Genomic DNA, 113,408 nt, shown 5'->3' with positions numbered 1-113,408 from the left:
ATGCCTGCGTCGCCCAGCCGGATCGCGGCGACGACGCCCAGCACAGCCACGAGCCCGGTCGTGACGAGGAGGAGCGCACCGAAGGGCACCTTGGTCGCGTGCCGGTTGATCGAGGCCATCGCAGCCGCTCCCACCTCCGGAGCGACCGACCGCAGGCCCGCCATGACGAAGGTCGAGAACGCGAAGAGCACTCCCCCGACCAGCGCGCAGCCGACGGCCGCGCCGACCACGGCCCACCCGAGGGCGCCGAGCGCGTCCATCAGTGCACCCCGGGCAGCGGGGCCGAGGCGTCGGTCTGCGCCCACGCCGCGGCCTCGCGCCGCGCGAAGTCGGTGAAGTCCCGCGGCTCGCGTCCCAGGACCTCGTGGACCCCGTGGGCCAGAGAGGCGTTGCGCCCGTCCAGGATCTCGGTGAAGAGGTAGCCCATGAGGTCGACGATGTCGGCCGGGAGGCCCGCAGCGGTCAGACCACCCGCGAACTCGTCACCGGTGATGGTCTGCAGCCGGACGTCACGCCCGCTCACCGCCCCGATCTCTGCGAGCGCGGCACCGAAGGTCAGCAGGCGTGGCCCGGTGAGCTCGTAGGTTCGCCCCTCGTGCCCTTCCTGGGTGAGCGCGGCGACGGCGACCTCGGCGACGTCCTCCAGGTCGACGAACGGCTCGACGGCGTCGGAGACGGGCAGCAGGGCGACGCCGTGGAGCACGGGGTCCAGCAGGAAGCCCTCGGTGAAGTTCTGGTCGAACCAGGCGCAGCGCAGGACGGTGCCGGACGGGAAGGCGTCGGCGACGAGCTGTTCGGCACGCTCCGCCTCGGGTTCGCCGCGCCCCGAGAGGAGCAGGAGTCGGCGCACGCCCTGGCTGCGCGCGACGCGGGCGAACTCCGCGACGGTCTCGGGGATGCCGGGGGCGGCGAGGTCGGGGGCGACGGCCACGTAGACGGCGTCGGCTCCGGCGACTGCCGGCGCCCAGGTCGTGGGGTCGTCCCAGTCGTGGCGGATCTCTGTGCTGCGCGAGAGGGGACGGACGGGGATCCCCGCGGCGGCCAGGCGGGCTGCGACGCGGCGGCCCGTCTTTCCCGTCGCCCCGACGACGGCGACGAGGGGCTGGACGCCGTCGGCGGTCGGTCCGGCGAGGGAGGTTGTGGGGTGCTCGTGCGCGGTCATGGCGGTCTCCTGTGATCGATGGTCCGTGCTGTGGTTCGAGTCAACCGGCTCCGCGCGAGACGTTCCATGGTTGAAAGGATCGACGCCATGTCCGTTCGTCTTCCCTCGCGCGGCCAGGGCGCGTACGGTCGACGCATGGACGCTGTCGCCGGACTTCTCGACGGCCCCCGCGTGCGCGGCGCCTTCCTGCTGCGGTCGCTCCTGGCTCCGCCGTGGTCGATGCGGATCGAGGACGAGGCCCCGCTCACGCTCGTCCCCGTGGTGCGCGGCCATGCGTGGATCGGGGTGGACGCCGGCCCCGGACCCAACGAGCCTCGGCTCGAGGCCCATCTCGGCGCGGGCGACGTCGCGCTCGTGCGCGGACCACGCCACTACACGGTCGCCGACTCCCCCGGGACGCCCCCGCAGATCGTGAGCGACGCCGTCGGCATCTGCCGGCCGGTCGACGGCGGGGCCTCCCCCCTGACCGGGCTCGGCGTCCGGACGTGGGGCAACCACCCCGCCGGGCCGACCATCCTGCTGACCGGCACCTACCCTCTCGAGGGCGAGGTGGGGGGCCGGCTCCTGAGCGTGCTGCCCGCGCTGGTCGTGCTGCGCAGCGGGGAACTCGACGCCGACCTCGTCGCGCTGCTCGCCCGAGAGATGGCACACGACCGGCCCGGTCAAGAAGCCGTGCTCGACCGGCTGCTCGACGTCTTGCTCATCGGCGCACTGCGCGCCTGGCTCGACCGCGGCGAGGCGCCCGGTTGGTACCGCGCGGACGCCGACCCCGTGGTCGGGCACGCGCTGCGGCTCATGCACCACGACCCGGCCCGGCCGTGGACCGTCGAGGCGCTCGCACGGACCGTCGGGCTGTCGCGGGCCGCGTTCTCGCGCCGCTTCACCGAGCTCGTGGGCGAGCCGCCCATGGGCTACCTGACCGGGTGGCGCCTGACCCTCGCGGCCGACCTGCTGCTGGAACCTGGCGCGACCGTCGGCTCGGTGGCCCGGCAGGTGGGCTACGGGACGCCGTTCGCACTGAGCGCCGCGTTCACGCGGGTGCGCGGCCTGAGCCCGACGGCGCACCGGGAACGAGCGGGTGCGGCCTGACCTGGACGCCGGACGACTCCTCGGCGCCGAGCATGCGGTTGGCGTCGTGATACGGGTCCAGGCCGACGACAACCGCATGCTCGTGGGACGACAGCCGCATGGTCGGCACGGCAACGCGCCCGCCGACGCATGCGGTGGCCGCGACGCGCAGGCGCGCGCACCATGGCTGACATGCCCATCCCGCACGTGATCGCCCGGAGCAACCGGCGGTTCCTCAACCCGTTCGTGCTGCGCGTCTCGTCGCGCGTGCCACCGTTCGCGACCGTCCACCACCACGGACGGCGCAGCGGGCGCCCCTTCGCGACGCCCGTCATGGCGTTCCGCGAACCGCCCTCGACCGACGCCCCGCGCGAGGTCCGCGTGATCGTCGCCCTGACGTACGGGGCCGACGTCGACTGGCTCAAGAACGTCGAGGCCGTCGGGCTGTTCGGGCTCACGCGAGGTGGGCGCGGCTACGTCGTCGACGACCTACGACGGTTGCACGGGGACGACGGGCTGCGGCTCGTGCCCGCCGTGATCCGGGTCGCGCTGCGGGGGCTGCGGGTCGACGAGTTCCTCGACGGGCGGGTGGGGCCGCCGCGCTGAGGGCTCTCCCGGGTCGCCCCGGGCACCCCAGCCCTCCCCGGCACCCGCTCCGCACGGCTGCCATGATGGGGACATGGCACACGACCTGTGGTTCACCGGCGACCCGGATGCCGACCAGCTGCTGTCCACCGACCCGTTCGCGCTGCTCATCGGCATGCTCCTGGACCAGCAGGTCACCATGGAGTCGGCGTTCGCCGGGCCGCTCAAGATCTCCCAGCGCATGGGCGGGTTCGACGTGCACCGCATCGCGACGGCCGAGCCCGAGGGGTTCGCTGCGATGGCGGCCACTCCCCCGGCGATCCACCGCTACCCGGGTTCCATGGCGGGCCGTGTGCAGGCCGTGGCGCAGGTCGTCGACGAGCAGTACGACGGCGACGTCACGCGGATCTGGACCGACCCGGCTCCCGACGGCGGCGCCCCCGACGGCCCCCTCGTCCTCAAGCGGCTCAAAGCGCTGCCGGGATTCGGCGAGCAGAAGGCGAAGATCTTCCTCGCGCTCCTCGGCAAGCAGTACGGCGTCCAGCCCGCGGGGTGGCGCGAGGCGGCAGGCGTGTACGGCGAGGACGGCGCGCGACGCTCGATCGCCGACGTCGTCGACCAGCACTCGCTCGACCAGGTACGCGAGACGAAGAAGGCGGCCAAGGCTGCGGCGAAGGCGGAGCGGGCCGCCAAGGGCTGAGCCTTCCGGTCGCTGAGACCTCCGCCCCTGCCCGACGGCGTCGCTCCCCCGGTCCGGCAGGTGCCTGCCGTGCTCGACGGACGTAGCGTGGAGACGTCGGGCGTGCGTCCGTGCGCCCGCTCTCCCTCCGGAGGAGTTCTCATGGCTCACGGCGACATCACGCACATCGACATCCCTGTCGGCGACACCGACGCGGCCCGCACGTTCTACAGCGGACTGTTCGGCTGGGACATCGCCGAGGTCCCCGGATTCGAGGGGTACCCCATGTGGCGGGCCCCCAACCAGATCAGCGGTGGCGGGCTCGCGCCGCGCGAGGAGGGGTTCACCACCCCGCGCAGCTACGTCGAGGTCGACTCGATCGACGACACGCTCGCCCAGGTCGGCGCTCTCGGCGGCAAGGTGCTCATGGCCAGGACGCAGATCAGCCCGACGAGCTGGTGGGCCGTCTTCGAGGACCTCGACGGCAACCAGCTCGGCCTCTACGAAGGCGTCACGACCACGGACTGACGCCTGTGCGACGGCCTGCGCCCGGTCGCCCGACGCGCCCGTCAGGCGGGACCGAAGACCACTCGACCGTCGGGGTCCTCGGCGCGTCGCGGTCGCAGACGTGCGGGCGCCGGCCACGGCAGCTCGTACCGCACGACGTGCGCGTCGATCGCCCCGAAGTCGTCGGTCTGGACGACCACGCGCTCCGGGGTGACCTCGACGAGGCGGACACGCAGTGGTTCGCGCGCCTCGTCCTCGAGCATCCACACGTCCGCGAGCCAGGACAGTCCCGTGCTGTCGAGCGCCTCCTCGGCGTCGAGCCAGTCGACCGGGTCGGTGAGGTCGTGACCCAGGAGCGAGACGGCGACCCAGGCGTCACCCTCGGGCCGGATCCAGCCGACGTGCTCACGGTCGTCGGGTCGGCGGTGCGGGATCCAGTCGGCGGGGAGCATGCCGGAACGATAGCGACGGCCGCCTCTCGGCGCCCAGCGAATTGCCGTCGGTGGAACCCGGCACGGGCCCACCCTTCCCGCGCTCGAACACGACCTTCCGGTCGTCAACCGCCCCAGAACGACCTCAACCCCGTTCTCGGCACCCGACGTCAGCCCTGCGCAGGGGTGCCCGTCCCCTCGCGGAACCCCTCGGCGAACCTGTCGCGGTACCCGTGGGCGTACCCCGCCTCGCGGGCGACCCGCTCGATCGCCTCGCGGCCGGCCCGCTCAGCCGCCACGCCCCGCGCGTACGCCTCTGCGGATCCTTCCCGAAACATGTCGGTCTCCGAGGCCCGCACGAGCACGCGTGCCCCTGGCCCGTCCTCGTCGGTCACGAACCGACCGAGCCCGCGCACCAGGGCGACCGGTCGCCCGGCGGCCTTGCCGCGCACGAGCTCGGACGCCGCGGCGATCTGGTCCGCGACGGCCGTCACGGTCACGGACAGCTCGCGTCCGTGGGAGTCGACGCCGCCGCGCAGGTCGTCGAGCGCGACCACCCCGGCGACGCCGATCGCGAGGTCAGTGAGGCCTTCGCGCCACGCGCGTCCGGCCGTGTCGGACACGACGACCCCGACACGCACTCCGAAACGTTCCGTGAGCGCCGCCCGCAGCGCGCGGGCCGAGGCGTCGGGGTCGACGGGCAGCAGCAGCACCGTGCCCTCGGGCGTGTTGGACGCGTCGACGCCGGCGGCGGCCATGACGAGCCCGAGCCGGTTCTCGACGATGCGCAGCACGCCCCCGGGGTGGGGGCGTGTCGCGACGACGCGCACGGTCTCGTCGGTGATGGCCTGCTCGCGGTCGGCGGCCGCGACGACGCGCCCCTCGGCCTTGGAGACGACCTTGCTCGTCACGACCACGACGTCCCCGTCGCGCAGCCCGCCCTCGCGGTCGAGGCTGTCCCCCACGATGCGCGCGAGGTCGTCCCCGGGCGAGATCTCCCCGATGCCCGACGGCGCCACGACCGTGAAGCGGGGCTCGTCACCCTCGGCACCCCGCGCCCCGGGCGACGCGGCCGGAACGGGGTGAGCGGCGCCGTCGGGCGGGGGGACGGGAGAGGACGTCACCGGACGAGCTTCGGCAGGACGTCGCGCGAGAACGTGTCGATCCACTCGCGCTGGTTGCGGCCCACGTTGTGCAGGTAGATGCGGTCGAAGCCGAGGTCGACGAACTTCTGGATGTAGGCGCGGTGCACGTCGGGGTCGGACGAGATGACCAGGCGGCCCTCGAAGTCCTCGGGGCGCACGAGCTTGGCCATCTGCTCGAAGTCGAAGGGCGAGCGGATGTCGGCCTTGGGGAACTTCATGCCGCCGTTGGGCCACTCCGTCATGGCGTTCGTGAGGGCCTCCTCGTCGGTCTCGGCCCACGACATGTGGAGCTGGAGGACCTTGGGCATGGTCTGCGGGTCGCGGCCGGACTCGCGGACGCCGTCGTCGAACTTGCCGAACAGCATCGAGATCTTCTCGAGCGGCGCGCCTACGGTGATGAGTCCGTCGGCGTGCTTGCCCGCACGCTTCGCGGTGACCGGGCCTGCCGTGGCGACGAGGATCTCGGGGGCGACCTCGGGCATGGTCCACAGGCGCGTGGACTCGTGCTTGTAGAACTGCCCCGAGTGCTTGGTGTCCTTGCCCGCGAGCGACGCGGCGAAGAGCTTCTTGATGATGTCGATGGCCTCGAACATGCGGTTGATGCGCTCGGGGGCCTCGGGCCAGTACTGGGCCGTGACGTGCTCGTTGAGGGCTTCGCCCGAGCCCAGGCCCAGCCAGTGGCGTCCCGGGTACATCGCGGCGAGCGTCGCCGAGGCCTGCGCGACCATCGCGGGGTGCCAGCGGAACGTGGGTGCCGTGACGCCCGGTCCCAGGTCGCCGCGCGTGCGCTCGCCGAGGGCCGACAGGACGTTCCACACGAACGCCGAGTGCCCCTGCGCGGGGACCCAGGGCTGGAAGTGGTCCGCGGCCATGACGCCCGAGAAGCCCTTGCTCTCGGCGTACTCGGAGAGGGCGATGACCTCGGTCGGGTGGAACTGCTCGAGCATGGCGGCGTAGCCGATCGTCAAGTCCATGGATCGACCTTAGTACGGGCGCCCCGCGCCCGAGCGCCGGTATCTGATACTTGCCGCAGGACGGCCGCCCGGTGGTGCATGCCGGGCGGCCGGCCTGCCTCAGCAGGTGTCGGCTACGTGTACAGCGGGGTCAGCGCCGCGTACTCCTCGACCGAGCCGTCGCGCAGGCAGACCTCGATGATCTGTCGCCCCAACGGGTCCAGGTCGTCGGTGAGGAACTGCTCGAGCTCGCTCTTGAAGAAGTCCGTGATGATCTTCGCGCCCGTGTCGTAGGCCTCGACGCCCACCTGCGACTGCATCTCGGGCTTGAGGAAGGTCGGCCGGACGAGCTGCCCGTCGATCTTCATCTCCTGGAGCGTGTAGCCGAACAGGGGGCAGCGCGAGGGGGTCAGCTCCTCTGCCCGCAGCTTGCCGCCGCCGCGCCGCGCGAGGTACTCGCGGGTGAGCCACTCGGCCGCGAAGTCGACCTTGTATGCGCCGATGTGCTGGTTGGGCGTGAGCACGTAGCGTGTGCGGTCGTTGTCGACGAGCTGGCGCAGCAGGAGGTTCGCCGCCGCGACCTTGGTGCCGGTCGAGAAGGGCCAGTACGACCCGACTCCCTCGGCCACCATGCCGCCGTGGGCGAGCTTGTCGGTCGCGGTCTTGGACTCGCCGATCGAGGGGTTCTTGTCCCCGCGCGGGGCGATGAGCCGCCAGATCCACGCGAGCGACGGCGGCACGATGTGCATCATGCCCATGATCCCGTAGGTGGGGTTGTCGCGGGTGCAGGCCGGCATCCGGGCGCCGAAGGTGCGCACGTCGACCTCCTCGGCGCCCGTGACGTCGGTCAGGAGGTGACGGGGCACGACCACGCGCGGGTTGGGGCAGCGCTTGCCCGTCGAGTCGAGCGTGTGCTCCCACGGCAGCACGGTCGCGTCGGGGACGCCGTCGATGTTGAAGAAGACGAGGGGCTGGTCGGGGTGGATGCAGGCGCGCTCGAGGTGCGTGTCCTGGCCGTAGCCCGTGAGGTTGTCGACGCGCACGAACCACCCGTCCTCGGCGTCGGCGACCACGAGGCGCCCGTCGCCGGTCTGCAGGTCGACGTGGCACAGCGTCATGTCGTCGGTCACGGGGTCCAGGGCGCTGGTCTCGCCGAGGTTGATGACGTAGGGCTCGTCGGTCACGACGTTGGTGCCGAGCAGGATGCGCCCGTCCTCCTGACGTCGGATCTCCTGGCACATCTCGGACTTGCCGCCGCCCGAGGCTCCCTCGTGCATGATCACGGTCTCGTTCTCGTAGGGCGTCGTGACGCGGACCGAGGACGCGTGCGCGGTGACCCAGCCCTCCTGCTCGCCGACGTCGAGCAGGACGGAGAAGACGCCCTTCTTGGCGCTCGGGCCCGGGTAGAGGTTGTACGCGAAGACCTCGTGCAGCGTCTCGGAGCGGTCGTGGACCACGACCTGGCGGCCGTCGAAGTGCGTGTGGCGGAAGGGCGGCGCGACGTAGAGGATCGAGCGCGGCTCGAAGGGGCCGATCTCGTCGAACGTGACCCAGCCCTGCAGGTCCACGAGGGTGAGCGCGAAGAACGCGGAGTTGACGGGGCAGATCGCGAGCGAGGGGTAGCCGTGCGTGAGGCCGCCTGCCTTGAAGGGCACGACGACGAGGTCCTGCCCCGCGAGCCAGTCGAGCGTCTCGGCCTTGACCGCGTCGAACTCGGCGCCGAACACGTCCCGGTAGCGCGGCTTGTCGGTCGGCAGGTCGTCGGCGATGCGCATGCAGTCGGGGTCGCGCCGACGCATGTAGTCCTCGGGGTAGTTCACGGCGATGCCGTTCTTGCACCGCACCACCTCGGCCTCGGGCACCGGCGTGCCGCGCACGTCGTACTCGACGGTGAACCGCGGACCGCCCTCGGGGCCGAGCGCGAGCCGGTAGAGCTCCTCGCGGGAGCCGGGGACGATGACGTTCGCGCACGCATCCAGGGCGGCCTGGACAGCGGGGGGAAGGACCGTGCCGGCGGGGATGCTTCCGGTTCCGTGCACGGCCACGCTGTCGATCAATGTCATTGCAACTCCTGGGTCGGACCTCGAACGAAAGGCGTCGAGACGATGGGGCGCGTCCACGTACGCCCCTGCCTTTGCTTGAAGGTTACGAGCCGATGACCATGTCAACCAGGGACCTTTGACCTTTGTTTCATTCGGGAAAACTCGGGCGCCCGGGTCCCGTCCGGGGACCGGCCGTTTCACAGGAGCCCCCGAGATTCTGGGAGAATGTCGTCCATGAGCTCACCCGCCGAGGGCACCACGCCCGCACCCGCCACCCAGACCACCGCCGCACCCGCCCCCGCCGAGGGCACCCAGGTAGTCCGCGCCGTGGTCGGCGAGGTACCGGACAAGGTGAGCCTCGACGGCCTCGAGACCAAGTTCGACGCCGCCTGGACCGAGCAGGGCACCTACTCGTTCGACCGGACGAAGACGCGCGAGCAGGTCTACTCGATCGACACCCCGCCGCCCACCGTCTCCGGCTCGCTGCACGTGGGTCACGTGTTCTCCTACACGCACACCGACGTCGTCGCGCGCTTCTGGCGCATGCGCGGGCGCGAGGTCTTCTACCCCATGGGCTGGGACGACAACGGCCTGCCGACCGAGCGCCGCGTGCAGAACTACTACGGCGTGCGCTGCGACCCGTCGCTGCCCTACGTCGAGGGCTACGAGCCGCCGCTCCAAGGAGCCGAGGGCAAGAGTGTCAAGGCCGCCGACCAGCAGCCCGTCTCGCGCCGCAACTTCGTCGAGCTGTGCGAGCGCCTGACGGCAGAGGACGAGGTCCAGTTCGAGGAGCTGTGGCGCCGCCTGGGCCTGTCGGTCGACTGGTCGCACCACTACCAGACGATCGGCGTCCCGGCCCGCATCGTCGCGCAGAAGGCGTTCCTGCGAAACCTCTCGCGCGGCGAGGCGTACCAGTCCGAGGCCCCGGGCCTGTGGGACGTGACCTTCCAGACGGCCGTCGCCCAGGCCGAGCTCGAGGCGCGCGACTACCCCGGCCACTTCCACAAGGTCGCCTTCCACGCGCCCGGCGGCGAGAAGGTCTACATCGAGACCACGCGCCCCGAGCTGCTCGCGGCCTGCGTGGCCCTCATCGCGCACCCCGACGACGAGCGCTACCAGGGCCTGTTCGGCACCACGGTCACCTCTCCCCTGTTCGACGTCGAGGTGCCCGTCCTGGCGCACCCCGCCGCGCAGATGGACAAGGGCGCGGGGATCGCGATGTGCTGCACGTTCGGCGACCTGACCGACGTCCAGTGGTGGCGCGAGCTGCAGCTCCCGACCCGCTCGATCATCAACCGCGACGGGCGCATCACGCGCGAGACGCCGGCGTGGCTCACGTCCGAGCGCGCGGTCGCGCTGTTCGAGGAGATCGCGGGCAAGACGACGTTCTCGGCGCGCACGGCCGTCGTCGACGCGCTGCGCGAGGCCGGCGACCTGGACGGCGAGCCCGTCGCGACCCAGCGCAAGGCGAACTTCTTCGAGAAGGGCGACAAGCCCCTCGAGATCGTCACCTCGCGCCAGTGGTACATCCGCAACGGCGGCCGCGACGTGCCGCTGCGTGAGGAGCTGCTCGCGCGCGGCAAGGAGCTCGACTTCCACCCCGAGTTCATGCAGGTGCGCTACGAGAACTGGGTCGGCGGCCTCAACGGTGACTGGCTCGTCTCGCGTCAGCGCTTCTTCGGTGTCGCCATCCCGCTGTGGTACCCCGTCCTGGAGTCGGGCGAGACCGACTACGAGCACCCGATCGTCCCCGACGAGTCGCTCCTGCCGATCGACCCGTCCTCCGACGTCCCGGCGGGCTACACGGCCGACCAGCGCGGCGTCCCGGGCGGCTTCGTGGGCGAGCCCGACGTCATGGACACCTGGGCGACCTCGTCCCTGACGCCGCAGATCGCGGGCGGCTGGGAGTCCGACCCGGACCTGTTCGAGCGCGTCTTCCCCATGGACCTGCGCCCCCAGGGCCAGGACATCATCCGCACGTGGCTCTTCTCCACGGTGGTCCGCTCGCACCTCGAGCACGGTTCGCTGCCCTGGACCAACGCCGCGATCTCGGGCTGGATCCTGGACCCCGACCGCAAGAAGATGTCCAAGTCGAAGGGCAACGTCGTGACGCCCATGGGCCTGCTCGAGGAGCACGGCTCGGACGCGGTCCGCTACTGGGCTGCCTCTGCCCGCCTCGGTACCGACGCGGCGTTCGAGGTCGGTCAGATGAAGATCGGTCGCCGCCTCGCGATCAAGGTCCTCAACGCGTCCAAGTTCGCGCTGTCGTTCGGCGGCGACGAGATCACGCTCGACCCGGCCCTCGTGACCGAGCCGATCGACCGCTCGATGATCGCAAGCCTCGTCGAGGTGGTGGCCCGCGCGACCGACGCTCTCGAGGAGTACGACCACACGCGCGCCCTGGAGCTCTCGGAGACGTTCTTCTGGACGTTCTGCGACGACTACCTCGAGCTCGTCAAGGACCGCGCCTACGGCGCAGGAGCCGGGCCCGACGACGTCACGCCCGAGACGCAGTCGGCGCGCGTCGCGCTCGCCCTGGCTCTCGACACCCTGCTGCGCCTGTTCGCGCCGTACCTGCCGTTCGCGACCGAAGAGGTGTGGTCGTGGTGGCGCAAGGGCTCCGTGCACCGCGCACCGTGGCCCACGACGGCCGAGCTCCTTCCCGCGACCAGGGGCGGCGTCCCCGTCGTCCTCGTGGGCGCCGGGCACGCCCTGGCCGCGCTGCGCAAGGTCAAGTCGGAGGCCAAGGTCTCGATGCGCACCCCGATCCTCGCCGTGACGCTGGCCGTCCCGGCCGAGTTCGTCGCGTCGGTCCGGGCGGCCGAGGCGGACATCCGCGGCGCCGGACGCGTGACCGGATCGTTCGACGTCGTCGAGGCAGCCGAGGGCCAGGGCGACCCGGCCGTCCAGGGCGGCATCGTCGTCGTGCACTCCGAGCTCGGTGAGCCCGAGGTCCGCAACCGCGGCTGACGCTCCCCCGCAGCACGACGCAGGGCCCCGACCGCACGTGCGGTCGGGGCCCTGCGTCGTGCTGACGATCCAGCGCGGCGTCCGAGGCGATCAGACCATCTCGCCCCGCAACCGCGCGTCGTCGCCCGACATGGTCGCCGCGACCTCGTTGGGCGTGCTGTCGTCGTTCCAGCGCAGGGTCGCCCCGACACCCTCGATGAGCTCGACGCTGCCGTCGGGCGAGAACGTGAGGCCCGCGTCCTGGCCGATCGCGGCGCGGACCAGCGCAACGGTCGCGGGCAGCTCCTCGATCCCCTCGCTGACGCCCAGGTCGGTGATGGCCGAGCGCGAGGACCCGATGTGCAGCGGGCTGGGCCCGATCCACAGGGTCCGACCGTCGAGCTCGGCGTCCTGGCCGTACTCGTCGGCGAGGATCAGCTCCTTGACCTGGCCGCGGGAGAGCACCGCGACGACGTCCTCGAGGGAGGTCACGGCAGCCGCCTCACGGCCCTGCTCCTGCCGGAACTCGGCGAGCACCGCCTCCCGGCGTCGCTCGCGGAAGCTCTCGAGCGCGTCCTCGACGTTGGACTCGAACGCCGCCTCGTTGATGCCCGGGCCGCGACCGCCGCCCGCGACCTCGACCACGAGCTCCTCGGTGGCCTTGGTGAGCGCGGCCCGCACGAGGGGCACCGCCCGCACGTCACCCGTGAGGAGGACGAGCTCGGGCCGGTGCTCGAGGACCTGCCGGTCGAGCTCGGCCGCGACGGCCTCGGCGTTGCGCTCCCAGGAGTCCTCGGCGCGCGCCTCGATCCGCTTGTGCGACAGGCCGCCCGTACGGACCTTGTTGATGACGTCGTGCCCGCCCTCGACGGACTCCGCGTCCCCGTAGGGCAGGTGTCCGCCCGCGACGGACCACGTGAGGTCCGCCCCCTGCCGGTCGACGACGACGCGCACGTAGTCGACCGACTCGTCGGCCGCGCGCGCCGCCTGGAGCAGGGCGGGGACGGGGCCCCAGAGCCCCTTCGTGACAGCGGGCGGGTCCTTCAGGACCCGGTCGACGAGGACACCCTCCTCGTCGGCGATGAGGACGCGGCCGTGCGGGCCGGGCACCCTCGTGGGGAGCGTGACGGACTCCTCGAGCTCGTCGATGATGCTCGCCGGGGCTCCCGCTGCGGCGAGCGCCCGGCGCACTCCCTTCCACCGGTTCTCGACCTCGCGTGCGGTGGCCTCGTCGCCTCGTGTCGCGTCGAGATAGACCGTCGCGAACGGGCCGGGGTGGCCGAGCAGGGGCTTGAGCCAGTCGATCTTCATGCAGGCACCTCTAGACATCCATCGTCGGAGGGACGGTCGGAGGCCGACCGCCCCGATGTCCTCACCAGCCTGCTGCACGCGGCCGACGAACGCCACCGGGGACGCCGTGCAAGGACCTTCAGGAGTAGGTGTCCAGGACCGGGACCTCGTCCTGGTGCTCGCGGGCGATCCGCTGGTGGTGCCGGATGACCTCGCTCACGATGAACTCGCGGAACTGCTCGGCGAACGCCGGGTCCAGACCGGAGGACTCCGCGATGCTGGTGAGGCGGGCGATCTGCTGCTGGTCCCGGGCCGGGTCCGCGGGCGGCAGCCCACCCTGGGCCTTGAGCTCGCCGACCCTGCGCGTGAACTTGAAGCGCTCGGCGAGCAGGTGCATGAGAGCGGCGTCGATGTTGTCGATGCTCTCGCGGAGCCGGAGGATCTCGTCGGGGACGGGCTGCGGAGCCGTGGCGGGGGCGGGGTGCTCGCTCATCCGTCGATCCTAGGCTCGCGCCGGGGCCGGGCGAACCGGCCGACGGAACGTGGGACGCCCGGTACGCAGTAAAATCGGTCCTTGTCCCACCACTCAGCGGAGAGTAGACATGACCGAATTCGCGTCGCCGAGCCTCGTCGAGGTACCGACCACCAGCAGCATCAGCACGCTTCTCACCGACCGCGTCGAGCGCTCCGGGGACGACGCGGTGATCGAGCGACGCCTCACGCCGGGCGGCCCCTGGCAGCCCGTGAGCGCCCGTGCCTTCGACGACGACGTGGTCGAGGTGGCCCGCGGGCTCGTCGCGCGTGGGGTGCAGGCCGGCGACCGCGTCGCGATCATGTCCCGCACCCGGTACGAGTGGACGCTGCTCGACTTCGCGGTCTGGGCAGCGGGCGGCGTGCCCATCCCCGTCTACGAGACGTCCTCGGCCGACCAGGTCGAGTGGATCCTGTCGGACTCGGGCGTGAGCGTGGCCCTCGTCGAGACGGCCGCGCACGCCGCGATCGTCGAGAGCGTCCGCGAGCGGCTCCCGCTCCTGCGGGAGGTCCTCGTGATCGACGACGGCGCGGTCGACGACCTGCGTGCCGACGGCTCCGACGTGGCCCGCGACGAGATCGACGCGCGGCGCGCGGCGACCGGACGCGACGACCTCGCCACCATCATCTACACGTCGGGGGCCACCGGGCGCCCCAAGGGCGTCGAGCTCACGCACCTGAACTTCGTGCACCTGACCCGCAACGGCGTCGCCGGCCTCGCCGAGATCGTCGCGACGCCCGACGCCCGCACGCTGCTCTTCCTCCCGCTCGCGCACGTCTTCGCACGGTTCGTCCAGGTCGTGTGCATCGCCTCCCCCACCGCGGTCCTCGCGCACAGCTCCGACATCAAGAAGCTCGTCCCGGACCTCGGCTCGTTCAAGCCGACGTTCCTGCTCGCCGTCCCCCGCGTGTTCGAGAAGGTCTACAACGCCGCCGAGCAGAAGGCGGGCGCGGGCGCCAAGCGTCGCATCTTCCACTGGTCGGCCAAGGTCGCCATCACGTACTCGCGCGCGCTCGACTCGACCGGCGGACCCTCGGTCGTCCTCAAGGCGCAGCACGCGCTCGCGGACCGGCTCGTGTTCGGTGCGATGCGCTCGGCCCTCGGTGGCGACCTGACCCACTCGATCTCGGGCGGGGCTCCGCTGGGCGAACGCCTCGGCCACTTCTTCCGCGGCGTCGGGCTGACGATCCTCGAGGGCTACGGCCTCACCGAGACCACGGCTCCCTCGGCCGTGAACCTGCCCAGCCGCCTCAAGATCGGCACGGTCGGCCCCGCGTTCCCCGGTACGGCGCTCAAGGTCGACGCCGAGGGCGAGCTCTTCGTCAAGGGGGACCACGTCTTCCGCGGCTACCACAACCAGCCCGAGCTGACCGCAGAGGTCCTCCAGGACGGCTGGTTCCGCACGGGCGACCTCGCCTCGCTCGACGAGGACGGCTACCTGCGGATCACGGGGCGCAAGAAGGAGATCATCGTGACGGCGGGCGGGAAGAACGTCGCTCCCGCTCAGCTCGAGGACCGCCTGCGCGCCCACCCGCTCGTGAGCCAGGTCGTCGTGGTCGGCGACCAGCGCCCCTTCATCGGCGCCCTCGTCACGATCGACCCCGAGATGCTCCCCGGGTGGCTCACGACCCACGGGCTGCCGCCCATGGACGTCGCGACCGCCGCCACCGACCCGACCGTCCTCGCGGCCATCGACCGTGCCGTGACCCGCGCCAACGAGGCGGTCTCCCGCGCGGAGTCGATCCGCAAGATCCAGGTGCTCACGACCGACTTCACCGAGCAGAACGGCTATCTGACGCCGTCGCTCAAGGTCAAGCGCAACCTGGTGCTGCGCGACTTCACGTCGACGATCGACGACCTCTACGGCGCACCCGCGAACGCGGACGCCTGACGGGCGCGGTCAGCACGGCCCGGGTCCCGCCGACGGCGCCGTCCCGCGAAACGACGAAGGGCCCCGGAACCGAGGTTCCGGGGCCCTTCGTGCTCCCTGCGACCTACGCGCTCTTCTCGCGCGGCGCACGCTTGATCGCGGTGCGCGGGACGAGCGTCGGGTTGACGTTGTCGAGCACGGCCTCCCGGGTGATGACCACGCGCTCGACGTCGTCCCGGCTCGGGACGTCGAACATGGCCTGCTGGAGGACCTCCTCCATGATGGCGCGGAGCCCTCGGGCACCCGTGCCCCGCAGCAGCGCCTGGTCGGCGATCGCGCTGATCGCGTCGTCCTCGAACTCGAGCTCGACACCGTCGATCTGGAACATCCGCTGGTACTGCTTGACCAGCGCGTTCCGCGGCTCGGTCAGGATGCGCACGAGCGCCTCCTGGTCGAGCTTGGCGACCGACGTGATGATGGGCAGCCGCCCGATGAACTCGGGGATGAGACCGTACTTCTGCAGGTCCTCGGGGCGAACCTCGGCGAAGAGGTCGGCCTCCTCGTGCGAGTCCATGGGAGCCCCGAAGCCGACCCCGCGCTTGCGCGAGCGGGTGGCCACGATCTCGTCGAGCCCGGCGAACGCCCCTGCCACGATGAACAGGACGTTGGTCGTGTCGATCTGGATGAACTCCTGGTGCGGGTGCTTGCGCCCGCCCTGCGGAGGCACCGAAGCCGTGGTGCCCTCGATGATCTTGAGCAGGGCCTGCTGCACGCCCTCGCCCGACACGTCACGGGTGATCGACGGGTTCTCCGACTTGCGGGCGACCTTGTCGACCTCGTCGATGTAGATGATGCCCGTCTCGGCCTTCTTGACATCGTAGTCAGCGGCCTGGATGAGCTTGAGGAGGATGTTCTCGACGTCCTCGCCGACGTACCCCGCCTCCGTGAGCGCCGTGGCGTCCGCGATCGCGAACGGCACGTTGAGCATCTTCGCGAGCGTCTGCGCCAGGTACGTCTTGCCGGTGCCCGTGGGGCCGATCAGCAGGATGTTCGACTTGGCGATCTCCACCTGCGAGTCGTCCGAGGGGCGTGCGTGCTCCCCCGCCTGGATCCGCTTGTAGTGGTTGTAGACCGCCACTGCCAGCGCCCGCTTCGCGGCGTCCTGCCCGATGATGTACTGCTCGAGGAAGTCGAAGATCTCCCGCGGCTTGGGGAGCTCCACGAGCCCGAGCTCGGCCGCTTCCGACAGCTCTTCCTCGATGATCTCGTTGCAGAGCTCGATGCACTCGTCGCAGATGTACACGCCGGGGCCCGCGATGAGCTTCTTGACCTGCTTCTGGGACTTACCGCAGAAGGAACACTTCAGCAGGTCTGCACCATCTCCGATCCGAGCCACTACGAGCCTCCTAGCCTCGGTCTTGCTGCTGCGCCGGGACTGAGGCCCCCGCGATCTGGGACGACACGCGCCGACCTACCACCATTGCACACCACCGGGGGCCCGTTGTCAGCCGGGCACCCCGGTGGGTCGGGGGGAAATGTCGAGATCAGGGCTTGTTCTGGATGACCGGCTTGCGGCTCTCCAGGACCTGGTCGACCAGTCCGTACTCGAGGGCCTGCTTGGCCGTGAGGATCTTGTCGCGCTCGATGTCCTCACGGACCTGCTCGACGTCGCGCCCCGAGTGCATGGCCAGGGTGTCCTCGAGCCACTCGCGCATGCGGATGAGCTCGTTCGCGTGGATCTCGATGTCCGAGGCCTGGGCGTAGCCGCCGCCCTCCATCGCGGGCTGGTGGATCAGCACGCGGGCGTTGGGCAGCGCGAGGCGCTTGCCTGGCTGTCCGGCCGCGAGCAGCACGGCAGCGGCGGAGGCCGCCTGGCCGAGGCACACGGTCTGGATCTGCGGCTTGATGTACTGCATCGTGTCGTACAGCGCCGTCATGGCCGTGAACGAGCCGCCGGGCGAGTTGATGTAGAGGATGATGTCGCGGTCCGGGTCCTGGCTCTCCAGGACGAGGAGCTGCGCCATGACGTCGTCCGCGGACGCGTCGTCGACCTGGACGCCCAGGAAGATGATGCGGTCCTCGAACAGCTTGGTGTACGGGTCCTGGCGCTTGAAGCCGTAGGCCGTGCGCTCCTCGAACTGCGGGAGCACGTAGCGCGAGGACGGCGCACCGTGCGGGAGGGCGATGCCGCCGCCGGCGCCCGCGCCCGCGAGGCGCTGAGCGGTCGAGATGTACTGGGATTCCTGGCTTGCGTAGCTCAAGGTGTCTCCTCGGATGGGATCGTGGGTGGGGGGCCGGGGCGTCGGTGAGCTCAGCTGCTCGCCGTGCCGCCGCCACCCGTCACCGACGAAGCGTTCGTCACGACGTGGTCGATGAAGCCGTACTCGAGGGCTTCGGGCGCCGTGAACCAGCTGTCACGGTCGTTGTCCTTGAGGATCTTCTCGAGCGGCTGACCGGTCTGCTCGGCCGTGAGCTCGGAGAGCACCTTCTTCATGTGCATGATGAGCTGCGCGTTGATGCGCACGTCGGTCGCCGTGCCGCCGATGCCGCCCGAGGGCTGGTGCATCATGACGCGGGCGTGGGGCGTCGCGTAGCGCTTGCCCTTGGTGCCCGAGGAGAGCAGGAACTGCCCCATCGAGGCCGCCATGCCCATCGCGATGGTCGCGACGTCCGGCTGGATGTACTGCATGGTGTCGTAGATCGCCATGCCGGCCGTGATCGACCCGCCCGGCGAGTTGATGTAGAGCCAGATGTCCTTGTCGGGGTCCTCCGCGGCGAGCAGCATCATCTGGGCGCAGATGGCGTTCGCGTTCTCGTCGCGCACCTCCGAGCCCAACCAGATGATGCGCTCCTTGAGCAGCCGGTTGTAGATGGAGTCGTTCAGGCCGAGTCCCGGCCCCTCGGCTCGTGCCACCGGAAACTGATCGCTCACGTCCATCTCCTTCGTCGATCCCTCTGTCGCTCGCGACGCTCGAACGTCGCGGCTGGTCGGTTCCTCCGTCGTGGACGGACTCACCGTTGCTGTGACCCTAACGCGGGTGGGGAGCGGAAACCGTCCCGATTTCCGGGGTTTTCGCTGTGGGCGCAGGAAGGCGGCCCAGGTGCCCGACGACGTCCCCCGGCCACGTGCGACGGCCCCCACCTCCGCGGGGAGGTGGGGGCCGTCGTCGGGCTCGCTATGCCGTGACCGTGTCACGGCGCGGGAGGTCAGGCCTTGTCGGCGGCTGCCTCGTCCTCGGAGACGACCTCGATGCCCTCTTCGTCCGTGATGTCGGTGACGTCCTCACCGGCAGCGGCGGCCGCGGCGTCGGCGGCCGCGTCCTCCTCGTCCGAGCCGATGAACTCGCTCAGGTCCACGACGTTGCCCTCGGAGTCCTTGACCTCGACCTGGCGCAGGGCCACGGCGAGCGACTTCGAGCGGGCGACCTCGCCGACCATGGCGGGGATCTGACCGCCCTGGTCGAGCGACTGGATGAACTGGTTCGGGTCCATCCCGTACTGGCGCGAGGCGTTGACGAGGTAGTCCAGGAGCTCGTTCTGGGCGACCTTGATCTTCAGCTGCTCCGCGAGCGTGTCGAGGAGGATCTGGTTCTTGAGCGCGTTGGTCGCGTCGACCTCGACCTCGGCACGGTGCGCGTCGTCCTCGAGACGCCCCTCGGACTCGAGGTGACGGTGCACCTCGGCCTCGACGGCACCCTGGGGCACGGGGATCTCGGTGTTCTCGACGAGGTACTTGACGAGAGCGTCGCGCGCCTCGACGGCCTGGTTCGAGGTCTTGATGCTCGCGACCTGCTCGCGCAGGTCCGCCTTGAGCTCCTCGATCGTGTCGAACTCGGACGCGAGCTCGGCGAACTCGTCGTCGGCCTCGGGCAGGTCGCGCTGCTTGACCGAGGTGGCCGTGACGGTGACCTCGGACTCCTTGCCCTCGTGGTCGCCACCCGCGAGCGGCGCCTTGAAGGTCGTGGTCTCGCCGGCCGACAGGCCGGTCAGCGCCTCGTCGAGGCCCTCGAGCATGTTGCCCGAGCCGATCTGGTAGCTGATGCCGGAGACCGAGTCGATCTCCTCGTCGCCGATGACGGCCTTGAGGTCGATGACGACGAAGTCGCCCTCGGCGGCCGGACGGTCGACGCCGACCAGCGTGCCGAAGCGCTCGCGCAGCGCGTCGAGGCGCTCGGCGATGTCGTCGGCGGAGACCTCGGCGGCCTCGACCGTGAGCTTCACGGAGTCGAGCGCGGGGATCTCGATCTCCGGGCGGACCTCGACCGTGGCCGTGAAGTGCAGCGCACCCTCGGCGTCGAGCGGGACCTCGGTCACCTCGACGTCGGGCTGGCCGAGCGGGCGGATGCCCGTCTCGTTGACGGCCTGGCGGTAGAACCCGGAGAGGCCGTCGTTGATGGCGTGCTCGAGCACGGCAGCACGACCGACGCGCTGGTCGATGATGCGCGCGGGGATCTTGCCCTTGCGGAAGCCGGGGACGTTCACCTGCTCCGCGATGTGCTTGTAGGCGTGGTCGATGCTCGGCTTGAGCTCGTCGTACTCCACCTCGACGGTCAACTTGACCTTGGTGGGGTCCAGGGTCTCGACGGCGCTCTTCACTTCGATGATCTCCAACTGATCGGGGAGCCGACGTGCGGCAACGGGGTGCGTGCATGTCCCGCCGGTTGCAGCGGGACCTGTTCGAACGTTCATCGATCGGTGGCAGACGCTGGCGCCTGGCCGATCGCGTCGCCTCGAGCGGTGCGGCGGGAGCCTCGGAGGGCCTCCGCCGGAAAGGGCGCACGGACAACCCGTCCATGGTACGCCACACCTCGTGGGCGCAGGCGCGCCCGCTGCGCGACGCTCGCCCGGGCCGGCCTCGGAGCTCGGGCGAGCGTCGGGGCCGGGCCGGGCAGCACCCGGTCCGGCCCCGGGGCCGATCGGCCCGTCAGCCTCCGAGCGCGCTCGTCTCGACGAGCCGGCGTTCGAGCTCTGGACGCAGCGCCTCGACGGCCGTGGCCGTCAGGTGGCTGCCGTCCCGGTACAGCAGAAGGCCGCCGAGGACGGCCGGGCACCGATCTGCCTGCGCGCACACGACCCCGGAGACGTCGACGACCTCGACCCCCGGCACGTCGCCGAGCGCCACGTCGACGAGCAGGGGGTCGGCCGGCAGCGCCTGCGCCCGCGGGAACGAGCACTCCGCCCAGTCGTCGAGCGCCCCCGACACGCAGCTCGGGATGTCGACCCCGGGCGTCGGGGTGTCCCGCAGGTAGACCACGGGGACCCCCGCCGCGGCGAACCGCCCGAGGGTGCTCCCCCACGCCTGCTCCCTGCGGTCGGCGGCTGCCGCGCTCTCGAAGTACGCAGCGCTGGAGCCGACGATCACGACGTCGGCGCGCGCGGCGACCCGGTCGATCTGCACGTCACGCCACGACTCGCAGTGCTGCGACTCCTCGAGCATCGCCTGTGGCAGGTCGGCCGGCGTGCACCCACCCTTGGTCACGATCGACAGGTGCCATCCCTGCGCGATCGCGATGTCGCGCAGCGCCCCGCTCCACTGGAACGCCTTCGAGTCGCCGAACAGCACCACCTCCCGCCCACCGACCGGTCCGACGATGCACTCGGCGGGCCAGTCCGTCGACTCCAGGCCGAGCGACCCGAGGCACGGGGTCTCCCACGGCGGGGCGTCGAGCGCGGCCGTCGTCAGCCCGGGGGTCACCGGTCCCCCCGTCCGAGCGAGCGCGGCCGGGTCGAAGATCGTGTCGAGCCGCACGTGCGCCGACGCGTCCCCCTCGCCCTCCAGGCCCGCATACACGGCCGAGCCCGCACCGAGGCTCGCGGTGAGGGCGAGCACGACCCCCGTGAAGCCCACCGAGTAGCTCGCCGACGGCCGCAGGGCCACGACCTGCGAGCGCCGCAGCGGGGACTCGACCCCTTGCAGGACGAGCCAGGCCACACCGCCGGCGCCGAGGGTCAGCACCACGCGCTGCGGCCACGTGAGCGGGCCCCAGGCCGCGTCGGCCAGGACGAGCACGGGCCAGTGGACGAGGTACCAGGCGAAGGACAACCGCCCGACCGCCCTGACCGGTCGCAGCGCCAGCAGCTGGCCGACGCTCCCCCGTGCCGTCCGGACGGTCGCGGGCGCCGCGAGGAGCGCGACGGTCCCGAGCGTCGGCCAGAGCGCCGCGGTCCCCGGGAAGGGCGTGGACTCGTCGTAGGCCACGGCCGACCACACGACGACGCCGAGCCCGGCCCACCCGGCCAGGGTCCACACGACGCGCCGCGCGGCGAGGCGACCACGACCGACGACGACGCCGGACCCGAAGGGTGTGACGTCGTCGGGCCGGCGGAGCACGGCGGCCGCCAGGAGACCACCCAGCCCGAACTGCCACGCCCGGGTGAGCGGGGACATGTACGCGAGCGCCGGGTCGCTCGACGTGAGCACGGACGAGACGACGAAGGACGCGACCGTACCGGCCCCCAGGAGCGCGACCGCCCCGGGCAGCGGGCTGCGCCGCATACGCGCCGCGACCGCTCCGACGAGCGCGAGCAGCAGCGGCACCACGAGGTAGAACTGCTCCTCGACCGCGAGCGACCAGTAGTGCAGCACGGGGCTCGGCGCCGCCGCGGCCGCCATGTAGTCGGTCTCCTGCGCGATGAAGCGCAGGTTCGCGACCTGGAGCGCGCTCGCGACGACGTCGACCATGGTGTCCCGCGCTCGCAGCGGCGGTAGAACGAGCCAGGCCGCGAGCGCCGTCCCCGCCAGGACCACCGACGCGGCAGGCAGGATGCGGCGCGCTCGACCCGCGAAGAACGCGGGCAGCGCGATCCGCCCGCTCTCCGCCAGCTGCCGCAGCAGGATCCCCGTGATGAGGAACCCCGAGATCACGAAGAACACGTCGACCCCGACGTACCCGCCGAGCACGCCCGGGACCTCGGCGTGGAAGAGCAGGACCAGGACGACGGCGAGCGCGCGCAGCCCTTCGACGTCCCCCCGGAAGCCAGGCCGTCCTCGCCCGGTCGGGGCGCTCACAGCGCCTCGATCATGGGGTCGAAGACCCCGGCTGCGACGAGCCCCGCGAATCCGAGAGCCGCCGTGAGGGCGACGACCGCGGGCCACCGCAAGGAGCCGTACGGTCGGGGCGCCCTGGCCGCGCCGACGGGCACGTCCTCGGGGTCGCCCCCGCGGGCCGCGAGGTCCTGCGTCCCGCGTCCGGCGTCCGCGCTCATGCCCGGACCTCCGTCACGAGGGCTGCCGCGCGCACGGCGGCCCTCGTGGCCGGACGCTGCACGAGGACCTGGACCCCCGCCACGACGAGCGGCACCGAGACGTAGGCGTAGAAGGCGGCGAGCACGATCATGGCCCAGTAGCTGTCGAGGCCGTGGGCGGCGACTCCTCGGGCGATCCCCACGGTCCACGCGAGGGTCCCGACGACGAGCGTCGCCACCATGACGCGCGAGATGGTCCGCGCGAGGGCGCTCGACGACCCCTTGCCGCCCGTCGGGACCCAGCCCGCGTGGTGGCCGATCGTCGCGTGCGCCAGCACGACGAGGTGGCTGAAGCTCTGGGCCAGCTGGACCCGCAGGACCTCGGGGCGCCACCGGGTGCGGTGGACGACCGGGTACAGGACGAGCAGCACCCACAGGCTCGGGAGGAAGACCAGGAGGCTGGTCGGGCTGACCTGCTCGGGGTACCAGAAGCACATGACGACCGAGGGCACGTAGAGGTTGAGCGCGAACAGCGCCGTCTCGGAGTAGTAGACGAACCCTGCCCACACCGCGAGACGTTGGCGCCGGTCGAGACCGGCCCTGGCCTTGGCCCCGTCCGCGACGAGCGCGACCGAGCCGTTGGCCCAGCGGTACTGCTGCGTCAGGAACGGACCGAGCTCGTCGGGGCACAGCCCGCGTGCCAGGCGCACCGGGACGAAGCGGGTCACGAAGCCCGTGCGCAGCAGTCCGATCCCGGTGTACATGTCCTCGCTGTGGTCGATCTCGGGGAACCCGCCGATCGTGTCGAGCGCCGACCGGCGGTACAGGGCGTTGGTACCGCAGCAGACCGTGGCCCCGTAGCGGTCGCGGGACGGCTGGACCCAGCGGTAGAAGATCTCCTGGGTCGCGCCGGCCGTGCGCTGGAGCCATCCCATGCGCTCGTCGGTGTCGAAGTCCTGCGGGCTCTGGACGATGCCGACGGTCGGGTCGTCCAGGTACGGGACGAGGTGGCGCAGGAAGTCCGGCCGGGGGCAGAAGTCCGCGTCGAAGATGGCGATCACGTCCCCCTCGGTGACCGCGTAGGCCGACCGCAGGTTGCCGGCCTTCTTGAGGTGCCCCCGGTCGGGGCGCACCCGGTAGCGGAAACCGTGCCGGTCGGCCAGGTCCGCGACGAGCGGGTCGGCGCCGTCGTCGAGCACCCAGACCGACACCGCGCCGGGCCACTCGAGCCGTGCGACGTGACCGAAGGTGTTGTCGAGCACCTCGACGTCCTCGCCGCACACGGGCAGGTAGACGTCGATGCTCGGAGGGGCCTCGGACGTCCAGGCGGCGATCTTCCGCTCGTGCGAGGCGCGCGTGACGCGCCCCTTCGCGGTACCGGTCAGGAGCCACAGCGTGATGCTCACGAGGGTCAGCCCCACCGTGAGGTAGAGCCACCACAGCCACGGTGAGCGTGCGGCGAAGACGCACACCGCGACGAGGATCGGGAGCGTCGCCGCGACGCCGACGGGCTGGACCCAGCGCTGGACGCGTGCAAGGTCCTGGTAGACGTCCTCGTCGGCGGGAGGCGACGGCAGCGGGTGGTGTGTCCCCGTCGGCGGACGCGTCGGGGGTGCGGGGAGGCGCTCGGGCTCCGGTCCGGGAGCCGCGTCCGGGTGGAACAGTCGGCCCGACCGGTCGTGGGGAGACGGTGGCCGACCGGCCCGGGGCGGGGTGGGTCTCGTGCCGTGCAGCAGTGTCACAGGTGTTCTCCGCTTCGATACCAAGTGACGCCCGAGGGCGTGGGATGGCTCGCCGCGGCGACGCTGACTCGGCGGCAACCGGCCTGACGGCCGATATGGGAGGAACGCTAACGATTTAGAGGTGGCCGATCGTGACAAAACGACCAAAAGGGCCCGACCGTCTCATGCCATAAGACGGTTGGGGATGGTTTGTCAGATTGCTGCACGGGACAGCCCCTGTTTCACACGCGATCAGAGCCACCTGGTCGGGTTTGAGAGACTCGGCCCGCGTCGTCGCAGGTTCGCGTCGCCCCGTCGAGGGACAGCCGGGACGTGAGGTGCGTGGACGGGCGAGACGGCGACGGCTACGGGTTCGAGACAGCCGTCGACGCCGCGATCCAGGTGTCCTGAGCAGCCCAGGCCTACGGGACGCCGCCGTCGCACCGACGACGAAGGCCCGGAACCATCGCGGTTCCGGGCCTTCGTCACATGTCGGGGTGACAGGATTTGAACCTGCGACCTTCCGCTCCCAAAGCGGACGCGCTACCAACCTGCGCCACACCCCGAACGCGCCGTCGTCCGACGACGGCGACGACCGACCACGCCAGCGGGACGTCCCGCCGCACAGCATCGGCAACGGCCAAGTGTACGGGGTCCGGAGGGCCGCCTGGCGCCACCCCGGCCGACGGGCCACCGCGCCGACCAGCGCGGGCGCACCCACGAGCACCGAGTCCCGCGACCGGCTCGACCTTTGCTAAGGTAGCGCCGCGGACCTCGCCACAACGGCGGGTGCTCTCTGCGCGGATGTAGCTCAATGGTAGAGCCTCAGTCTTCCAAACTGATCACGCGGGTTCGATTCCCGTCATCCGCTCCAGCACGACACGACGGCGGCCCCGGGGTTCTCGGGGCCGCCGTCGTCGTCCCACCCTCGGTCGCGAAGCTGCGCCCTACCTCGCGAGCCTGCGCCGCTCGAGCGGCAGACGGCGCCCGGGCGCTCCGGGAAGGAATGTCGGCCTCGCGGCGTTGGGTCGACATGCCCCCTTCCAGGGATCACCGGCCGACACCTCCCCGTCGGAGCCCGTCGCGCCCCTCCTCGCACAGGTCGACGCCCTGGCGTGGGACCGGAACCGGGCCAGGGCGACCGGGATGAGACGGCGTTGCAGCGCAGTCCGGGGGCCGATAGCCTCGGGCCAGACACCAGGACTTCGCAGGGCACCGCGCCGGTACGGCCGAGGGCAGCAGCTGCGAGCGACGGCACAGGACGAGGAGGGCGACCATGACCACGCGTCACGCCGACTCCTCCCGCGCGGTGAGCACCCCCGCGCGCGCCCTGTCCTGTTGTCCGTGTCACCCCTGTCGCTAGAGCGCCCTCCCCCGCAGCGGCGCTCCACCCGACGACAGGCCCTCCGTGGCGCGTCCCCTGCCTGGCGCAGCACCGTGCCACCCCCGCACAGCTCCAGCTGATCCCCCCTCGGTCCCGGCTCCCCGCCGCAGGCCACCAACGATGAAGAGGAAGTCATGGCACGCATCTACGACGACGTCACGAAGCTCGTCGGCAACACGCCCCTCGTCCGCCTGAACAAGCTCACCGAGGGCCTCGGCGCCACGGTCGTGGGCAAGCTCGAGTTCTACAACCCGGCCAACTCGGTCAAGGACCGCATCGGTGTCGCGATCATCGACGCCGCCGAGGCCTCGGGCGAGCTCAAGCCGGGCGGCACGGTCGTCGAGGCGACGTCCGGCAACACCGGCATCGCCCTGGCCATGGTCGGCGCGGCCCGCGGCTACGACATCGTCCTCACGATGCCCGAGACCATGTCGAAGGAGCGCCGCGCCCTGCTGCGCGCGTTCGGCGCCGAGCTCATCCTCACGCCGGGCTCCGAGGGCATGAAGGGGGCCGTCAACAAGGCCGACGAGATCGTGGCCGAGCGCGAGGGGGCCATCCTGGCCCGTCAGTTCGCCAACGAGGCCAACCCGGCGATCCACCGCGCCACGACGGCCGAGGAGATCTGGGCCGACACCGACGGCGAGGTCGACATCGTCGTCGCCGGCATCGGCACGGGCGGCACCATCACGGGCGTCGGCCAGGTCCTCAAGGAGCGCAAGCCGGGCGTGCAGATCGTCGCGGTCGAGCCCGAGGAGTCCGCGATCCTCAACGGCCGCGCCCCCGGCCCGCACAAGATCCAGGGAATCGGCGCGAACTTCGTGCCCGAGATCCTCGACACGAGCGTGTACGACGAGGTCATCGACATCAACGCCGAGACCGCCGTCGAGTACGCGCGTCGCGCCGCCAAGGAGGAGGGCCTGCTCGTGGGCATCTCGTCCGGCGCGGCGATCGCCGCGGCGCTGCGCCTCGCGGAGCGTCCCGAGAACGCGGGCAAGCTCATCGTCGTCATCATCCCGTCCTTCGGCGAGCGCTACCTGACCTCCGTGCTGTACGCCGACCTGCTGGACTGATGAGACCTCCCAGTCCCCTGCGACGCTTCCTGAGAGTTCTCAGGGAGGACCTCGAGGCCGCACGCCACCGCGATCCCGCGGCGCGGAGCGGCCTCGAGGTCGCGCTCGTCTACCCCGGTCTGCACGCGGTGTGGACCTACCGGCTCACGCACCGCATGTGGCGCGAGCCGGCCCTTCGCCTGCCCGCGCGGGTGATCGCGCAGATCGCCCGGGCGGCCACGGGCGTGGAGATCCACCCGGGCGCGAAGATCGGGCGGCGCCTGTTCATCGACCACGGCATGGGCGTGGTCATCGGGGAGACGGCCGTCGTGGGCGACGACGTGCTGCTCTTCCACGGGTCCACCCTGGGCGGCCGGTCCATGAAGCGCGGCAAGCGGCACCCGACGTTGGGCGACCGGGTCGTCGTGGGCGCCGGGGCCAAGATCCTCGGACCGGTCTGGGTCGGTGACGACGTCCAGGTCGGGGCCAACGCCGTGGTGGTCAAGGACGTGCCGGCCGGATCGGTCGCCGTGGGGGTACCGGCGCGCAACCGCGTCCCGCAGCCGGCCGTGCCGCCGGCGGTCGACCCGGTCGAGGACCCGTCGTTGCTCATCGAGTACGTGATCTGAGCCGCTGAGGGCCGTTCGAGGAGAGGGGCGACGCCGTGCGCGTCGCCCCTCTCCTCGATCCTCATTGTTCTAGTTGCACAGTAACAACTAGTAGTATGGGCGACATGATCTTCCGCATCGACCCCACCGCGGGCGAGCCGCTCTTCGCGCAGCTCGCGGCCCAGGTGCGCCTCGCGGTCGCCGCGGGCACGGTGCACCCCGGCGAGCGGCTCCCGGCGGCCCGCGACCTCGCGGCCTCGCTCGAGCTCAACGTCCACACCGTGCTGCGTGCCTACCAGGACCTGCGCGACGAGGGCCTCGTCGACCTGCGCCGTGGCCGCGGCGCGGTCGTCACGGCCCAGGCCGCGCACGACTACACGGACCTGCGAGCGGCGATCGACGCGGTCGTGCAGGAGAGCCGCGCGCTCTCCCTGCCCCCCGAGACCACCCTCGCCCTGCTCAAGGAGGCACTGCGATGACCACCACACCGACCGCCACCCGCCCGCGGCCCCCCGCCCCGCACCGCCTGTCCACCACTCTCCTGGGCCTGGTGCTGCCCCTCGCGGTCCTGGCCTCGAGCGCCACGGTCGCGTTCTCGTGGCGCGAGCAGCTGCCGGACCCGGTCGCGACGCACTGGGACGCCGCAGGGAACGTCGACGGGTTCGGGTCCCTCGCCGCGAGCGTCACGGTCCCGCTCGCGATCGGCGCGGTCCTCGCGGTGGGCTTCTGGCTCGTCGGCTGGTTCCTCGGCCAGTCCGCGTCGAACCGTCGGATGGCCGGAGGAGTCAGTGCGGGCACGGCGACGTTCCTGGGCGCGACGATGCTCGGGACGCTCGCCGTGCAGCGCGGGCTCGACGACGCCGCGCAGGCCTCCGACGTGGGCGCGGCCATCGCGGTGGCCCTCGGTGCGGGCCTCGTGGTGGGCGTCCTGGTCGGGCTCGTCGCGCCGCGTGACGCCCGTCAGCCCGCCGAGGGCCGGGTCTCGCCGACCGACCCGCGCGCGCCGCTGGGCGCCGACGAGCGCGCCGCCTGGATCCGCACGGCACGTGGCGGTCCGGGCATGGCCGTCGCCGGGGCCGCCGTGGTCGGGACGCTCGCGCTCGTGGTCGTCACCGGCCTGTGGTGGATGATCCTGCTCCCCGTGGTCCTGGGGCTGGTCATGGCCTCGATGATGTCGTGGACCGTGACGGTCGACGCGTCGGGGCTCGAGGTGCGCTCGGCTCTCGGGGTGCCGCGCACGTTCGTGCCGCTCGACGAGGTCGAGGGCGCGCGCGAGGTCACGGTCGACCCGTTCCGGGAGTTCGGCGGCTGGGGCTGGCGCGCGGGTCGCGGGGGCCGCGTGGGCATCGTGGTCCGCAAGGGACCGGGGCTGGAGGTCCGGCGCACGGGCGGGCGCGTGCTCGTCGTGACGGTCGACGACGCCGCTGCCGGGGCGGCGCTCCTCACCTCGCTCGCGGACCGGGCGCGGTAGGTCGACGGGCGGGTCCGGCGGCACGGTAGATTGAGCGGCGGTTCCTAGGACTCCCGGTCCTGGGAACCGTCGCTCGACGCACGTCGAGCCGGCGGACCCGTCCGCACCTCAGCGCCGAGGAACAACGAGGAGAACGCATGCGCATCGGCATCCACACCGGCTACTGGTCGGCCGGCCCCCCGCCCGGGATCCAGGAGGCGGTCGTCGCCGCGGACCGTCTCGGGATCGACTCGGTCTGGACCGCGGAGGCCTACGGGTCCGACGCCTTCACGCCGCTCGCCTGGTGGGGCTCGCACACCTCGCGCATCCGGCTCGGCACCGCGGTCGCGCAGATGTCCGCACGGACCCCCACCGCGACCGCGATGGCCGCGCTCACGCTCGACCACCTCTCGGGCGGCCGGGCGATCCTCGGGCTGGGCGTCTCCGGCCCGCAGGTCGTCGAGGGCTGGTACGGCCAGCCCTACCCCCGGCCGCTGGCCCGCACGCGCGAGTACGTCGAGATCGTGCGCGAGGTGATCGCACGCCGAGGCCCCGTGACCTACGACGGCCAGTTCTACCAGCTGCCCCTCACGGGCGAGGGCACCACCGGGCTCGGCAAGGCGCTGCGCTCGACGGTCCACCCGCTGCGCCCCGAGATCCCGATCCACCTCGCGGCCGAAGGCCCCAAGAACGTCGCGCTCGCGGCCGAGGTCGCCGACGGCTGGCTCCCCCTGTTCTACAGCCCCCGCATGGACGAGATGTTCCGCGGGCTGCTCGACGACGGCTTCGCGAAGCGCTCGTCCGAGCGCTCCCCCGCGTCCGACTTCGAGGTCTCGGCGACCGTCCCGGTCGTGGTGGCCGACGACGTCGAGCAGGCGGCCGACAAGGTGCGACCCTTCATCGCGCTGTACGTGGGCGGCATGGGGGCCAAGGGCGCGAACTTCCACCGCGACGCGCTCGACCGGCTCGGGTACTCGGACGCGTGCGACGAGATCCAGGCGCACTACCTGGCCGGTCGCAAGGCCGAGGCCGTCGCGGCCGTCCCGACGGCCCTGGTGGAGGACGTCGCGCTCGTGGGGCCCGAGGCCAAGATCGCCCGCGACCTCGAGGCGTGGCGCTCGACCGCGGTCACGACCCTCCTGGTCCAGGGCGACCCGACGGCGGTGCGCACCGTCGCGGGCCTGCTCGCGACGGTCCAGGGCCGCTGAGCCGGGCGGACCGCTGAGCCGGCCGCCCGGCGGGGCGAACCGCTGGGTGCGGAGCTCTTGTCGCGACACGCCGACCGGAGCGAGCGCTGCTCCGCACTCAGCGGTCCGGGTCCTGCTCCGGGAACCAGACCGCCCGCCGCAGGTCGACGCGCTCGCTGCCCGGGCGCAGCGGACACCCCTCGGCGCGCAGGTGCGCGAGGGCGGTCCCCAGATGGTGCGCAGGGGGCGAGCCGGCCGCGTTGACGACGCGCCACCAGGGCAGCCCCGGGCCGCCCGGGCCGTCGCCGTCGGCGCGCGCGAGCACCTGCCCGACCTGCCGCGGGCCGCCCCGCCCGAGGGACTCCGCGACGATCTCCGCGACGAGCCCGTACGTCATGGCCCGCCCGGCGGGGATGGTCTCGACGAGCGCGAGCACGGCGTCCGCGTACTCCCGGCGTGCGGCACCCGGGTCCGTCTCCTGGTTCACCGGGCGAGCGTACCCGCGGGGCTCCGGCCCACCGGGCGGCCGTACCTGCGATCTGTCTCCCCTCCCCCGTCGAGAAGTGAGTTGACGCCCCTGATCCGGGCAGATCAAGGGCGTCAACTCACTTCTCGACGGCAGGGCGCCGTGGAGGCACGCCCGCGCGCTATTCCCCTGGCCCGCTCCCCCGCCCCGCCGTGATGATGGGTACCATGACCGAACCCACCCGCCGTCCCCTGCCCGCCGGCTACCGCCTCACGCCGCTGACGGAGGCGGACAAGCGCGCCGTCCTCGAGGTCGACACCTGGGCGTTCCCGTCCGAGGTCGACCTCGACGAGCAGGTCCAGCACCCGCTCCCGCTCACGTGGTCCCGGACGTTCGGGGTCGTCAGCGAGCACGAGGACGCCGACGCCGTACCGTTCGACGGCGCCGTCCCGACCGTGAGCGAGCTCGCGGCCATGCACGCCTCGTACCCGTTCGCCGAGTTCCCCGTGCCGGGCACGACGCTGCCCGTGAGCGGCCTGACGTGGGTCGGGGTCCATCCGCAGCACCGCCGTCGCGGCATCCTCAGCGCCATGATCGACGTGCACTTCGAGCAGGCGAGGGCCGCGGGTGAGCCGGTCTCGGCGCTCTTCGCGGCCGAGGCGGCCATCTACGGCCGGTTCGGCTACGGCCAGGCGGCCCAGGACCTGCGCCTGACGATCCCGCGCGGCGCGGCCCTGCGGGACGTCCCGGGCGCCGACGAGCACACGGTCCGCATCGAGAAGGCCGACCGGGCGCGCCACGGCGAGCTGGTCGACACGCTGCACCGGGCCGCTGGTGCCGACCCTGGTGGGCACGGCACGGGCGTCAACCGCCCCGGCTGGGTCACGCGCGAGTCGCCCGAGCTCCAGGAGGCCTGGTGGTCCGACCCGGCGGCGTTCCGTCGTGGCCGCGAGTCGCAGCGCATCGTGGTCGTCGAGCGCGACGGCGAGCCGCGCGGCTACGCGACGTTCCGCCGCAAGGTGTCGTGGGAGACCACCGGTCCGCGCGGGACCGTGAGCACGGGCGAGGTCGTCGCGCTCGACGCCGCGGCCGCTCGCGCCCTGTGGGGCGTCCTGACGGACCTCGACCTGACGAGCGAGGTCGAGCCCTTCATGATCCCCGTGGACGACGTCGTCACGCACCTCCTCGTGAACCCGCGCGCCGCGGCGGGGCGGGTCGCGGACAACCTGTGGGTCCGCGTGCTCGACGTCCCCGTGGCGCTCGCGGGGAGGCGGTACGCGGGCGACGTCGACGTGGTGCTGCACCTGACCGACGCACGCGTCCCGGAGAACGCCGGCCACTGGCGCCTGCGCGCCACGGCGTTCGGGGACGCGGCGTGCGAGCGCACCGAGGACCCGGCCGACCTGTCTCTCGACGTGCGCGAGCTGGGCTCGGCGTTCCTGGGCGGCGTCTCGCTGGCCTCGCTCGCGACGGCCGGGCTCGTGTCGGAGCACCGTCCGGGTGCGCTCGCCGCGGCGAGCGCCGCGTTCGGGTGGCCCGTGGCGCCCGTCTCGAGCTGGGTGTTCTGACGGGTCCGGCGCTGAGTGCGTGGTTCGGCTGCGACTCGCCGGGCGTGTCGCAGCCGAACCACGCACTCAGCGGCCGGTGAGGTCCCGGGTCACCGCTGGCACGTCGGGCACCAGTAGAGCTTGCGCCCCGCAAGGTCCTTCATGAGGACCGGCGTCCCGCACACCCGGCACGGCAGCCCGTCACGGTGGTAGACGTAGAACGCCTGGTCGGCGGCGACGGCCCCGGCCGTGCCGTCGGTGTTCTGGCGCACCTCCTGGCGCCCGGCTCCCGGGCGAGGCGGCGCTCCCGGGGACGTGGCGCCGTCGGGCTCGCGGTCCTGGGGGCGGGTCGTGACGATCGCGCCCGTGCTCGCTCCGTCGCGCATGAGGACGACCAGGTCGTCCCAGATCGCCCGCAGCGTCTCGGCGGGCACGTCCCTGCCCGGGGTCAGCGGGTCCAGCCCCGCGCGGAACAGCACCTCGGCGCGGTAGATGTTGCCCACCCCGGCGACGACGTCCTGGTTCATGAGGAGCTGCCCGACGGTCGTGCGCGAGCGCCGCACGGCCGCCACGAAGCGGTCGGGCCCGCCGGCGGGGGCGGGGTCGTCCCGGATCGGGTCGGGGCCCAGGCGCGCCTCGACCGCGCGCACCTCGTCCGCCGAGACGACCTCGCAGGCCGTGGGCCCGGTGAGGTCGGCGACCGCGTGCTCGCCGACCAGGCGCACCCGCACCGCGCCGCGGGGCGCGGGAGGGGCCCAGTCGTCGCCCGGGGCGGGAAGCGACGCGAGCGGACCGGCCGGGACCGAGTCCCGCTCGCCGATGCGCTTGCGCGGCGCACCGATCGCGTGCACGACGGCGGCGCTCCCGTCGCCCGCGAACGTCCAGGCCCCGTAGAGGCCCAGGTGGACGCGCAGCCAGCGCAGGTCGTCGTCGGACGGCGGCCCGCCGGGTCCCGCGGAAGGGTCCGCGAAGCCCAGGAAGAGCTGCTTGCCCCACGCGCGGGACGCGACGAGGCGCGCGCCGTCGAGCAGCGCCGCCCCGGCCGCGAACCGGCCCTGCGGGCTCGAGACCGCCAGGACCTGGCCCGCGAAGAGCTCGGCGAAGGTGCGCGCGAGGCGGTGGACGGTGTGGCCCTCAGGCACGGCCCGCGCCGCCCACCGCGAGCAGGGTGCGGTCGGACGTCACGCCTGGTGGCGCGAGGCCTCGTAGGCCGCGAGCTGGTCGATGCGGCGCTGGTGGCGCTCGTCACCGCTGAAGGGCTCGGCGAGGAACGCGTCGACGAACGACGTGGCCTCCTCGACCGTGTGCTGGCGCCCGCCGACCGAGATGACGTTGGCGTCGTTGTGCTGGCGGGCCAGCCTCGCGGTGTCGAGGTTCCAGGCCAGGGCGGCGCGCACGCCGTCGACCTTGTTGGCGGCGATCTGCTCGCCGTTGCCCGAGCCGCCGATCACGACGCCGAGGCTGCCCGGCTCCGCGACGACGGCCTCGCCGGCCGCGATGCAGAACGACGGGTAGTCGTCGAGGGCGTCGTACTCGTGGGCACCGTGGTCCACGACGTCGTGACCCGAGCTCTTGAGGTGCGTGACGAGGTGAGCCTTGAGCTCGTACCCCGCGTGGTCCGCTGCAATGTGAACGCGCATGCCCCCATCATCCCCGATGCGCTCCCCGCCCGCGCCACTGCTCGCATAACCTGAGACGCATGACACAGACCTCACCCTCCGCCGCGGGCCAGGCAGCGAGCGCCGCGGACGCCGCGCGCACGACGGCCTCCGGTATCGACCTGTCCGCCCTCGACCCGGCCGTCCGCCCGCAGGACGACCTGTACCGGCACGTCAACGGCCGCTGGCTCGAGACGCACGAGATCCCCGCCGACCGGTCGATGGACGGCGCGTTCCGCGCGCTGCACGACCAGGCCGAGGAGCACGTGCGCGAGATCATCAACGACAGCGCCGCCGCGGCGCAGTCCGGGGACGCCACGGGCGTCCAGGCGCAGATCGGCGCGCTCTTCGCGAGCTTCATGGACACCGACGCGATCGAGGCACGCGGTGTGAGCCCGCTCGCGCCGGACCTCGCCCTGATCGCCGCCGCCACGAACCAGGCCGAGCTCACGGGCGCACTGGGCGCGCTGCAGCGCACGGGCGGGGCGGGGGCGTTCGGGTTCTGGGTCGACAACGACGCCAAGGACCCCGAGAAGTACGTCGCCTACCTGTACCAGGGTGGGCTCGGACTGCCTGACGAGGCGTACTACCGCGAGGACCAGTACGCCGAGATCCGTGCGAAGTACGTGCCGCACGTCGCGCGCATGCTCACGCTCGCGGGCGTCACGGCAGACACGTGGGGCGCGTCCCCCCAGGACGCGGCCGAGCGTGTGCTCGCCCTCGAGACGCAGCTCGCGGCACACCACTGGGACGTCGTGCGCGACCGCGACGCCGACCTCACGTACAACCCCATGACGCTGCGCGCGCTGGCCGACTCGGCCCCGGGCTTCGACTGGCACGCGTGGGTCCTGGCCCTGGCCGCCCCAGCCGGGTCGCTCGACGAGCTCGTGGTCCGCGAGCCCGGCTTCGCGACGGGCTTCGGGGAGCTGTGGCAGACGGTCCCGGTCGAGGACTGGAAGCTGTGGGCCGTCTACCACCTGGTCTCGGCGCGCGCGCCGTACCTCACGGACGAGCTGGTCGAGGCGAACTTCGACTTCTACGGCCGCACGCTCTCCGGGGCGCAGGAGGTCCGTGAGCGCTGGAAGCGCGGTGTCTCGCTCGTCGAGGGCGCACTGGGCGAGGCCGTCGGCGCGGTGTACGTCGAGCGGCACTTCCCGCCCGCGCACAAGGCGCGCATGGAGGAGCTCGTCGCGTACCTCGTCGCGGCGTACCGCGAGTCCATCGAGGGCCTCGACTGGATGACCGAGGAGACCAAGGTCAAGGCGCTCGCCAAGCTCGAGGCGTTCACGCCCAAGATCGGGTACCCGGTCAAGTGGCGCGACTACTCGGCCCTCGTGATCGAGGCCGACGACCTGCTGGGCAACGTGCGCCGCTCGACCGCGTTCGACCAGGACCGCGAGCTCGGCAAGATCGGCAAGCCGCTCGACCGCGACGAGTGGTTCATGACCCCGCAGACGGTCAACGCCTACTACAACCCGGGCATGAACGAGATCGTGTTCCCGGCCGCCATCCTCCAGCCGCCCTTCTTCGACCCGGACGCCGAGGACGCGGTCAACTACGGCGGGATCGGGGCCGTGATCGGCCACGAGATCGGGCACGGGTTCGACGACCAGGGCTCCAAGTACGACGGCGACGGCCGCCTCGAGGACTGGTGGACGCCGCAGGACCGGGCCGAGTTCGAGGTCCGCACCAAGGCCCTCATCGCGCAGTACGACGCGTTCCGCCCGGTCCAGCTGCCCGACGACGGCCCGCACGTCAACGGAGCGCTGACGATCGGGGAGAACATCGGCGACCTGGGCGGTCTGTCGATCGCGCTCAAGGCGTACCGGATCGCGCTGGGCCGTCCCTTGTCCGAGGCGCCGGTGATCGACGGCCTGACGGGCATCGAGCGCGTCTTCCTCGGCTGGGCACAGGTGTGGCAGTCGAAGGGCCGTGACGAGGAGGTCGTGCGGCGACTCGCGACGGACCCGCACTCGCCCAACGAGTTCCGCTGCAACGGCGTGGTGCGCAACCTCGACGAGTTCTACGAGGCGTACGACGTGTCGGAGTCCGACGCGCTGTACCTCGCCCCCGCCGAGCGCGTGCGCATCTGGTGACACGTGCCGCCCCGGGCGCACAGGCCCGGGGCGGCGTCGTGGCGGCGCTCGTGCGCGGCTCGGCCCGTGGTCAGAACGAGGAGAGCCCGGCCTTCGCCACGTTGAACCCCTTGCCGGTCTCGCTGTCGGAGCAGCGCATGCCCGTCTTCGAGCTCGTGCAGGTGAACGAGCCGACGGTCTTGCTCTGGTCGTAGTCGAGCACCGCGACGTCGTCCCCGGCCTTCTTCGGCTGGTCCGCGGTCGGGACGCAGGGGATCTCGACGCCGCCCGAGGTGAGCGTCACCAGGTATCCCGTGGTGCCGGTGCACCCGTCCACCGGTGCGGGCTGGGTCGCGAGCTCGGCGATACCGCACGAGACGCCCTGCTCGCCGATCGTGCACGTGATGTTCCGGCTAGGGCTCGTCACGGACTCGCCCGTGACCGCGACAGGGCCAGGGTTCTCGACCGGGGCATCGGGCACCTGCGCGGGCGCCTCGGCGGACGTGCCCGGCGCGTCGGGCGCGTCCTGGCCTGACGCGCCCCCCGCGAGGTTGATCGCGAACGCGACCACGATGCCGACGAGGATCACGTCGACCGCGATGAAGGCGATCCACCCGGGACTGAGGCGACGCCTGCCGCTGCCCGGGCGTCCGCCCGAGCCGCCGCCCGGGGCCGGGGCCGACGGCTGCTCGGCGTAGGCGGGCTGGTAGGCCTGCTGCGGCGGCTGCTGCGCGGCGTACTGCGGCTGGGCCGCGTACTGCGCGGGCTGCTGCGGGGCGTACGCCGGCTCGGGGGCGGCCGACTGCGCCTGGTAGGCGCCCTGCTGGCCGCCGCCGGGCGCGAACGCGGGCGGCGGTTGATACGCGGGCGGCGGCGCCTGGTACGCGGGCTGGGCCGGCGGCTGCTGGTAGGCGGGCGGCTGATAGGCGGGCTGCACCGGCTGGTACGCCGTGGCCTGCTGGTCGGGGGCTGTCGGCACCGGGGGCAACGGGCTCGCCGACGGCGTCACGGGCTGCTGCGACCTGGGCTGGAAGACCGGAGGCTGCTGGGCAGGCTCGGAGTGCGGGGGCGGCGGAGGCACGGGGGCGTTGCCGGACATCACAGCTCCTCAGGGGACTCGGACCCCGCATTTTCGGGGCAGAAGTACGCAGCATTGCACGGCCGTCCCGCCGCGGTCGAACTGCGAATGTGTCCGATCGGTCCCGTATGCCCCCGACGCGAGGTCGGTTCCCAGGGGCCGTGCGGCCGGCCTGCCCCTGCGTCAGTCCCGCTGCTCCACGACCTGCACCCCTGCACCCGGACGCCACGTCTCGACCCGCGTCGCGTCGCCCTCGACCGTCGTGAGCACGACCCGGGACAGGTCGAGCCAGAAGAGCTGGAACGGCTCGGTTCCGCCCGTCGCGGCCAGGACCGCGGACCGGCCCGGGTCGTCCTTCGGAGCGCTGCGGACCGTCCCGTCGACCTTGACGTCCCCGTCGGTCCGCGAGCCGTCGCCGGGGTTCGAGTGGAGCACGAACCGCGGGTCGACGAGCAGGTCCATCGACCTGCCCGAGCGCGACGTGGAGCCGACCCACACGTCGTCCTGCCAGAACCCGACCTCGGTACCGCTGACCCGCGGGGAGCCGGTGAGCGTCCGTGTCGCCAGGACGTGCCGACCAGCGGCCTCGAAGCGGGAGCGCACACGCGCGGCGAGGTCGGGGGCGTCGTCGACGAGCTGCTTCCAGGAGGCCATGGCGTCGATCCTTCCACGGCCCGTCGGGTCCGGTGCACGTGCCCCGGCTCGTCCGGTCGCCCCGGCAGCCTCCCCCGACGCGGTCGCCCAGGCGCACGGACGGCGCACCCTCGCGCACGAGCGAGGATGCGCCGTCGGGCGGGAAGCCCAGCGCGGCCGCTACGGCCGGGTGTCGCCCGTCAGTCGAAGACCGGGCCCTGCGTGCGCGTGCGCTTGAGCTCGAAGAAGCCGGGCGTCGAGGCGACCAGGACGCACCCGTCCCACAACCGTCCGGCGTCCTCGCCCTTGGGCGCGGGCGTCACGACCGGGCCGAAGAACGCGACGTCGCCGAACGCCACGACGGGCGTGCCGACGTCCTCGCCCACGCGCGAGATGCCCTCGGCGTGCGAGGCGCGCAGCTCGGCGTCGTAGCGGTCGCTCGTCGCGTGCTCGGCGAGCGACGCGGGCAGGCCGACCTCGGCGAGCGCCTCGGCGATCACGGCGTCGAAGTCGCTGCGCCCGCCCGGGTGCAGGCGCGTCCCGATCGCGTCGTAGAGGGGCTTGACGACCTCGTCACCGTGCTCCTGCTGCGCCGCGACCACGACCCGGACGGGGCCCCAGCCGCGCTCCATGAGGTCCTGGTACTTCTCGGGCAGCTCGCGGCCCTCGTTGAGGACCGACAGGCTCATGACGTGCCAGCGCACGCTCACGTCGCGGACCGCGGAGACCTCGTCCATCCACCGGCTCGTCATCCAGGCCCAGGGACACAGCGGGTCGAACCAGAAGTCGGCGGTGCGCACGGGCGCGTCGCTCTCGTGCAGGTCTCGCGCGGTGTCCGACGTCGTCACAGCAGTCACGGGGCAGGTCTCCTCAGCGGGTGGGAAGGTCCGGAGGGGGTGCGGGCCCGCTCCCCCGGAGCCTCAACACGCCCGACGACCCCGACATTCCGACCGGCAGGACGGTGCGTCAATCACGGCGACCGGCGGGGCGCCCCGTGGGAGAATCGACGCGGCCCACCCGGCCAGCCCGATCCGTACTGAGGAGATGTTTGTGCCCGGAGAGAACCTCACCCGCGCCGAAGCCGCCGAGCGCGCCGGTGTCGTCACCGTCCGTTCCTACGAGGTCGCCCTCGACCTCACGACCGGACCCACGACGTTCGGCTCGACCACGGTGGTGCGGTTCGCCGCGACCGCCGGGGCGAGCACCTTCATCGACCTGATCGCGCCGACGGTGCGCGAGGTCGTGCTCAACGGCGAGGAGCTCGACGTCGCCCGCGTCTTCGCCGACTCCCGCATCCAGCTCGACGGTCTCGCCGCGGAGAACGAGCTCCGCGTCGTCGCGGACGCCGCGTACACCAACTCGGGCGAGGGCCTGCACCGCTTCGTCGACCCGGTCGACGGCGAGGTCTACCTGTACAGCCAGTTCGAGGTCCCCGACTCGCGCCGCGTGTTCGCCGCGTTCGAGCAGCCCGACCTCAAGGCAACGTTCCAGTTCACCGTCACGGCCCCCTCGGCCTGGCAGGTCGTGTCGAACTCCCCGACGCCCGAGCCCGTCCCCGCGACGCACGCCACGGACCCCGCGGTCGACGCCTCGACGTGGACGTTCGAGCCCACGCAGGTCATCTCGACCTACATCACCGCGATCGTCGCGGGCCCGTACGTGGTCGAGCGCTCCGAGCTGACCTCGTCGGACGGCCGCGTGATCCCGCTCGGCGTGTTCGCGCGCAAGTCCCTCGCGCCCCACCTCGACGCCGACTACATCTTCGAGAAGACCCGCCAGGGCTTCGCGTTCTTCGAGGAGAAGTTCGACTACCCGTACCCGTTCGCGAAGTACGACCAGCTCTTCGTCCCCGAGTTCAACGCCGGGGCCATGGAGAACGCGGGCGCCGTGACGTTCACCGAGACCTACGTCTTCCGCTCCAAGGTGACGGACGCGATCAAGGAACGTCGGGTCGTGACGGTCCTGCACGAGCTCGCGCACATGTGGTTCGGCGACCTGGTCACCATGAAGTGGTGGAACGACCTGTGGCTCAACGAGTCCTTCGCGGAGTGGGCGTCGACGCTCGCGACCGCCGAGGCCACCGAGTGGCACGAGGCCTGGACGACGTTCGCGGCCATGGAGAAGTCCTGGGCCTACCGCCAGGACCAGCTCCCCTCCACGCACCCGATCGTCGCGACCATCAACGACCTCGAGGACGTGCAGGTCAACTTCGACGGCATCACCTACGCCAAGGGCGGCTCGGTCCTCAAGCAGCTCGTGGCCTGGGTCGGCATCGACGCGTTCATGGCCGGTGTGGCGCAGTACTTCAAGAAGCACGAGTACAAGAACACCGAGCTCACGGACCTGCTCACCGAGCTCGAGGCCACGAGCGGTCGCGAGCTCGGCTCGTGGGCGCGGCTGTGGCTCGAGACCGCGGGCGTCAACACGCTGCGCCCCGAGATCGAGCTCGACGCGCACGGACGCATCGTGTCGTTCGCGGTGCTCCAGGAGGCGCCGGCCGACTACCCGACGATCCGCCCCCACCGCCTCGCGATCGGCTTCTACAACGTGGTCGACGGGAACCTGGTGCGCGAGCACCGCGTCGAGATCGACGTCGACGGCGAGCGCACCGAGGTCCCCGGGCTCGCGGGGCTCGACCGCCCGCAGCTGGTCCTGCTCAACGACGACGACCTCGCGTACGCCAAGATCCGTCTCGACGAGGCGTCGCTCGCGGTCGCGGTCGAGCACCTCGCCGACATCACGGACCCGCTCGCACGCTCGCTCGTGTGGGGCTCGGTGTGGGACGCGACGCGCGACGGCGAGACGCCCGCGAGCGAGTACGTGCGCCTGGTCCTGGGCAACATCGCCAGCGAGACCGAGTCGACGACGATCCGCACGACGCTCAACCAGCTCGCGCTGGCCGCGAAGTCCTACGTGACGCCCGGCAAGCAGGCCGCGACGCTCGCGGTCGTCGGCGACGAGCTGTGGCGTCTCGCGCAGTCGGCCCAGGCCGGCACGGACTCCCAGTTCCAGTTCGTGAAGTTCTTCGCGCACCTCGCCTCGACGCCGGCCCACGCCGACGCGCTGCGCGGGCTGCTCGACGGCTCCCTCGCCCTGGACGGCCTCGAGATCGACACCGACCTGCGCTGGGAGATCCTCGAGGGCCTCGTCCTCCTGGGTCGTGCGGACCAGGCCGAGGTCGACGCCGCGCTCGCGCAGGACCACACGGCCACGGGTCAGCAGTCCGCGGCCCGCGCGACCGCGACCGCGCCCACGACCGAGGCCAAGCTCGCCGCGTTCGCGTCCCTCGTGGACTCGGACGAGGCGCCCAACGCGATCGTGCGCGCCACGACGCAGGGCTTCCAGCACGTCAACGACCCTGCGGTCCTAGCGCCCCTGGTCGAGAAGTACTTCTCCTCGTTGACCACGCTGTGGGCCGAGCGGAGCTACCACATCGCCGAGACGCTCGTCGTGGGCCTCTACCCCGCGCCGCTCGCGAACGCCGATCTGCGCGACGCGACGCAGGCCTGGCTCGACGCCCACACCGACGCGGCCCCGGCGCTGCGACGCCTGGTCGTCGAGAACCTCGCGGGCGTGGAGCGGGCGCTCACCGCGCAGGGCGCGGACTCCTGACGCACTGACGCACTGACGAACGGCGGACGCCGGGGTGGAGGGACGGTTCCCTCCACCCCGGCGTCCGCCGTCTCCGCTGTCGACCGCTGGCCGAGGTCTACCTCGGCGGAGAAGACATCGACTCCCGCATGACCTTCGCGAGCGAGAGCAGCCGGGCGTTGTCGAAGAGGTCCTCGAGCAGCACCACGTTTCCCGACGAGTCCCCCAGCGGCACCTTCCAGTTGGGGTACTCCTGGTCCGTCCCCGGCTGGTTCTGCGTGCGACGCTCCCCCACCGCGTCGGCGAGCGATACGCCGACCAGCACGGCGGGCGTCTGGGCGATCAGGACGTGCAGCGCCTCGACGAGCTCGCGCTCGGACGGGTCCTCACCGATCAGCCCGCGCTCGGCGAGGAGCGCGACCATGCCGTCGCGTTCCGCACGCGCCGCCTGGCGGACCTGCATCGCCGACTCGGTGAGCAGGCCCAGCCGTTCGCGCAGGTCGACGTGCTCGCCCGCGAGGTAGCCCGCGGTCGGCGGCAGGTCGTGCGTCGTGACCGTGGCCAGCGCGAGTCGGCGGTACGCCTCAGGGGCGAGCGGGCGGCCGCCCTCGCCCTTCTCGAACCACAGCACCGAGGTGCCGAGGATGCCACGCTCGGCCAGGTAGTCGCGGACCCAGGGCTCGTACACCCCGAGGTCCTCGCCGATCACCAGCGCACCGGCGCGCTGGGCCTCGAGGCACAGGATGCCCACGAGCGCCTCGTGGTCGTAGCGGACGTAGGCTCCGGCGTCGGCGCGCGCCGCGCCCGGGATCCACCAGAGCCGGAACAGGCCGATGACGTGGTCGACCCGGACCGCGCCCGCGTGCCGCAGCACGGTACGGAGCAGGTCGCGGAAGGGGGCGTACCCGGCACGAGCCAGAGCACGGGGGTCCCACGGCGGCTGCGACCAGTTCTGGCCCTGCTGGTTGTACATGTCGGGCGGTGCGCCGACCGTCACGCCGCCCGCGAGGACGTCGTGGTGCGCCCAGGCGTCGGCCCCGTGCGGGTGCACGCCCACCGCGAGGTCGTGCATGATCCCGATCGACATGCCGGCGTCGAGGGCCGTGCGCTGCGCGACCTCGAGCTGCTCGTCGGCGACCCACTGGAGCCAGCAGTAGAACTCGACCTGGTCGTCGAGCTGCTCGCGCAGCGCGGCGACCGCGGGCGACGACGGGTCGAGCGCCTGCGGTGGCCAGTCGCGGTCGCCGAAGTGGTCGGCGAGCGTGCACCAGGTCGCGAAGTCCTCGAGCCCCTTGCCCTGCTCGGCGCGGAACGCGTCGAACGCCGCCTGGCGAGCGGTCGACCGGGGCGCCGCGAACACGACCTCGAGGGCGGCCTTCTTGGCCTCCCACGCGGCGTCGCGGTCGATCGGGCCGGCGTCGGCGCTCAGGTCACGGACCGGGTCGAACGCCCACTCGACGAGCGAACGGTCCGCCGCGGACAGGTAGCCCGTCTCGCGCACGTCCTCGACCCGGATGTACAGCGGGTTCACGAAGCGCCTGCTCGTCGGCAGGTACGGGGACGGGGTCATGGGAGTGCGGGGTTCGGCCGCGGCCAACGGGTTGACGAGGACGAAGTCGGCCCCCGCCCGGTGCGCGCCGAGCCAGGCGAGGTCCGCGAGGTCCGCGAGGTCCCCGACGCCCCAGGACGCCTTGGACCGCACCGAGTAGAGCTGGGCCATGAGCCCCCACGCCCGCCGCTCGCGCACGACCTCGGGCAGCTCGAGCCGCTGCGGTGTCACGACGAGGGTGGCCCGCGCCTGCGTGCCCTCGCTCGCCGCGTGGATCTCGTGCCAGCCCAGCGGGAGGTCTGCCGGGACCGCGAACGTCGCCCGCCCGATCGCCCGCCCGTCGACCGTGCGGGGCTCGACGTACGCGTCGACCTGCGCCAGCGCGCGGCGCTCCCGCACCGCGGGGGCCGTCGACCGGTAGCCCGGACCCTCGACGGGCTCGAGCTCTGCCCACACCTCGACCGACGCGCCGTCCGCGACGTGCACGGGGAACCGCACCTCGTCGCCCTGTCGCACCACGACCGTCGGGGGCAGCATCTGCCGCCACTCGTCGTCGACCGAGTGCTCGAGGCTCACGGCGACCTTCTCGGGCGACGACGCCGGCACGCCCAGCGCCTCGAGCACCGCGACGAGCGTCTGCGCGCTCACCTGGCGCTGCGTGCCGTCGAAGCCCCAGAAGTCGGGCGCGACGCCATGGGCCGCGGCCAGCTGGACCAGCGGTTCGGGCACGTCGGCCGTGACATGTTGTGGAACGCTCACGAGGGTGATCCTGCCAGAGCGCGGGGGCGACGGCAGACCTTGGGCGCGGTGTGGCGCGCGTGGTCGCCATGTTCAGCCCCTCGAGCACGTGCGCACACCGCCCGCCCACCCTCCACACAGGCCCTCCGCAGGACCCGCCCGCCGGCTCCCGGTGAGGCTCGTCACGTGCGGCGAGAGACGCCGTCGGGGGGCGCGTCGGGGCGGGTAACCTGCCCAGATGGCTTCTCCGACCCCGTCCCCCACAGACCTCGGCGACCAGATCGCCGGACAGGCCAACGTCTGGCTCGAGTGGTTCCTCGGCACCCCCCTGAGGATCATCCTCATCGTCGTGATCGGTTCGATCCTGCTCGCGATCCTTCGCCGACTGATCAACCGCGTCGCCGAGCACATCGCCGACGGCACGCCCCTGACCGAGCGGCGCGGCATGAAGGGCCTCAAGGGCCTCAGCCAGTCCGCGGTGGGCAACGTCCTGCTGCGCGCCAACCCGCTCGCGAACGCCCGTCGCGCCCAGCGGGCCCGCACGATCGGCTCGGTGCTGCGCTCGACCGCCAACATCCTCGTGGGGACCACGATCGTCCTCATGGTCCTGACCGAGCTGGGCATGAACATCGCCCCGTTCCTCGCGTCGGCCGGGATCGTGGGCGTGGCCCTGGGCTTCGGTGCGCAGAGCCTCGTCAAGGACTTCCTGTCGGGCACGTTCATGCTGCTCGAGGACCAGTACGGCGTGGGCGACTCGGTCGACTTCGGGGTCGTGTCCGGGACGGTCGAGGAGGTCGCGCTGCGCGTCACCAAGGTCCGCGACGGCGACGGCACCCTCTGGTACATCCGCAACGGCGAGATCCTGCGCACGGGCAACAAGTCGCAGGAGTGGGGCCGCGCCTCGGCCGAGGTGCACGTCGCGTACTTCGCGGACCTCGCCCAGGTCGAGCGGGTGCTGCGCGAGTCCGGCGAGGCGGTCGCCGCGGACCCCGTGCTCGGCACCTACCTCCTGGAGCAGCCGGCCGTGTCCGGCATCGAGTCCATGACGCCCGAGGAGATGGTCCTCAAGGTCTCGGTCAAGACCCAGGCGTCGATGCAGGGCGAGATCTCCCGCGCGCTGCGCACGACCGTCCGCGAGCGCCTCGCCGCAGCCGACGTGCCGCTGGCCGGGGCCGAGCGTCCGGCTGTCGCCGACGAGGCTCCCCCGTTGGCGGACCCGGTGGCGGCCCCGGTGGCGGCCCCGGTGGCGGCCGCGGCGCCCGGACCGGCCCAGGTGCCTGCCCACGGCACTCCCCCGGTGCCCGCCGGGTCCGTCGCCCGGGACGCGGTGAACAACCGCGACACCGCACAGAACCAGGACTCCCTGCAGGCTCGTGACGCGGTGCAGCCGAAGGACGAGGTGCAGGTCAAGGACTCGGTCCAGACCCGCGACACGCTGCGGGACGACCCCTCGCAGTCCGACCGGTAGCCTGCTCGGTCGTCAGGTCCAGGACAGGACGGGTTCTCCGGCGCCGACCGTCCGGCCGGGTTCGACCAGCAGCGTCAGGAGCGACGGGTCGCCCTGGAGGGCGATGACCGAGCAGAGGGTCGAGAGCCCCAGCGCGGCCACGCGCGGCGGCTCCCAGGAGAGCAGGGTCGTACCGGCCTCCACCCGGTCTCCGGGTTCGACGTGGAGCTGGAAGCCCTCTCCCCCGAGCCTCACGGTGTCGATGCCCAGGTGGACGAGGATCGTGCGTCCGCCCGAGGCCTCGAGCGCGAAGGCGTGCGGGAAGAGGGAACCGACCGTGCCCGCAGCGGGGGCCACGACGGTCGCGATGCCGTCTGGGTCCACCGCGGGTTCGATCGCGAGGCCGGGCCCCGCGAAGGACTGCGCGAACACGGGGTCAGGGACGTCGGCCAGAGCCACGACCGTGCCGCTCAGCGGTGCTCCGACGCGCAGGACCGGCTCGTCGGTCGACGAGCCGGCCCTCGCGGGAGGAACGGTCGGTGGCATCTGCTCGGGTCAGCGCAGGGTGTCGAGCTCGGCGGCGAGGTTGTCTGCCTCGGGTCCCACGATCACCTGGATGACCTTGCCCGAGCGGACCACGCCGAACGCACCCGTGGCCTTGAGCCCGACCTCGTCGACGAGCGCGGGGTTGGTCACCTCGACGCGCAGCCGGGTGATGCAGGGTTCGAGGTCGACCACGTTCGACTGTCCGCCGAGCGCCTCGAGGATCTGCTGTGCCTTGCTCATCTACGAACTCCTGACTCCTGTGCTGCGGGGCGCCATTGCCGGGGCGACGGCCTGCGAGCAGGCCTCTTCCTCCCACCCTAGTCTCACGACCCGGCGCGGTGAGGGACAAGGGCGGGCGATTTCCCCTGCCCGACGACGCCGCGCGCCACCTGCGCGCACGCCCGCGGCGACCGGGTGCCCGCTTGGCGCTCCGCTCACGGCTGGGGAACACTGCCAGGTAGGGGAACCCGGCCGACCGCCGGGACCGGGCGAGCTCAGGAGGACGTCGTGGCCAGCGAGGAACAGCGGACGATCACCGGCATCGGGGTGTGCCCCGGGAAGGTCGTCGGACCGGTCGTCTTCCTGCCCGAACCGCTCGCCGAGCCCTCCCCCGGGCTCCGCCTGCGCCCCACGGCCGACCTGCGCGCCGAGGCCGACCGCATCCCGGTAGCGGCTGCCCAGGTGCAGGCCGACCTCGAACGGGCCGCGGCTGCCGCCTCCGGGGACACGCGCGACGTGCTGGAGGCCACGGCCGCGATGGCCGCCGACCCGACGCTCGCGGGCGACGCCGCACGGCGCGTGGTCGACGAGCACCTGATCGCCGAGCGCGCCGTGTGGGAGGCCGCCGACTCCGTCGCGCAGCAGTTCGAGGCCCTCGGCGGGTACTTCGCCGAGCGTGCGCGTGACATCGCGGACGTGCGCGACCGGATCGTCGCCGCGCTCTCGGGCCGCCCCGCGCCGGGGGTCCCGGACCATCCCGAACCGTTCGTGCTCGTCGCGCTCGACCTGGCCCCGTCGGTGACCGCAGGCCTCGACCCGGCACGGGTGCTCGCGATCGTGACCGACGGCGCCGGCCCCACGTCGCACACCGCCATCGTCGCGAACGCCATGGGCATCCCCGCGGTGGTCGCCGCGGTCGGCGCGAGCGAGGCGCTCAGCGCGGGAGACACGGTCCTCGTGGACGGGTCGGCCGGGACCGTGCTCGTGCACCCCACCGACGAGCAGGTCGCGACCGCACGGGCGCTCGCCGCGACCGTGCGGACCTTCTCGGGAGAAGGACGCACCGCGGACGGCCACCGGGTCCAGCTCCTCGCCAACATCGGCGACCCCGCGGGGGCCGAGCCCGCCGCGGCCGCCGGGGCCGAGGGCGTGGGGCTCTTCCGCTCCGAGTTCGCCTTCCTCGACCGCGAGGAACCGCCGACGGTCGACGAGCAGGTCGCGGCCTACCGGACGGTCTTCCACGCCTTCCCCGGCCGCAAGGTCGTGATCCGTACCCTCGACTCGGGCGCGGACAAGCCCCTGCACTTCCTGTCGGTCGACGACGAGGAGAACCCGGCCCTGGGGGTGCGCGGGCTGCGCACGGCCGAGAAGTGGCCCGACCTCCTGGAGCAGCAGCTCGAGGCCGTCTCGCTCGCGGCCGCGGCCGAGGAGGCCGTGGTGTGGGTCATGGCGCCCATGGTCTCGACCGTCGCCGAGGCCGAGTGGTTCGTGTCCCGGTGCGCGGCCCACGGGCTCGACACCGCGGGCGTCATGATCGAGGTGCCCAGCGCAGCCCTGCTCGCCGGTCCCGTGCTCGCCCGCGCGCACTTCGCCTCGATCGGCACCAACGACCTCACGCAGTACACCATGGCGGCCGACCGCCTCCTCGGCTCGCTCGCCGAGCTGAGCGACCCGTGGCAGCCCGCGGTCCTCCAGCTCGTCGCCGCGACCTGCCGCGGCGGGGACCTCCAGGGGCGGCCCGTGGGCGTGTGCGGCGAGGCGGCGTCGAACCCCGTGCTCGCGGCCGTGCTCGTCGGGCTGGGCGTGTCCTCGCTGTCGATGACGGCGCGCGCGATCCCCGACGTCGCCGCGCTGCTGGGCGCGGTCACGGTCGCCGAGTGCCGCGAGGTCGCACAGCTCGCCCTGGCGGCCGAGAGCGCGGCCGACGCGCGAGCCGCGGTCCGGGCAGCCCTCCCGCAGCTCGACGAGCTGGGGCTGTGAGGAGCCCGACAGCGGCGAGCGTCACGTCGCCCGGACGCCCGGGCGTGCGCGACCGGGTGGGATGATGGCCGCGTGACCAGCGATCCCGTCCCCGCCCCCGGCGGCACGCCCGCACCGCTGCCAGGCGGCTCTCCCGCTGCCCTCCCGGTGAGCGCCGCGACCCCGCGCCTGCGCGAGTCCGTCGCGTCCTCGGACAGCTTCTACGACGCGATCGGGGGGCACGAGACCTTCGTGCGGCTCGTCGACGTGTTCTACGAGGGCGTGGCCGCGGACCCCGTGCTCAAGCCCATGTATCCCGAGGAGGACCTCGGCCCCGCCAAGGTCCGGCTCACCATGTTCCTCGAGCAGTACTGGGGCGGCCCCACGACCTACTCGGAGCAGCGCGGCCACCCCCGCCTGCGCATGCGCCACGCCCCCTTCAAGGTCAACCCCGACGCGAGGGACCGCTGGCTCGCGCACATGCGTGCCGGCGTCGACTCGCTCGACCTCGCCCCGCTGCACGAGGCCACGCTCTGGGACTACCTGGAACGTGCCGCCCACTCGCTGATCAACACCTTCGAGGAGTGACGTGACCGACGTGACGGCCCCCCGCGCCCACCAGTCCGAGCAACGCGACCAGCCCGAGCCCTTGCGTACCAAGGTCACGGCGGACGAGCTCGCGCGCGACCCGCTCGGCAACCTGCTGCGCGCGCTCCGGCTCGAGGAGAAGCCCGCCGACGACTCGCGTTCCGACGGCGCCGACGTGCGCTTCGGCGGCCTGAGCGTCGACCAGCCCAACGCCCGGATCTACGGCGGTCAGGTGCTCGCCCAGGCGCTCATCGCCGCGGGCCTGACGGTCGAGGGCGACCGTCGGCCCCACTCGATGCACGGGTACTTCCTGCGCGCGGGCGACCTCGACGCCCCCATCGAGTTCGCGGTCGAGAAGCTGCGCGACGGCCGCTCGTTCAGCGCGCGCCGCACGCACGCCGTCCAGCACGGCAAGCCGATCCTGTCGATGATCGCGTCGTTCCAGGAGGAGCAGGACGGTGTCGAGCACACCTCACCCATGCCCGAGGCCCCGGACCCCGAGACCCTGCCGTCGGCGTTCGACGAGCTCGGCAAGATCCCGCACCCCGCCGCGCGCTCGCGCTCGCACGAGGCCGCGTTCGACCTGCGCCACGTGGGCGGCTCGCTCTACCTGGGCCCGGGTGCCGAGCGCACCGACCAGCAGATGGTGTGGATGAAGGCCCGCGGGCCCGTCGAGGGCGACCAGCTCCTGCACCGCGCCCTCATGGCGTACGCGTGCGACCAGATCATGCTCGAGCCCGTGCTGCGCAAGACCGGGTCCAGCTGGGTCACTCCCGGTGCCTCGATCGCGAGCCTCGACCACGCCATGTGGTGGCACCGCGACGCTCGCGTCGACGAGTGGCTCCTCTACGTCCAGTCCTCCCCGAGCGCGCAGGGCGGGCGGGGCCTGGGCGCCGCACGCGTCTTCACGCGCGACGGTCGCCTCGTGGCGAGCATCGCGCAGGAGGGCATGCTGCGGCTGCCGGTCTGACCGGACCGCTGACGAGCGAGTCGCCGGGACGCGGGGCAGGATGACCGGATGGTCCGCCTGCGCCGCGTCTCGGTCTCCTCTCCCGGGTACGGCCGACGCCGCCACGGCAAGGGGTTCTCGTACCTCGACGTGGACGGCTCCCGCCTGACCGACCCGGACGAGCTCGCGCGGTGCACGCGCCTGGTCGTCCCGCCCGCCTGGTCCCAGGTGTGGATCTGCCGGTACCCGGACGGTCACATCCAGGCGTTCGGCTACGACGCGGCGGGGCGCGGCCAGTACCTCTACCACGAGCAGTGGCGCGAGCGCCGGAACCGTCGCAAGTTCGACCACGTCCTCGAGGTCGGTGCCCGGCTCCCTGCCGCACGCCGCCGGGTCGCCAAGGACCTCGCGCTGGACGGCATGCCACGGGACAAGGTCCTCGCGCTCGCGTTCCGGCTCCTGGACCTCGCGTACTTCCGGGCGGGCAGCGAGGCGTACGCGCGGCAGAACGGCAGCTACGGGCTCGCGACGCTGCGTACCGAGCACGTGCGCGTGCGGCGCGACGGCTCGATCCACTTCCACTACCCCGCGAAGTCGGGGCAGGTGCGCGACGTCGTCGTCGAGGACGAACGGGTCCGCGAGATCGTCACGACGCTCGTGCGGCGTCGGGAAGCGGGCGACCTGCTCGCGTGGCGCGAGGAGACGCCGGGCGGCGTCGTCTGGCACGACGTGACGAGCGCGGACGTGACCGCCTACCTCAAGGAGCGCCTGGGCGAGGACGCGACCGCGAAGGACTTCCGCACCTGGCACGCCACGGTCCTCGCGGCCCGTGCCCTCGCGGACGCGGGCGCGCCGCCCGCCTCGGCCCGCGCCCGGCGGGCCGTGGTCGCGGGCGTGGTCCGGGACGTCGCCGAGGAGCTGGGCAACACCCCGGCCGTCGCGCGGTCGTCGTACATCGACCCGCGACTGATCGACCTCTGGGAGCGTGGGCAGACCATCGCGCCGCTCCTGGGTAGGCGGCGCGGCCAGGCCGCGTCCGAGCGCGCCGTGCTGGACCTGCTGGCCTAGACGTCGGCACGGCACGAACCGTCCCGAAGGCCCCCGGGCCCCACGGGACGAACGCCCCTTCCTGGGAGTCTCCTGAACGTGCTATCTTCTGCCGCCATCTCATCACGTTCACGCAGGAGCATCGACGATGATCTTCTTCGGCTGGGGCCGCAAGGCCAAGTCACAGCACATCTCCCCAGAGCAGGCCCTGGTCCTCGCCTACACCTACGTCCACATCTTCTGGCTCTTCCGCATCACGGTGCCGCGGGAGTACAGCCTCGCGACGCTCACGCCGTCGGGCTGGGCACAGCGGCCGCTGACCGCGGACGAGGCGACGGACGCTCGTGGCGAGCTCTCGATCCACTGGTGGTGGAAGTGGGGCCTGGCGATCATCGGCGTCCCCCTCTTCGCGCTCTTCGTCCTGGCCCTCGCTCTCCCGGCCTGACGCGAGACCTCCGGAGCAGGTCCGGGGGACGGCCGGTCGCGAGCGGCCGCCCCCCGGGTCACCATGGGGAGCATCATGACTCCAGCCGACGCCGCCGCTCCCCCGCCCACCGCGACCGCCCCTGCCGACGGACCCACCGACCCTTCCGGGCCCACCCCGCTGACCGTCGCCGTCACGGGGGTGACGGGCTACGTCGGCGGCCGCCTGGTCCCCGAACTCCTGGACGCCGGGCACCGCGTCCGCGCGGTCGCCCGCCGCCCGGAACGCCTGGCCGGACGCGACTGGGCCCAGCACGTGGACCTCGTGCAGGCCGACGCGTCCGACCTCGACCAGATCCGCGAGGCGCTGCAGGGCGCGGACGTCGCGTACTACCTGATCCACTCGCTCGGTACGGGGCGCTCGTTCGCGGCCCGCGACCGCCGCACGGCCCTGACGTTCGCCCGGGCGGCACGCGAGGCGGGCGTCGGGCGGATCGTCTACCTGGGCGGCCTGTTCCCCGACGTCGACGACGCCGACCTGTCCCCGCACCTGGCCTCGCGCAAGGAGGTCGGCGAGATCCTGCTGGCCTCGGGCGTCCCGACGACGGTGCTCCAGGCCGCGGTGATCCTCGGCTCGGGCTCGGCGTCGTTCGAGATGATGCGCTACCTCACCGAGCGCCTGCCCGCGATGACGACGCCGCGCTGGGTCGACAACCGCATCCAGCCGATCGCGATCCGCGACGTGCTGCGCTACCTGGTCGGTAGCGCGACGATGCCCGCGGACGTCTCGCGCGCGTTCGACATCGGCGGACCCGACGTCCTGACCTACCGGCAGATGATGCAGGGCTATGCGCAGGTCGCGGGCCTCCCTCGACGGCTCATCGTGAGCGTCCCCGTGCTGACCCCGCGCCTGTCGAGCCACTGGGTGGGGCTCGTGACGCCCGTGCCCGCGAGCATCGCGCGGCCCCTCGTCGAGTCCCTGGTCCACGAGGTCGTGTGCGACGAGCACGACATCGCGCGGTACGTCCCCGACCCGCCCGGCGGGCTGATCGGCTTCCGCCGCGCGGTCGAGCTCGCGCTCGAGCGCATCCACGACGGGGAGGTGACCACCCGGTGGTCGTCGGCCGCGGTCGAGGGGGCGCCGAGCGACCCCCTGCCCTCCGATCCCGACTGGGCGGGTGGCTCGCTCTACGTCGACGAGCGCCGACGCGTGGTCGACGCTCCGGCAGACGTCCTGTGGTCCGTGATCGAGTCGATCGGCGGGCAGCGCGGCTGGTACTCGTGGTCGCTCGCGTGGCGGGTGCGCGGCCTCCTCGACCGGCTCTCGGGCGGGCCGGGCCTGCGACGCGGGCGCCGCGACGAACGCACGCTCGTGGTCGACGACGTCCTGGACTTCTGGCGGGTCGAGGCCATCGAGCCCGGCCGGCGCCTGCTGCTGCGCGCCGAGATGCGGCTGCCGGGTCTCGCGTGGCTCGAGCTGCGCGTCGACGAGGCGGCCGAGGAGATCACCGGGCCCGACGACGTCGGTCCCGCTCCCGAGGAAGCGTCCGGTCCGGGCCGGAGCTACTTCGCGCAGCGGGCGCTCTTCCATCCCCACGGCCTCGCCGGGCAGGCCTACTGGTGGTCGGTCAAGCCGTTCCACGGCGTGGTCTTCGGAGGCATGCAGAAGAACATCGCCGAGGCTGCCGAGCAGGCTGCGCGCCGGACGGAGGAGCAGGCCCGGCGGCCCACCGCTACTCCTCGAGCGCGGTGAGCATCCGGTCCACGAGGGCGAACGCGGTCTCGCTGACGACCATCCCGGCGAGCGTGACGTCCGTCAGGTCCGCGTAGTCCTCGATGAGCTCGCGGATGTCCTCGTCGAGCACGCCGGGCCGGTGCACGGCACCACGCGCGGGGACCGCGCCCGAGACCAGGTCGAACGTGAGGGACGCGATCGCGGCGAGCAGCGGCTCGTCGGCCGCGACGAGCCGTGCGATCGCGGCACGGCCGGCGGCGGACGTGGCCTCTCCCGTGACGGCCTGGAACGCGAGCAGCGCGACCTGGAGCGTCGCGGGACCGTGGAGGAAAGGCGCGTCGAGGCCGGGCAGGACCTCCTGCGCGGCGAGCAGCACCTCGAGCTGGAGGTCCACCTGGTCGGCGGGCTCGCCGGGCAGGTGGGCTGCCCCCATCGTCAGCAGGAGCAGCGCGACCCCGCTGCGCACGTCCTCGGGCTGGTGGTCGTCCCGGACGACGGCCGCGAGCACGCGCAACGCGGGCACCGAGACCTCGTAGAGCGCTCCCTCGTGGTTCACGACCTGCCACAGCAGGTCCAGTGCCTCGTCCTGCTCGGCACCTGCGGGCCCGACGACGGCGCGCACCAGGGCAGGGAGCACGTCGGCCGTGCCGAACGCCCCCTGGTAGGCGGCCCAGTCCACGGCGTCGAGCTCGATCTCGACGTCCGAGACCGACGCCGCGGACCGGGGCAGAACGGGCAGAACGTCTTCGGGTCCGGCATCGACGGCCACGTCGGCGCCCACAACCTCTACGGTGTCCACGCGCGCATCATGACATCAACCGGGGGCATCCGTCACGGTCGTGTTCGTCACCGGACCTGCGGACGTCTCACCGGGGGGCCCGGCGTCGCAGGATGGCGACGGGGCCGAGCGCCTCAGCGCCCCCGACGACGGAACTCGAGCGGTTCCTCGACGAAGGGCTGCCAGGCGGCGCGCTCGGGCTCGGTGATGCGTCGCGGGGCACCCGTCGCCGCGTCCACGACCACGATGGTCGTCGCTGCCTTGGCGTAGGGCCTGCTGCCGATCGAGGGCCCCGTGCGCTCGGCGCCGTCCGGCCACTCGGTGTGCACCTCGTAGCAGACCTCGAGGCTCGCCCCGCCCAGGTGTCCGAGCCACATCTCGACGCGCACCGGGCTCCGCGTGAACCCCAGGGGCCGCAGGTACTCGATCTCCTGCCGGGCGACCAGGGTGTGCGACGTCGCGTGCGGTCCCGTGTCGAGGACCGCCGTGGGCCAGCTCTCCTCGATCGAGGCCTCGGGGTGGCGCCAGAACGCGGTGATGCGGGCATCCTCCAGGAGCCGCAGCATCTCGACGTTGTTGACGTGCTGATAGGCGTCGAGGTCGGACCAGCGCAGGGCGACGGGGACGTGCAGGCGGGTCATGGAAGTCCTTTCTTCGCGTGGGGCACGCGCCTCTCGTCCGCCGGAGATCGGTGGGGAGGCACCCGGGTCACCTTACGCCCGCCTCAGGTCGCCGCGACCTGGGCGGCCACGCGGCAGGTCGTGAGCGCCGAGAGCTCCTCCGCGACGGGCAGCCAGACGAGGTGCCCCGCGACCTCCCCGATGCTCTCCCGCAGCCTGCGGCGCGCGCGGGCCGCCCGCCGTCGGGCACCGAGCGCTCCCGCGCCGCGCGACGCGAGGGCCAGCACGATGCCGACCACCACCCCGCCCAGGGCCAGGAGCGTCGGCCAGGGAATCCCCCGCCACACCGGGGTCGCCGGGGCCGGGAGCTGGAGGTACGCGAGCACCGCGAGCACCCCCAGCCACGCGAGCCCCGCGACCAGCGCCCCCAGCACGACCCACTGCAGGAAGCTCACGACGCCCCACCAGCGCGGGCGGCGCGTGGCCTCGAGCTCGGTGCCCGCGACGGCCTGGTCGAGCGCGTCCGCCAGGCCCCCCGTGCTGTCGGTCACGCTCGCCCGCGCCGCGAGCACCCAGTCCTGCGGGGCCCCGGCCGTCATGGTCGAGACGTACTCGCGGACCGCGACCTGCGCGCGGGCCGCGACCGTGGGCGAGGTCCGCGGGATCGACGTGCGCGCCAGGTCCGGCCGGTCCGTGCCGCGCGTGAGGCCCAGGCGCCGCAGCGGGTCCACCCGCAGCCGCCCGATCCACCGCGTGGGTGGCCACCCGGTCGCGGCGCGTGCGCGGCGGTTCGCCGATCCGCGGACGGCGTCGACCACGGTGGGCACCCCGGCCGCGGCCTCGAGGGCGTCCACGAGGCGGGCCCGTGCCGCGTCCTGCGAACGCGCGGGCACCGTGTCGCCGCACGCGTCCGCGATCCGCCTCGCGACGCCGCGCACGTCCGCGGCCATGCGCGCGACCGCGGCCTCCCGGCGGGCCGCCGCGCGGTCCAGGAGCGCGTCGAGCTCGTCGATCCCCTGCCCCGTGGTCGCCGAGACGCCCAGCACGCGCGCCGCGGCCAGGCCGTCCTCGGCCACGAGCCGGCGCAGGTCCGCGAGGCACGCGGTCGCCTCCTCGGGCGTCAGCCGGTCGATCTGGTTGAGCACGACCACGACGACGTCCCCGTGCCCGGCGAGCGGGCGCAGGTACCTCTCGTGGAGTGCCGCGTCCGCGTACTTCTGGGGGTCGACGACCCACACCAGCAGGTCGACGCGCTCGACCAGGCGCTCGGCGACCGCCCGGTGCTCGGTCACGACCGAGTCGTGGTCCGGCAGGTCCAGCAGCACGAGCCCGTCGGTGGCCACGGCCGCACGATCCGCGGCATGGTGCCGGTCGCCGACCTCGAGCCAGCTCAGGAGGGGGTCCGCGCCCGGCCCCCAGACGACCGCCAGGGGGCGCGACGTCGTCGGGCGCGTGATGCCCGCACGCGCGAGCGGCGCGCGCGCGATCGCGTTGAACAACGACGACTTGCCGGACCCGGTGGACCCCGCGAGCGCGACGACCGTGTGCTCGGCCGACAGCGCGCTGCGCGTCGCGGTCCGCGCGAGGACGGCACGCGCGTCGTCGAGCAGGTCGTCGGGGAGGCGCGCCGTGCCGGCCGAGACCGCGGTCTCGAGCGCCGCGACACGCGCCGAGAGGTCGAGGCGGGCCATCAGCGCTCGTCCCCGGTGGTGGTGGCGTCGCCCGGCTCGTCCGTGCGGGCGCCGAACAGGCGGCGCCAGAACCCGGGACGCTCGGTCGCCACCGCGTCGTCCGGGGCCGCTGGTGCGGTCGCAGGACGGGTGTGCGCGCCGCGCAGGGCGCCCGCCTGCCCGACGACGCCGCTCGCCTCTCCCGCCACGCCCGCCCGGTCGCGGCTCTTCTGCTCGCGCCGCGCGGCCTGGCGCACGTCGTACGCCGCGGCACGCAGAGCGGCGCCCGTTGCGTCCCCCGTGCCGAGCGCGTCGAGCTGCGACGTGTAGCGCCGGGCCTCGCCGTCGAGGACTGCCGTGACACGGCCCACGAGCCGGTCCTGCGCGGTGCGGGTCAAGCGGCGGACCGCGTCGTCCCCGAACACGGCCTCCAGGAGCTTCTGCGCGAGCACCGCGGTCCCGCCCGCGATGCCGATCTCCGCCCCGGTGATGCCGCCCGTCGAGGCGAACACGAGGATCATGAGCGCCACGCCCAGCCCGTTGAGACCGAACGACAGCGCCCTCGCCGTGCCGCGCCGGGCCGCGGCCTGCTCGCCCACGAGCGCCAGGACGTCGGACTGCCAGCCCCGGATCTCCTCCGCGACCCGGGCGCGCAACGAGGCCGAGGCGCGGGACAGGTCGAGCCCGTCGAGCAGTGCGGAGCCGGCCGGGTCGGCACGCCACGCGCGGTACGCACGTTCGGCGGCCTCCTCCGCGGCGTCGAGCACCACGGACTCCAGGCCGTGCGAGATCGCCTCCTCGACACCCGGGACCTTGCGGCCCTTGCCGCGGAAGAACCCGCCGATCGCGTCGCGCACCGAGCCGACCTTCTGCTCGACCGCCCGGAAGAACTCGCCCGTACCCACGAAGTCCTGCCAGCGCGCGAGGACCTCACCGCGCAGCATGGCACCGTCGCTCGTCGCGGCCAGGACCGTGCGCCGCGCGTCGTCGTAGGCCGCGTCGACCGCGGACCTCAGGTGGTCGTCGGCCTCGTGCTGCACGTCGACCGCGCCCGCGAGCCGCAGCGCACGCCGCACCAGGTCGTCGACCACGCCGTCGCGCGTCGCGTCGATCACGGCCGAGCGCGCGCCCGCGTCGCCGCCGAGCGCGGTCAGCCAGCGCGAGATCTCCCCGACCGCGGTCTCGGGCAGCAGACCGTCCGTGAGCGGAGCCTCGGGCACGAGGAAGATCGGCACGTCGCCCAGACCGTTCTCGGAGGCCAGACGCTGGAGGTCCGCGCCGACGGCCTCCGCCCCCGGGTCGACGCGGTCCAGGACGAGCGCGACCTGCGCGCGCCGGGTCGCCGCCTCGACGAGCAGGTCCCACGGCACCGCGTCGGCGTAGCGCGCGGCCGTGGTCACGAAGAGCCACAGGTCCGCGGCACCCAGGAGCTGCGCCGCGAGCTCGCGGTTCTCGACCACGACCGAGTCGACGTCCGGGGCGTCGAGGAGCGCGAGGCCCTGCGGCAGGACCTCGGACCCGACCAGCCGGACGGACCGGTGCGATCCCTCGGCCGCCCAGTGGTCCGCGGGACCCGTGACGCGTGCGAGCCCCGGCAGGATGCGGTCCGTGCTGAACCAGCGGACGTCGAGCGGGTGGTGCACCAGCACGGGCGAGCGGGTCGTGGGCCGCAGGACCCCCGGGACCGTGACCCTCTCCCCCAGGACCGAGTTCACGAGCGTCGACTTGCCCGCCCCCGTCGAGCCGCCCACCACCACGAGCAGCGGCGCGGACCTCGACCGCAGGCGCGGGAGGAGGTAGTCGTCGAGCTGGTCGACCGCGAGGGCGAGCGTCCGCCGGTCCTCCTCGACCCCCGGCGTCACGAGAGGCAGGCGCTGCGCGGTGAGCTCGCCCCGCAGCACGTCGAGGGCCGCGACGAGCTCGTCGGTACCCTGCGCCGTGCGCGCGGCATGCCCCACGACCGGGTCGTCCTCAGCGACGTGGCGACCGTGACCGGCCTCGTCGAGGCCCCGCCCGACGGAGCCGGCCTCGTCGGAGCGGTCGTCTGCGCCGTCGGGAAGGCCGCCGTCAGGGGCGCCGCCGACGGACGGGGCGACGTCGTCGCTCGGGAGGGTCATGGGCCTCAGTCTGCCGGACGCGGCGCCCGAGCGACCGGTGAGCGCGCCGGGACGCCGAAGGGCCCCGGCGCAGCTCGCCGGGGCCCTTCGGTCGCGGTGCCGTCCGTCAGGGGACGAGCACCGGTCGTGCGCTGGTCAGTCGCGCGTCAGCTTGCGGTACGTGACGCGGTGCGGGCGCGCCGCGTCGGCACCGAGGCGGCCGATCTTGTTCTCCTCGTACGAGGCGAAGTTGCCCTCGAACCAGTACCAGTTCGCCGGGTCCTCCTCGGTGCCCTCGTACGCGAGGATGTGCGTCGCGACGCGGTCGAGGAACCACCGGTCGTGCGAGACCACGACGGCGCAGCCCGGGAACTCGAGCAGGGCGTTCTCGAGCGAGCCCAGCGTCTCGACGTCCAGGTCGTTGGTGGGCTCGTCGAGCAGCAGGAGGTTTCCACCCTGCTTGAGGGTCAGCGCGAGGTTCAGACGGTTGCGCTCACCGCCCGAGAGCACGCCGGCCGGCTTCTGCTGGTCCGGACCCTTGAAGCCGAACGCCGCGACGTACGCGCGCGAAGGCATCTCGACGTTGCCGACCTTGATGAAGTCGAGCCCGTCCGAGACGACCTCGAACAGCGTCTTCTTGGGGTCGATCCCGCCGCGCGACTGGTCGACGTAGGAGATCGACACGGTCTCGCCGACCTTCAGGTCGCCGCCGTCGAGGGGCTCGAGGCCCACGATCGTCTTGAAGAGGGTCGTCTTGCCGACGCCGTTGGGGCCGATCACGCCGACGATGCCGTTGCGCGGCAGCGTGAAGCTGAGCCCGTCGATGAGCCGGCGGCCGTCGAAGCCCTTCTGCAGGTTCTGAGCCTCCAGGACGACCGAGCCCAGGCGCGGGCCCGGCGGGATCTGGATCTCCTCGAAGTCCAGCTTCCTGGTGCGGTCCGCCTCGGCAGCCATCTCCTCGTAGCGCGCCAGACGCGCCTTCGACTTGGTCTGGCGGCCCTTCGCGTTGGAGCGGACCCACTCGAGCTCGTCCTTCAGGCGCTTCGCGAGCTTCTGGTCCTTCTTGCCCTGGATCGCCAGGCGCTCCTGCTTCTTCTCCAGATACGTGGAGTAGTTGCCCTCGTAGGGGTACAGGCGACCGCGGTCGACCTCGCAGATCCACTCCGCGACGTGGTCGAGGAAGTAGCGGTCGTGGGTCACGGCGAGGATCGCGCCGGGGTAGGACGCGAGGTGCTGCTCGAGCCACAGGACCGACTCGGCGTCCAGGTGGTTGGTGGGCTCGTCGAGGAGCAGGAGGTCGGGCTTCTCGAGGAGGAGCTTGCACAGTGCCACACGGCGGCGCTCACCGCCCGAGAGCACCGACACGTCGGCGTCCGGCGGCGGGCAGCGCAGCGCGTCCATGGCCTGCTCCAGCTGCGAGTCGAGGTCCCACGCGTCGGCCGCGTCGATGGCCTCCTGCAGGGTGCCCATCTCGGCGAGCAGGGCGTCGAAGTCCGCGTCCGGCTCGGCCATGAGCGCCGAGATCTCGTTGAAGCGGTCGAGCTTGCCCTTGATCTCGGCCACGCCCTCCTCGACGTTGCCGAGGACCGTCTTCTCCTCGTTCAGCGGCGGCTCCTGCAGCAGGATGCCGACCGAGTAGCCCGGCGAGAGCCGGGCGTCGCCGTTCGAAGGCTGCTCGAGGCCGGCCATGATCTTCAGGATCGTGGACTTGCCGGCACCGTTGGGGCCGACCACACCGATCTTGGCCCCGGGAAGGAAGTTCAGGGTGACGTCGTCGAGGATGACCTTGTCACCGTGCGCCTTGCGCGCCTTGTACATGGAGTAGATGAACTCAGCCACTGGCTCTGTTCCACCGTTCGATCGCTCGCGGGATGCTGTGCGCCCGCCCCGGACCCGGGGTGGCCCCCGGTGGGGCGGGCGTCTTCGACCCCCCAGCCTACGCGGTCGGGCCTCAGCGCGTCGCCAGGAGCTCGCCGGTCAGCAGGTCCTCGCCGTCGTCGTCGGCCTCGGCCTTCTCGTCGGTGAGGCCCGCGTGGTCGGCACCCGAGCCTCGCTCCCCCAGCGCGTCGTCCACCAGGCCGTGCTCGGCGTCGTCGTCCTCGGGGAACGGCTCCCCCGGCCGGCCCAGGTCCCACGCGGTGCCGTCGCCCGGTCCCTCGTCCAGACCGCCCGAGCGCTCACCGGCCCCCGTGGCCGCCGAGCCCGGGACGCCCCCGGGCGACCCGGACGCCGGGGCGTCGGTGACGCCGTCGGGCTGGGCCGTGCGATGGACCGTGTGCTGGAACTGCGCACGACCGCGCGTCAGGTCCGGGCCGAGCGCGCTCGCCTCGATCACGAGGTTGGTGCGCGGACCCTCGGGGCTGGTCCACTCGTCGACCGCGAGGCGGCCGGTGACCACGACCGCGTCGCCCTTGCGCAGCGACGCCGCGACGTTCTGCGCCATGGCCCGCCACGCCTTGACCGTGAACCAGATGGTCCGTCCGTCGACCCACTCGCCGCGCGAGCGGTCGAGGTAGCGCGTGGTGCTCGCGATGCGAAAGCTCGTGAAGTCGTTGCCGGTCGGGGACGTGAAGAGCTTGGGAGTCGTGCCCATGAAGCCTGCCAGCGTCACCGTGACGTCGTTGCCCATCGTTCCTCCTGGGTGCGGGGTCGGCCTGGTGCCGACCGCGCACTCAGGCTGACGGTTCGCGCGTCGCGGTGTCCTGGGCCGAGGGGGCTCCTGTGGACGCGTCGCCCAGATCCTTGCCTGTGGGCAACGTCAGAGGCCCGGTGAGCGGCAGCTCCTTGCCCGTCTCGCGCGCCGACTGCGCCAGCTCGCGGACCCTGCGGTGCTCGTCGAGGAGCTTCTGCGTGGGCTTGCCCATGGTCTCCTGGACCACGCGTTCGACGGCGCCGCGTCCGGACGCCAGCACCGTCGCCTCGCGGCGGCGCGCCAGCGTGCGGCGGATCTGGACCCCCGCGAGGAAGAACCCCAGGGCGACCAGGACCGCGGCCCCGGCCACGATCGCGGACGTCGCGACGATCGCCCTGTCCAGGTCCAGCACCCCCAGCGAGCTGAGGATCGCGAGAGCTCCCGTGACCACCGCGACGCCGATCGCCACGAGCGCCGTGACCCGCGTCGCCCGAGCCGAGGACGGCCCGCGGGTGTCGAGCGAGACCTTCGACAGCGCGCGCTGGGTGTCCTCGACGAGCCGGTCCGCAGGCGCCACGGCCTCGTCCAGCGCACGCTTCCAGCCCGGGCGCAGCGCCTTGCCCGCGCGCGCGATCCACCGGCTGCGTGACAGCGCGACGGCGTCGGCCTGCGGCGGGGCGAACTCGGGGCGCCCGTACCCGTTGCGCACCGCTGCCGCGACCTGCCCCGCGACGGCTGCCAGGCCCGTGGCCTCGCCGATGGCGACGACCTCCTCCTCGACCGCGGTGCTCATCGTCCACGGCACCTCGCCCGGGGTCTCCTCGAGCAGCAGCGCGCCGGCGCGGTCGAGCTCGCCCGCGACACGGCTCGCGGCCACGCTCCGGCGCGCCACGGCCTGCTCCAGGAGCTCGCGCACCTGCCCCAGGCCCTCGCCCGTGCGTGCGGAGACCATGGTCACGTACACGCCCGAGAGGCCGTCCTCCTCCAGGAGGCGGCCCATGTCCGCGACCAGGTTCCCGCGCTGCGTCGTGGGCACCGTGTCGATCTGGTTGAGCGCCACGACCATCGACGCCTCGAGCCCGACCGACTTCTGCAGGTAGCCCGAGTGCAGCGCGTCGTCGGCGTACTTCTGCGGGTCCACGACCCACACGAGCAGGTCCACAAGCGGCAGGACGCGGTTGACGACCTCCTGGTGCGCGGGCTCGATCGAGTCGTGGTCCGGCAGGTCCAGCAGGACCAGGCCCTCCAGACCCTGCTCGGCGTCGCCGTCGAGCTCGCTGCCGCGCGTGATCCGGCGCTCGGGGTCGACCTCCAGCCAGTCCAGCAACGCCGTCGCCTGGTCGCTCCACGAGCACGCCGTGATGCGGGCCGTCGTGGGCCGCTTGGCACCCACGTCCGCGAAGTTGAGGCGCGAGATGCGGTTGAACAGGCTCGACTTGCCGGAGCCCGTGCCGCCCGCGAGCGCCACGACCGTATGGTCCACGCCGAGCGCCAGACGCTCGCGCACCCCGTCGATCGCGGTCCGGATCCGAGCCGCGACCTCGGGGTCGAGCCGGTCGCCCGCGAGGTCCAGGGCCTTGGCGAGGTCGTCCGTGCGGGACCTGAGCTGGGTGTCGTGGGACGTCATGAGAGCCTCCTGAGCTCGGCGAGGCGCAGGCGCAGCCCGACGGCGGCATCCGGTGCGAGGGCGGGGACGTCGAGGCGTTCGTGCAGGTCGAGGGACTCGCGGGCCACCATGGTCGCGGCGCGGTCCGCGAGGTCCGACGCGAGGGTCGCGACCGACGCGTCCCCCGCGTCGCCGAGCAGGCTGCGCACGAGGCGCGCGGCGTCGTCGGACCCTGCGGCGGCCGTGAGGAGGAGAGCCGCCAGGCCCGTGGGCCCGAACGCCTTGCCCGCGGCCTCGGCCCGGCGCGTCTCGGCGGTCTCCTGCGGCGCGATGCCGGGCTCGTCGATGCCGCGCAGGGCCTCGACGGCACGGTCGGCGACCGCGACCCACTCGTGGACCTGCGTCGCCGCGGCCTGCTCACGTGCTGCCTCACGGACCGGGTCACCGTGCTCGGGCGCGAAGGCCGGGCCACCGGGAGGGGCCGTAGGTCCCGAGAGCGCGACCCGCAGGGCGTCGTCCGCGGTCGCGCCCGCGGCGACGAGAGTACGGGTCGCTGCGGCGCGCACCTCGTCGAGCAGCGGTTCGAGCGCGACCTCGCGCGAGCGCCCCCGACGCTTGGTCGAACGGGCCAGGCCGTGGCGGACCTTGACGCGGTCGATCTTCTCCGCACCCGCGAGCTGGGCCCAGCGCGAGGCGACCGACCCCTCCGCCACGACGCCCGAGGCGACGGACGCACGGGCCGAGGCCTCGGCACCCGGCAGGGCACGGTCGATCGTCTCGCGCAGGACCTCCGCGGCCTCGACCTGCTCCTGCACGGCGCCCGCGATGCCCGTGACCCATGCGGGCAGCGCCGCGAGCGACCCCTTGAGCGTGCGCACGATCACGGCGCGCGAACGGTCCGGCCCCGCGAGCATCGTCAACCAGCGCGCGATGGGCGCGACCGTCGCAGGGTCGAGCATGCCCTCGTGCGGACCCACGTCAGGGATCACGAACAGCGGGACGCCCTCCATGCCGTGCTCGCGCAGGCGGGCCAGCAGGTCGCCACGGATCGTCGTCAGGTTGTGCTGCGGGACGCGGTTGAGCACCATCGCGACGCTCGCGCCGCGCTCCATGGCCTGACCCAGCGCGACCCAGGGCAGGGCGTCGCCGTAGCGGGCCGCCGTGGTCACGAACAGCCACAGGTCCGCGGCCTCGAGCAGCTGCGCAGCGGTCGACCGGTTCTCCGCGAGGAGCGAGTCCAGGTCCGGGGCGTCCAGCAGCGCCGTGCCGCGCGGCACGCCGTCGTGCTCGACGACGCGCGACATGGCCGTCGTCGGGCTGTGGACCAGGACGTCGACGTCGAGCGGGTTGTAGGCGAAGACGGGCTCACGGGTCGTCGGGCGCAGGACCCCCGCCGTGGAGACCTCCTCGCCCAGCAGCGAGTTGTACAGGGTCGACTTGCCCGCGCCCGTCGACCCGGCGATCACGACCACCGCAGGCGAGGACAGCTCCTTGAGCCGGGGCAGCAGGTGCTCGTCGAGCTGGTTCAGGAGGCGCTTGCGCGCCTCCTCGGCGTCCGCGGCACCGTCGAGGTCCAGCGGCAGGCGGGCGTCGGCTACGTCACGACGCAGGTCCCGGCCCACGTCGTAGACGGTCGTCCCGATCTCCTCGGGGGCGTTGCCAGGCGTGTTGCCGGGCGTCCTGCCCGAGGCGGAAAGGGCCCGCGAGGCAGGGTCGGCAGCATGTCGGGTCGTCACCCGTTCATCTTCTGTGGTTACCGAGGCGATGCCAAACGCGCGCGCCGATGACCGGGTGACGGACTGCGGCCGGGGCGGGTGAGTTGGCTGGCCGGGGACGCGCGGCCGAGAGGAGGTGGTGTGCGACACGTCGTCCTCGCGCGCGTGCGCGCAGGTCACGGCCGGTTCCCACTACGATGGTCCCCGCGCCCCGATAGCTCAATGGATAGAGCAACGGCCTTCTAATCCGTAGGTTGCAGGTTCGAGTCCTGCTCGGGGCACCCCTGCGCCTCCCCGAGGAGCCCCACCAGCTCCGCCCCGCTCGCGACCACCCGCGCCTCGTCCGCGAGGCCCTCGGGCAGGTCGTCCAGCAGGCTGGAGTCGGCAACGACCACGAGCCCACCGAGCATGATCGTGAGCCCGCAGGTGCTCGCCGCCGCCACGAGGAAGTCCCAGGCGGCCCTGCCCCCGACGTGGTTGACCATGAATCCACGGCTCAGGTCCCGCACTCCGTACAGGTACGCCCGGCCGTCGGGGAACGAGAGCTCGACGTACCCCGCCTCGAGCTCCTGGCGAGAGACCAGAGGCTCGATCAGTGCGGCGAGCGCCCCGACGTCGACCTGTCCTGCGTCACCGTCGACGAGCCGTTGGACGAAGATGTCGAAGCTCCTGCGCAGAGCATGCCCGACGGTGCGGACACCGCAAGGGGGCCGGTCCTCGCTCGTCGGTGGCGTGGCCGTGCGGGCCCAGCGGTGGACGCCTCCCTCGAGCCATCCGCTCTCCTGACCACCGACCTCACGTCCCGATGGGACGCTGCGTCTTCAGGACGAGCCCGTCCACCCGTCGCGGAGGTACTCCCATGCTGGCCGTCCAGAGCACCGAGCACGTCACGATCGACCCGTCCATCCTCTACTTCGGGACCCCGGTCGTCCTAGTCAGCACCGTCGGCGCCGACGGACGGCCCAACCTCGCCCCGTTGTCGTCGATCTTCTGGTTGGGCCACACCGCGGTGATCGGGGTGGGGGCCAGGTCGCAGACGGCGATCAACCTCCGCGCGACGGGCGGGGCCGTGCTCAACCTCCCATCGGTCGAGCAGGTCTCGGCGGTCGACCGGATCGCGCTCACGACGGGCCGCGACCCGGTCTCTGCGCGCAAGTCGTCCGTGGGGTACCGGTACGAGCCGGACAAGTTCGGGCGCGCGGGCCTGACGACCGTCGCGTCGGACACGGTGTCGGCGCCGAGGGCGGGCGAGTGCCCGGTGCAGCTCGAGGGTCACGTGGTGGACGCTCATCCGTTGCGCGGCGACGACCCGGTCGCGGCGGGGAGCATCCTCGCGGTCGAGATCGCGGTCACGCGGGTGCACGTGCACGAGTCGATCCGGCTCGCGGGCTCGACCCACCGGATCGACCCCGACCGGTGGCGCCCGCTCATCATGAGCTTCCAGCAGTTCTACGGGCTGGGTGACCGGGTGCTGCCGTCGAGGCTCTCGTCGATCGACGAGGAGTGGTACCGCTAGCCGTCGTCGCCCAGGCGATCTCCGCCGTCGGGACCGCGGTGCTGACCGCTCCGCTGTGGGCGGCGTCCCGGCCCGTCGTGGCGGTCCGGTGACGGGCAGCGCTTCCGTGGTCGGCTGAGCGTGAACTGTTCGGGTCGGGGGCCGTGCCCATAACTGACAACAATTGTTGGCATTCTGCGGCAACACCACCCCGCCCCCAGCCCCTGGTGCCCCCCAGGAGAGGGTGCGCCCCCGGCGGAAGGAGGCATCAGCCCCCGAGCCCGGCGCCTTCGAGCACCCCGTCCAGGAACACCGACACGTCGGCGAGCTCCTCGGCGCTGATCGAGTGGGGCAGCCCCGGGTACTCGACGTCGGTCACGGCGGTGAACCGCGGCAGCCAGGCCGAGGTCCGCGCCGTCGCGTCGGCCGAGATGACCTGGTCCGCGTCGCCGTGCCCGAAGAAGACGGCCGGCCGCCGTTCCGCGAGCGCCTCGTCACCGGGCAGCACCGCGTCGAGCACGAAGCCCGAGAGCACGACCCCCGCAGCGAAGCGCTCGGGTGCGGTGCGCAGGAGCTGGGTCACCATCAGGCCGCCCTGCGAGAAGCCCACGGGCACGACGACCGTCCCGGGGGTCACGTTCGCGTCGAGCCACGCGAGCACCGCCTCGGTGGACTCCGCGACGGGTGCCCGGTCGGGGCGTCCCGGCACGCCCAGCGGGAACCACGAGAACCCGCCGTTGCCCGCGTCGAGGGGCGCGCGCAGCGACGCCCAGTCCCAGACCGGGTGAAGATGACCGGCGATCGCGGGCAGGTCGTGCTCGTGCGAGCCGAACCCGTGGAGCAGCAGCAGGAGTGGGCGGCCCGCCTGGTTGCTGCCGCGGACGTGGACCGTGATCGGGGTGCTCATGCCGAGAATCCTGGCATGGGGAGTTCTCTCCTCTCCCGGGGCGTGAAAGAGTAAAGAACCGGCCACCCGTCGCGGATATACTCCCCGGACCGGCCGGTCGACCGGCTTGCCCGGTTCGCCGGGTTCCAGGGGTGGGTCCCGCACCGACCCCGGTCCAAGACGAGCGAAGGATCACGATGACCGAGGCAGCACCGCTCCAGCCCCCCGCCGCGACCGAGCACCTGGTGCTCTCCGCGCCCGAGCCCGTGAAGCCCGTCGCGACCACGCAGGCCCCCGCGATGGCTCCGCGCGTCGACGAGGCCGCGATCCCCGGTCTGGACCAGAAGGTCACGTCCTACCTCGACGCGCTCATGGCCTCCGACGCGCGCTCGCCCGAGTTCGCGGCCAAGGCGAACGACGTGCGCACCATGGGCGACCAGGACATCCGCACCGCCGCCGACGCCTCGAACCGCCTGCTGGCCACGCCCGTGCGCGCGCTCAAGGAGGGCGGGCTGTCGGAGGGCTCCAAGGTGGGCAGCACGCTCCTGGAGCTGCGCCGCACGGTCGAGAACCTCGACCCGTCCGAGGCGAGCATGGGCCGCAAGCTCCTCGGCTTCATCCCCTTCGGTGACAAGCTGACGGACTACTTCCGCCGGTACGAGAGCGCGCAGGGCCACCTCAACGCGATCATCCGCGCGCTCTACGACGGCCAGGACGAGCTCCGCAAGGACAACGCCGCGCTCAACCTCGAGAAGCAGCACCTGTGGGACACCATGGCGCGCCTCAACCAGTACATCTACGTGGCCGAGCGCCTCGACGCGCAGCTCTCCGCGAAGACCGCCGAGCTCGACGCGACGGACCCGGAGAAGGCCAAGGCGCTGCGCGAGGACGTGCTGTTCTACGTGCGCCAGAAGCACCAGGACCTCCTGACCCAGCTCGCGGTGTCCATCCAGGGCTACCTCGCGATCGACATCGTCATCAAGAACAACGTCGAGCTCATCAAAGGCGTCGACCGCGCGACCACCACGACCGTCTCCGCGCTGCGCACGGCCGTCATCGTGGCCCAGGCCCTCGCCAACCAGAAGCTCGTCCTGGACCAGATCACGGCGCTCAACACGACCACGTCGAACATGATCGCCTCGACGTCGAAGATGCTCGCGGACCAGTCGGCGACCATCCAGGCGCAGGCTGCGAGCGCCACGGTCGGCCTCCCCCAGCTCCAGGCCGCGTTCCAGAACATCTACGCGACCATGGACTCGATCTCGACGTTCAAGGTCCAGGCGCTGGACTCGATGGCGCAGACCATCGGCGTCCTGGAGACCGAGACGACCAAGGCCCGCGAGTACCTGGACCGCGTGGCCCAGGGTGACCAGTCGGGTGCGGCCTCGGGCGCGCTCGACCTCGGGAAGGTCTGACCCGGACGCCATGGGCTGGTTCCAGAACCTGTTCGGCGGCGGGCGCAGTCGCCCGCCGGAGGTCCCCGTGCTGCCGCCGGCACCCACGAGCGCGGACATCCTGGCCTCGGTCGACGCCGTGCAGGCGCAGATCGACGGCCGGGTCCCGCCCGCGGTCACGGCGCGCGTGAACCGGATCGCGAGGACGGTCGACGACATGGCCCCGCGCCTGGACCGCCTCGGTGGCGGCAGCGCGCAGGCGCACACGGTCGTCGCGACGGCCACGAGCTACCTGCCGGAGGCCGTGGGCGGCTACCTGCGCCTGCCGCGCGACTTCGCGGACACCCGCGCGGTCAACCGCGGCAAGACGTCGCTCATGATCCTGTGCGACCAGCTCGACCTGCTGGGCGTGACGCTCGACAAGATCTCGGACGCGGTCTCGCGCGCGGACGCCGCGGCCCTCGTGGCGCACGGTCAGTTCCTCGCGGAGAAGTTCCAGTCCTCCTCGATCGCGCTCGCGCCCGACGCCGGGACGGGCTCGGCCCAGCCTCAGGCACCGGGCAGCCCGGGCGGGTTGGAACGGCCGTGAGCGCCGCGCGCCAGGGGGCGCTCGCACGGAGCATCGAGGCGCTCGTCGCAGTGGGTCGCGGTGCGGGCCTCGTGCCCGACGACGTCGCGCACGAGGGCGAGCGGCTCGCCGCCGCGGTGGCCGAGTCGTCCACGGGCGCGGCTCCCGCGTGGCTCGAGGCCGTGGGGCGTGACCCGGGCGACTTCACGGCGTTCTTCGAGGCCGCGCAGCGGGGCCGCCGGTGGCGCTCGGCCCCGACCGACCAGCTCACGGCCCTCGTCGTCGCGGGCTCGGAGCATGCCGCCGCGTATGCGGAGGCCCTCGCGTCCGTGATCTCCGCGGCCGGTGCGCTGGGCTCCCCCGGGCTCTCGTCCTCGGCGAACGCCGCGTCCACGACGGCCGTGCAGCGCGCCGCGGCCCAGCCGCACACGGCCCCACCGCGCGCCGCCCGGCCGCAGGGCACTCCTGTCCACTTCCCGACGCCGTCGTTCGACCCGACCCTCCCGAGCGGGTCGAACCCGTTCGACCTGGGCTCGCTCGCCGGTGCGGGCGGCCTGCGTCCTCCGGCGCAGGACATCGTCCCGACCGTGGACGCGATCCTCGACGCCCTGGGTGCGCGTACCCCGGGCGACGCAGGCCCCGCGACGCACGCGGCGCCGTCGGGCCCCCCGGTCGACCCGGCCTCCGGCGGCGCGCAGAGCGCGACCACGGGCGACTCCCCCGCCGAGAAGGAGACCGAGGCCGAGCCGCCCCGCTCGCTCGAGGAGCTCCTGGCCGAGCTCGACGCGCTGATCGGGCTCGACCGGGTCAAGCACGAGATCCGCCAGCAGACCGAGCTCCTGCGCGTCGAGAAGCTGCGGACGGCCGCGGGCCTGACCACGCCCACGCTCACGCGCCACCTCGTGTTCCTCGGCAACCCGGGCACGGGCAAGACGACCGTCGGGCGCCTCGTCGCGGGCATCTACCGCGCGCTCGGGCTGCTCAGCAAGGGGCACCTGGTCGAGGTCGACCGCTCCGAGCTCGTCGCCGGCTACCTGGGGCAGACGGCCGTCAAGACGTCCGAGGTCGTGGCGACCGCGATCGGCGGCGTGCTGTTCATCGACGAGGCGTACGGCCTCGCGGAGGACCAGTACGGCGCCGAGGCCGTCAACACGCTCGTCAAGGACATGGAGGACCACCGCGACGACCTCGTGGTGATCGTCGCGGGGTACCCCGGCCCCATGGCCGGGTTCATCGCGACCAACCCCGGCCTCGAGTCGCGCTTCTCCACGACCATCACGTTCGACGACTACTCGGACGCCGAGCTGCGCGGCATCTTCGAGCGCATGGCGACCTCTGCGGACTTCGAGGCGCTGCCCGAGACCCTCGACCGGTTCGAGGAGATGGTCTCGCTCGTGCCGCGCACCGAGGGGTTCGGCAACGGTCGCCACGCGCGCAACGTCCTGGACGCGGCCATCGCGCGCCACGCGTGGCGCCTCAAGGACACCCCGGAGCCCACGCTCGACGAGCTGCGCCGGCTCCTGCCCGAGGACCTGCTGCCCCAGGACGGGACCGCCGCCGGGGGCTCGGCCGGCATCCTGGCCGAGCCCGAAGACCTGCCCGAAGACCTGCCCGAGAACCCGACCGTCTCCCCTCAGGAGGAGCCTGCATGAGCCAGACCCTGACGCCGCCGCCCGGGTCCGCCCCGGCGCCCGGTCGGGCCGTCCAGCCTTCCTACCCCGGGCAGCCCGCCACGCCCCCGGGCGCACCCGCCGCCACGCAGGCCGAGGAGCGGGCCGCCCGCCGCGCGGGGGTGCGCAGCGCGCTGCGTCGATCGCCGGGCAAGCTGCGGATCGCGCTCGCGCTGTGCGTGCTCGCGGCGGTCGTCTTCGGCGCGCTCGGCTTCCAGGCCGCGCGTGTCCAGGGGATCGCGCTCGACGACGCCCGCGCGGACACGAGCCAGCTCCTGGGGGTCCAGGACGTGCGCAACAACCTGGTCGTGGCGGACGCCGCGGCGACCAACGCGTTCCTGGTCGGCGGCCTCGAGCCCGTGGACCAGCGCGAGCGCTACGACGACGCGATCGCGAACGCCTCGATCCGCATCGCCGAGCTCGCGGGGTCCAACAGCGCGGACGCGGCCGAGCTCGGCCGGGTCGCCTCGCAGGTCGCGGTCTACACGGGCCTGATCGAGCAGGCGCGCGCGAACAACCGCCAGGGCTTCCCGGTGGGGTCGGCCTACCTGGACCAGGCCTCGACGCTGCTGCGCGACGAGATCCTGCCGACGCTCACGACGCTCGTGGACGACAACGCCGACCGTGTGGCGTCCGACCTGTCGATGGTGCGCAACGCGCTGTGGATCCTCGCGGCAGGCGTCCTGTGCCTGGCGCTGCTCGTCGCGACGCAGGTGTGGCTGGCCAAGCGCACGCACCGCGTGCTCAACGTGGGGCTGCTCGCGGCGAGCGCGGTCGTGCTGGTCGTCGGGGTCGTGGGTGCGGTCCTGCTGAGCCAGACCAACGGCGCGGCCGCCGCGGTCCGCGACGGACCGTACGCGGCGACGCTCGCGGCGTCGACCGCGTACTCGGAGGCGAACGACGCCAAGGCCATGGAGAGCTTCACGCTCATCAAGCGCGGCTCGGGCCAGGCGTACGAGGAGTCGTTCGTCGAGCTCACGGCCGACGCGACGCAGCGCCTCGACGACGCGGGGGCTGCCGGGGTCCTCGACGGGACCGCGGCCGGACACCTGGGCGACTGGGTCACCCAGCACCAGGCGATCCGCGCGCTCGACGACGCGGGCGACTGGGACGGGGCGGTCGCGCTCGCGACGAGCTCTGCCGAGGGCAGCCCGAACGCCGCGTTCGCGGCCTTCTCCCAGTCCGTCACGAACGACATCACCGACAACATCAGGGCCACGCAGGCCGACCTCGCCTCGGCAGGCACGAAGTCCGCCCTCGCGGGCTGGCTGCTGCTGGCCGCAGGCCTCGTCGCGGCGGTCCTCGCCTGGCGCGGCCTGAACGTCCGACTGGAGGAGTACCGGTGATCACCACGACCTTCCGCAAGAGCGGGCGCCTGAGCGCCCTGGTGGCGCTGGGGGTCTCGGGCGCCCTGGTCCTGGCCGGCTGCGCCACGCCCGACGCCGGACCGTCCGCGGGGGTGTCCGTGGCCTCGGTCGTCGGCACCGCGGGCAGCGCAGCGGCCGGGAGCGGCCCGGCCGGCAGCACCGTCTCGGCTGCCGCGGCGTGCGAGAACCCGGTCGCGTCCTACGCGCCCGACGGCCCGCTGCCGGGACCCGGTGCGCTGCCCGCAGGCAGCACCATGGCGGCGACCCGCGACCGCGGCTCGCTCGTCGTGGGCGTCTCCGCCGACACCCTCCAGCTCGGTGCCCGCAACCCCCTGACGGGGCAGATCGAGGGCTTCGACATCGACGTGCTGCACCAGGTGTCGACCGCGATCTTCGGCGACCCGAACCGGCTCCAGTTCCGCGTCATCACGTCCGGTCAGCGGCTCGAGGCCCTGGAGAACGGCGAGGTGGACATCGTCGCCCGGGCGTTCACGATCAACTGCGAGCGCTGGGAGACCATCGCGTTCTCCTCGGAGTACTACCACGCGGGCCAGAAGGTGCTCGTGACCAGGGACTCCGAGGCGCAGGGCATCGCGGACCTCGCGGGCCAGCGGGTCTGCGCCCCGGACGGCACCACGACGCTCGAACGCCTCCAGGAGTACCCCGACATCGAGGCCGTGCCCGCGACGACCCACACGGGCTGCCTCGCCCTGTTCCAGCAGGGCAAGGTCGACGCGATCACGGGCGACGACACGATCCTCGCGGGCTTCGCAGCACAGGACCCGTACGCGAAGGTCGTCGGACAGGCGATCTCCGACGAGCCGTACGGCCTGGGCATCCCGGCCGCGAACGTCGACATGGTCAAGTTCGTCAACGGCGTGCTGGAGCAGATGCGCACCGACGGCACCTGGACCGCGCTGTACGACGAGTGGCTCGGCGTCCTCGGCCCGGCCCCGGCCCCGCCGGTCGCCGTGTACGGCCGCACGCCGTGACCCCAGGCTCCTCGCCCTCCCCTGCCGCTGCTGGGCCGCCCGTGGCCCCGCGCACGCAGCAGGCACCGAGCGCGCCCGGACGTCTGGGCGAGGCGAGCCCGGCCGCTGAGCTCTTCACGTACCTCGCGGCGCTCGAGGAGTGGTTGCGGGCTCGGCGGACCGAGCTCGACCGCCTCGACGCCGCAGCACAGGCCGCGGCGTCCCCCGAGACGTACACCGCCGACATGCTGCTCGCCATGACTCTGTGGCAGGCGGCCCGCACGCGCGCCGACGAGATGGCCGTGGTCTGGGACTCGGGGCGCGCGGACACGGTCGCGCGCGAGAAGATCTCGCAGCTGATCTGGGGGCGCCTGAGCTCGCCCGACGGCTCGTCGCTCGTGTCGTTGGTCGAGGCGACGCGGCTGTGCGACGCGATCGTGGCCGCGCTGCGCACGCGCCTGTCCTTCGACCCGAACGCCGCCGACGAGGTCGCCCGGTTCCGTGGGCTGCGCGCCGAGCTGGCCCGGTGCGACGAGCTCGCCGGCTCCGACACCGAGGCCCGTGGCAGGGTGGAGAAGCTCCGTGAGCGCTGGACGCGGCTACGCGACAAGGCGTCGCACGGCGCCGACGTGACCGGCCCCCTGACCGAGCTCGAGGCCGAGGTCGCCCGCACCGAGCGCGACCTCATCGTGGGTGCGTCCGAGCGTCGCGAGCTGGCCCGCGACCGCAAGCAGGCCGTCGAGCGCTACGCGGCCCTGGAGGCGCGCGAGCCCTCGCTGCGCGAGCTCGCTGCCCGTGCCCGTCGCGAGATCGCCGCTCCCCCGCGCCTCGCGGTGCCCGACGTGTCGCGCCTGGGCGAGGTCCCGCACGACCGCGCGGGACTCGACGGGTTCCTGACGCGGCTCGCGACCGTCGCGCGCGCGTTCGACACGGTCGAGTCCGCGTACACCGCGCCGCTGCGCGAGCGGGCAGAGCTCCGCTACCGGCTCGACGCCTACCGCGTGAAGGCCGACGCCAACGGCCGCAGCGCCTCCCCCACGGTCCGCTCCGGGCTGGCCGAGGCCCGCGCGGCGGGCGAGGCCGTGCCCTGTGACGTCGTCCTGCTGCGCTTCCTCGTCGAGCAGTACCAGTTCCTGTCCCGTCCGCTCCCGGCGCACCTCGCGTCGCCCGGATCGTCACCCGCACCGCCGCCCGCACCGGGCCAGGAAGGATCGTCCCGATGACCACGACCGCTCAGGAGCCCTGCTCCCAGCCGGGCTGCACCGGCTTCATCGAGGACGGCTACTGCAACGTGTGCGGCTCGCCCGCCGCGCCCTCGGCCGGGGCTCCCGGCCCGGCAGGGTCGTCGACGACCGCGACCGCAGCCGCCGCGTCGCCGTCGGCCATGCTCGGCACGGGCATCGCGCAGGCCGCCCCGAACTACGCGGCCGGCCCGGGCCCCGAGGGCGAGGCCGTCTCGACCCGCACGGGGCGCACGAGCTCGACCCAGCTCGCGAGCGCCGCGCTCGGCTCGGCCCGCTCTGCCGTGACGGGCACCAAGTCCACGCGGCGCGTGGGGACGTCCTCGACACGTCTGCGCGGCCACCGCCTGGGCGCGGGCCTGACGACCGTGCCGAGCGCGCCGGTCCGCGACCCGCTCCAGGCCATCATGGCCGTGCCCGAGCTCGCGGAGTCCAAGCGGTTCTGCCCCACGTGCGGCGCCAAGGTCGGCCGGTCGCGCGACGGCGTCCCGGGCCGCACCTCGGGCTTCTGCCCGCAGTGCCGCACCGCGTTCTCGTTCGACCCGCAGCTCTCGCCGGGCGACGTCGTGGGCGGCCAGTACGAGGTCGTGGGCTGCCTCGCGCACGGCGGCCTCGGCTGGATCTACCTGGCCCGCGACCAGAACGTGTCGGGCCGGTGGGTCGTGCTCAAGGGTCTGCTCAACTCGGGCGACCCCGACGCGTTCGCGGCCGCGATCTCCGAGCGCCAGTTCCTGGCCGAGGTCGAGCACCCGCTGATCGTCGAGATCTACAACTTCGTGATGCACGACGGCGCGGGCTACACCGTCATGGAGTACGTGGGCGGCAAGTCGCTCAAGGAGATCCTCAAGGACCGCCGCGACGACAACGGCGGCGTGGTGAACCCTCTACCCGTGGACCAGGCGCTCGCGTTCGTCCTGGAGATCCTCCCGGCGTTCGCGTACCTGCACGACCTGGGCCTGATCTTCTGCGACTTCAAGCCCGACAACATGATCCAGCAGGGCGACGGCGTCAAGCTCATCGACCTGGGCGGCGTGCGGCGCCTGGACGACATGACGTCCGCGATCTTCGGCACGGTCGGCTACCAGGCTCCCGAGGTCGCGGAGATCGGGACGTCGGTCGCGTCCGACATCTACACGATCGGGCGCACGCTCGCCACGCTCGTGCTGGACTTCCGCGGGAACCAGACGACGTACGTCGCGTCCCTGCCGCCCGTCGCCGAGACCCCGGTCTTCCAGCAGTACGACTCGTTCTACCGCCTGCTCGCCAAGGCGTGCGCGCTCGACCCCTCGGACCGCTTCGCGACGGTCGACGAGATGCGCGCCCAGCTCATCGGCGTGCTGCGCGAGGTCGTCGCGACCGACCGTGGCCCGGGCAGCGGCGCGCTGCACTCGGCGGCCTCCGTCCTGTTCGAGGCGCCCGTGTCCGACGACGCCGACCACCCGCTGACGTGGGACGCCCTGCCGACGCTCAAGATCGACGAGTCCGACCCCATGGCGAGCTGGCTCGCGGGCGTCAACATCGCCGACCCCGCGGCTCGCATGGCGGCCCTCGCTGCGGCCCCCGAGTCGACGGTCGAGGTGCGGCTCGCGTACGCCAAGGCCGCGATCGAGCACCGCCGGTTCGCCGAGGTCGACAAGACCATCGTCGAGATCCTCGCCGACGACCCGTGGGAGTGGCGGGCGGCCTGGATCGGGGGGCTGGCCGAGCTCGCGCGCGGCGAGGCCGCGGACGCCCGCGCCTCGTTCAACGCGGTCTACGGCCAGGTCCCCGGCGAGCTCGCGCCCAAGCTCGCGCTCGCCGTCGCGTGCGAGGTCAGCGGTGAACCGGACATCGCCGAGTCGCTGTACGTGATCTGCGCCCGGTCGGACGCCAACTACACCGCGCCCGCGGCGTTCGGGCTCGCCCGCATCCGGCAGGCGCGCGGCGACCTCGACGGGGCGCTGCACGCGCTGGACCTCGTGACCCCGACGCGCAGCTCGTACACCGACGCGCGCATGCGCCGCGCACGGCTCCTCGCCGGGTCCGACCGGGGGCTCACGGCCCTGGCCGAGGCGCTCGCGAGCGTCGAGTCGGTCGCGATCCCCCAGCGCGACCGCGTCGCCCTCTCGATCGACGTCCTGAGCTCCGCGCTCGAGGAGGTCACGGTCAAGAAGCAGGTCGGCACGGCGCGCCTCGGCGGGGTCGAGCCCAAGGAGCCACCGCTGCGCGACGCCCTCGAGGGGGCCTACCGCGAGATGGCGACGCTCACCGAGGACCGGGTCGCGAAGATCGACCTCGTCGACCGGGCGAACGCCGTGCGCCGCTGGACGACGACGTGAGCGCGCAGGAGAGCTCGCCCGGCCTGCTCGCGCCGTGCGCCACGTGCGGTGAGGTGCCCGCACCCGGGGCGAGGTTCTGCGAGAACTGCGGCTCCGACGTCGGGCCGGCGGTGGCCGCCGGGGACGGGCCGCCCATCCTGGCGCGCCCGCCCGTGCCCGCGCTGCCTCCCCTGACCCTCCCGACGCCTCCGCCGGACCTCAAGCCCACGGACCCCGACTCGGGCGCCGTGCCGCCGCCCCCTCCGCCGCCGCCGCCCGCTGCCCGACGTCCCTGCACGAGCTGCGGCGGCACTGTCGCGGACGACGGCTACTGCGAGCAGTGCGGCGAGAAGGCCCAGGTCGAGCGCGACCACTGGGCCGAGCAGCCCGCCCCCTGGGTCGCGGGCGTGTGCGACCGCGGCATCCGGCACTCGCGCAACGAGGACGCCATGGCGCTCGCCGCGTCCGGTGACCCGGCCGCGGCCGGGCGGTTCGCGGCCCTCGTGGTGTGCGACGGGGTCTCGGCCGCGCCGGACTCGGACGTCGCGAGCCTCGCGGCGGCGCGAGCGGCCCGCGACGTGCTCGCGTCCGGCGGGCCCGACGGCGCCGCGCCCGTCACGGGGGACGTCACCGAGCGCATCCAGGCGTGGCAGGCCCTCATGGTCGCCGCGTCGACGACCGCGAACGACGCGGTCCTGGTCGCGGTGGGCGACAAGGCCGAGCGGGCCGAGCCGCCGTCGTGCACGTTCGTCGCGGCCGTCGTCGACGGTCCGCTGGTCGTCGCGGGCTGGGTGGGCGACTCGCGCGCCTACTGGATCCCCGACGCCGGCACGGCCCGCCAGCTCAGCGTCGACGACTCGTGGGCGCACGAGCTCATGGCCATGGGCACCCCGCGCCACGTCGCCGAGAACGCGCCCCAGGCGCACGCGATCACGCGCTGGCTCGGGCCCGACTCGACCGACCCGGCGGCGCGCTGCGCCCCGACCGTCCCGGACTCCTCGGGCTGGCTGCTGGTCTGCTCGGACGGCCTGTGGAACTACTGCTCGGCGGCCGACGACCTCGCGGACCTCGTGCGCTCGACCGAGGCCACGACGGGGCGCGAGCCCCGCACCCTGGCCGCCGAGCTGGTCCGCTGGGCCAACGCCCAGGGCGGCCGGGACAACATCACCGCGACTCTCGCGCGTTTCGAGGCGCTCGCCGCCCCGGACACCTCCGATAACCTGCACACAGACGCGTTCTCGGGCGACGAGCCCGCGACGCGCGCCCTCTGATCCACGAAGGAGCCCAGAACCCATGGCCGAGTTCTCCGCCGAGGTCTTCCAGAACGAGTTCCTGTCCGAGGGCGCCACGGATGTGCACGCCATCGTGACGGTGACCGCCCGAGGGGCAGGTCAGGCGGGGGCCGCGACCTCGGGCGGCGGCGTCGCCGAGATCATCATGGTCGACACGTCCGGCTCGATGTCCGGGCGCAACATGGAGTCCGCCAAGTACGCCGCGCAGGTCGCGGTCGACCAGATCCTCGACGGGACCTGGTTCGCGATCGTCGGCGGCAGCCACGTCGCGCAGCGCGCGTTCCCGTACCCCAACGCGCGCGTCGCGATGGTGCAGATGGAGCCCGCGGCACGCGAGGAGGCCAAGCGGGCCATCGCCATGATGAGCCCGTCGGGCGGCACCGCGATGAGCACGTGGCTCCAGCTCGCGGCCCAGCTCTTCGACACCGTGCCCCAGGCCGCCCAGCGCCACGCGATCCTCCTGACGGACGGCAAGAACGAGTCGGAGCCGCGCGAGAACCTGTCGCAGGTCGTGCGCGCCGTGACCGGGAAGTTCCAGTGCGACGCGCGCGGCGTCGGTTCGCGCTGGCAGGTCGACGAGCTGCGCGAGATCTCGACGGCCCTGCTCGGCACGGTCGACCTCATCGCCGACCCGAGCGAGATCGCTGCCGACTTCTCCTCGCTCGTCCAGAAGTCCATGTCGCGTGGCGTTGCCTCCGCGGACCTGCGCGTGTGGGCCCCGCAGGGCGCCCAGGTGCTGTTCGTGCGCCAGGTCGCCCCGACGGTCGAGGACCTCACGACGCGCCGCGCCGTGGTCAACCCGCTCACGGGCTCCTACCCCACGGGGTCGTGGGGCGACGAGACGCGCGACTACCACGTGGCCGTGCGCGTGGCCTCGAAGCCCGTGGGCTCCGAGCAGCTCGCGGCGCGCGTCCAGCTCGCCGTGAACGGCGAGGTGGTCTCGTCGGGGCTCGTGAAGGCCAAGTGGTCCGACGACGGCGCGCTCACCACGCGCATCAACCCGGAGGTCGCGCACTACACCGGTCAGGCCGAGCTCGCGTCCGCGATCCAGGAGGGCCTCGCGGCCAAGGCGGCCGGCGACGAGGCGACCGCCACGGTCAAGCTCGGCCGCGCCGTGCAGCTCGCGGCCGAGACCGGCAACGACGAGGCGACCTCGCGCCTGCGCAAGGTCGTCGAGATCGAGAGCGAGGAGCAGGGCACCGTGCGCCTCAAGCGCAACACCGACAAGCTCGACGAGATGGCCCTCGACACCGCCTCGACCAAGACCACGCGGGTCAAGCGATGAGCGCGACCTGCCCCAACGGGCACGCGTCCGAGTCGACCGACTACTGCGACGTGTGCGGCGAGCCCATGGGCGCTGCGTCGAGCGGCGCGTCGGCGGCCGTGGCCTCCGGGTCTGTCGGGGCCGCGGCCGGTCCTGCCGGCAGTGGTGGCGCGGCTGCGGGTGGCGAGCCCATCGCGTGCCCGCACTGCTCCTTCCCGGCTGCGGCCGGGGCGCTGTTCTGCGAGAACTGCGGCTACGACTTCACGACAGGCTCGCTGCCCGAGCCCGCGGGGGCGCCGTCTGCCGCGACCCCCGTGTCGGCGGGTGCGCCCGCCGGGTCGCCGGGGCCGCTCGATCCCCCGGCGTCGTCGCTCGACCTCGACCCGGTCGCGCCCCCCGCGGGGTCGCCCGCGGCCGCGCCGTCGGCGGACCCGCTGTCGGCCCCGGCGGCTCTCACGCCGCCCGTCGGGGACCCGGAGGCGGGTGATCCGTCGTCCACGCCTGTCGCTGCTCCCGCCGACCCGGCCGAGGGCGAGGCGACGTCCACGCGGACGGGCGCGACGCCGTCGGGCATGGGGACGCACCTGCCGACCCCGCCCGTGCCGGGTGAGGACCAATGGGTCGTCGAGGTGTGGATCGACCCCGACTGGTACCAGGCGCAGAAGGCCGAGGACCCGCTGCCGTCGGCCGGGCTGCCCGGTCTCGTGGTGCTGCGCGAACGCAGCGTGCTCGTGGGACGGCCGTCGGTGTCGCGCAACATCCACCCGCAGATCGACTGCGGCGCCGACACCGGCGTCTCGCGACGGCACTGCCAGCTCAACACCGACGGGCAGCGCTGGTGGGTCGAGGACCTCCAGTCCTCCAACGGGACCTACCTGAGCCCCGCGGGCGGCGAGCTGCCCATCGACCCGATCCCGGCCGGTCAGCGCCGCGAGGTCGCCGACGGCGACCGCATCTACCTCGGCGGCTGGACGCGGCTCGTGATCCGCAAGGCGCTGCCAGGGGAGGTCTGAGCCTCGTGGCGTGACGGACGATGGCGACGAGGCCGCCGTGGTTCAACTCCGCTGGGGCGGGGTGTGGTGTTCGTGGATCACCCACAATTGTGGGTGATCCACGAACACCACACAGCGGCTGAGGCCGGGGTGCGTCCTCTCCATGTGGCGCTACGCGGGTCCCCGACCGGCGTAGGCCTTCGCCACCCACTCCCGCGCGACGAAGAACTCTGCGGTGACGACGAGAACCCCGAGCCGACTGCCCTGGCTTCGAGCCCGGAACGCCGTCGATCGCCTCACTATCGCGCAGTGAGTCACCAGCCCACCCGGGATGCCTGCCGCCAGCCCCATGAGCACCACACTCCACACGTCGAAGGCGATCCCTATGCCGATCATCGCGAACGACAGCACGTAGTTCCCGATCCAACCGATCTGGTTCACCCGGTCGAGAAAGACAGCACCTCGAGCAACGTCACGATCCATCGAGTCTCACCCCACCGTTCTGACCGTCCACGCAGGCGACATCCTCGCCGCCAACCACTGGAACAGACACGCCTCCTTCAACGAACCCGACGCCCTGATCGGACAACGGAGCCACCACGCGATCCAGAAATCGGGCCCCGGGATCGACGAGCAGCACCCGGACCACCTCGCCGTCGTCGGCCGTTTGGTCAGTTCCTCCATCAGGCAGCCAGGACCCCCTGCTGTTCTTGGTGGTTTCCTCCAACCGGTTGTCGACTTCCGCCAACGCACCCTGCTCTACCTGATTCGTGGCGCCGACGCACCGGCATCCCGTCTCCGACCAGAGTGGACATGTGCCACCCGGCACCTCACGCCCTTCCCGAGGAGACCCCGTGGCCCGCGCAGTGCGCTCCGACCTGCCCGCAGACGTCCCCACCGACGTGCCCAACGTGCCGACCACGCCGGACCCGTCGGCCGCGCCCCCGGACCCTGCGACCTCCCGCTGGAGCATCAGTGCGGCCGACGCGGCCCGCATCGCGACCTTCGCCGCGCTCACCGCGGTCCTCGGCATGCCGGGGAGCCTGGCCCTGTTCGGCAACGCCGTCCCGATCACGCTCCAGACCCTGGGCGTCATGCTCGCCGGTGCACTCCTGGGCGCGTGGCGCGGCGCGCTCGCGATGCTCACGTTCCTGGCCCTGGTCGCCGCAGGCCTCCCGCTCCTGTCGGGCGGCCGCGGCGGCCCGGGGGTCTTCGTGGGCCCGTCGGCCGGCTACCTGATCGGGTTCGTGGTCGGTGCAGCGGTCGTCGGACTGATCGTCGAGCGCTTCCGCACCCTGACGTTCTGGCGCGTCCTGGCCGCGTGCGTCGTCGGCGGCATGCTCGTCATGTACGCCCTGGGCATCCCGCTCCAGGCGCTCGTCACGGGCTTCTCGCTCCAGACGGTCGCGACCGGCTCGCTCGTGTACCTCCCGGGCGACCTCCTCAAGGCCGTGATCGCGGCCTCGGTCACGGTGGGTGTGGTCCGCGCCTACCCCGCCGCGTCCCCCCTGCGCCGCACCGAACACGCGACCGAGCGCCAGCCCGCCCCGAGCCCCGCGGCCTGATCGCCCTACGATCCCCTCATGCCCGTCGCCCACGCCGTCATCGCGCACGCCCGCAGCTCCGCAGGGGGTCGCTGCGCGCTGCGCTCACCGGAACGCTCTCGCACCTACCGAGCGCTCGCCGCGGACGTCGAGGCGGGAGCGGAGTTCTTGCGGGCGACCGGGACGGTCGTGGGCGACGTCGTCGCGATCTCCCTGCCCGACCCGGTCGATCTCCTCACGGCCCTCCTCGCGGTCGACCTCGCGGGCGCCACGCCTCTCGTCTGCGACCACACGTGGTCGCGCGCCCAGCGCGCCGAGGTCCTGCGGACGATCGCCCCGGCGGGCTTCGTCGAGGTACCGCTCCCGCGGGGCAGCGCGGCGGACGCGCTCGCCCCGCTCAGCGGCCCGGTCGTGGGCAGCGCGCCCGACGACGTCTCTCCCGTCGAGCCGTCGGCGTCGGATCTCGCGTGGTCCGGGTTCTCGTCGGGCAGCACGGGTCGCCCCCGCGCGGTCGTGCGCACGCGCGGTTCCTGGACGGGGTCGTTCCCTGCGGCCGCACGACTCACGGGCACCCGGTCCGAGGACACCGTGCTGGTGCCCGGCCCGCTCGCGTCGTCGCTGTACTGCTTCGCGGCCGTGCACGCGCTCGCGACGGGGGCGTGCGTCCAGCTCGCCAAAGGCGATGCCGCGATCACGACGGCCCTGGCGACCTCCGACGTCGTGCACCTCGTGCCCTCGGCGCTCGAACCGATCCTCGACGCGGTCGAGGCGGGCGCCCCGAGCCGCCTGCGGACCGCCGTGGTCGGCGGCGCCTCGCTGCCGGACGACGTGCGCGAGCGCGCGGCGCGCGCCGGGGTGGGCGTCGTGACCTACTACGGGGCCGTCGAGCTGTCGTTCGTCGCGATCGACACCGACGGCACGGGCCTGCGCCCCTTCCCAGGCGTCGAGGTCGAGGTGCGCGAGCTGCCGGGAGCGACGCTCGGCGAGGTCTGGGTGCGGTCGCCGTGGGTCGCGCAGGGGTACCTCGCCCGCGCGACGGGACCGTTCCGCCGCGACGGCGAGTGGTGCACCGTGGGCGACCTCGCAGAGGTCCCCACCCCGAGGAGCGAGGGCGGCGTCCCGCTCGTCCTGCGCGGCCGGGGCGACGGCGCGATCCTCACGGGCGGCGCGACCGTGGTTCCCGAGGACGTCGAGGTCGTGCTGCGCGCGATCCCCGGCGTCGAGGACGTCGTGGTCGTGGGGACCCCGCACCGCCGCCTCGGCGCGGTCGTGACGGCCGTGGTGCAGTGCGCGGACCGGCCGGGGCTGCGCGCGCACCTCGAACGCGTGGCCCGGGCCTCGCTGTCCTCGGCCCAGCGCCCGCGCCACTGGTACGGCGTGCGCGAGCTGCCGCGGACGCCGTCGGGCAAGGCCGCGCGCGGCGCGATCAGCGAGGCGCTGCTGTCCGGGGAGCCCGCGTACGAGGCGCTGCGGTGAGCGCGTCGCCCGGCTCCCCCGTGGTCGTCGCCGCGCGGCGGACCTGGATCGGCACGGCGGGCCACGGGCACGCGGACCTCTCGGCGACCGACCTCGCCGCGCCGGTCCTGGGCGCGACGCTCGCCGACCTCCCGGCGGGCCACGGCCTGGGCGTCGAGGACGTCGTGCTCGGGAACTGCACGGGACCCGGCGGGAACCTCGCACGGGTCGCGGTGCTCGCGGCCTCGCTGCGCGACCCGGACGGGCCGTTGACCGAGCACGTCCCCGGGGTCACGGTCGACCGGCAGTGCGGCAGCGGGCTGGCCGCGATCCTGCTCGCGGCCCAGGGTGTCCGCGCCGGGGACGCCGACCTGGTGCTGGCCGGCGGCGTCGAGAGCGCCTCGACCGCCCCGCAGCGCGCCCACCGCCCGCCGCGCGGATCGAAGACCCTGCCCGTCCTCTACGACCGCGCCTCCTTCACGCCGCCCGAGCTCGGCGACCCCGACATGGGCACCGCCGCGGACGCCCTGGCCCGCGAGCGGGGCATCGACCGCGAGCGCCAGGACGCCTACGCCGCCCGCTCGCACGCGCTCGCCCTCGCGGCCCACGCGGCGGGCCGCTTCGCCGACGAGACGGTCCCGGTCGGGCCGCTCGCCCGCGACGAGCGCGCTCGCCGGCTCGACCCGGCGCTGCTCGCACGCCTCCCGGCCGCGTTCACCCCGGGCGGGACCGTGACCGCGGGCAACGCGAGCCCGATCAGCGACGGGGCCGCCGCCGTCGTGATCGTCCCGGAGCGCGTGCGCGCCCGGCTCGGGGTGCCCGGCCTGCGGCTCGTGGGCGGATTGACGCGCGGCTGCGACCCGCGCCTGCCGGGCTGGGGGCCGGTCCCGGCGGTGCGCGAGCTCATCGCCCGGACGGGCCAGACCCTCGACGACCTCGCCGCGATCGAACTCGTCGAGGCCTTCGCGGCGCAGGTCCTGACGTTCACCGACGCGCTCGGTCTGCCCGACGACGACGCCCGCCTGTGCGCGGACGGCGGCGCCCTGGCGCTGGGTCACCCGTGGGGGGCGAGCGGAGCCGTGTCGGTCGTGCGGCTGTTCAGCAGGCTCGTGCGCGCGGGGGCCCCGGCGGGCTCGCTCGGTCTCGCGGCCGCAGCCGTGGGCGGCGGCCTGGGTGTGGCCGGGATGTTCGAGGTGGTCCGATGAGAGGGGCACGCATGCACAGGTCGACCGTCGAGAACCCGGCCCGGGATCCGGCGACCGCGACACCCGAGGTGGGCTGCGTCGTCGGGCTCGAGGACGTGCACGTGCGCCTGGGCGAGCGCGACGTCCTGCGCGGGGTCACCACGGAGCTGCGCGAGCGGCGCATCGGGATCGTCGGCGCGAACGGCTCGGGAAAGAGCACCCTCGCGCGGCTGCTCAACGGGCTCGTGCTGCCCACGCGCGGCACCGTGCGGGTCGACGGCCTCGACACACGACGCTCGGGGGCCCAGGTCAGGCGACGCGTCGGCTTCGTGTTCTCCGACCCCGACGCGCAGATCATCATGCCGACCGTCGCCGAGGACGTCGCCTACTCGCTCCAACGCAGCGACCACGACCGCGCCGGCCGCGACCGGCTCGTCGCGGACTGGCTCGCGCGCCACGGCCTCGACGGCCACGCCGACCACCCCGCGCACCTGCTCTCGGGCGGCCAGAAGCAGCTCCTCGCGCTCACGTCGGTCCTCGTGACCTCGCCGCGCCTCGTCGTCGCCGACGAGCCCACGACCCTGCTCGACCTGCGCAACACGCGACGCGTCGCGGCGCTGCTGGCCGAGATCCCGCAGCAGGTCGTGCTCGTCTCGCACGACCTCGACCTCATGACGGGCTACGACCGCGTGCTCGTGATCGACGAGGGCCGGGTCGTGGCCGACGACGAGCCCGCACCCGCCGTCGCGTACTACCGCCGTCTCCTGGACGAGCGGCCGTGACCCCTGTGAGCGCGGCCCGGCCGAGCACGGCGGCGGGCACTTCGGCGGGCACGGCGACGGGCACGGCCGGTGCCTACGTCGTCGGGCGCTCGCCGCTGCACCGCGCCCCCGCCGGGCCCAAGCTCGCCGCGCTCATGGCGTGCTCGCTGGCCCTGCTGCTCGTGCGTGACGCCGTGGGCGTGGGCCTCGCCGCTCTCGCGGTCGCAGGGCTCTACGCGGTCGCGGGCCTCGGGTGGCGGGCCGCGTGGGGCCAGGTGCGACCCCTGCGCCTGTTCCTGCCCGTGGTGTTCGCGCTCCAGTGGTGGCTCATGGACCTCACGTCCGCCGCGGTCCTCAGCACGCGCCTCCTGGTGCTCGTGGCGCTCGCGGGCCTCGTGACCTGCACGACGCGGGCCTCCGACCTGCTCGCGGCCATCGAGCGCGGGCTCTCCCCGCTCGAGCGCGTCGGTGTGGACGTCGGGCGCATCGCGCTCGTGCTTGCCCTCGCGCTGCGCAGCGTGCCCGTGATCGCAGACCTGGCGGGACGGGTCCGTGACGCGCAACGGGCCCGCGGTCACGAGCGCGACGTGCGGGCCTTCGCCGTCCCGCTCGTCGTGGGCGCGATGCGGCAGGCCGACGCGCTCGGCGAGGCCCTGCGGGCGCGCGGCTTCGACGACTGAGCCCGGGTCAGCGGGCCGGGTCAGCGGCCCGGGTCGCCGGAGGTGGCCGTCCGGGCGAAGCGTTCGGCGAGCTCCCCGAACGCGGCTCGGAGCTCCGGTGGCTCGACGACGTGCACGTCCGCCCCGAAGCGTCCGAGCAGTGCGGCCAGGGCCGTCCACGACCACGACCCGACCTCGACGCCGCAACGCTCGGCCCCCAGGTCCTCGACGACTCCGTCGTCGACGAACGGCGCGACGGCCCGTGCCGGGAGGTCGACGACGACCTTCCCGCGGCACGGCCAGTCGTTCGAGGGTCCTCCCTTGAACCGGGCCGCGACGAACTGCTGGACGTCCTCGCCCGGCACGGTGCGCGGCGTGAACCGCGGGCCGGTGTGCGCGCGGGGGACCATGCGGTCGACGCGGAAGATCCGCCACTCCGCGGCACCCAGGTCCCATGCGACCAGGTACCAGCGGCCGCGGGCAGCCACGAGATGGTGCGGTTCGGCCTGCCGCGGCGGCCGAGGGTGCTCCTGGGGTGTCCGCGTGCTCCCGAGATAGTCGAAGCGGACGACCTCGCGGGTGCGGATCGCGGTCGACAGCAAGGCCAGGTCGTCGGTCGCCACCTCGCGCACCGAGGCGTCGTCGGCGAGCGTCGTGAACTGCACCGCGTCGACCCGGGTGCGCAACCGGGTCGGCATGACGCGGCGGATCGTGGAGAGCGCCCGTCCCGCGGCGTCCTCGACGCCGGCCGCCGCGAGGGGCACCGCCTGCAGGGCCACGGCGATGGCCGTGACCTGGTCGTCGTCGAGCAGCAACGGCGGCAGCTCGGCGCCGGCGTCCAGGCGGTACCCGCCCACGGACCCGCGACCGGCACGGATCTCGTAGCCCATGTCGCGCAGGCGGTCCACGTCCCGGCGCACGGTCCGGAGGCTGACGCCCAGGCGCTCGGCGAGCACCGGGCCGGGCCAGTCCCGGCGCGCCTGGAGCAGCGACAGCAGTGCGAGCAGTCGTGGGGCCGTACCGGCGGGCTGGCTCATGTCCTCCATGCTACGAACCATGAGGACAGAACCTGACCTCATGGCTCGGCACAGTGGTCCTCGACGGGGCGCCCGCCCCGGCACGGACCGACCGAGGAGCCGACATGACCGTCGCCACCACCACGCACCTGAACTTCCGCGGGACCGCCCGCGACGCGCTGACCTTCTACCAGGAGGTCTTCGGCGGGCACCTCGCCGCCGTGACCTATGCCGACGCGCACGCCGTGACCGAGCCCACCGAGGCCGACCAGGTCATGTGGGGCCAGGTCGCCTCCGACGCCGGCTTCCGGGTCATGGCCTACGACGTGCCTTCGCACACGAGCCACGACCCGGGGGTCAACCCGGTCTTCGTGTCCGTCCGCGGCACGGACACCGACGAGCTCCGCCGCTACTGGGGCGGGCTCTGCGACGGTGCCACGGTCCTCGTCCCCCTCGCCCAGGCCCCGTGGTCGCCCCTCTACGGCATGCTCACGGACCGCTTCGGCGTCACCTGGGTGCTCGACGTCGAGGTCCCTTGGAACGGCTGACCCCTGCCCCTCGCGTTGCCCCCGTCGCCCGGGGCCCGCCCCGTCCCGCTGTTCAGGCCCTCCGCTGCTCGAGCCACTCGATCGCGACGACGCCCTGCCGTCGCTGGAACGCGCGCAGGGTCGGCATGTTCAGCGGGGCGGGGTGACGTGCCGCGTCGAAGAAGTACCCGGCGAGGCCCGCGAGGAACGCGTCGACGTCCTCCCGCGTGGCCCCCCGGAACAGCGGGTGGGTCGCCGTGATCCGGTCGACGTCGACCGTGCTGCCGTTGACCCGCGCGTCGAGCAGCAGGGTCACGCCGTCGATCCAGCGCGCGCCCGTCCCGGCCCACGGCCAGTCGACGACCCACACGCGCGCGGACGTGTCGACCAGCAGGTTGTCGAACCGGAGGTCGAGGTGGACGAGCCGGTCGCCGTGCGCAGCGCGGGCCGCCCCGGCCGCGAGCGCCTCGAGCTCGTCGAGGTGGCTGGCGGCCCAGGCCGGGAGCGCCGACAGGTCACCGTCGGAGCGCAGCCGCATCCAGCCGCCGAACGACGGGGCGAGCTCGGCCGTCGCGTCGGGGAACGGCGAGGAGCCCGAGGGGTCCCGGACCACGGGCTGCTCGAGGAGCGCACCGAGGAGCGCGATGAGCTCGCGGCGCTCGGGCGGTAGGCCGGGGTGGCGGCCGTCGACGTCCTCGATCACGAGTGCGACCCACTCGTCGGACTCGTGCGCGCCCAGGAGCCGGGGGGCGGGCGCGGCGCCCGGCAGGCGGCGCAGCACGTCGAGCTCGCGGCGGTGGATGTCGTACGCGTCGGCGTTGCGCGAGCGGCTCACGGCCTTGACGAAGGCCCGGTCGCCCGCAGCGGTGCGCACGCGGTCGGCGCTTCCCGGGGAGTACCCGTGCGCCTGGCTCTCGGCCAGGACCACCTCGCCGCCCAGGATCTCCTCGACGTCCGCGCGCACCTGCGGTGCGAGCTCCTGCCAGGTCGTGCGCCGCGTCGAGACAGTGCGTCGTGTCGAGTCCATCCGGGTGACAGTAGTCGGCGCGCGGGGCGGGACCGCTGAGCGCGCGCCCGCGAGTCCTGTCGTGTTCTCGCAGGTCACCGCATCTCACCCGCACCCGACCTGCAGCCGGCCCTAGGTCGCCGCCGGGGTCGGCTGCTCCTCGATCTCGACCCTCGTGAGCTCGGGCGTGAACGCGTACACGTCCTCGCCGTCCGCGGAGATCCACCACTTGCCGCACATCACGGTGCTCGCCCTCTCCTGCCCGTCGGGCCACCACGTGGCCAGCAGCGTGGCCTCGGTCCGGTAGTCCTCGGCCGTGAACCCTTCGTGCTCGGGTTGCGGGGTGAGGGGGTTCTCGGCCGAGACGGTCGTGCAGTCGGCCGGCAGGCCGTCGAGGCTCCCCCGGTACGTGAGCAGGCGCTCCGTGCCCGTGGTGCGGAAGATCCCCTGGACGGTCGCGGCGTCGTCGGGCACCCAGGCCGGGACGACCTCGTCGGCCTTGCCCTCCTTGCCGGTGTCGAACGCGTAGGTCTTGGTGTGGCCGTCGTTGCGCTCCGAGAGGCTCTCGGAGAGGCCCCCGCACGCGCTGAGCGCGAGGGCTGCGAGGCCTCCGAGGGCGACGACGGCGAGGGTGCGGGAACGGCGGGCGAGGGACGGGGACGTGGTGTTCGTGGTCATGGCATCGACGCTACGGAGGCTCCCTGGGCCGACGCGTCGGGTCCTGGTCGGGTCCTGCGCGCGCCCGCCTGCGCCGCTCGCGGGACCTCGCGACCGACGGCCTCCACCTCTCGTCGCAGGCTCACGGTCGGCGCCCCAGGGTCATCCCTTAGGCACCGGGATGCCGGATTCGTCGCGTACGCCCCATCGGTCATCCGGCGGCCCTCGTCCCGTCGGCCGCCGTTCACCGGCTCGACACCGGCCGGGCCTAGGTTCCGAGCGTCTGCCCTGCACCCTGCAGGGCCATCGGAACGAGGAGCACGGAATGCGCGTGGTTCACCAGTCCCGCCTGCCGTACCCGAAGGCGGTCGGCGTCGTGGCCGCCGGCCTCGCGGTCGCGGTCGCCGCCGGGACGTTCGGGGGCGTCGGCACGGCCGTCGCGGCCCCCGACCCGTCCGTCCCCCCTGCCGTCACGCTCTCGCCGCTCGGCACGTACTCGACGGGCCAGCTCGACGAGTCCGCAGCGGAGATCGTCGCGTTCCACGCGGCCTCGAAGCGCCTGTTCGTCGTCAACGCGCAGTCCGGCAAGGTCGACGTGCTCGACGCCCAGGACCCCTCGGCACCGACCAGGCTGTTCGAGCTCGCGGTCGGCGGCACGGCCTCCGCGGACGGCTCGGTCGTCGCGGCGGACGCCGTCGTGAACTCGGTCGCGATCCGCCCCGACGGCCTCGCGGTGGCCGCGGTCGAGTCGAGCACCAAGACCGACGACGGATGGCTCGTCCTCTTCGACGCCGCCGCGCCCGTGACCACGCCGGGTGCCGCCCCCGCGAACGCGATCCTCGGCGCCGTGCGCGTGGGCGCGCTGCCCGACATGGTGACGTTCTCGCCCGACGGCTCGCGCATCGCGGTCGCGAACGAGGGCGAGCCCGCGGACGACTACAGCGTCGACCCCGAGGGCTCGATCTCGATCGTCGCGGCGCCCGCGAGCCTCGCGAGCGCCGCCCAGGCGGACGTCCGTACGGCGACGTTCCACGCGTTCGAGGCGGGTGGCGCCAAGCCGCTCCCGGCCGGGGTCCGCGTGTTCGGCGGTCGGGAGGCCGCGGGCACCGGCACGCCCGATCGCCCGGTGTCGGAGAACCTCGAGCCCGAGTACATCGCGTGGGACGCGACCGGCACCCTCGCCTACGCGAGCGTCCAGGAGGCGAACGCGCTCGCGGTCGTCGACGTCGCGAGCGCGACCGTGACGGACCTGCTGCCGCTCGGGACGCAGGACCACCTCGCCGCGGGCAAGGGCCTCGACGCGTCCGACAAGGACGGGAAGATCGACATCCGCGCGTGGCCGGTCAAGGGCCTCTACCAGCCCGACACGATCGCCTCCTACCAGGCGGGCGGCGCGACGTACCTCGTCACGGCCAACGAGGGCGACTCGCGCGACTGGGCCGGGTACTCCGAGGTCGCGCGCGTCAAGGACCTCGGCAAGAAGGGTGTCCCGGGTCTGTGCGCCGACGCGTTCTCGACGTTCGTCGGCGCGCCCGGCAACCCGGCGACGCTCGCCGACCTCACCGCGGACGCCCACCTGGGCCGGCTCAACGTCAGCACCGCGAGCGGGCTGCGCGCCGACGGCTCGTGCTACGACGAGCTGTACTCCTACGGGTCGCGGTCGTTCTCGATCTGGTCGACCGACGGCCGTCAGGTCTTCGACTCGGGCGACGCGTTCGAGCAGCTCGTGGCCTCGGTCAACCCCGACTTCTTCAACTCGAACCACACCGCGTCCGGGTTCGACGGGCGCAGCGACGACAAGGGCCCCGAGCCCGAGGGGCTCGCGCTGGGCGCGGTCGGCGGTCGCACCTACGCGTTCATCGGCTTCGAGCGCGTGGGCGGCATCGCGGTCTTCGACGTCACCGACCCCGCGCGCGCGACCTACGTGTCCTACGTCAACCACCGCGACTTCTCGGTGAGCGCCGAGGCGACGCCCGATCGGCTCGCCGAGGCGGGCGACCTGGGTCCCGAGGGCCTCACGTTCGTCCCCGCGAGCGACTCGCCCACGGGCACCCCGCTGCTCGCGGTCGGGAACGAGATCTCGGGCACCACGACGTTCTACGGCGTCGACGTGCCCGGTGCCGAGCCCCACGACGGCCGGATCGACCTCACGGTCACCGTCCCCGCCGCGCCCGTCGAGCCGGGCGAGTTCGTGTGGACGGTCGACGGCGGCAGCCGCGTCGTGGACCTCGGAACCGCACGGCTCGCGGGCGACCACCTCGCGGCCGCCGGGCGGCTGAGCGCCGTGACGGTCACCGACACCCGGGCGACGGCGCCCGCATGGTCCGTCTCGGCCCAGGTCGACGACTTCACGAGCGGTTCCGGCGCGGGCGCGGGCGCGCTGCCCGGCAAGCACCTCGGCTGGACCCCGGCGCTCGTGACGCCGGGCGGCGGGACGCTCGCGGGCGCCCCCGTGGCCTCGGGCCTCGTGAGCGGCAACGGCCTCGCCGACTCGGCCCTCCTGGGCTCGGCCGCGGCGGGGCACGAGCCGGGCAGCGCGGTGCTCGGGGCCGACCTCGACCTGCGCTTCCCGGTCGACGCCGCCGCGGGCACGTACACCGCGACGCTCACGCTGACCGCGATCGGCTGACCGGCCGTGGACCGTCGCACCGCGTCCTCCCGTCGTCGTCGCGGTGCGGCGGCCGTCCTCGCCGGGGTGGTCGCAGCGCTGCTGTCGACCACCCCGGCCGGGGCCCTCGAAGCGCCCGACGGCGCGGCACCGGGCAGCACACCTGTGACCTGGGGCGTGGCCCCCGCCTCGGCCCCGACGTTCGACCTCGCCCTCGACCCCGGGGCCACGATCACGGACGAGCTCGTCGTGACCAACCGCGGCGACGTGCCGCTCGACCTCGCGGTCTACGCGGCCGACGCCTTCACCTCGCCCACGGGTGCGCTCGACGTCCTGCCCGCGGGCGCGACGTCCGTGGACCTGGGCGCATGGATCACCGCGGACGCTGCGCGCGTCGAGGTGGGCCCGGGCGAACGGGCCACGGTCCCCTTCACGCTGACGGTCCCCGCCGACGCGACCCCCGGCGACCACACGGCCGCGCTCGTGACCTCGCTCGTGACGGGCGCTGGCGAGGGCGGGGTCGCGGTCGACCGACGCCTCGGCACGCGCGTCCTGGTCCGGGTCGCAGGAGACCTCGCTCCGTCGGCGACCGTCACGGCCGTGCACGCCGACTACGCCGGGTCGTGGAACCCCGCCGGCACGGGTGACGCGCACCTCACGTTCACGGTGACCAACACGGGCAACGTGCGCCTGGCGGGTCCGCTCTCGGCGTCGGTCGCGGGCGGTGTCGGCAGCGTGGTGGTCCCGCTGGGCGACCTGCCCGAGCTTCTGCCGGGCGACGCGCTCACCCTCACGGGGACGGTGAGCGGCGTCGCGCCCCTCGGGCGGCTCGGGGCGTCGGTGACCCTCGCGCCCGTCGTCGCCACGACGGCGAGCACCACCCTGCCCGACGGCGCCGCCTCCTCCCGCGTGGCCCCCGCCACGGGCGAGGGCCGGCTGTGGGCGGTGCCGTGGTCGGCTCTCGCCCTGGCGACCCTGCTGGTGGGTGCGGTGCTGGGCTGGCGGGTGCTGCGTCGTCGGGCACGCGTGCGGTTCGAGGCCGCGGTCGACGCGGCGCTCGCGGCCCGCTGAGTGCGTGGTTCGGCGGCGGCTCGCCGGGCGTGTCGCGGCCGAACCACGCACTCACCGTCCGGCGGCCTGCGCGGGCTCCGCGGCCTCCTCTGCCGCCGACGCGCGCGAGCCCTTGAGCGAGAGCAGCATCGAGACCGCGAGCCCCGCCGCGGTGACCCCGACGAGCAGGCGGTAGTCGACGGCCCCGACGACGGCCGCGGCGACCACGGTCATGACGAGCTGCGGCACGTTGAGCAGCATGTTCGTCGCGGCCGACGTGCGCCCCTGGAGCGTCGACGGGGTCTTGAGCTGGCGCTCGGTCACGAAGCCCACGATCGCCCACGTGACGCCCAGCCCGATCGCGCCCATCCCCACGATGATCGCGACGAGGTTCGTACCCAGGGCTGGCAGGATGCCGAGCGTCACGATCCCGAGCGCGAGCGCGACCAGGCGCTGCGACCCGATCCGCTTGATCATGCGCGCGGCCGTGAGGCCCGCGACGATCGCGGTGACGCCCTGGACGCTCGAGATCGGACCGAGCATCTCCGGACCCAGCCCCAGGCCGTTCTCGATGACCGCGAAGCTCACCGCGTTGAGGACGCCCACGGCCCCGAACGCGACCGCGAGCGCGACGGTCAGGACCCCGAGCGGGGCCGTGCGGATCAGGTGCCGGAAGCCCGCGGTGATCTCGGCGAGGAACGGTTCGCGCTCGTCCTGCGGCGTCGGCGGGGTCTCGATGAGCACGATCCGGGACACGACGAACGCCGCGACGGCGAACGCGACGACGGCCGAGACCACGAGCGGCAGCGGGCCGACCGCGACGTACACGCCCGCACCGATGACGGGCATGACGAGACGGAAGGTCTGGTCGATCGTCGTGAGCCGGCCGTTGGCGGACCCGAGCGCCTCGTCGGGCAGCAGGTCGCGGATCAGGCCGGACTGGGCCGCGGCCGTCGCGAACCCGATCCCTGAGTACAGCACCGTGACGACGAAGATCAGCCACACCTGGTCCGGACCGCGGACCGCAAACAGCGAGAGCAGAGAGACCGCGCCGACGAGGTAGGCGACGATCATCATGCGGCGGCGCGAGACGCGGTCGGCGACCTGGCCGAGCAGCGGCGAGACGAGCGCCGGGAGGCCCAGCGCCGCGAACACGAGGCCCGCGGTGCCGTTCGATCCCGTGAGGTCCTTGACCCACACCGCGAAGATGACCGCGAGGACCGAGTCCGCGAAGTTCGTGAAGCCCCACGCGACCGTCAGGAGACGGAAGGGGCGCGTGCGCAGCGCCTGCTTGACCAGAGCCGCGGTGTCGGTGTCCGTGGTCATGCGCCGGCCTCCTCGCCGGTCGGCAGCTCGATCGTGACCGAGCCGGGGGTGGACGTGCCCGCCCCGGGAGCGGGCGGGGCTGCGGCGGACGCCGGGACGTCGGGGTCGAACGGGTCCGCGTTGACGACGCCGAAGAGCCGGGCGGGCCGCGAGCCCTCGGGGCGCAGCTCGGGGTGCGCCCAGCGGCCCTCGAAGCGGTCGGTGATCGCCTGGAGCTCGCGCGAGAGCTCGGTGAGCTCGGCGGGCGTCGCCCAGAACGAGCTCTTGGTCATGACCGAGGCGAGCAGCCACTCGTGGGGCTGGCGAGGCGCGCCGTCGATCCAGTGCGCGATCCGCGCGGCCTCCTGGTCGACGACGATCCGTGCGAGCTCGCCCGCGGCGCGCAGCGACTCGGGCTGCTCGGGGTCGTAGCGGCTGGTGCGCCCCGTGCCCACGGGCTTCCACGGCTTCTCGCGCCCGACCCGCTCGGCGGGCTCGACGAACCCGTACTTGGCGAGCATGCGCAGGTGGAACGAGCAGCTCGCGACCGACTCCCCCGTGACCTGCGCGCAGCGCGTGGCGGTGGCCTGGCCCTCGTCGTCGAGCAGGTCGAGGATCGCGAGGCGCAGCGGGTGCGCCAGGGCGCGGATGCGCTCCGGGTCGGAAGTCGTGACGGCCTCGTCGCGCTGCGCCGGAGCCGGAGGCTGCGCGGGCTGGTGAGCGGCGTCGTCGGGCGGGGTGGTCTGCGGCATGGCAGCCACGCTACAACTCTAAAGAAGTCTTGCGCAAGACCTCTTTAGAGTGTGCAGCGGCTCCGGACGTCGCTACCGACGCGCCCGGCTACTCGCAGCCCACCCCGTCCTTGTCACGGTCGAACTTGCCCTGGAACCCCGGGTCGCCGGGATAGATCGGGGCCGCACCCGCGGCCCGCACGGCGTCGCAGTTCTGGTAGAAGACGTCGGCCGGTGCGGGCTCGGGCACCGGGGCGGGTGCCGGAGCAGGCGCCGGAGCCGGGACCACCGGCGCGGGGGCGGGGACCGGCACGACGGGTGCAGGCTCGACGACCGCCTCGACGACCCCCTGCGCGGCGTACGCGCTGTCCCCGGTCGGCAGGAGCTGCCCGGGGCACGACGACAGGACGCGGGCGATCGCGTCGCGCTCGGCCTGCGTGACCCACAGGCCGTAGCCGACCTTGACCGCGACCTGCCGGGCGACGTACTCGCACCGGTACGCGGTGTTCGGTGGCAGCCAGGTCGCGGCATCACCCGCGCCCTTGGCCTGGTTGGACGGTCCGTCGACGGCGAGCAGGTTGAGCGGGTCGTTCGCGAACCTCTTGCGCGTGTCGGCGTCGAGCTGCTGGGCGCCCTTCTGCCAGGCGTCGGACAGGGCGACGACGTGGTCGATCTGCACGGCGCTCGACGTGGCGTTGCCGCGCTGGAAGGCGATGGTCGTGGCCGTGTACGGGTCGGCGAGGGATCCGGTGAGCACGACGCAGTCCTTCGTCCCGGGCTTGAAGGTCTCGTCGACCAGGTCCCGCGCCAGCATGTCGTTGCGGGTGTCGCAGCCGTTGCGGTCGGTGTCGGCCCACGCGGGGCCGAACTGGTCGCGGTCGTACCCGGTCTTGGGGGCGCGCCCCTTGACCTCGAGCGTCCCGAGCGCGGCGAGCGCGGTCTCGGCACCCGCGGTGGTCACGGCGTCGTCGAAGCGGACGAGCTCGGCCGGGTCGGCCGTCGCGGCGTCCCCGGCAGCGACCACCTCGGGGTCGGCCTCGACGAGTGCCGTCTCAGGGGCGTCGAGCAGGTCGAGGGGCGCGCCCTCCTCCGCCACGAGCGCGGGCGCCGCGGAGGGCGCGACCTTGATCCCGACCGCGACGGCCCCCGTGGACACGAGCGCGGTCGCGGCCACGGCGGCGACGCCGATCCCGACGAGACGCCCCGGCACGGGCCTGGTCCGGGCACCGGCCGGCGAGCGGCGCGCCGTGAGCCAGCGGACCGCGACGACGGCGAGCACCGCGAGGTACAGGACCTCGAAGACCCACCCCAGGACGGATCGCTGCGTCGACGGGAGCCCGGCCCCCATCTGGACCGCGAGCCAGGTCCCCACGAGGTAGGGCCAGGCCACCGCGTAGTACGCGACCGCGACCCCGATGATCAGGGCGATCACGCCCGGGGCTCCACCGGCAGACTTCTTCGCCATCGCTCAGTCCTTCTGTTCGTGCCGAGCGGTGCGGTGAAACCGGCGCGCGGGGTCGGGGTGTGCGCGCTCAAGGTAGTGGACGACGCACGGGCCCTTCAGCGCCGCTCGGCTCGGAACCCAGGCGGCACAAGGAAACAGGCCGGTCCACAGGCGCCCTGGCCCACGGAATTCACCCGCGAGGGGGCCTCAGGCGATGCTCCGGGCACGCGGCTGGTCGTCCCGCAGGTCGTGCAGCCGGTCGATCACGACCACGCCTCCGAGCACCGCCACGGCCAGGCTCGCCCCCGCCAGGACGTCCGTCACGAAGTGGTAGCCGAGGTAGAGCCGACTGCCGCCCACGACGACGATGACGACGACGCTCACCACGACCCACAGCGCGAACACGATCCGGCGCTGGCGCCCTTCCTTCCACTGACGCCACACGAGGTATCCCCCGACGAGCACGAGGGTCGCCGCGCCGATCGTGTGCCCCGACGGGAACGAGAAGCTGCGCTCGACGCCCGCCACGACCATCGCGGACTCGTCGGGTCGTGGCCGGGCGACGACCGCCTTGAGGACCGTCGAGACGATCGTCGAGGTGATCATGGCCCCGACGAGCAGCCCCGGCTCCCACCAGCGCTTGGTCGCGAGCCCCCACCACAGGCAGCCCACCGCGACGAGGATCGGCAGCACCACGGGCCCGAACATGTTGGTGATGAACGTCAGCACGGTCGTCGCGCTCGCGCTCCGGTGCGCGACCATCCACTCCAGCACCACGTCGTCGGTGAACCAGAGGTCGTCGCGCTCGCGCACGGAGTCGTAGACGACCAGGAAGCCCAGGACGCCGATCACGATCAGGACCAGGCCGGGCAGCGCGGCGACGAGCCGCGAGCGCCACACGTCCCGCCCGCCCGACGGCGTCCCCTCCCCCGCACTCAGGTCACCTCGGGCGTCGCGCGCCTCGTCGTCAGGGTTCATCCCGAGAGCCTAGGGAGAAAAAGGGGTGCGCCGCTCGGCGAGGAGGTGGAAGTGTGGCACCCATCACCGCGGTGGCGTCCGTCCGGTCAGTACCGGGCGGTGGAGGGCCCGGCCAGGTCCACGAATCCGACGTCACGAGAGACACCACCATGCATCCCCAGCTCATGTACGACGTCGCCGACCTCGGTCGGCGCGAACAGCTCCAGGAGCAGACCCGCCGCCGCAGCTCGATGCGCCGGACGACGACGCGCCTCCCGGAGCACACCCGGCGATCCCGCCGACCCCGTCACACCGCATGACGCGGCTCGACCCCCCGGCGCCGCCCGCCGACCGGGTCCCCGCACGCCGAAGGCCCTGACTCCCCACGGGAGCCAGGGCCTTCGTGCTGTCCGCGGACGCCCGTCAGGCGCGCTCGGCCAGGACGGCGTCGATCTCGCGCAGGAAGTCGGGGAGGTCGCCCGGGTCGCGGGACGTCACGAGCGTCCACCCGCCCGCGTCGTCCCGGACCACCGGCCTGTCCTCCCAGGTGCCGCCCGCGTTGCGCACGTCGGTCCGCAGGGACGCGTACGTCGTCAGGGTCTTGTCCGTGAGCACGCCCGCCTCGACGAGCACCCAGGGACCGTGGCAGATGGCCGCGACCGGTCGGCCGGTCGTGGTGAAGGACGTCACCGCGTCGACGGCCGCGCTCTCGAGCCGCAGCGAGTCGGCGTTGAGCGTGCCGCCGGGGACGAGCAGCAGGTCGTAGCCCGCGGGGTCGACGTCCTGCAGCCGAAGTGTGGGCGGGACGGTGGTGCCGGGGTCCTTGTCCCCCACCAGGGTCTCGACGGGGTCGATCGTCACGGCGGCGACGTCGACGTCCACCCCTGCCGAACGCAGGTGCTCGAGCGGCACCACCAGCTCGTCCTGCTCGACGCCGTAGTTCGTCACGATCGCCAGGACGCGGCGGCCCGCCAGGTCCGTGTCAGCCATGGTTGTCTCCTTCTCGTCGTCGTGGGAGCACCCGGGCGCGGTCGCGTCCAGGTCCTCCTCGACGGTAGGTCGGGCCCGTCCGGCTCGCAGCACGGGCGTCCTGGGCACCGGCCCCGGCCCCCACGGCCTAGGCTGTGGGCGTGAGCCCCGTGAACACCAACGACCGCATCGTGTGGATCGACTGCGAGATGACCGGCCTCGACCTGGGCGCCGACGCGCTCATCGAGGTCGCCGCCGTCGTCACCGACTCCGAGCTGAACGTCCTGGGCGAGGGGGTCGACGTCCTCATCACCCCGCCGGACGAGGCGATCGAGCAGATGGGTGACTTCGTCCGCGAGATGCACACCACCTCGGGGCTGCTCGAGGAGCTGCCGGGCGGCACGACCATGGCCGACGCGCAGGCCCGCGTGCTGGAGTACGTCCGCACCTGGGTGCCCGAGCCCGGCAAGGCCCCGCTCGCGGGGAACTCGGTCGGCACCGACAAGACGTTCCTCGAGCGGGACATGCCGGAGCTGGTCGGGCACCTGCTCTACCGGATCGTCGACGTCTCCTCGATCAAGGAGCTCGCGCGTCGCTGGTACCCGCGCGTCTACTTCGCGTCCCCGGCCAAGACGGGCGGCCACCGTGCGCTGGGCGACATCCTCGACAGCATCGACGAGCTGCGGTACTACCGTGAGGCCCTGTTCGTGCCCCAGCCCGGGACGGACTCGCGGACCGCGAAGGCGATCGCCGAACGGATCAAGGCGACGAGCGTCGGTACGACCCTCGGGACGATCGTCGCGCCCCTGCCAGGAGCCGCCGCGACCCCTGGTTCGGCGCCCACCGGGGCCGACGCCGAAAACCTGTCCTGAGACCCCTCAGAAACCAGGTACACTTTTCGACGGCTGCTAGAACGGTTCCTCGGAACCCGAGCAGGCCGTGGTGGGTATAGCTCAGCTGGTAGAGCACCTGGTTGTGGTCCAGGGGGTCGCGGGTTCAAGTCCCGTTACTCACCCCACGGGAAGAGGCTCCTCGCGTTCGCGCGGGGGGCCTCTTCTGCTTTTCGCACCGCCGCATCACCCCCGCGAGGCGCCCGACGGCGACTGTGATTCCGCTCACCGGTGGCGGCTCCGCCAGCCTTCCCTACAGTGGGTGAGGTGTCAGCCCCCGCGAACACCGTTGTCCGTGGCGAGCACCAGCACGCGCAGGCCGTGGCCACGTTGGTGCGCTCCGCCGCTGCCGTCGACCCCGGCCGCCCGTTGCGCCTGGCGAAGCGGACGACGAACCTGTTCCGCCCCCGACGCCCGTCCGCCGGCCCCGGCCTCGACGCGTCGGGACTGACCGGGGTGATCTCGGTCGACGACGCCGCGGGCACGGCCGACGTGCAGGGTATGTGCACGTACGAGGACCTGGTCGCCGTGACGCTGCCGCACGGGCTGGTCCCCACCGTCGTCCCGCAGCTGCGGACCATCACGGTCGGTGGCGCCCTGGCGGGGCTCGGCATCGAGTCGAGCTCGTTGCGCAACGGCCTGCCGCACGAGGCCGTCCTCGAGATCGACGTCCTGACGCCGGCCGGCGAGCTCGTCACGGCCAGGCCCACGGGCGAGCACGCCGACCTCTTCCACGCGTTCCCCAACTCGTACGGGACCCTCGGGTACGCGACGCGCGTGCGACTGCGCCTCGACCGGAGCGAGCCGTTCGTCGCGGTCCGCAACGTACGCTTCGGTGCGGTCGCGGAGGTCGCCGCGGCGGTCGGCAAGATCGCGGCGGACGGGACGTGGGAGGGGCAGCGGGTCGACTTCTGCGACGGTGTCCTGTTCGCCCCGGGCGAGGTGTACCTGTGCCTGGGCCGGTTCGCGTCGCGCGAGGAGGCACGGTCGCTCGCGCCCGCACCGAGCGACTACACGGGCCAGCGCATCTACTACCTCTCGGTGCGCGAGCGCCCGCTCGACGTGCTGAGCACGCACGACTACCTGTGGCGCTGGGACACGGACTGGTTCTGGTGCTCGCGCGCGTTCGGGGTGCAGAACCCGGTGGTGCGCAGGCTGTGGCCGCGGCGGTGGCGACGCTCGGACGTCTACCGCCGGATCGTGGGCCTCGACGAGCGCCTGGACCTCACGGGCCGGCTCGCCGACCTTCGCCGTCGGCCCCGCAACGAGCGGGTGGTCCAGGACGTCGAGGTGCCGCTCGACCAGCTCGAGAGCTTCATGGCGTGGTTCACGGGCCACGTCCCCATGACGCCGGTGTGGTTGTGCCCGCTGCGCCTCGCGTCGCCCGAGCCGTGGCCCCTGTACCCGCTCGAACCGCACCGCGTGTACGTCAACGTGGGCTTCTGGGGTGGCGTGCCGATCGTCGAGGGCGGGCGCGACGGCGACGTGAACCGCCTGATCGAGATGGCGGTCGCGGTGCGGCACGGCCACAAGTCGCTCTACTCGACCTCGACGTACGGGCGCGAGACGTTCGACACCTTGTACGGCGGCATCGACTACGCGGCGGTCAAGGACCGGTACGACCCGGCGGGACGCACGCCGACGCTCTACGAGAAGGCGGTGCAGGGAGCATGACGCAGATCGCGGTGGCCGAGGTCCTCGACGAGCTGGCGGACGGCCCGCTGCCGTTCGGCTTCAGCGCGTACGACGGGTCCAGCGCAGGTCCGGCCGACGCCCCGTTCCACGTGCACCTGGCGAACGAGCGGGGCCTGCGGTACGTCGCGACGTCGCCCGGGGGGCTGGGGCTCGGCCGCGCGTACGTCGCGGGCGACCTGCAGGTGGACGGGGTGCCGGGCGGGGACCCGTACCCGTTGCTCCGGGCTGCCGCCGACGGGCTGCGGCTGCGCCGTCCGAGCCCGGTCGAGGTGGCCCGGTGGGCGCGCGGTCTGGGCCTGGGCGTCCTGCGGCCTCCCGAGCCACCGCCCGAGGAGCACCTGTCGCGCCTGCGCCGGCTCACCGAGGGGCTGCGGCACTCTCGGCAGCGCGACGCCGAGGCGATCAGCCACCACTACGACGTCTCGAACACGTTCTACGAGCACGTCCTGGGGCCGTCGATGACGTACACGTGCGCGTGCTTCCCCACGTCGCAGGCGACGCTCGAGGAGGCGCAGGAGCACAAGTACGCGCTGGTCGCGGGCAAGCTGGGCCTGCGCAGGGGCATGCGCCTGCTCGACGTCGGGTGCGGATGGGGCGGCATGGTCCGGCACGCGGCGCGTGCAGGGGTGCGCGCGCTGGGGGTCACGCTGTCCCGGCAGCAGGCCGAGTGGGGGCAGGCCCGGATCGAGGCAGAGGGGCTGGGCGACCTCGCGGAGGTCCGGTACGGCGACTACCGCGACGTGACCGACAGCGGCTTCGACGCCGTGAGCTCGATCGGGCTGACCGAGCACATCGGGGTCGCGAACTACCGCGCGTACTTCACGTTCCTCCAGGGTCGTCTGCGCGACGGCGGTCGGTTGCTCAACCACTCGATCACGCGCCCGACCAACACGGCCCGTCCCCGCGCGGGCGGCTTCATCGACCGGTACGTCTTCCCGGACGGCGAGCTCACGGGCTCGGGCCGGATCATCTCGACCATGCAGGACGTGGGTCTCGAGGTGCGGCACGAGGAGAACCTGCGCGAGCACTACGCGATGACGCTGCGCGAGTGGGGCGCGAACCTCACGCGGCACTGGGAGGAGTGCGTGGCCGACGTCGGGATCGGCACGGCCCGCGTGTGGGGCCTGTACATGGCGGGGTCGCGGCTCGCGTTCGAGCGCAACGAGATCCAGCTCCACCAGGTGCTCGCGGTGCGCCCCGAGCCGGGTGGGGCGTCGGGCTTCCCGCTGCGCCCGGACTGGACCCCGTAGCCCGACGGCGCCGCGCCCACTCTCGAGGTCGTCTCGGGTCGGGCACGGATCGCCAGGCCTGGTCACGAGCCGAGACTCGACGAGATGCTGCCCGTTGCCGCTTCGAGCACGGGAGCCGCGGCAACCGGCAGCATCTCGGCAAGCGCCACGAAACCGGTCAGGGACATCCAGCGGCTCAGGACGCGCCGCGGGCCGCCGTGAGGTGCGTGTGGGCGCACCGCCACCCGTCGGCGCCCCGGACGAACACGTCGGTGATCCACTCGTCGGAGCTGAACACCTGGCCCTGGTAGTGACCGGTGTTGGTGCCGCGCCCGACGAGCACGGCGACGTCACCCAGCGAGCGCACGCTCCCGGTGATCTTGCCCATCGACTCGTGCGTGAGGTTCCCCGAGCGGACGAGGGCCAGGAAGTCCTCGCGGGCCGTGGCGCCGTCCTCGCCGACGATCTGCCAGTCGTCGGTCATGAACCGGCCGATCGCGTCGGCGTCGTTGGCGACGATGGCCCGCCCCCAGGCCGCCTCGACGGCTTCCAGCTCGTCCCGCAGGGCGCTGGTGTCGCGTCCCATGCCGTTCTCCCGGTGCTCGTGGGCCGATTCCGGGGCCGCTCGGGACCTTCGTCCCGGGGGTGGGGAACCTTTGGCCCTACGCTCGCGATCAGCCCGTCCGACCACTTTTCTCGACATTGACACTCTGTCATCTCCGCGTGACGGAGGCCACAGAAACTCGCTTGTGAAGACGTTCACAAGGTCTGTAGGGTCGACTTATCGAAGCGCTCCCAGCATAGGGATCGCAACGAAGTTCGATCCTTTCGCACCTCATCTCAGGTCGCCTCGACCTCTTCTTCTGGGAGTCACACCATGAGCACCAGCACCGCTGGTCCCGCCCGCTCCGTCCGCCTCATCGGGCTCGTCACGATGATCGCAGGCCTCGTGCTGCTGCTCGCCGGCGCAGCCACCTGGGCCACCATCACCTCGCAGCTGGCCGCCGAGAAGATCACGGTCTCCGAGGACGCCTCGATGCTCGCCGGCTCGCCGGTCCGCGGCCCCTTCAGCGCCTACGCCCAGGCCGAGATCATCAACGAGCACGCGCTCAAGATGAGCGACGGCAAGACCTACGCCGAGCTCGACAAGGAAGACCCGACCCGCGCGACGGTCATGAACGGCTCGTTCCTGCGCGCCTCGCTCTTCACCTCGGTCGTCTCCTACGGCGTCAGCGCACTGGTCATGGGCCTCGGTGTCCTGTTCGGCCTCCTCGGCTACGCCCTGCGCCGCATCGGAGCAGCCCCCGCCCTGAGCGTCGGCACCGCGAACCCCACCCCTGAGGTCGTCAACGCCTGACGCAGCACCACAGCAGCACCAGCACGACCAGCTCGGCAGATCACCCGGCAAGAATCTCCCGGCATGGTGAAGGCCCGACGAGCACAGCTCGTCGGGCCTTCATCACGTCCGGGGTCGGGAGCCGTGACGAGCGCCTGCCGGTCGAGGGCCGGACGGTCGGGCCTGGTCGGTCAGGCCCGGGCGGTCAGGCCTCGGGGCTCGCCACGAGCCGCCGCGCCACCGCGTCCGCGAAGCGGTCGAGCGATCCCTTGCCGAGCGAGAAGAAGAGCGAGGGCTCGGTGAGCTCGGCCTCGATGACCATGGGGGCGCCGTCGTCGCCGTTCACGAGGTCGACGCGTGCGTAGAGGTTCGGCTCCTGCCCCGGTACCGCCCTGGCGGCGACCGCGAGCGCCTGCTCGGCGACCGCGAGCTGCTCGGGGCTGGCCTCGAAGCGGCTCATCTCCTCCTGCTTGTACAGGCCCTGGGTGGGACGGTGCGGGCCGGTGAGCAGCGCGTTCTTGCGCACGGCGTGCGAGAACTCGCCGTCGATGAAGACGAGCCCGGTCTCCCCCGCGGTGTCGACGCTGCGGACGTACGGCTGGACCATGACCTGACGCCCGGAGGCGAGGAGGTTCTTGGCGTGCTGGATCGCGAGGCCGCGCGAGTGCGCCTCCCCCGACTGGTAGCGGCCCGTGTCCTTGGCCCCGGCGCTCACGACGGGCTTGATGACGAAGTCCCCCTGCGCGGGCAGGCGCGTGTGGATGGCGCGCGAGGACAGGTTCTGGCTCGGGTCGAGCCAGAGCGTCGGGATGACCGGGACGCCCTGCTCCTCGAGCTCCTTGAGGTAGCGCTTGTCGGTGTTCCAGCTGATGACCGCAGCGGGGTTGAGCACGCGGCCCGCACGCTCGGCCCAGGCGACGAACTCGTCGCGGCGAGGGGCGTAGTCCCAGGCCGAGCGCACGACGACCGCGTCGAACGAGGCCCAGTCGACCGACTCGTCGTCCCACACCGACGGCACGGCTTCGATCCCCCGGGCGGCGAGCGCTCCCACGAGGGGGGCGTCGTCGGGGTCGAGGCGGGGCAGGACGGAGCAGGTGGCGAGGGCGATGCGCGCTGTGGTGGTCACGCGTACGAGCCTAGACGCCCCGCGCGCGCCGTACACGCGCGGGCGGTGAGATCTCCGTCGCGCCCGCTAGACCGCGGCGGCGTCCGCGGTGCGCCGCAGGGCGGCGAGGATCCCGTCCGCGGTCAGGGACCCGACGACGTCGCCCGCCTCGTCCGCGACGGGCACCCGGCCCATCGCGGCCCCGGGCAGCGCCGCGATCGCCTCGAAGGCGACGGACAGCGGCGCGCCCAGGCGGATCGCGTCGGGGGCGGGCGCGGAGATGAGGTCCACGCCCTCGAGGTCCGCGCGCTGCACCATGGCCAGCCCGAGCATGCGGACCGGCGCGCCCTCCCCGATGAACTCCCGGACGGCGTCGCTCGCGGGGTGCGCCAGGACGGTCAGGGGCTCGGCGAGCTGTTCGAGGTGCCCGCCGAAGCTGAAGACCGCGATGCGGTCGGCAAGATGGACGGCCTCGTCGATGTCATGGGTCACGAACAGCACGGTGGTCCCGAGCTCGCGCTGGATGCGCCGGAACTCGGTCTGGAGCCGACGCCGCCCTGCGGGGTCGACGGCACCGAAGGGCTCGTCCATGAGCAGGACCGGCGGGTCGGTCGCGAGCGCCCGGGCCACGCCGACGCGCTGGCGCTCGCCGCCCGACAGCTCGTGCGGGTATCGCTTGGCGTAGGTGTCGGGGGCCAGGCCGACGAGCTCGAGCAGCTCGCCGACACGGGAGCGCGTGCGCGCCTTGTCCCAGCCGAGCAGCCCGGGGACTGTCGCGATGTTCTGGGCGACGGTGCGGTGCGGGAAGAGGCCGACGTTCTGGATCACGTACCCGATCCGCCGCCGCAGGGCCACGGGGTCGCCCTGCGTGATGTCCTCGCCGCTCAGCAGGATGCGCCCGGCAGAGGGTTCGACGAGGCGGTTGGTCATGCGCAGCGTCGTGGACTTCCCGCAGCCCGAGGGCCCGACGAGCGCGAGCATCTCGTGCTCGCGCACGCTCAGGGACAGGTCGCCCACGGCGACGGTCCCGTTGGGGTACTCCTTGCGGACGCCGTCGAACACGATGGCCGCCTCGTCGGTGATCGTCGGGAACGCTCTGGTGGCCTCGGTGGTGCCGGTCGGGGTGCTCGCCATGCCTCGACGCTACCTGGCGCGCCACCCCGTCGCGCGAGCGGTGGGTGGCTCGGGATAGGTTCGACGGCATGCCGCCCAACCCGTGGTTCTCGTGGAGCTACGTCCAGAACAACTGGGGAGAGATCTCCCAGGCGCTCGTCGAGCACACGACGATCACCATCCAGGCCGTGCTCATCGCGCTCGTCATCGCCCTGCCGCTCGCGGCCCTCGCGCACCGCGTGCGCTGGCTCGCGGTCCCCGTGCTCGGCACGACGGGCGTCATGTACACGATCCCCTCGCTCGCACTGTTCTCGATCCTCGTCCCGTTCACGGGGATCGGTCGGACGCCCGTGCTCATCGGTCTCGTGATGTACGCCCTGCTCATCCTGGTGCGCAACATCCTGGTGGGCCTGCAGGGCGTCGACCCCGACGTGCGCGACGCGGCCAAGGGCCTGGGCTACGGTCCCACGCGGCTGCTGACCTCGGTCGAGATCCCCAACGCGCTGCCGAGCATCATGACCGGGGTACGTCTCGCGACGGTCTCGACCGTGGCGCTCGTCACGGTCGGGTTCGTGGCGGGGTACGGCGGGCTGGGCACCCTGATGTTCCGCGGCTTCCGGTCGAGCTACAACGCCCAGATCATGACGGCGACGCTGCTGTGCCTGCTGCTGGCGGTCGTGCTCGACCTGCTCCTCCTGCTCCTGGGCCGGGCCCTGACCCCGTGGTCACGGACCCGTGCGCCGGGCTCGACGGAACGCTCGACGGGACGCGTCGCGAGCGAGGCGGCCGTCGCGCAGGCGGCCGGAGCGGCGAGCGAGCGGACCGCATGAACGTCGTCCAGGAAGCCCTGACGTGGCTCAACGACCCGCTCAACTGGACCGGCCCCGACGGGCTGCTCGTGCGCACGGGCGAGCACCTGGAGATGACCGCGATCGCGGTCCTGCTGGCGGCGCTCATCGCTCTGCCCGCGGGGATCTGGCTCGGCCACTCGGGCAAGGGCGCGGGTCCGACGATCGTGGTCGTGAACACCTCGCGCGCCCTGCCGACGTTCGGGATCCTGCTGATCCTCGCGGCAGGCGGGCTGTTCGGGGATCGCGCTGCAGTCATCTCGGCCGTGATCTTCGCGATCCCGCTCATCCTCGCCAACGCCTACACGGGCGTCGCCGAGGTCGACCCCGACGTCAAGGACGCTGCCCGTGGCATGGGCATGAGCTCGCAGCGCTCGCTGTGGCTCGTCGAGGTGCCGCTCGCGGTGCCGTTGGTCGCCGCCGGGCTGCGGACCGCGATCGTGCAGGTCATCGCGGTGCTCACGCTCGCCGCGTTCGTCGGCGGCGGGGGGCTCGGCGTCCCCCTGCGGGTCGGCTTCTCCAACCAGCGCTACGGGCAGGTCCTCGCGGTGGGCGTCGTGATCGCGGTGCTGTGCCTCGTCGTCGACGCGGTCCTCGCACTCGTCCAGCGGGCCGTGACCCCCGCACCGCTGCGCGTCAAGGCAGGCACCGTCCGCTGAGGCACCCCTCGGGTTGCCGGTGCCCTCCCCCGGGGGTGGAATGGGTTGTCCGTGCGAGACGACGACCCGAGAGGCACCTGACACCCATGTCACGGCGATCCACCACCTTCCGCACCCTGACCGCTTCCGCCCTCCTCGTCGTCGCTCTCGCGGCGTGCGGCGAGGCCGGATCCTCCGGCACCGAGGCGTCCGGGGGCTCCACGTCCACCGCGAGCGGCACCGTGTGCGAGCCCGTCGCGGGCGACGCGCTCGTCGTCCTCGAGGACGACAAGCACCTGCAGACCGTCGACAACATCATCCCGGCGGCCAACGCGGCGGCGGTCGCGAACCAGCCCGCCGTCCTGGAGCTGCTCGACACCGTGTCCGCAGCGCTCGACACCGACAAGCTCATCGCGCTCAACAAGGCCGTCGACGTGGACCGGCAGACGTCCTCGCAGGTCGCGCAGAAGTTCGTCGAGGACGAGGGCCTCGCGGCGACCTCGACCCCGGGGGCCGGGACGTCGCTCGTCGTGGGCGCGGCCAACTTCTCCGAGAGCACCACGCTCGCCGAGATCTACGCGGCGGTCCTGCGCTCGGGCGGCTACGACGTCACGGTCCAGACGGTCGACGCGCGCGAGACGTACCTGCCGGCGCTCGAGTCGGGCCAGCTCAGCGTGTTCCCCGAGTACGTGGGGACGCTCACCGAGTTCCTCAACAAGGAGATCAACGGCCCCGACGCCGAGCCCCTCGCGAGCGGGGACCTCGACACCACGGTGACCGCGCTGCGCGACCTGGGCACCCAGAAGGGCCTGACGTTCGGCGAGCCGTCGGCAGCCCAGGACCAGAACGCGTTCGCCGTCACGACGGCCTTCGCCGAGGAGCACGACGTGTCGACGCTCAGCGAGCTGGCCGAGGCCTGCCCCGGCGGCATCACGCTGGGCGCGGGACCGGAGTGCCCCGAGCGCGCCTTCTGCCAGCCGGGGCTCGAGGAGACCTACGGGCTCAACATCACCAACTTCGTGAACCTCGACGTGGGCGGGCCGCTGACCAAGTCGGCGCTTCTCCAGGGCGAGATCGTGCTCGGCCTCGTGTTCTCCTCGGACGGCCAGCTCGGCTGACCGAGCAGGCGGCTGCTCGGGGCCTTCGCGGCTACAGGCCGTAGGTCTCGAGCAGCCGTAGCCAGACCTCGCTGATCGTCGGGTAGGCGGGCACAGCGTGCCACAAGCGTGCAAGCGGCACCTGCCCGACGATCGCGATGGTCGCGGCGTGCAGCATCTCCGCCGCGTCCGGACCGACGAACGTCGCGCCCACGATCACCTGCCGGTCGGTGTCGACCACGATCTGCGCGGTCCCCTCGTAGCCCTCGGCGACGAGCACGGCCCCGGACACCGACCCGAGCTTGTACGACACCGCCTTGACCGTGAGCCCTGCCTTCCTGGCCTCGGCCTCGGTCAGCCCCACCGACGCGACCTCGGGGCGGGAGAACACGACCTGCGTCTTCGCACCGTGGTCGGCGGTCGCGGCGTAGCGGCTCCACGGCTCGGGGGTCTCACCGGCCGCCCCGGCCGCCGCAGCCTCACCCGGCTTTGCGCTCCCGAACCTCGCCGCGACCACGTCGCCCACGACCCGCCCCTGGTACTTCCCCTGGTGCGTGGTCGCCACGCGGCCCGTCACGTCGCCGCACGCGAACAGCCAGCCGCCGTCCACGCCCTGGACCTCGAGCTGGTCGTCCACCTCGAGCGCCTTCCCCGGTTCGAGCCCGACGACGTCGACCCCGAGGTCCGCGGTGCGCGGCACGCGGCCCGTCGCGACGAGCACCTGCGCCGCCGCGACCGACCCCTTGCCCTGCGGACCGTCGTACGCGAGGCGCGCGCCGCCGTCGGGCAGGGACGTCGCTCCCGTGACGCTCACGCCCAGGCGCACGTCCACGCCGATCTTCTTCAGGCCCGCCGCGACGGCCTCGCTCGCGAAGGGCTCCGAGCGTCCGAGCAGGCGTCCGCGCGAGAGCAGCGTGACCTCCGAACCCAGGTCGCGGAACGCCGTCGCCATCTCGACGCCCACGACTCCCCCGCCCAGGATCACGATCGAGGTCGGGACGTCCTGGACGCTCGTGGCCTCGCGGCTGCTCCACGGGTCGGTCTCGGCCAGTCCCGGGGTGTCGGGCAGGACGGGCACGCTGCCCGTCGCGACGATCACGGCGTGCCGGGCGGCGAGCAGGCGGGTCTCGGGGAGGTCGTCGACGTCGGCGTCGGGATCCTCGGGGCTGACCTCGACGAGCTTCGACCCGACGAGCCGGCCCAGGCCGCGCACGAGCGAGATCCCGGCGCCGTCGAGCCACTGGACCTGCCCCGAGTCGTCCCAGTGCGAGACCATCTCGTCGCGGCGCGCGAGGATCGGTGCCGGGTCGAGCACCGGGTCGGCCGCGACTCCCGGGACCGCGCGGGCGGCCGCGAGGGCGGCGCCGGGGCGCAGCAGCGCCTTGGACGGCATGCACGCCCAGTAGGAGCACTCCCCTCCGACGAGCTCGGCCTCGACCACGGCGACGCTCAGCCCGGTGCGGCTCGCGCGGTCGGCGGCGTTCTCGCCGACGGGCCCACCACCGATCACGATCACGTCGTAGGTCTCGTCCGGGGTGGCCTGGGTGCGTGGGTCGGTGCTCATGCCTCCCATCGTGACCCGGACCTCGCGCGGTTGCCTGCCGGGGCGTGGGGGCGGGTGCCCAGGGCGCAGAGCCCGGGACCCTAGCGGCGCGCGGCGTGCCCCGTGACCAGCTCACGCAGCAGGGCGACCAGCATGTCGCGGTCCTTGCCCGGCAGCGACGAGAGGAGGGCGTCCTGCGCGTCGCCGAGCGCTGCGCCGAGCTCGTCGAGCCGTCGCACCCCCCTGGGGGTCAGCGTGACGACGTTGCGACGCCGATCGGACGGGTCGGGGCGGCGCTCGACGTCACCGTCGGCCGCCAGTCTGTCGAGCAGCGCGACCATGTCGCTCCGGTCGATCCCGCACCGGCGCCCGAGCGCGGCCTGGCTCGCCGGGCCGAACTCCTCCAGGGCGGCGAGCACGGCGTAGTGGGAGCGGTGCGCCCCCACGGTGGACAGGTGCTCCGAGACGGTCCGGGACGCCTCCAGCGCCGCCTGGGAGAGCAGCCAGCTGGGAAGCTCCCGGAGGCGTTCAGGGGCGGTCTCGGTCTCCATCCCCCGATCCTACGCTTTGTTGGCTCAACCTATTGTGGGCACCACCAACAATGGTTAACGTTGGGGGCTCCAACGATTCGCCGTGTTATCCACCTCCCGGAGGCTCTCATGCCCGTGCACGACGACGCCCACCTTCCCGCCACGCACCACGACGCCCTGCGCGGACTGCTCGACCGCGAGGACGTCGCACGCCTCGTCTCCCGGCTCACGGCCGCGCTCGACGACGGCGACACCGACCGGCTCCGAGACCTGCTCGTCCCGGACGCGCACGCCAGCACCCCCGGTGGAACCGCGCAGGGGATCGACGCAGTCGTCGCCCAGGCCGCGCGCAACCACCGGCCGCAGGACGGAGTCCAGCACCTCGTCGGCAACGTCCTGGTCGATCTCGCACACGACCACGCAGAGGTCCGGGCGAACGTGGTCGCCACGTTCGCCCGACGCGAGCCGCAGGCGGACAGACCCGTCACCCTCGGAGCGGTCTACCGGCTCAGGGCGCGCAGGACCGACGCCGGCTGGCGACTGACGCACATCACGACGGAGCCGATCTGGACGTCGACCACACCCGTCACGCGCGCCGGACCGGCCTAGCGGCACCTCGCGCGGTCGCCTGCCGGGCGGGGTGGCGCTCGCCTCAGGCCGCGTCGTCGACGCGGGCCTCGTCGAGGCGGTCGAGGATCTGCGCGACCGTCTCCGCGACGGTCCACCCGGTCGTGTCGAGGTGCAGGCCGCCCGGGGTCTCGCGCGCGGCCGCGGCGAACTCGTCGGGCGTCCACGCGCCGTACGCCTGCTTGTGCCGGGCGGCGTCCCGGGCGGCGAGGGCCGCGGCGCTGGGCGCCAGCACGACGGCGTAGCGCGGCCGGGTGCGCAGGCTCGCCGTGAAGCGGGCCAGGTCGGGCCCCAGCAGGATGTCCTGGACCACGGCCGTGATCCCCGCGGCAGCGTAGGTGTCGGCGGCGTGGGCCGCGAGCGCGTGCCGCAGGTCGAGCTGGGCGCGGGCGCGGGCTGAGAGCGGCGGGTCCATCGACGCCTGCCCGCTCACGACGAAGCGGCGGAACATGTCACCGCGCACGTGCGCCGCGAGGGGGAAGGAGCCGGCCAGAGCCTGCGCGACCGTCGACTTCCCGGAGGCCATGGCGCCGGTGACGACGAGGACGGGAGCGGACGCGCCGAGGTGAGCGGCGCCGTCGGGCAGGGACGTCTCAGGGAGCATGCCACGGACCCTAGGACGTGCGGCAGGCCGGACGCGAGCGCATTACCGGGCCTCGCCGAGCGTGCAGCTCGGGCTGTCCGCGGGAGTCCGCGACACCCGAGCTGCACACCCGGCGCGCACGCCCCTAGTGCACGACCGCCTTCTCCGAGCCCGCGCCCGTGAGCGAACGGACCTCCATCTCGGCGAACTTCTCCGGGTGCGACGTCTCCTTGCTCAGGAACGTCCCCAGGACACCCAGGAGGAACGCGAGCGGGATCGAGATCAGGCCCGGGTTCTCGAGCGGGATGATCGCGAAGTCGATGCTCGTGTCCTTGATCATCGACAGGCTCGCGCCCGTGACCGGGTCCACCTTGCCCGAGACGACGGGCGAGAACGCGATGAGCACGAGGCACGAGACCAGTCCCCCGTACATGCTCCACAGCGCGCCCGACGTGTTGAACCGCTTCCAGAACAGCGAGTAGATGATGGTCGGCAGGTTCGCGCTCGCCGCGACCGCGAAGGCCAGCGCCACGAGGAACGCGATGTTCTGGCCCTGCGCGAAGATGCCGCCCACGATCGCGAGCACGCCGATCACGAGCACCGTGAGGCGCGCGACCTTGACCTCGCCGTCGGGCTTGACCTCGCCCTTCTTGATGACGTTCGCGTAGATGTCGTGCGCGAAGCTCGTCGCGGCCGTGATCGTCAGCCCCGCGACCACCGCGAGGATCGTCGCGAACGCGACCGCCGAGATGATGCCCAGCAGGATCTCGCCGCCCAGCTCGTACGCGAGCAGGAGCGCCGCGGAGTTCACGCCGCCAGGAGCCGACGAGATCGCCTCGGGGCCCACGAGCGCGCCCGCCCCGTAGCCCAGCACGAGCGTGAACAGGTAGAAGATGCCGATGAGCCAGATGGCCCAGACCACGCTGCGGCGCGCCTCCTTGCCCGTCGGCACCGTGTAGAAACGGGTCAGGACGTGCGGCAGGCCCGCGGTGCCGAGCACCAGGGCCAGCGCGAGCGACAGGAAGTTGAGCTGCGACATGGGGGTCGCCCCGTACTGCTTGCCCGGCTCGATGAGAGCCTCACCGCCCGGCCCCGCCTTGTCGATCGCACCCTGGAACAGGTCCGACAGGTTGAAGCCGAACTTCGCGAGCACCCAGAACGTCATGATCCCGGCACCCGCGATCAGCAGGACCGCCTTGATGATCTGCACCCACGTGGTGCCCTTCATGCCGCCGATCATCACGTACGCGATCATCAGGACGCCGACGATCGCGATGACGACGGACTGCCCAGCGGTCGACGAGATGCCGAGCAGCAGGGCGACCAGGCCGCCCGCCCCCGCCATCTGGGCCAGCAGGTAGAAGAACACGACCATGAGCGTCGCGAGCGCCGCCGCCATGCGCACCGGTCGCTGACGCAGGCGGAAGCTCAGGACGTCGGCCATCGTGAACTTGCCCGTGTTGCGCAGCAGCTCGGCCACGAGCAGAAGCGCCACGAGCCACGCCACGAGGAAGCCGATCGAGTAGAGGAACCCGTCGTAGCCGTTGATCGCGATGGCTCCGCAGATGCCCAGGAAGCTCGCGGCCGACAGGTAGTCGCCCGCGATCGCCGTACCGTTCTGCGGGCCCGTGAAGTTGCGCCCGCCCGCGTAGAAGTCCGCGGCGGACCGGTTCTGCTTCGAGGCGCGCAGCACGATCACCATGGTCACCGCGACGAAGGCCGCGAAGATCCCGATGTTGATCCACGGGTTGCCGACGTCAGAGGCCTCCGCGGCCAGGGTCACGACGGGCGGCTCCGCCCCCAGCGCCCCCCTCACTGGTCCTCCCCCTCGATCTGGCGACGCATGTCGTCGGCGACCGGGTCGAACCGCTTGTTCGCCCAGCGCGCGTAGATCATGGTGATCGCGAACGTCGAGACGAACTGGCCCAGCCCGAACAGCAGACCGACCGTGATGTTGCCCGACACCCGGATGCTCATGAAGTCGTGCGCGTAGTCCGCGAGCAGGACGTACACCAGGTACCAGACCAGGAACAATGCCGTGACGGGGAAGACGAACAGACGGAACCTGCGGCGCAGGTCCTGGAACTCGGGGGAACGTTGGACCCGCTGGTAGTCGGTCTCCGCGACGGGATCGTCCGTCGAGATGTCGGTCATGATGCCTCCGTTGGCTCATGCGTGTGTCACGCGGCGTCGCGTGACCCGGGCGACGTTTTTCACCCGCTCCGCCAATGTGCCGTACATCACTCTTGTCGCCAAACACCCGATCCGGGCGTGTCGGCGGCGGAGGCTCCGCGCGACCTCGCTCAGACCCGGCGGAGCTCCAGGTCCGTGATGACCCGGCCCGCCGCACGGCCCTTGTTCTCGAAGCTCGTGAGCACACGCCCCTCGAAGCGCGGCGCGACCGCACCGACCCCGTGGACGTTCACGAACGACGGGTTCGCCCCGACGACCTCGAGCATCTGGTCCGCGTACTCGGCCCAGTCCGTCGCGAGCCGCCACGTCCCCCCGGGACGGATCACGCGTGCGGCGAGCTCCGCTAGCTCGGGTGTCACGAGACGGCGCTTGTGGTGGCGGGCCTTGTGCCACGGGTCGGGGAAGAAGACCCAGAGCTCGTCGACCGACCCCTCGGGCAGGGCCGTCGTGAGCACCTCGGCCGCGTTGGCCTGCACCAGGCGCAGGTTCGTCAGCCCGCGCTGCGTCGCACGGAGCACCGTCTGCGCGAGTCCCGGCGTGTAGACCTCGACGGCCAGGAAGTCACGCTCGGGCGTGGCCTCGGCGGCGGTGACCACGGCCTCCCCCAGCCCCGACCCGACCTCCACCACGAGGGGAGCCGAGCGCCCGAACGTCGCTGCGACGTCGAGCACGTACGCCGGGTCGACCGAGGTGCGGGCCACGGCCCGAGGCACGTCCAGGACGAACTGCTCGGCGTGGTCGTCCCAGGCGCGCTGCTGGCGGGTGTTGAGGCGGCCGCTGCGGCGGACGAAGGACACGATGTCGGTACGGAAGCCCTGCTCGCGGGCCTCGGAGAGGGTCTCGGGCACCCGCCCAGTCTAGGCGGGCACCCGAGACCCTCTCCCACGGAGCGTCAGACGTACTGCGCGTACGCCGGCAGGTCGAGCTGCCCGTTGCCGGACAGACCGATGACCACGACCTCGGGCTCCGTGACCGTGCGCGCGTACGCCATGGCTGCCGCGACCGCGTGCGTCGACTCGGGCGCCGGGAGGATGCCCTCCGACCGGGCGAACTCGAGCCCCGCCCGGAACGCCTCGTCCTGGTCGATCGCGACCGCGTCCATGAGGCCCAGGTTCACGGCGTGCGACACCATGGGCGACATGCCGTGGTAGCGCAGGCCACCCGCGTGGATCGCCGGCGGGACGAAGTCCTTGCCCAACGTGTGCATCTTGAGCAGCGGCGTGAGCCCCGCGACGTCACCGTGGTCGTAGCGGTACTCGCCCTGCGTGAGCGACGGGCACGCCGCGGGCTCGCACGCGACGAGCCGGGTCGACGTTCCCTCGCGCAGGTTGCGCCCCAGGAACGGGAACGTGAGCCCCGCGAGGTTCGACCCGCCGCCCGCACAGCCGAACACGACGTCCGCGCTCGTCTCCCCCGCCTCCTCGAGCTGGACCAGGGCCTCCTGACCGATGACCGTCTGGTGCAGCATCACGTGGTTGAGCACGCTGCCCAGCGAGTAGTGCGCCTGCG

General features: G+C 73.0%; 101 protein-coding genes and 4 tRNA genes (2 of these 105 only partly in view). 51 read left to right on the top strand and 54 right to left on the bottom strand.

The genetic code is table 11. The annotated features are described in order from the left end of the window. Positions 1-260 carry the start of an anthrone oxygenase family protein gene (locus JOD48_RS07975; RefSeq protein ID WP_204808450.1) on the bottom strand. Its footprint begins 322 nt before the window's first position, so only the first 260 of its 582 coding nucleotides appear in the window; the start codon lies at positions 258-260; its stop codon lies off the left edge, out of view. Further along, the gene (locus JOD48_RS07970; protein WP_204808448.1) at positions 260-1,162 is read right to left on the bottom strand and encodes an NAD(P)H-binding protein; all 903 of its coding nucleotides are present in this window, start codon (positions 1,160-1,162) and stop codon (positions 260-262) included. Before JOD48_RS07970 ends, JOD48_RS07975 begins: the two co-directional genes overlap by 1 nt. Before the next feature lie 135 nt (positions 1,163-1,297). Between JOD48_RS07970 and JOD48_RS07965 the strand changes: the two genes are divergently transcribed. From JOD48_RS07965 to JOD48_RS07950, 4 genes are all read left to right on the top strand, one after another. Then, positions 1,298-2,251: an AraC family transcriptional regulator gene (locus JOD48_RS07965; RefSeq protein WP_204808446.1), complete on the top strand. Its 954-nt coding sequence runs from the start codon at positions 1,298-1,300 to the stop codon at positions 2,249-2,251. A gap of 171 nt (positions 2,252-2,422) precedes the next feature. Beyond that, complete coding sequence (locus JOD48_RS07960) at positions 2,423-2,836, top strand: PNPOx family protein (protein ID WP_204808444.1); 414 nt, start codon at positions 2,423-2,425, stop codon at positions 2,834-2,836. A 73-nt stretch (positions 2,837-2,909) separates the two neighbouring features. After that, the gene (locus JOD48_RS07955) at positions 2,910-3,515 is read left to right on the top strand and encodes an HhH-GPD-type base excision DNA repair protein (protein WP_204808441.1); all 606 of its coding nucleotides are present in this window, start codon (positions 2,910-2,912) and stop codon (positions 3,513-3,515) included. Between the two features lie 141 nt (positions 3,516-3,656). Next, a complete protein-coding gene (locus JOD48_RS07950) occupies positions 3,657-4,022 on the top strand; it encodes a VOC family protein (RefSeq protein WP_191790551.1) in 366 nt (121 codons plus the stop codon). Between the two features lie 41 nt (positions 4,023-4,063). On the opposite strand, the gene JOD48_RS07945 is transcribed toward JOD48_RS07950, so the two are convergent. The 4 genes from JOD48_RS07945 to JOD48_RS07930 all read right to left on the bottom strand — a co-directional run bounded on the left by JOD48_RS07945 (position 4,064) and on the right by JOD48_RS07930 (position 8,593). Beyond that, positions 4,064-4,453, bottom strand: coding sequence for a hypothetical protein (locus JOD48_RS07945; protein ID WP_204808439.1), 390 nt, complete (start codon positions 4,451-4,453; stop codon positions 4,064-4,066). 149 nt (positions 4,454-4,602) lie between these two features. After that, positions 4,603-5,451: a coenzyme F420-0:L-glutamate ligase gene (gene cofE, locus JOD48_RS07940; protein WP_307824286.1), complete on the bottom strand. Its 849-nt coding sequence runs from the start codon at positions 5,449-5,451 to the stop codon at positions 4,603-4,605. A gap of 101 nt (positions 5,452-5,552) precedes the next feature. Next, on the bottom strand, positions 5,553-6,551 hold the full coding sequence (locus tag JOD48_RS07935; protein WP_138824860.1) for a TIGR03557 family F420-dependent LLM class oxidoreductase: 999 nt from the start codon (positions 6,549-6,551) through the stop codon (positions 5,553-5,555). 113 nt (positions 6,552-6,664) lie between these two features. Next, a complete protein-coding gene (locus JOD48_RS07930) occupies positions 6,665-8,593 on the bottom strand; it encodes a DUF4914 family protein (RefSeq protein ID WP_191790548.1) in 1,929 nt (642 codons plus the stop codon). A 213-nt stretch (positions 8,594-8,806) separates the two neighbouring features. Here JOD48_RS07930 and valS point away from each other — a divergent pair, with 213 nt between their 5' ends. After that, on the top strand, positions 8,807-11,542 hold the full coding sequence (gene valS / locus JOD48_RS07925) for a valine--tRNA ligase (RefSeq protein ID WP_372440700.1): 2,736 nt from the start codon (positions 8,807-8,809) through the stop codon (positions 11,540-11,542). A gap of 90 nt (positions 11,543-11,632) precedes the next feature. On the opposite strand, the gene JOD48_RS07920 is transcribed toward valS, so the two are convergent. Further along, the gene (locus JOD48_RS07920) at positions 11,633-12,832 is read right to left on the bottom strand and encodes a baeRF2 domain-containing protein (protein ID WP_191790546.1); all 1,200 of its coding nucleotides are present in this window, start codon (positions 12,830-12,832) and stop codon (positions 11,633-11,635) included. Positions 12,833-12,950: 118 nt separating this feature from the next. Then, positions 12,951-13,304: a chorismate mutase gene (locus JOD48_RS07915; RefSeq protein WP_204808433.1), complete on the bottom strand. Its 354-nt coding sequence runs from the start codon at positions 13,302-13,304 to the stop codon at positions 12,951-12,953. 109 nt (positions 13,305-13,413) lie between these two features. Between JOD48_RS07915 and JOD48_RS07910 the strand changes: the two genes are divergently transcribed. Next, on the top strand, positions 13,414-15,234 hold the full coding sequence (locus JOD48_RS07910) for an AMP-dependent synthetase/ligase (protein WP_204808431.1): 1,821 nt from the start codon (positions 13,414-13,416) through the stop codon (positions 15,232-15,234). Between the two features lie 103 nt (positions 15,235-15,337). Here JOD48_RS07910 and clpX read toward each other — a convergent pair whose 3' ends face one another. The 8 genes from clpX to JOD48_RS07870 all read right to left on the bottom strand — a co-directional run bounded on the left by clpX (position 15,338) and on the right by JOD48_RS07870 (position 24,685). Beyond that, positions 15,338-16,609, bottom strand: a complete 1,272-nt coding sequence (clpX, locus tag JOD48_RS07905; RefSeq protein WP_191790543.1) for an ATP-dependent Clp protease ATP-binding subunit ClpX — start codon at positions 16,607-16,609, stop codon at positions 15,338-15,340. 148 nt (positions 16,610-16,757) lie between these two features. Next, on the bottom strand, positions 16,758-17,474 hold the full coding sequence (locus tag JOD48_RS07900; protein WP_225226994.1) for an ATP-dependent Clp protease proteolytic subunit: 717 nt from the start codon (positions 17,472-17,474) through the stop codon (positions 16,758-16,760). Positions 17,475-17,524: 50 nt separating this feature from the next. Beyond that, complete coding sequence (locus tag JOD48_RS07895; RefSeq protein WP_030150966.1) at positions 17,525-18,151, bottom strand: ATP-dependent Clp protease proteolytic subunit; 627 nt, start codon at positions 18,149-18,151, stop codon at positions 17,525-17,527. A 269-nt stretch (positions 18,152-18,420) separates the two neighbouring features. After that, entirely contained in the window at positions 18,421-19,809 is a 1,389-nt protein-coding gene (gene tig, locus JOD48_RS07890; protein ID WP_191790542.1) for a trigger factor, read from the bottom strand. Positions 19,810-20,137: 328 nt separating this feature from the next. Next, positions 20,138-22,222 (bottom strand): acyltransferase family protein, encoded by a 2,085-nt coding sequence (locus JOD48_RS07885; RefSeq protein ID WP_204808429.1) that lies wholly within the window; start codon positions 22,220-22,222, stop codon positions 20,138-20,140. Then, complete coding sequence (locus JOD48_RS07880; protein ID WP_191790540.1) at positions 22,219-22,419, bottom strand: hypothetical protein; 201 nt, start codon at positions 22,417-22,419, stop codon at positions 22,219-22,221. Before JOD48_RS07880 ends, JOD48_RS07885 begins: the two co-directional genes overlap by 4 nt. Then, complete coding sequence (locus JOD48_RS07875; RefSeq protein WP_204808427.1) at positions 22,416-24,140, bottom strand: glycosyltransferase family 2 protein; 1,725 nt, start codon at positions 24,138-24,140, stop codon at positions 22,416-22,418. The genes JOD48_RS07880 and JOD48_RS07875 overlap by 4 nt, the downstream gene beginning before the upstream one ends. 471 nt (positions 24,141-24,611) lie before the next feature. Then, a tRNA-Pro gene (locus JOD48_RS07870) sits at positions 24,612-24,685 on the bottom strand. Positions 24,686-24,919: 234 nt separating this feature from the next. Between JOD48_RS07870 and JOD48_RS07865 the strand changes: the two genes are divergently transcribed. From JOD48_RS07865 to JOD48_RS07840, 6 genes are all read left to right on the top strand, one after another. Further along, positions 24,920-24,993, top strand: a tRNA-Gly gene (locus JOD48_RS07865). A gap of 644 nt (positions 24,994-25,637) precedes the next feature. After that, complete coding sequence (gene cysK, locus JOD48_RS07860) at positions 25,638-26,573, top strand: cysteine synthase A (protein WP_204808425.1); 936 nt, start codon at positions 25,638-25,640, stop codon at positions 26,571-26,573. Further along, positions 26,573-27,181 carry a serine O-acetyltransferase EpsC gene (gene epsC / locus JOD48_RS07855; RefSeq protein ID WP_138824890.1) on the top strand — a complete coding sequence of 203 codons (609 nt, stop codon included), beginning with the start codon at positions 26,573-26,575 and terminating at the stop codon, positions 27,179-27,181. The genes cysK and epsC overlap by 1 nt, the downstream gene beginning before the upstream one ends. Before the next feature lie 104 nt (positions 27,182-27,285). Next, on the top strand, positions 27,286-27,639 hold the full coding sequence (locus JOD48_RS07850; protein ID WP_191790715.1) for a GntR family transcriptional regulator: 354 nt from the start codon (positions 27,286-27,288) through the stop codon (positions 27,637-27,639). Further along, positions 27,636-28,631 carry a DUF1648 domain-containing protein gene (locus tag JOD48_RS07845; RefSeq protein WP_204808423.1) on the top strand — a complete coding sequence of 332 codons (996 nt, stop codon included), beginning with the start codon at positions 27,636-27,638 and terminating at the stop codon, positions 28,629-28,631. Before JOD48_RS07850 ends, JOD48_RS07845 begins: the two co-directional genes overlap by 4 nt. A 137-nt stretch (positions 28,632-28,768) precedes the next feature. Beyond that, a complete protein-coding gene (locus JOD48_RS07840; protein WP_204808420.1) occupies positions 28,769-29,818 on the top strand; it encodes an LLM class F420-dependent oxidoreductase in 1,050 nt (349 codons plus the stop codon). Positions 29,819-29,915: 97 nt separating this feature from the next. On the opposite strand, the gene JOD48_RS07835 is transcribed toward JOD48_RS07840, so the two are convergent. Further along, a complete protein-coding gene (locus JOD48_RS07835) occupies positions 29,916-30,284 on the bottom strand; it encodes an MGMT family protein (protein ID WP_204808418.1) in 369 nt (122 codons plus the stop codon). Positions 30,285-30,490: 206 nt separating this feature from the next. Between JOD48_RS07835 and JOD48_RS07830 the strand changes: the two genes are divergently transcribed. Then, a complete protein-coding gene (locus tag JOD48_RS07830; protein ID WP_191790535.1) occupies positions 30,491-31,831 on the top strand; it encodes a GNAT family N-acetyltransferase in 1,341 nt (446 codons plus the stop codon). Between the two features lie 89 nt (positions 31,832-31,920). Here JOD48_RS07830 and JOD48_RS07825 read toward each other — a convergent pair whose 3' ends face one another. Together JOD48_RS07825 and JOD48_RS07820 are read right to left on the bottom strand one after the other, a co-directional pair. After that, entirely contained in the window at positions 31,921-32,952 is a 1,032-nt protein-coding gene (locus JOD48_RS07825; RefSeq protein ID WP_204808417.1) for an Fpg/Nei family DNA glycosylase, read from the bottom strand. Positions 32,953-32,991: 39 nt separating this feature from the next. Beyond that, the gene (locus tag JOD48_RS07820) at positions 32,992-33,450 is read right to left on the bottom strand and encodes a ribose-5-phosphate isomerase (RefSeq protein WP_191789172.1); all 459 of its coding nucleotides are present in this window, start codon (positions 33,448-33,450) and stop codon (positions 32,992-32,994) included. A gap of 59 nt (positions 33,451-33,509) precedes the next feature. On the opposite strand from JOD48_RS07820, the gene JOD48_RS07815 reads away from it, so the two are divergent. Further along, the gene (locus JOD48_RS07815; protein WP_204808415.1) at positions 33,510-35,564 is read left to right on the top strand and encodes a M13 family metallopeptidase; all 2,055 of its coding nucleotides are present in this window, start codon (positions 33,510-33,512) and stop codon (positions 35,562-35,564) included. A gap of 70 nt (positions 35,565-35,634) precedes the next feature. On the opposite strand, the gene JOD48_RS07810 is transcribed toward JOD48_RS07815, so the two are convergent. The 3 genes from JOD48_RS07810 to JOD48_RS07800 form a co-directional block, all read right to left on the bottom strand. Beyond that, entirely contained in the window at positions 35,635-36,642 is a 1,008-nt protein-coding gene (locus JOD48_RS07810; RefSeq protein ID WP_204808413.1) for a hypothetical protein, read from the bottom strand. A 162-nt stretch (positions 36,643-36,804) separates the two neighbouring features. Next, on the bottom strand, positions 36,805-37,275 hold the full coding sequence (locus tag JOD48_RS07805) for a pyridoxamine 5'-phosphate oxidase family protein (protein WP_191789185.1): 471 nt from the start codon (positions 37,273-37,275) through the stop codon (positions 36,805-36,807). Positions 37,276-37,454: 179 nt separating this feature from the next. Then, positions 37,455-38,102, bottom strand: a complete 648-nt coding sequence (locus JOD48_RS07800; RefSeq protein ID WP_372440795.1) for a mycothiol-dependent nitroreductase Rv2466c family protein — start codon at positions 38,100-38,102, stop codon at positions 37,455-37,457. A gap of 202 nt (positions 38,103-38,304) precedes the next feature. Between JOD48_RS07800 and pepN the strand changes: the two genes are divergently transcribed. After that, entirely contained in the window at positions 38,305-40,866 is a 2,562-nt protein-coding gene (gene pepN / locus JOD48_RS07795) for an aminopeptidase N (protein WP_191789186.1), read from the top strand. Between the two features lie 97 nt (positions 40,867-40,963). Here the strand turns inward: pepN and malQ are convergent, their stop codons facing one another. After that, the gene (malQ, locus tag JOD48_RS07790; RefSeq protein WP_204808411.1) at positions 40,964-43,153 is read right to left on the bottom strand and encodes a 4-alpha-glucanotransferase; all 2,190 of its coding nucleotides are present in this window, start codon (positions 43,151-43,153) and stop codon (positions 40,964-40,966) included. Positions 43,154-43,370: 217 nt separating this feature from the next. On the opposite strand from malQ, the gene JOD48_RS07785 reads away from it, so the two are divergent. Further along, on the top strand, positions 43,371-44,600 hold the full coding sequence (locus JOD48_RS07785; RefSeq protein WP_204808409.1) for a mechanosensitive ion channel family protein: 1,230 nt from the start codon (positions 43,371-43,373) through the stop codon (positions 44,598-44,600). Positions 44,601-44,612: 12 nt separating this feature from the next. On the opposite strand, the gene JOD48_RS07780 is transcribed toward JOD48_RS07785, so the two are convergent. Together JOD48_RS07780 and JOD48_RS07775 are read right to left on the bottom strand one after the other, a co-directional pair. Further along, the gene (locus JOD48_RS07780) at positions 44,613-45,125 is read right to left on the bottom strand and encodes a PTS sugar transporter subunit IIA (RefSeq protein ID WP_191789189.1); all 513 of its coding nucleotides are present in this window, start codon (positions 45,123-45,125) and stop codon (positions 44,613-44,615) included. 9 nt (positions 45,126-45,134) lie between these two features. Beyond that, entirely contained in the window at positions 45,135-45,365 is a 231-nt protein-coding gene (locus JOD48_RS07775) for a PTS sugar transporter subunit IIB (RefSeq protein ID WP_191789190.1), read from the bottom strand. Positions 45,366-45,632: 267 nt separating this feature from the next. Here JOD48_RS07775 and ptsP point away from each other — a divergent pair, with 267 nt between their 5' ends. The 6 genes from ptsP (at position 45,633) to JOD48_RS07745 (ending at position 52,063) form a co-directional block, all read left to right on the top strand. Beyond that, the gene (gene ptsP / locus JOD48_RS07770) at positions 45,633-47,324 is read left to right on the top strand and encodes a phosphoenolpyruvate--protein phosphotransferase (RefSeq protein WP_204808407.1); all 1,692 of its coding nucleotides are present in this window, start codon (positions 45,633-45,635) and stop codon (positions 47,322-47,324) included. 168 nt (positions 47,325-47,492) lie between these two features. Then, on the top strand, positions 47,493-47,891 hold the full coding sequence (locus JOD48_RS07765) for a globin (protein ID WP_030150930.1): 399 nt from the start codon (positions 47,493-47,495) through the stop codon (positions 47,889-47,891). A 61-nt stretch (positions 47,892-47,952) separates the two neighbouring features. Beyond that, positions 47,953-48,861 (top strand): acyl-CoA thioesterase, encoded by a 909-nt coding sequence (locus JOD48_RS07760; RefSeq protein WP_191789447.1) that lies wholly within the window; start codon positions 47,953-47,955, stop codon positions 48,859-48,861. Positions 48,862-48,909: 48 nt separating this feature from the next. Continuing rightward, complete coding sequence (locus tag JOD48_RS07755) at positions 48,910-49,908, top strand: DNA topoisomerase IB (RefSeq protein ID WP_204808405.1); 999 nt, start codon at positions 48,910-48,912, stop codon at positions 49,906-49,908. 127 nt (positions 49,909-50,035) lie between these two features. Continuing rightward, on the top strand, positions 50,036-50,332 hold the full coding sequence (locus tag JOD48_RS07750) for a hypothetical protein (RefSeq protein ID WP_204808403.1): 297 nt from the start codon (positions 50,036-50,038) through the stop codon (positions 50,330-50,332). Between the two features lie 75 nt (positions 50,333-50,407). Next, complete coding sequence (locus tag JOD48_RS07745; protein ID WP_239527353.1) at positions 50,408-52,063, top strand: SDR family oxidoreductase; 1,656 nt, start codon at positions 50,408-50,410, stop codon at positions 52,061-52,063. On the opposite strand, the gene JOD48_RS07740 is transcribed toward JOD48_RS07745, so the two are convergent. The 8 genes from JOD48_RS07740 to JOD48_RS07705 form a co-directional block, all read right to left on the bottom strand. After that, positions 52,044-52,844, bottom strand: coding sequence for a hypothetical protein (locus JOD48_RS07740; protein ID WP_204808399.1), 801 nt, complete (start codon positions 52,842-52,844; stop codon positions 52,044-52,046). The genes JOD48_RS07745 and JOD48_RS07740 overlap by 20 nt on opposite strands. Positions 52,845-52,957: 113 nt before the next feature. Next, positions 52,958-53,464, bottom strand: coding sequence for an acyl-CoA thioesterase (locus JOD48_RS07735; protein WP_138824940.1), 507 nt, complete (start codon positions 53,462-53,464; stop codon positions 52,958-52,960). A gap of 83 nt (positions 53,465-53,547) precedes the next feature. Then, a complete protein-coding gene (locus JOD48_RS07730) occupies positions 53,548-55,134 on the bottom strand; it encodes a GTPase family protein (protein WP_204808397.1) in 1,587 nt (528 codons plus the stop codon). After that, a complete protein-coding gene (locus JOD48_RS07725) occupies positions 55,134-57,230 on the bottom strand; it encodes a dynamin family protein (protein ID WP_204808395.1) in 2,097 nt (698 codons plus the stop codon). The genes JOD48_RS07730 and JOD48_RS07725 overlap by 1 nt, the downstream gene beginning before the upstream one ends. A gap of 135 nt (positions 57,231-57,365) precedes the next feature. Next, the gene (ettA, locus tag JOD48_RS07720) at positions 57,366-59,048 is read right to left on the bottom strand and encodes an energy-dependent translational throttle protein EttA (protein WP_191789197.1); all 1,683 of its coding nucleotides are present in this window, start codon (positions 59,046-59,048) and stop codon (positions 57,366-57,368) included. Positions 59,049-59,160: 112 nt separating this feature from the next. Further along, a complete protein-coding gene (locus JOD48_RS07715) occupies positions 59,161-59,838 on the bottom strand; it encodes a single-stranded DNA-binding protein (protein WP_204808393.1) in 678 nt (225 codons plus the stop codon). A gap of 43 nt (positions 59,839-59,881) precedes the next feature. Continuing rightward, positions 59,882-61,468 carry a GTPase gene (locus JOD48_RS07710; protein ID WP_191789199.1) on the bottom strand — a complete coding sequence of 529 codons (1,587 nt, stop codon included), beginning with the start codon at positions 61,466-61,468 and terminating at the stop codon, positions 59,882-59,884. Continuing rightward, positions 61,465-63,183, bottom strand: coding sequence for a GTPase (locus JOD48_RS07705; protein ID WP_191789200.1), 1,719 nt, complete (start codon positions 63,181-63,183; stop codon positions 61,465-61,467). Before JOD48_RS07705 ends, JOD48_RS07710 begins: the two co-directional genes overlap by 4 nt. A gap of 187 nt (positions 63,184-63,370) precedes the next feature. Between JOD48_RS07705 and JOD48_RS07700 the strand changes: the two genes are divergently transcribed. Next, positions 63,371-63,443, top strand: a tRNA-Arg gene (locus JOD48_RS07700). 578 nt (positions 63,444-64,021) lie between these two features. After that, a complete protein-coding gene (locus JOD48_RS07695; RefSeq protein ID WP_204808391.1) occupies positions 64,022-64,678 on the top strand; it encodes a flavin reductase family protein in 657 nt (218 codons plus the stop codon). Positions 64,679-64,925: 247 nt separating this feature from the next. Here the strand turns inward: JOD48_RS07695 and JOD48_RS07690 are convergent, their stop codons facing one another. After that, positions 64,926-65,564: an alpha/beta hydrolase gene (locus JOD48_RS07690; RefSeq protein ID WP_204808389.1), complete on the bottom strand. Its 639-nt coding sequence runs from the start codon at positions 65,562-65,564 to the stop codon at positions 64,926-64,928. Between the two features lie 176 nt (positions 65,565-65,740). Between JOD48_RS07690 and JOD48_RS07685 the strand changes: the two genes are divergently transcribed. From JOD48_RS07685 to JOD48_RS07640, 10 genes are read left to right on the top strand one after another with little or no spacing between them, the layout of a single operon-like run. Further along, positions 65,741-66,958 carry a toxic anion resistance protein gene (locus JOD48_RS07685; protein WP_191789203.1) on the top strand — a complete coding sequence of 406 codons (1,218 nt, stop codon included), beginning with the start codon at positions 65,741-65,743 and terminating at the stop codon, positions 66,956-66,958. A gap of 10 nt (positions 66,959-66,968) precedes the next feature. Next, positions 66,969-67,526, top strand: coding sequence for a hypothetical protein (locus JOD48_RS07680; protein ID WP_204808388.1), 558 nt, complete (start codon positions 66,969-66,971; stop codon positions 67,524-67,526). After that, a complete protein-coding gene (locus JOD48_RS07675) occupies positions 67,523-69,157 on the top strand; it encodes an AAA family ATPase (RefSeq protein ID WP_204808386.1) in 1,635 nt (544 codons plus the stop codon). The genes JOD48_RS07680 and JOD48_RS07675 overlap by 4 nt, the downstream gene beginning before the upstream one ends. Beyond that, positions 69,154-70,521, top strand: a complete 1,368-nt coding sequence (locus tag JOD48_RS07670; RefSeq protein WP_204808383.1) for a GlnX family signal transduction membrane protein — start codon at positions 69,154-69,156, stop codon at positions 70,519-70,521. The genes JOD48_RS07675 and JOD48_RS07670 overlap by 4 nt, the downstream gene beginning before the upstream one ends. Further along, positions 70,521-71,534, top strand: a complete 1,014-nt coding sequence (locus tag JOD48_RS07665) for a glutamate ABC transporter substrate-binding protein (RefSeq protein ID WP_504745307.1) — start codon at positions 70,521-70,523, stop codon at positions 71,532-71,534. The genes JOD48_RS07670 and JOD48_RS07665 overlap by 1 nt, the downstream gene beginning before the upstream one ends. After that, complete coding sequence (locus tag JOD48_RS07660) at positions 71,531-72,736, top strand: hypothetical protein (protein WP_307824039.1); 1,206 nt, start codon at positions 71,531-71,533, stop codon at positions 72,734-72,736. The genes JOD48_RS07665 and JOD48_RS07660 overlap by 4 nt, the downstream gene beginning before the upstream one ends. Continuing rightward, a complete protein-coding gene (locus JOD48_RS07655) occupies positions 72,733-75,072 on the top strand; it encodes a serine/threonine-protein kinase (protein WP_204808379.1) in 2,340 nt (779 codons plus the stop codon). Before JOD48_RS07660 ends, JOD48_RS07655 begins: the two co-directional genes overlap by 4 nt. Further along, positions 75,069-76,322 (top strand): PP2C family protein-serine/threonine phosphatase, encoded by a 1,254-nt coding sequence (locus tag JOD48_RS07650; protein ID WP_204808377.1) that lies wholly within the window; start codon positions 75,069-75,071, stop codon positions 76,320-76,322. Before JOD48_RS07655 ends, JOD48_RS07650 begins: the two co-directional genes overlap by 4 nt. A 22-nt stretch (positions 76,323-76,344) precedes the next feature. Continuing rightward, positions 76,345-77,628, top strand: a complete 1,284-nt coding sequence (locus tag JOD48_RS07645; protein WP_191789209.1) for a vWA domain-containing protein — start codon at positions 76,345-76,347, stop codon at positions 77,626-77,628. Then, positions 77,625-78,620 carry an FHA domain-containing protein gene (locus JOD48_RS07640; RefSeq protein ID WP_204808375.1) on the top strand — a complete coding sequence of 332 codons (996 nt, stop codon included), beginning with the start codon at positions 77,625-77,627 and terminating at the stop codon, positions 78,618-78,620. Before JOD48_RS07645 ends, JOD48_RS07640 begins: the two co-directional genes overlap by 4 nt. 150 nt (positions 78,621-78,770) lie before the next feature. Here JOD48_RS07640 and JOD48_RS07635 read toward each other — a convergent pair whose 3' ends face one another. Together JOD48_RS07635 and JOD48_RS07630 are read right to left on the bottom strand one after the other, a co-directional pair. Next, entirely contained in the window at positions 78,771-79,082 is a 312-nt protein-coding gene (locus JOD48_RS07635) for a hypothetical protein (RefSeq protein ID WP_204808373.1), read from the bottom strand. Beyond that, positions 79,072-79,347: a hypothetical protein gene (locus JOD48_RS07630; protein ID WP_204808371.1), complete on the bottom strand. Its 276-nt coding sequence runs from the start codon at positions 79,345-79,347 to the stop codon at positions 79,072-79,074. The genes JOD48_RS07635 and JOD48_RS07630 overlap by 11 nt, the downstream gene beginning before the upstream one ends. 106 nt (positions 79,348-79,453) lie before the next feature. On the opposite strand from JOD48_RS07630, the gene JOD48_RS07625 reads away from it, so the two are divergent. Genes JOD48_RS07625 through JOD48_RS07605 form a run of 5 tightly spaced genes read left to right on the top strand, consistent with a single transcriptional unit; the run spans position 79,454 to position 84,223 of the window. After that, positions 79,454-80,164, top strand: a complete 711-nt coding sequence (locus tag JOD48_RS07625) for a biotin transporter BioY (RefSeq protein ID WP_307824038.1) — start codon at positions 79,454-79,456, stop codon at positions 80,162-80,164. A gap of 18 nt (positions 80,165-80,182) precedes the next feature. Further along, a complete protein-coding gene (locus JOD48_RS07620) occupies positions 80,183-81,619 on the top strand; it encodes an AMP-binding protein (protein WP_204808369.1) in 1,437 nt (478 codons plus the stop codon). Beyond that, positions 81,616-82,803 carry a thiolase family protein gene (locus JOD48_RS07615; protein ID WP_307824037.1) on the top strand — a complete coding sequence of 396 codons (1,188 nt, stop codon included), beginning with the start codon at positions 81,616-81,618 and terminating at the stop codon, positions 82,801-82,803. The genes JOD48_RS07620 and JOD48_RS07615 overlap by 4 nt, the downstream gene beginning before the upstream one ends. Before the next feature lie 11 nt (positions 82,804-82,814). After that, positions 82,815-83,564 carry an energy-coupling factor ABC transporter ATP-binding protein gene (locus JOD48_RS07610; RefSeq protein ID WP_191789213.1) on the top strand — a complete coding sequence of 250 codons (750 nt, stop codon included), beginning with the start codon at positions 82,815-82,817 and terminating at the stop codon, positions 83,562-83,564. After that, entirely contained in the window at positions 83,561-84,223 is a 663-nt protein-coding gene (locus JOD48_RS07605) for an energy-coupling factor transporter transmembrane component T family protein (protein WP_204808367.1), read from the top strand. Before JOD48_RS07610 ends, JOD48_RS07605 begins: the two co-directional genes overlap by 4 nt. A 20-nt stretch (positions 84,224-84,243) precedes the next feature. Here JOD48_RS07605 and JOD48_RS07600 read toward each other — a convergent pair whose 3' ends face one another. Beyond that, a complete protein-coding gene (locus JOD48_RS07600) occupies positions 84,244-85,239 on the bottom strand; it encodes a helix-turn-helix transcriptional regulator (RefSeq protein ID WP_191789214.1) in 996 nt (331 codons plus the stop codon). 104 nt (positions 85,240-85,343) lie between these two features. On the opposite strand from JOD48_RS07600, the gene JOD48_RS07595 reads away from it, so the two are divergent. Then, complete coding sequence (locus tag JOD48_RS07595; protein WP_204808365.1) at positions 85,344-85,766, top strand: VOC family protein; 423 nt, start codon at positions 85,344-85,346, stop codon at positions 85,764-85,766. Between the two features lie 52 nt (positions 85,767-85,818). Here the strand turns inward: JOD48_RS07595 and JOD48_RS07590 are convergent, their stop codons facing one another. Next, positions 85,819-86,772, bottom strand: coding sequence for a phosphotransferase (locus JOD48_RS07590; protein WP_191789216.1), 954 nt, complete (start codon positions 86,770-86,772; stop codon positions 85,819-85,821). A 111-nt stretch (positions 86,773-86,883) separates the two neighbouring features. Beyond that, complete coding sequence (locus tag JOD48_RS07585; RefSeq protein ID WP_204808363.1) at positions 86,884-87,429, bottom strand: hypothetical protein; 546 nt, start codon at positions 87,427-87,429, stop codon at positions 86,884-86,886. Between the two features lie 304 nt (positions 87,430-87,733). Here JOD48_RS07585 and JOD48_RS07580 point away from each other — a divergent pair, with 304 nt between their 5' ends. Both JOD48_RS07580 and JOD48_RS07575 read left to right on the top strand, forming a co-directional pair. Next, positions 87,734-90,037, top strand: a complete 2,304-nt coding sequence (locus JOD48_RS07580) for a choice-of-anchor I family protein (protein ID WP_239527351.1) — start codon at positions 87,734-87,736, stop codon at positions 90,035-90,037. A gap of 6 nt (positions 90,038-90,043) precedes the next feature. Beyond that, the gene (locus JOD48_RS07575) at positions 90,044-91,087 is read left to right on the top strand and encodes a WxL protein peptidoglycan domain-containing protein (RefSeq protein ID WP_204808361.1); all 1,044 of its coding nucleotides are present in this window, start codon (positions 90,044-90,046) and stop codon (positions 91,085-91,087) included. A 51-nt stretch (positions 91,088-91,138) separates the two neighbouring features. Here the strand turns inward: JOD48_RS07575 and JOD48_RS07570 are convergent, their stop codons facing one another. The 5 genes from JOD48_RS07570 to JOD48_RS07550 all read right to left on the bottom strand — a co-directional run bounded on the left by JOD48_RS07570 (position 91,139) and on the right by JOD48_RS07550 (position 96,493). Beyond that, entirely contained in the window at positions 91,139-92,392 is a 1,254-nt protein-coding gene (locus tag JOD48_RS07570; RefSeq protein WP_191789220.1) for an MFS transporter, read from the bottom strand. After that, positions 92,389-93,123: an ArsR/SmtB family transcription factor gene (locus JOD48_RS07565; protein WP_191789221.1), complete on the bottom strand. Its 735-nt coding sequence runs from the start codon at positions 93,121-93,123 to the stop codon at positions 92,389-92,391. Before JOD48_RS07565 ends, JOD48_RS07570 begins: the two co-directional genes overlap by 4 nt. A gap of 88 nt (positions 93,124-93,211) precedes the next feature. Continuing rightward, on the bottom strand, positions 93,212-94,567 hold the full coding sequence (locus JOD48_RS07560; protein ID WP_239527348.1) for a GmrSD restriction endonuclease domain-containing protein: 1,356 nt from the start codon (positions 94,565-94,567) through the stop codon (positions 93,212-93,214). Positions 94,568-94,753: 186 nt separating this feature from the next. After that, on the bottom strand, positions 94,754-95,524 hold the full coding sequence (locus JOD48_RS07555) for a phosphatase PAP2 family protein (protein ID WP_204808359.1): 771 nt from the start codon (positions 95,522-95,524) through the stop codon (positions 94,754-94,756). 402 nt (positions 95,525-95,926) lie between these two features. Continuing rightward, a complete protein-coding gene (locus JOD48_RS07550) occupies positions 95,927-96,493 on the bottom strand; it encodes a DJ-1/PfpI/YhbO family deglycase/protease (protein ID WP_204808357.1) in 567 nt (188 codons plus the stop codon). A gap of 140 nt (positions 96,494-96,633) precedes the next feature. On the opposite strand from JOD48_RS07550, the gene orn reads away from it, so the two are divergent. The 4 genes from orn to JOD48_RS07530 all read left to right on the top strand — a co-directional run bounded on the left by orn (position 96,634) and on the right by JOD48_RS07530 (position 100,307). Continuing rightward, positions 96,634-97,344 (top strand): oligoribonuclease, encoded by a 711-nt coding sequence (orn, locus tag JOD48_RS07545; RefSeq protein ID WP_204808355.1) that lies wholly within the window; start codon positions 96,634-96,636, stop codon positions 97,342-97,344. Positions 97,345-97,414: 70 nt separating this feature from the next. Continuing rightward, positions 97,415-97,490, top strand: a tRNA-His gene (locus JOD48_RS07540). 139 nt (positions 97,491-97,629) lie between these two features. Further along, entirely contained in the window at positions 97,630-99,036 is a 1,407-nt protein-coding gene (locus tag JOD48_RS07535) for an FAD-binding oxidoreductase (protein ID WP_307824035.1), read from the top strand. Next, positions 99,033-100,307: a class I SAM-dependent methyltransferase gene (locus JOD48_RS07530; RefSeq protein WP_191789225.1), complete on the top strand. Its 1,275-nt coding sequence runs from the start codon at positions 99,033-99,035 to the stop codon at positions 100,305-100,307. The genes JOD48_RS07535 and JOD48_RS07530 overlap by 4 nt, the downstream gene beginning before the upstream one ends. 175 nt (positions 100,308-100,482) lie before the next feature. Here JOD48_RS07530 and JOD48_RS07525 read toward each other — a convergent pair whose 3' ends face one another. Further along, complete coding sequence (locus JOD48_RS07525; protein WP_204808353.1) at positions 100,483-100,872, bottom strand: nuclear transport factor 2 family protein; 390 nt, start codon at positions 100,870-100,872, stop codon at positions 100,483-100,485. A gap of 291 nt (positions 100,873-101,163) precedes the next feature. Here JOD48_RS07525 and JOD48_RS07520 point away from each other — a divergent pair, with 291 nt between their 5' ends. Further along, positions 101,164-101,643, top strand: a complete 480-nt coding sequence (locus JOD48_RS07520; protein ID WP_191789227.1) for an aromatic ring-opening dioxygenase LigA — start codon at positions 101,164-101,166, stop codon at positions 101,641-101,643. 184 nt (positions 101,644-101,827) lie between these two features. Here JOD48_RS07520 and JOD48_RS07515 read toward each other — a convergent pair whose 3' ends face one another. Both JOD48_RS07515 and JOD48_RS07510 read right to left on the bottom strand, forming a co-directional pair. Continuing rightward, a complete protein-coding gene (locus JOD48_RS07515; protein ID WP_204808351.1) occupies positions 101,828-102,748 on the bottom strand; it encodes an ATP-grasp domain-containing protein in 921 nt (306 codons plus the stop codon). A gap of 66 nt (positions 102,749-102,814) precedes the next feature. Further along, positions 102,815-103,861 carry an ABC transporter ATP-binding protein gene (locus tag JOD48_RS07510; protein WP_191789229.1) on the bottom strand — a complete coding sequence of 349 codons (1,047 nt, stop codon included), beginning with the start codon at positions 103,859-103,861 and terminating at the stop codon, positions 102,815-102,817. 68 nt (positions 103,862-103,929) lie between these two features. On the opposite strand from JOD48_RS07510, the gene JOD48_RS07505 reads away from it, so the two are divergent. The 3 genes from JOD48_RS07505 to JOD48_RS07495 all read left to right on the top strand — a co-directional run bounded on the left by JOD48_RS07505 (position 103,930) and on the right by JOD48_RS07495 (position 106,444). Further along, positions 103,930-104,670, top strand: a complete 741-nt coding sequence (locus tag JOD48_RS07505) for an ABC transporter permease (RefSeq protein WP_204808349.1) — start codon at positions 103,930-103,932, stop codon at positions 104,668-104,670. Beyond that, a complete protein-coding gene (locus tag JOD48_RS07500; protein ID WP_204808347.1) occupies positions 104,667-105,347 on the top strand; it encodes an ABC transporter permease in 681 nt (226 codons plus the stop codon). Before JOD48_RS07505 ends, JOD48_RS07500 begins: the two co-directional genes overlap by 4 nt. A gap of 86 nt (positions 105,348-105,433) precedes the next feature. Next, the gene (locus JOD48_RS07495; protein ID WP_204808345.1) at positions 105,434-106,444 is read left to right on the top strand and encodes a glycine betaine ABC transporter substrate-binding protein; all 1,011 of its coding nucleotides are present in this window, start codon (positions 105,434-105,436) and stop codon (positions 106,442-106,444) included. A gap of 31 nt (positions 106,445-106,475) precedes the next feature. On the opposite strand, the gene JOD48_RS07490 is transcribed toward JOD48_RS07495, so the two are convergent. Both JOD48_RS07490 and JOD48_RS07485 read right to left on the bottom strand, forming a co-directional pair. Beyond that, positions 106,476-107,987 carry a dihydrolipoyl dehydrogenase family protein gene (locus JOD48_RS07490; RefSeq protein ID WP_204808343.1) on the bottom strand — a complete coding sequence of 504 codons (1,512 nt, stop codon included), beginning with the start codon at positions 107,985-107,987 and terminating at the stop codon, positions 106,476-106,478. Between the two features lie 80 nt (positions 107,988-108,067). Continuing rightward, positions 108,068-108,517, bottom strand: coding sequence for a MarR family winged helix-turn-helix transcriptional regulator (locus tag JOD48_RS07485; protein WP_204808341.1), 450 nt, complete (start codon positions 108,515-108,517; stop codon positions 108,068-108,070). Between the two features lie 108 nt (positions 108,518-108,625). Between JOD48_RS07485 and JOD48_RS07480 the strand changes: the two genes are divergently transcribed. After that, positions 108,626-109,105 carry a nuclear transport factor 2 family protein gene (locus JOD48_RS07480; RefSeq protein ID WP_204808340.1) on the top strand — a complete coding sequence of 160 codons (480 nt, stop codon included), beginning with the start codon at positions 108,626-108,628 and terminating at the stop codon, positions 109,103-109,105. 43 nt (positions 109,106-109,148) lie between these two features. On the opposite strand, the gene JOD48_RS07475 is transcribed toward JOD48_RS07480, so the two are convergent. The 5 genes from JOD48_RS07475 to JOD48_RS07455 all read right to left on the bottom strand — a co-directional run. Then, positions 109,149-109,727, bottom strand: coding sequence for an AAA family ATPase (locus tag JOD48_RS07475; protein WP_204808338.1), 579 nt, complete (start codon positions 109,725-109,727; stop codon positions 109,149-109,151). A gap of 124 nt (positions 109,728-109,851) precedes the next feature. Then, positions 109,852-111,483, bottom strand: a complete 1,632-nt coding sequence (locus tag JOD48_RS07470) for a monocarboxylic acid transporter (RefSeq protein WP_204810450.1) — start codon at positions 111,481-111,483, stop codon at positions 109,852-109,854. Between the two features lie 35 nt (positions 111,484-111,518). Beyond that, positions 111,519-111,860, bottom strand: a complete 342-nt coding sequence (locus JOD48_RS07465; protein WP_138825027.1) for a DUF485 domain-containing protein — start codon at positions 111,858-111,860, stop codon at positions 111,519-111,521. 149 nt (positions 111,861-112,009) lie between these two features. Then, the gene (gene trmB, locus JOD48_RS07460) at positions 112,010-112,747 is read right to left on the bottom strand and encodes a tRNA (guanosine(46)-N7)-methyltransferase TrmB (protein ID WP_191789240.1); all 738 of its coding nucleotides are present in this window, start codon (positions 112,745-112,747) and stop codon (positions 112,010-112,012) included. A gap of 44 nt (positions 112,748-112,791) precedes the next feature. Next, positions 112,792-113,408, bottom strand: the end of a protein-coding gene (locus tag JOD48_RS07455) for a TrpB-like pyridoxal phosphate-dependent enzyme (RefSeq protein WP_191789241.1). It continues 721 nt past the right edge of the window; 617 of the gene's 1,338 nt are visible here — the last part of the coding sequence; the start codon falls outside the window, past its right edge — the gene reads right to left on this strand; its stop codon occupies positions 112,792-112,794.

The organism is Oerskovia paurometabola, assembly GCF_016907365.1.
Lineage (GTDB): Bacteria > Actinomycetota > Actinomycetes > Actinomycetales > Cellulomonadaceae > Oerskovia > Oerskovia paurometabola.
Note: the sequence above shows the minus strand (reverse complement) of the source record. Positions and strands in the feature narration are given on the sequence as shown.

Coding starts and splice junctions, on each gene's coding strand:
- JOD48_RS07895 (WP_030150966.1), bottom strand. CDS start 18,151: ATGGACGTGAGCGATCAGTTTCCGGTGGCACGAGCCGAGGGGCCGGGA.
- JOD48_RS07935 (WP_138824860.1), bottom strand. CDS start 6,551: ATGGACTTGACGATCGGCTACGCCGCCATGCTCGAGCAGTTCCACCCG.
- JOD48_RS07955 (WP_204808441.1), top strand. CDS start 2,910: ATGGCACACGACCTGTGGTTCACCGGCGACCCGGATGCCGACCAGCTG.
- JOD48_RS07745 (WP_239527353.1), top strand. CDS start 50,408: ATGACTCCAGCCGACGCCGCCGCTCCCCCGCCCACCGCGACCGCCCCT.
- JOD48_RS07565 (WP_191789221.1), bottom strand. CDS start 93,123: ATGCCGCAGACCACCCCGCCCGACGACGCCGCTCACCAGCCCGCGCAG.
- JOD48_RS07690 (WP_204808389.1), bottom strand. CDS start 65,564: ATGAGCACCCCGATCACGGTCCACGTCCGCGGCAGCAACCAGGCGGGC.
- JOD48_RS07670 (WP_204808383.1), top strand. CDS start 69,154: ATGAGCCAGACCCTGACGCCGCCGCCCGGGTCCGCCCCGGCGCCCGGT.
- JOD48_RS07930 (WP_191790548.1), bottom strand. CDS start 8,593: ATGACATTGATCGACAGCGTGGCCGTGCACGGAACCGGAAGCATCCCC.
- JOD48_RS07510 (WP_191789229.1), bottom strand. CDS start 103,861: ATGGCGAGCACCCCGACCGGCACCACCGAGGCCACCAGAGCGTTCCCG.
- JOD48_RS07730 (WP_204808397.1), bottom strand. CDS start 55,134: ATGGCCCGCCTCGACCTCTCGGCGCGTGTCGCGGCGCTCGAGACCGCG.
- JOD48_RS07560 (WP_239527348.1), bottom strand. CDS start 94,567: ATGGCGAAGAAGTCTGCCGGTGGAGCCCCGGGCGTGATCGCCCTGATC.
- JOD48_RS07465 (WP_138825027.1), bottom strand. CDS start 111,860: ATGACCGACATCTCGACGGACGATCCCGTCGCGGAGACCGACTACCAG.
- JOD48_RS07495 (WP_204808345.1), top strand. CDS start 105,434: ATGTCACGGCGATCCACCACCTTCCGCACCCTGACCGCTTCCGCCCTC.
- JOD48_RS07580 (WP_239527351.1), top strand. CDS start 87,734: ATGCGCGTGGTTCACCAGTCCCGCCTGCCGTACCCGAAGGCGGTCGGC.
- JOD48_RS07850 (WP_191790715.1), top strand. CDS start 27,286: ATGATCTTCCGCATCGACCCCACCGCGGGCGAGCCGCTCTTCGCGCAG.
- JOD48_RS07640 (WP_204808375.1), top strand. CDS start 77,625: ATGAGCGCGACCTGCCCCAACGGGCACGCGTCCGAGTCGACCGACTAC.
- JOD48_RS07620 (WP_204808369.1), top strand. CDS start 80,183: ATGCCCGTCGCCCACGCCGTCATCGCGCACGCCCGCAGCTCCGCAGGG.
- JOD48_RS07590 (WP_191789216.1), bottom strand. CDS start 86,772: ATGGACTCGACACGACGCACTGTCTCGACGCGGCGCACGACCTGGCAG.
- JOD48_RS07485 (WP_204808341.1), bottom strand. CDS start 108,517: ATGGAGACCGAGACCGCCCCTGAACGCCTCCGGGAGCTTCCCAGCTGG.
- valS (WP_372440700.1), top strand. CDS start 8,807: ATGAGCTCACCCGCCGAGGGCACCACGCCCGCACCCGCCACCCAGACC.
- JOD48_RS07500 (WP_204808347.1), top strand. CDS start 104,667: ATGAACGTCGTCCAGGAAGCCCTGACGTGGCTCAACGACCCGCTCAAC.
- JOD48_RS07750 (WP_204808403.1), top strand. CDS start 50,036: ATGATCTTCTTCGGCTGGGGCCGCAAGGCCAAGTCACAGCACATCTCC.
- epsC (WP_138824890.1), top strand. CDS start 26,573: ATGAGACCTCCCAGTCCCCTGCGACGCTTCCTGAGAGTTCTCAGGGAG.
- JOD48_RS07655 (WP_204808379.1), top strand. CDS start 72,733: ATGACCACGACCGCTCAGGAGCCCTGCTCCCAGCCGGGCTGCACCGGC.
- JOD48_RS07815 (WP_204808415.1), top strand. CDS start 33,510: ATGACACAGACCTCACCCTCCGCCGCGGGCCAGGCAGCGAGCGCCGCG.
- JOD48_RS07695 (WP_204808391.1), top strand. CDS start 64,022: ATGCTGGCCGTCCAGAGCACCGAGCACGTCACGATCGACCCGTCCATC.
- JOD48_RS07610 (WP_191789213.1), top strand. CDS start 82,815: ATGCACAGGTCGACCGTCGAGAACCCGGCCCGGGATCCGGCGACCGCG.
- JOD48_RS07910 (WP_204808431.1), top strand. CDS start 13,414: ATGACCGAATTCGCGTCGCCGAGCCTCGTCGAGGTACCGACCACCAGC.
- JOD48_RS07970 (WP_204808448.1), bottom strand. CDS start 1,162: ATGACCGCGCACGAGCACCCCACAACCTCCCTCGCCGGACCGACCGCC.
- JOD48_RS07520 (WP_191789227.1), top strand. CDS start 101,164: ATGAGCACCAGCACCGCTGGTCCCGCCCGCTCCGTCCGCCTCATCGGG.
- JOD48_RS07820 (WP_191789172.1), bottom strand. CDS start 33,450: ATGCGCGTTCACATTGCAGCGGACCACGCGGGGTACGAGCTCAAGGCT.
- JOD48_RS07920 (WP_191790546.1), bottom strand. CDS start 12,832: ATGAAGATCGACTGGCTCAAGCCCCTGCTCGGCCACCCCGGCCCGTTC.
- JOD48_RS07530 (WP_191789225.1), top strand. CDS start 99,033: ATGACGCAGATCGCGGTGGCCGAGGTCCTCGACGAGCTGGCGGACGGC.
- cysK (WP_204808425.1), top strand. CDS start 25,638: ATGGCACGCATCTACGACGACGTCACGAAGCTCGTCGGCAACACGCCC.
- JOD48_RS07725 (WP_204808395.1), bottom strand. CDS start 57,230: ATGACCCTCCCGAGCGACGACGTCGCCCCGTCCGTCGGCGGCGCCCCT.
- JOD48_RS07635 (WP_204808373.1), bottom strand. CDS start 79,082: ATGGATCGTGACGTTGCTCGAGGTGCTGTCTTTCTCGACCGGGTGAAC.
- JOD48_RS07480 (WP_204808340.1), top strand. CDS start 108,626: ATGCCCGTGCACGACGACGCCCACCTTCCCGCCACGCACCACGACGCC.
- JOD48_RS07755 (WP_204808405.1), top strand. CDS start 48,910: ATGGTCCGCCTGCGCCGCGTCTCGGTCTCCTCTCCCGGGTACGGCCGA.
- JOD48_RS07965 (WP_204808446.1), top strand. CDS start 1,298: ATGGACGCTGTCGCCGGACTTCTCGACGGCCCCCGCGTGCGCGGCGCC.
- JOD48_RS07595 (WP_204808365.1), top strand. CDS start 85,344: ATGACCGTCGCCACCACCACGCACCTGAACTTCCGCGGGACCGCCCGC.
- JOD48_RS07735 (WP_138824940.1), bottom strand. CDS start 53,464: ATGACCCGCCTGCACGTCCCCGTCGCCCTGCGCTGGTCCGACCTCGAC.
- JOD48_RS07805 (WP_191789185.1), bottom strand. CDS start 37,275: ATGGCCTCCTGGAAGCAGCTCGTCGACGACGCCCCCGACCTCGCCGCG.
- JOD48_RS07915 (WP_204808433.1), bottom strand. CDS start 13,304: ATGAGCGAGCACCCCGCCCCCGCCACGGCTCCGCAGCCCGTCCCCGAC.
- JOD48_RS07830 (WP_191790535.1), top strand. CDS start 30,491: ATGACCGAACCCACCCGCCGTCCCCTGCCCGCCGGCTACCGCCTCACG.
- JOD48_RS07555 (WP_204808359.1), bottom strand. CDS start 95,524: ATGAACCCTGACGACGAGGCGCGCGACGCCCGAGGTGACCTGAGTGCG.
- JOD48_RS07840 (WP_204808420.1), top strand. CDS start 28,769: ATGCGCATCGGCATCCACACCGGCTACTGGTCGGCCGGCCCCCCGCCC.
- JOD48_RS07570 (WP_191789220.1), bottom strand. CDS start 92,392: ATGACCACGGACACCGACACCGCGGCTCTGGTCAAGCAGGCGCTGCGC.
- JOD48_RS07525 (WP_204808353.1), bottom strand. CDS start 100,872: ATGGGACGCGACACCAGCGCCCTGCGGGACGAGCTGGAAGCCGTCGAG.
- JOD48_RS07775 (WP_191789190.1), bottom strand. CDS start 45,365: ATGAGCAAGGCACAGCAGATCCTCGAGGCGCTCGGCGGACAGTCGAAC.
- JOD48_RS07505 (WP_204808349.1), top strand. CDS start 103,930: ATGCCGCCCAACCCGTGGTTCTCGTGGAGCTACGTCCAGAACAACTGG.
- JOD48_RS07960 (WP_204808444.1), top strand. CDS start 2,423: ATGCCCATCCCGCACGTGATCGCCCGGAGCAACCGGCGGTTCCTCAAC.
- JOD48_RS07715 (WP_204808393.1), bottom strand. CDS start 59,838: ATGGGCAACGACGTCACGGTGACGCTGGCAGGCTTCATGGGCACGACT.
- JOD48_RS07950 (WP_191790551.1), top strand. CDS start 3,657: ATGGCTCACGGCGACATCACGCACATCGACATCCCTGTCGGCGACACC.
- JOD48_RS07490 (WP_204808343.1), bottom strand. CDS start 107,987: ATGAGCACCGACCCACGCACCCAGGCCACCCCGGACGAGACCTACGAC.
- JOD48_RS07600 (WP_191789214.1), bottom strand. CDS start 85,239: ATGAGCCAGCCCGCCGGTACGGCCCCACGACTGCTCGCACTGCTGTCG.
- JOD48_RS07945 (WP_204808439.1), bottom strand. CDS start 4,453: ATGCTCCCCGCCGACTGGATCCCGCACCGCCGACCCGACGACCGTGAG.
- JOD48_RS07810 (WP_204808413.1), bottom strand. CDS start 36,642: ATGTCCGGCAACGCCCCCGTGCCTCCGCCGCCCCCGCACTCCGAGCCT.
- JOD48_RS07785 (WP_204808409.1), top strand. CDS start 43,371: ATGGCTTCTCCGACCCCGTCCCCCACAGACCTCGGCGACCAGATCGCC.
- JOD48_RS07680 (WP_204808388.1), top strand. CDS start 66,969: ATGGGCTGGTTCCAGAACCTGTTCGGCGGCGGGCGCAGTCGCCCGCCG.
- JOD48_RS07585 (WP_204808363.1), bottom strand. CDS start 87,429: ATGACCACGAACACCACGTCCCCGTCCCTCGCCCGCCGTTCCCGCACC.
- JOD48_RS07845 (WP_204808423.1), top strand. CDS start 27,636: ATGACCACCACACCGACCGCCACCCGCCCGCGGCCCCCCGCCCCGCAC.
- JOD48_RS07550 (WP_204808357.1), bottom strand. CDS start 96,493: ATGGCTGACACGGACCTGGCGGGCCGCCGCGTCCTGGCGATCGTGACG.
- JOD48_RS07710 (WP_191789199.1), bottom strand. CDS start 61,468: ATGACGTCCCACGACACCCAGCTCAGGTCCCGCACGGACGACCTCGCC.
- JOD48_RS07780 (WP_191789189.1), bottom strand. CDS start 45,125: ATGCCACCGACCGTTCCTCCCGCGAGGGCCGGCTCGTCGACCGACGAG.
- JOD48_RS07645 (WP_191789209.1), top strand. CDS start 76,345: ATGGCCGAGTTCTCCGCCGAGGTCTTCCAGAACGAGTTCCTGTCCGAG.
- JOD48_RS07685 (WP_191789203.1), top strand. CDS start 65,741: ATGACCGAGGCAGCACCGCTCCAGCCCCCCGCCGCGACCGAGCACCTG.
- JOD48_RS07475 (WP_204808338.1), bottom strand. CDS start 109,727: ATGCTCCCTGAGACGTCCCTGCCCGACGGCGCCGCTCACCTCGGCGCG.
- JOD48_RS07880 (WP_191790540.1), bottom strand. CDS start 22,419: ATGAGCGCGGACGCCGGACGCGGGACGCAGGACCTCGCGGCCCGCGGG.